The sequence below is a fragment of the Pseudomonas sp. JV414 genome (assembly GCF_032424305.1).
Classification (GTDB): domain Bacteria; phylum Pseudomonadota; class Gammaproteobacteria; order Pseudomonadales; family Pseudomonadaceae; genus Aquipseudomonas; species Aquipseudomonas lini.
In genome coordinates this window covers 1-112,414 of the sequence record NZ_VYKC01000003.1, presented here as the reverse complement: position 1 = coordinate 112,414, position 112,414 = coordinate 1, and the positions used below count along the sequence as shown (strand labels likewise).

Genomic DNA, 112,414 nt, shown 5'->3' with positions numbered 1-112,414 from the left:
GTATCCAGTTCGCCATAGTGAAGCAACAGCGGGGCTTTGATTCTGGGGACATCTTCAGCCTTTGGCTGACGGCCATAAAAGGGCACGGCAGCCCCTAACTCTGGATAGGCTACGGCCGCAGCATTGGCGACTCCACCGCCATAACAGAAACCGGTGATGCCGACTTTGCCGCTGGTGGCGTCATGTTTCATCAGCCATTCGATGGCGGCGAAAAAGTCATTCATGAGCTTTTCCGGATCGACTTTCTGCTGCAGTTCCCGGCCTTTGTCATCGTTGCCGGGATAGCCGCCCACCGACGTCAGGCCGTCAGGGGCGAGTGCGATGAACCCCGCTTTGGCGAGACGTCGGGCGACGTCCTCGATGTAAGGGTTGAGCCCACGGTTTTCATGCACGACCACCACCGCCGGCACCTTGCCGGTGGCTTTCGCAGGGCGCACCCAATAACCACGAACCTGCCCGTGACCCTTGGGCGAGGGGTAAGTGATGTACTCGGCGATGATGTCCGGGTCGGTAAATTGCACCTGCTCGGCCAGCGCATAATTCGGGCTCAGGGCGGCGAGGAGGGCCGAGACCGTCAGGCCGCCCAAGGTGAATAGCGCCGCACGATCAAGAAACTCTCGCCGGTTGATTTTGCCGTGGGCGTAGTAGTCGTAGAGTTCGAGCAGTTCAGGGGCAAAATCTTTCGCCGTAAGACGGTCCATCTGCGTGCTTCCTGTTGGTTGATCCCGATTGCGCCACTTCATAAAAAGCGGAGGGGCAGCGCCTAATGCCAGTCAGTTAAGCATGCGAAACCTGTGGGAGCGGGCTTGCTCGCGAAAGCGGTGTACCAAGCGATATTAATGTCGACTGACACGCCCTCTTCGCGAGCAAGCCCGCTCCCACATGGATTGCTTAACTGACTGGCATTAGCGCTCAGCCCCCCGCTTTTGGGCTATGGCAATTAGCTCCCAGCCTGTTTATTCAACGCCTCTTCAGCCGCTGCGATTTCTGCCTGACGCTTGATGATCATGTCGCCCACGGGCGGACCCTGGAAGCGTCGGGCTTCAAAGGCGAACCAGATGATTGCCGTCAGAATCAGAAAACCGAGCGTGATGTACAGCGCCCAATCGTTCGGTGGCTGAATGCCGATCACAAAGATCAGCACCATCGAAAGGATCGAGAGGATGGCGAAAAACGAATACAACCCGCGCCCCATGTTCCACGGTCCCATGGTCGGCCACTTCGCGGTCCCGTAGGTAAACAGGCCCAGCACGATGGGAATGATGAAAGAGAAGAACAGGAAGATCACCGTGCAGGAGACCACGATCGTGTAAACCGGCGTTTCGCCGATCGATACCAGGGACGATCCCCATACGAACAACACCGCGAGCGTGGCACCGGTCCAGATCGCCGCCACCGGGCTGCGATGGGTCGGTGAGACCGAGGCCAATGCTTTCGAGAAGGGCAGGCCGCCGTCACGGGAAAACGCGAAGATCATGCGTGAAACCGAGGTCACGGTCGCCAGCCCGCAGAGAACCTGCGAGATGAAAATGGCCAGGTAAAGCGCCATCTTGATTGTCGGGTTCACCTGAGTGTCCATCGCCCAGAAGAACACATTCCAACCCTGCTTCGCCGCTTCGTCCATGCTCGGCAGCATCAGCACAAACGAGCAGAGCATCACCCAGCCGAACAGCAACGACCAGGCCACCGAACTGACCATCCCCAGCGGCACCGACCAGGCTGCCTGACGGGTTTCTTCGGAGGTATGCGCGGAGGCGTCGTAGCCGGTGATGGTGTAGATCGGCAGGAGCAGGCCGAGCATGAAAATCCAGCCGTTCGACACCTGTGGCCAGACGTTGCCGCCGGCTTCGCCGGAGTAGTTGCCGAAGGTCACCAACCGGGAGAACTCAAAGCTGGGTGCAGCCATCAGACAGACGATGGTCAGCGCGATTGCCGTGGCGAAGATCAGGTAGCCCGAGAAGTCAGTGAGCTTTGCGGTCAGGCCGATGCCGAAGTGGTTACACAAGGCCTGGACGCCGGTCAGGATCGCCAGGAAAGTGATCCGTGTGGTGATGGTGTCTTCCATTCCCAAGGCCGGTCCGAAGGCACCAAAAAAGAAGTAATAGGTACCGACGTTAATCGCGCCGAGTACCGTGATCAACCCCAACAGGTTGAACCAGGCCGTCAGCCAGCCAGTGAAGCGGTTTCCGAGAATCGAGCCCCAGTGATAGAGGCCGCCAGCGGTTGGGTAGGCTGAGGAAATCTGTGCCATGGCCATGGCGAAAACCCCGGAGATCAGGCAGCCGAGTGGCCAGCCGATACCGATGGCCGCACCGCCTGCACCCGAGGTGCCCTGTGCCAGCGAGTTGATGCCACCCGAGAGGATGCAAATGATCGAAAAGGAAATGGCAAAGTTGGAGAAAACGCCCATGCGTCGGGAGAGTTGCTGGGCATAGCCCATGTTGTGCAACACCTTGAGGTCGTCGTCTTGTGGCGCGGTGGCGCCGGGTTGGTTTACTGGACTCATAACGTGTGCTCTTGTTCAGGTTTTGATCCACATCCATCCGCGTGGTGCGTTGCCGAATGGGTTTGTCTTCAACCCCCTGTCGTACTGCTCCTGCCTCTAACTCGCTTAAAGACGGCCGTGGAACGCCGCGTCGAAAATTTCTGCCGCGCCAGTTCGTGTCAACGGCAACGGGTTGCCACCGGCGCAGGGATCGACAATCGCCATGTCCGCGATCAAATCGGCCTGCTTGTCATCCACCCCCAACTCAAACAGCGTATGCGGCACGCCGACGTCTTTGCGCAGCTTGAGGACGAAGGCCAGAAAGCTGTCGAAGCCCGGGGAGGGCAGACGCAAATAAGCCGCCAGGCGAGTGATGCGTTCTTCGATGGCCGGGCGATTGAACTTGAGCACATAGGGCATGAAGGTGGCATTGGTCATGCCGTGATGGGTGTCGTACAGGGATCCCACCGGATGCGAAAGCGCGTGAATTGCGCCCAGACCTTTCTGGAAAGCGGTAGCGCCCATCGCGGCTGCCGCGAGCATTTGCGCGCGCGCGTCGAGGTCGGAGGGAGTGTGTACGGCGCGTACCAGGGCGTTGGCCACCATGCGCATACCTTCCACCGCAATGCCTTCGGCCATCGGATGAAAACCGGGAGCGCAGTACGATTCCAGGCAATGGGCAAACGCATCCATGCCGGTGCCGGCGGTGACTTTTGCCGGCATGCCGATGGTGAGGGCCGGGTCGCTGATGACCACCCGCGGCATCATCTTCGGGTGGAAGATGATGCGTTTGGTGTGCGTACGTTCGTCGATGATCACCGCCGCACGGCCCACCTCGGAACCAGTGCCCGCGGTGGTCGGCACCGCAATGACCGGGGCGATGCTGCTTTCGTCGGCGCGTGTCCAGTAGTCGCCGATGTCTTCGAAATCCCAGACCGGTCGGGTCTGGCCGCTCATGAACGCGATGAGCTTGCCCATGTCCAGGCCACTGCCACCGCCAAAGGCGACCACGCCATCGTGTTTGCCGGCGCGCCAGGCGTCGAGTCCTCCTGCCAGATTGGCTTCAATCGGATTGGGCTTGAGGTCGCAAAACAGCGCGACACCGAGGCCAGCAGCGCGCAAGGATTCCAGCGCCGCCGTGGTGATCGGGGCACGTGCCAGGCCGCTGTCGGTGACCAGCAACGGTCGCTGGATCCCTTGGCTGCGGCAGACCTCGGCCAATTCGGCGATGCGGCCGACGCCAAAGCGGATGCTCGTGGGGTAGTTCCAGTTCGCGGTCAGGCTCATGGCTCAGATCTCGTGGCGCAGATGGAAGGATTTCGCGCGGGTCAGGTGTTCATAGCCAAGACGCGACAGCGTTACGCCGCGCCCGCTGTTTTTCACCCCGGTCCAGGCCAGGGCCGGGTCCAGATAATCGCAGCGGTTCATGAACACGGTGCCAGTGGCGATCTCGTCGCCGATGCGTTCGGCGGCGGCCAGGTCCTGGGTCCAGATGGAAGCGCTGAGCCCGAACTCACTGTCGTTCATCAAGGCGATGGCTTGGTCGTCGCTGGCCACCGGCATGATGCCGACCACCGGGCCAAAGCTTTCTTCGCGCATCACCGACATTTGATGGGTGACGTCCACCAATACCTGCGGCGCGAGGTAGGCGCTGCCCGGTGCGTCGGCAGGAAAGTCCTTTGGATCGATCAGCGCCCTGGCCCCTTGTGCCAGCGCATCGGCGATCTGCCCGCGAACGAATTCAGCGGCGCTCGGTGTGATCAAGGGGCCGAGGGTGGTGGCTTCGTCCAGCGGATTGCCGAGTACGTATTGGCGGGTCAAGGCGACGAAGCGCTTGATAAAGGCCGGGTAAATTTTTTCATCGACATAGATACGTTCGACGGCGCAGCAACTCTGTCCGGAGTTGAAGAAACTGCCGTCCACCAGGTTTTCCACCGCATGTTCAAGGTTGGCGTCTGCCCGGACGTAGGCGGGGTCTTTGCCGCCAAGCTCCAGGCCTACGCCGAGGAAACCTCCGACGGCCGCTTGTTCCATGGCCTTGCCGGCGTCCACCGAGCCTGTGAAGTTCACCTGTTGTACGCGTCCAGAGGCAATGATCGCTGCGGTATAGAGATGACTAAGCAGCAAGTTCTGAAACAGTCCTTCGGGCAGATTGGCGCGGCGAAAGGCCTCGGCGAAACGCTCGCCCACCAGCAACGTTTGCGTGGCGTGCTTGAGGATGACGCTGTTGCCCGCCATCAGCGCCGGAATGATCGTATTCACCGCCGTTAGATAGGGGTAATTCCACGGTGCGACGACCAGCACCGTACCCAGCGGTTCACGTTTGATACATCGCCGAAAACCGGCGATGGGTGCAGGTTCAATCGCTGCCAATGCCTCAGGCGCAATGGCGATCATGTGCCGCGCACGTTCTTCGAAGCCGCGCAGTTCGCCGGCGCCGAAGCGTATCGGGCGGCCCATCTGCCAGGCCAGTTCCGGCACGATCTCGTCTTTCATCGCCAGCATCGCGTCCACGGCGGCGCTGCATAAGGCTGCGCGTTCGTTCAGTGGTCGGCGCTTCCATTGCGCCTGGGCGGTTGCGGCAGCTGCCAGAGCCTGCTCGATCTGCGCTGCATCGGCACGGCGGCGTTCGGCGTAGACCCGGCCATCGACCGGGGAGATAAGTTGAACGATCTCAGTCATGGTGTGTGCTCAATAACGCTCGAAGCCGCGCTGCAGTTCCCAGTCGGTGATGCGCCGGTCGTACTCTTTCTGTTCCCACTCGGCGGTGTGCACGTAGTGGTCGATCACCTCATCGCCGAACGCCTCGCGCAACATGCTCGACGCCTTGAGTGCGGCGCAGGCTTCGCGCAGGGTTTTCGACACTTCGGGCAAGTGCTCGTCGACGTAAGCGTCGCCCTCGAAGGGCGGAGCAAGGCTGAGCTTCTCGTCGATACCGGCCAGGCCAGCAGCAATCAACGCAGCGAAGGCCAGATAGGGGTTGAGGTCGGCACCGCCGATACGGCATTCGATGCGGATGGCCTTGCTGCCTTCCGCGCATAAACGAAAGCCTGCGGTGCGATTGTCCCGACTCCAGACGGCCCGCGTCGGCGCGAAAGTGCCGGCCTGAAAGCGCTTGTACGAATTGATGTAGGGCGCAAGAAAACAGGTGATGTCGTTGGCGTATTTGAGCTGTCCGGCCACCCAGGAGCGCATCAGCTTCGACATGCCAAATTCGGCCTTGGGATCAAAGAACAGCGGCTTCTTGGCATTTTTGTCCCACAACGAATTGTGCACATGGCTGCTGGAACCGGCGGCGTCATAGCGCCACTTGGCCATGAACGTGATCGCCTTGCCCTGCAGTTGCGCGATCTCTTTGCAGGCGTGTTTGATGATCACGTGATGGTCAGCCATGGTCAGGGCATCGGCATAACGGATGTTGATCTCTTCCTGCCCTGGCCCCCATTCACCCTTGGAGTTTTCCACCGGAATGCCGGATGCCTGCAGGTGTTTGCGAATCGCCCGCAGCACCGGTTCCTCGCGGGTAGTCTGCAGGATGTTGTAATCCTCGATGTAGTGACCGGCAGTCTTTGGCTTGTGGTAGTTGCGCTTGTGAATAGCCTCGTAACTCTCGTCAAACAGATAGAACTCCAGCTCAGAGGCGAACATACCGGTATAGCCGCGTTCGCGCAGTCGTTCGACCTGCTTTTTCAGGATCGCCCGTGGGCTATGGGGCAGGTCGCGCCGATGGTGATGATCGAGCACGTCGCAGAGCACCAGCGCCGTGCACTCAAGCCAGGGCACCCGACGCAAGGTGGCCATGTCGGGTTTCAGGACAAAGTCGCCATAACCTTTGCTCCAGCTGGCCGCGGCGTAACCCGGCACCGGTTCCATGTCGATGTCGTCAGCCAGCAGGTAGTTGCAGCAGTGGGTTTCTTCGTGGCCGCTGTCGATGAAAAACTCGACCTGGAATCGCTTGCCGACCAGTCGCCCTTGCATGTCGACCATGCAGACCAACACGGTATCGATCTCGCCTGCGGCAGCGGCGCGCTTGAGTGCATCAAAGCTGAGGAGGGGCTCGGTCATCACGTCAATCCTGCGTGAAAGGTTTGGGCCTGTCTGAAATAGCTGTTGCAGACGCTCTCCAGAACAAACCAAAACCTGCAGAATCGAGCATCGTGAGCAATGAGCTGCTGAAAGCTTAGCCTACTGTTGCCATGCGCAAGTTTCGGCCTGAAATGAGCGGCGATTATTTGGCCTGAACCATGGCTCGGGTACGACTCCGAGCCATGGCGAACAGCGGTCGCCTCGGTTAATTCCCGCCCACCACCATATGGCTGAACGGCGCCACATACGCTTGCAGCGTTACCAGCCCGCCGACCAGAATCGCCAGCACCACGGAGTGGAAAAACACGTAGCGCAGGATTTCCCCTTCATGGCCGTACCAGCGGGTGGCGGTGGACGCGACCACGATCGACTGGGCGTCGACCATCTTGCCCATGACCCCACCGGAACTGTTGGCCGCGGCCATCAACACCGGACTCAGGCCCAATTGCTCGGCCGTTACCCGTTGCAAGCCGCCGAACAGCACGTTGGAGGCCGTGTCCGAGCCGGTCAGGGCAACGCCGAGCCAGCCAAGCAACGTGCCGAACATGGGATAGAAAATGCCCGTTGCGGCGAAGGCCAGCCCCATCGTGGCGTCGAGGCCCGAGTAGCGGGTCAGGAAGCCCAGGGCAAGCATGGCCACAATGGTGATCAGCGAGTAACGCACCACCCACAGCGTTCGCAGGTAATGGTGCAGCAGCTGCGGGATGGAATAGCCCATCAGCAGCCCGCCGAGGATCGCCGCCAGCAAGATGCCGCTGCCGGTGCTGGTGAACCAGTTGAACTTGTAGACGGCGTCCTCGGTTTTAGCCACGGGCACCACGGGCGGGACCTTCTCGATCTGTTGGTGAATGGTGGTGAAGGTCAAGGTCGGGGCAAAGATCGGATTCGCTTCGCGCATCGGCTTGCCCTGAGGGTCGAGCTTGGCCGAGCTGGTTTGCGGATCTATCGCCGGGCGGGTATCGAATAGGTTTTTGAAGCTTTGGGTGCCCCAGGCGAAGACGAAGACGGTGAGGATGATCCACGGCAACCATGCCCGCATCACGGCAGGTTTTGCATCGCTGGCAAAGGTCGCTGTGGGTTTCTCGTCCGGGTCCGCCTCTACCCTGGAGTCGTCGGTCCGGCCTGACAATGCGGCGGAGGTATGCACAGTGGCCGGCTTCCAGACCTTGAGGAAACCGGTCAGGCAGGCCATGGAAATCAGCGCGGCGATTACATCCACCAGCATCGGCCCGTGGTAGTTGGACACGAGGAACTGCGGTATGGCGAAGCTGACGCCAGCGACCAGGATCGCCGGCCAGATTTCCAGCATCTTGCGCCAGCCGGCGAAGGCCCAGATCAGCCAGAACGGCACGATCACCGAGAAAAACGGTAGCTGCCGGCCGACCATCATCGACAGTTCCATTTCATCCAGGCCGGTCACTTTGGCCAAGGTAATAATGGGCGTGCCCAAGGCGCCGAACGCCACGGGCGCGGTATTGGCGATCAGTGCCAGGCCAGATGCGGCCAGAGGCGAAAACCCCAGCCCGATCAGAATGGCCCCGGTCACCGCCACGGGGGTGCCGAAACCGGCGGCCCCTTCGAAGAAAGCACCGAAGCAGAAGGCAATCAGCAGCAGTTGCAGACGTCGATCGTCAGTGATGCGCGCCAGGGAATCCTGCAGCACTTTGAACGAACCGTTCTCGGTGGTCAGCCGGTGCAGGAAAATGATGTTGAGCACGATCCAGCCAATCGGCAGCAGACCGTTGGCGGCACCGTAAAGCGCGGCCGAGCCCGCCATGTTCGCCGGCATGCCGAAGGCGAAGATCGCAATCAGCAAGGCCGAGCCCAGGGCCAACAACGCCGCCAGATGCGCCTTGATGTGGAAAAACGCCAGGGAGACCAGCATCACCACCACCGGCACCGCCGCCATGATGGTTGATAGCATCGGGTTATCGAAAGGGTCGTAGATTTGCTGCCAGACCATGTTCCACCTCTGCTTTTTATTGTTGTAGCGCAGGCCCCCAAGGGGGAAGGTGGCTTCTAGTATAGGTGGCATTACGCTGCTGTCCTGGCGGGGCCAGCCGTTCAGGTTTCGAGGCCGTCCCCGAGGCGTGCGCTCCTTTCGACCATCGCCACGATCGTTGCGAAAAGTTCGTCCTGTGCCTGCACTGGCGTGATCTCGCCAGTCGCGGCGGCATGGGACAGCGCCTCGGCTGCACCGAGCATTGCCCGAAGACTGGCTGGCGTGATTTCGCCCGTTCCGGCGAAAGGGAGGAGGGCGTTGCGGCATTTGTCCATGAAGATCGCTTCGTACTCGCGCTTGATTTTTTCCAGCTCGGGTGAGCTGGTCAACGCGGCGATCACGCCGGGTATCTCGCGGCCCTGAAGAAGGACGCAATCAACATAAGACGAGGCGATGACCATTGCTTTGCTGGCCAGGGTCGGTTCACTGGTTTGAAGCGCGGCGTCCATGAGCGCGGTCTGACGCGCGTCGAACTCCTGATAAAGCGCCGCCAGCAACCCGGGGCGGGTGGTGAAATGGTCGTAAACCACCGGTTTTGTCACCCCTGCCAGCTCGGCGAGCCGGCCAAGCGTCAACCCGTCCGTGCCTTCCTCTCGAACCAGCTGCCAAGCGACATCCAGCAACTGGCGCTGGCGCTCTTCCCGCGACATCCGGCGGCGCGGTTGCGGGCTGGAATCCTGCTCAGGTGTTTCAGTGCTTGACATGCTTATATACCAAAAGTAGCTTACTGATCGTAACTTACCAAGAGTATATAAGGCTCGCTTCTAGCCCTCAATCACTCATTCCGTAGCAGGAGTTTTCGACATGCACGCGCTCATTGTTGTAGCTCACCATGATGCCCAATCGCTCACCCATAGCCTCGCCAGGCATATTGCCGAAGGTGTATGCGCGGCTGATTCCGACCACTCTTTCGAAATCGCAGACCTCTGGGCGCAAGGGTTCGATCCGCGGTTCGGCGCGGCCGATCTCGCCGTCCATCACCGGGAAGCCCCACCCCCTGCCGATGTGGTCGCCGAGCAGGCCAGGATTGATCGCGCCGATGCGCTGGTGCTGGTTTATCCGGTTTATTGGTGGTCGATGCCAGCGCTGCTCAAAGGCTGGATCGATCGGGTGTTCGCCAATGGCTGGGCGTTCGATTTCAGTGCGGATGCCAAGTTGGAGAAGAAGCTTCGCCATCTGCGAGTTCACCTTGTCGGTGTCGGTGGCGCCGATGCGGGAACCTATGCGCGCCATGGTTATGCCGATGCCATGAAGACGCAGATTGACCATGGGATCTTCGATTATTGCGGTGCCTGCGTTGTAACGTCCGAGCTGCTGCTCGACTCGGAAATCCAGGCGCCGACGGTTCATCTGGAGGCTGCTCGGGTGATCGGTCGTGAGCTTTTCGGTGGATCCAGATGCAGCGACACGGCCCAGAATGTTCACCATTGCCGACCAGTCAGCGCTGATGCTTTTTGAAAGACAAAAAAAGAGCCTCGAGCTCTTTGATGGGGAGGAAGTAGAGCCAGAGGCTCAAGATGCGCATGAAACAAGTGGTGAGCTTATTGGGGTTCAGTTCACTCACCACCTACGCAACGGCTTAAACCTCCAACCGCCACGTATCAACATCGTAAGAAGCCGGGGGCTGGCACTCAAGTACCATTAGTCTAATCCCCCCGGCCAGCCTGGCTGCTGTTGAAGCAACATCAAAAGATCGCAGCCTGTCTGAACACCAACGCCTTCAACCCGCACTCAACATCGGCATCCGGAAACTCCGGCGGATTTTCCAACCGTTGCTCAAACCGCAAGCTCGGCGCTTCGCGGGTGACGCCGTCGATGAGAAAGTCCGCACCGAAAGCCGGGTCGTTCATGCAGGCCAGTACCGTGCCCTGAGGGCTGAGCAGTTCCGGCAGGCGGCGCAGCACGCGCTGATAATCCTTGGTCAGCAGAAAACTGCCTTTCTGAAAGGACGGCGGGTCGATGATCACCAGATCGTAAGGACCATTGTTGATGACCTTGCCCCATGACTTGAACAGGTCATGGCCGAGAAAACTCACCTTGCTCAGATCATGCCCATTGAGCCGATGATTGTCGCGGCCACGGCTCAGGGCCGAGCGAGCCATGTCCAGATTGACCACATGCGTAGCGCCTCCCGCAATGGCGGCCACCGAAAACCCGCAGGTATAGGCGAACAGGTTCAACACCCGCTTGCCATCAGCATTGGCCCGCACCCAATCACGGCCGTAGCGCATGTCGAGGAACAGGCCGGTGTTCTGTTTGCGGCCCAGGTCCACGCGATAATGCAGGCCGCCCTCGGTGATCGTCATCTCTTCGATCGGCTCCCCGAGCAGCCATTCGGTGGTGCTTTCCTGCAGGTATCGATGTTGCAGCAGCAAGGTATGCGCGCCGGATTTCGCCCATGCTGGCGATTGCGTGATCGCCATCAGCCGCTGCTTCAAATCGTCCAGTTGCGACGCTTGCGGTTCCTTGAACACGCAGACCAGCACCACGCCCTGCAGCCAGTCGACCGTCAATTGCTCCAGCCCCGGCCAGCAGCGGCCACGGCCGTGGAACAGCCGACGGGTTTCTGCGGGCGCAGCCGCAAGTGCAGTTAGCAAATGGTCGTGGAGGACGGAGAGGGCATCTGGGTTCATCGGGCAAGGTCGGCCATGCATGGGGGGGCGGCATTTTAACCACAATTATGCGCTGACAAACTGTCGTATTTGTCAGCCTGGACGGAGAATGTCCACGTCAGGTGTATCAAAAATGAATTTTCCACGAAGTCCGCTGCTCATACGTGTAGGTGGCGGATTTGAGCCCGCGCAAATCATTTACGTAATCAGGGAGTGGCACAGTCATGGGTCCAGTATCGACGGCGGGCGCGCACTTGTCTGACGGATTGATTCTTGTGGTTGAGGATGACCCGTTGATCCTGGAGTTTCTGTGCGAAATTCTTCAGGAGGAAGGCTTTGCGGTTGAACCACAGGTCAGCGCGGACGCCGCGTCGCAGTATCTGGAGCAGCACGCGCCGGAGGTGGGACTGTTGCTGACGGACATCACCATGCCGGGCAAGCTCAATGGCGCAGACCTGGCCAATCAGTTCGGCGACCGTTGGCCGGACAAACCGATCATGATCATGTCGGGCTTCGAAACCCCGAAAAGCTCCGGGGTCAAGCATCGGGTTGCGTTCATCAAGAAGCCTTGGGCAGTGGGGCAGTTGCTCGATTGTGTGCAAAACGCCTTGCATTCGAACCGGAGCCTGTAGGAGCTGCCGAAGGCTGCGATCTTTTGATCTTGCTTTAAAAAACGAAGATCAAAAGATCGCAGCCTTCGGCAGCTCCTACAAGGGTGATGTACATTGGCTGACAACATTCGCCTGGTTCTGGAAATCGCCCTTTGTCCGTTCAAGCATCCGTGTTCAACACCTCGTACCGCGCCTTTCTGTTCGATATGGACGGAACTGTCCTCAATTCCATCGCTGCCGCCGAGCGGATCTGGACCATCTGGGCCCTGCACCACGGCGTCGATGTCGACACCTTCCTGCCGACCATCCACGGCGTTCGCGCCATCGATACCATCAACCGTCTGGCCTTGCCCGGGGTGGACGCTGAAGCTGAAGCCGCGTGGATCACCGAGGCGGAAATCGAGGATGTGGAAGGGATTGTCGAAGTATCCGGCGCGGCGAGTTTCCTCAAGTCGTTGCCTGCCAACCAATGGGCCATCGTCACCTCCGCGCCACGGGCACTGGCCCTGCGCCGAATGGCGGCGGCAGGCATTCCCGAACCAGGCGTGATGATCACCGCCGAAGACGTCAGCGCCGGCAAACCCGACCCTGCGGGTTATCGGCTGGCCGCTCGTCGGTTAGGGGTCGCGCCCAACGAGTGCCTGATCTTCGAAGACGCCGCCGTGGGGATTCTCGCCGGTGAAGCGGCGGGTGGGCACGTCATGGTTATCACTGCGACCCACGTTCATCCGCTCCAGACCCCGCATGCCACTTTGGCCTGTTATGACACGGTCGAGGTACGAGTGGATCTCCACAGCCAAATCAGCCTGCACACACTTTAATGTGGGAGCGGGCTTGCTCGCGAAGGCGGTTCATCATTCAACATTGATGTCGACTGATACACCGCCTTCGCGAGCAAGCCCGCTCCCATAGTAGATTTGTGGTGGGTTCAGTAAATTCCGGGAATCAACCGCCATCACCAGGGTTGCCAGCGCATCGCCAGACGATAGCCGCGGGGCTGGGTGAACTAAGCTTGGATAAGGCTAATTCGATCTATTCACTCCCGACTCGTTGAACATCTCGATGAGCCGAGGGCGTCACAAGGAGCACACGATGCTTCACATCAGAACGCCCCTGATTCTGCACCCGGGCCTGTCCACCCCGGCCCGGCGGATCTGGCTCAAACTGGAAAACCTGCAACCCAGCGGCTCGTTCAAACTGCGCGGCATGGGCCTGCTGTGCAGTCAGGCAGCGGAGCAGGGCAAGCGCAAAGTGGTTTGTCCTTCCGGTGGTAACGCCGGGTTGGCCACCGCCGTGGCCGCGGCCAGCCTTGGGCTGAAAGCCTGCATCGTGGTGCCGAACACCACCCCGGAAACCACTCGCGCCAGGATCAGGAAAACCGGTGCCGAGGTGATCGTCCACGGCAAGGTCTGGGACGAAGCCAATCAACGGGCGAAAGAGCTCGCAAAGGGTGCGAACACCGAATATGTGCCAGCCTTCGATCATCCGGTGTTGTGGGAAGGGCACAGCACGATGGTCGATGAAATTCTCGAGGACTGTCCTCAGGTCGATGTGTTGGTGACGTCGGTGGGTGGCGGAGGGTTGCTGGCGGGCCTGCTCACTGGATTGATCCGTCATCAGCGCATGGATTGTCGGATCGTTGCTTGTGAAACCCAGGGCGCGGCGTCTTTCGCGGCCGCCATCAGTGCCGGCCACCCGGTCAGATTGCCGCGCATCGATACCGTCGCCACGTCACTTGGCGCGGCGCAGGTGGCGGCTTGGCCGGTGCAGCACATCCTCGACTTTGCCCACGAATGCGTGGTGCTCAGCGATGATGAGGCGATCATGGGCGTGGTTCGTTACGCCAACGACCTGCGCCAGTTGGTCGAGCCGGCGTGCGGCGTTTCATTGGCGGTGGCATACCTGGACCATCCGGCGATTGCCGAGGCCCATGATGTGGTGATTGTGGTGTGCGGCGGTGTCAGCATCAACGCGCAATTGGTCGCCGGCTGGGCGCGCCTGTCCGCTGGGACGCAAGCAACCTAGGGCCCGAACACTATCCGGTGTTGCGAGCCCCACGGCTGACTTTTTCAGGTTTCAGCGACCGACTGGACCTTACTGAGCGAGGATCGCTCTGGCCAGCTCCTCGTCGCTAGCCTTGAGGTCGGGATGATTTTGTCGAATCTCCTTCAACACCGACTCCAGGTAAACGCCGCGAATCGTACCGCCACTCGCCACGAAGCTAGAAGCGTCATCCCGTGCGGGAATCACGATTTTGTCATCCTTGAACGTCGAGTACAGCGATGCGGAGACACCGGCCGAGGTGGCGACATCTTTTGCATCCACATCGGCCATGGCCGAACCAACGGGCAAACAAAGCACTAGTGAAGATATGAGCAACAGACGGCGCATGACGGCGTCCTCCAAAAGCGTAAAGGAAGTAACACATAATTTAGGATGCCTGGCAGCGCTCAGGAGTTCCCTGCCGATTCGATATATGCACAGGCGACCGCTCAGAACCGTACGGTAGCCCCAGTGGTCAGCCACTGATCACGCTGGCCCGTGAGGTCGTGACCCATCACCAGATCGACATCGACCCGCTCGCCGATGTGCAAACGCGGCCCGGCCTGCCAGGCCTGTTCGCCCCCTTGCTGGCCATAGCGTTCGGCGACCAGGGTCAAGGACCTGGCGAGGTCATACTCGACGCCGGTGCCCCAGGTCCAGCGATGGTTTTGCTCGCCGTCGTCATAGGCAGCAGGTCAGCCGTTTAATCCGTAATGCGATCCGGAGCAGCTGCCGAGCTCGCGAGGCTGCGTTCGGCAGCTGCTATAAGGAATGCGTCGCGGCTGAAGTTGTTTTTGATGGGTTCTCCTTCACCAGATCGATGTTCTCGACCGAGCGCTCACCGGCACGTTCGAGCAGCGGATACGCCAGCGCGGCGATGTGGTGATGCATACGCCGGTAATCACGCAGCACCCGTTGGAAAATATCGCCGGATTCAGCCCAGGTACTTTTGTCTTCCTGCAACTGGCGAAAATGCTCGCGGCTGGCTTCTGCTTCGAGCCTTCTGACAGTCTCTTTGCGTTGGATCAATTGGTGCGCGGTGGCGATGTCTTCGCGCAGGAACACGGTGATCGCCAGGCTCAAACTTTCCAGCAATGCGTCGTGCAGCGGGGCGATGTTGCCCAGTTCGAAGGCCGAGAACTGTTCACCCCGGCGCAAACGGCGCATGGCCAGCTGTGCGAGGCTGCTGGAAAGAATGTCCGCGGCATGTTCGAGGTTGATCACGAACGTGAGGATTTCCTGGGAGCGATCGGCATCGCTGTCACTGATGCCTTCCTTGCCGATGTCGGCCAGATAAGCCCGAATCGCCGCGCTGAGCAGGTCCAGGGATTGATCGATGCGCCGCACTTCATCGGCGCAGGCCGGTAGCGATGTGTGGAGCAGATGCAACATCCGGCCGAGCATGGCCGAGAGCATGTCGGCCATGCGCAACGCTTCGCGGGCGGCATTCGACAAGCCGATGTTGGCCACTTCCAGACCGGCCTCATCCAGGTAGTGCGGCATGCCAGGGTCGACATCCCGCTCAGGCGCCGGCAGCCATCGGGTGAGGGCATTGGCGAGCACGTCGGTCAGGCCGATGAACACCAACCCCAGCAGCAGATTGAAACCGGTGTGCAGGCACACCACCAGCGTCGAAGGCGCGAGCGGTGTCTGAGCGAGCAGCCCGGCAAACGGCAAGACCACCACGGCACCGACCGCCCGCACCAGCAGATTGCCCAGCGGCAGGCGTCGGCCGACACTTGAACCGGCATTGATGACCGAAGGCAGCGCACCGCCAATGTTCACCCCCAATACCAGCGCGACAATCGTGCTGGCCGAGAGCATGCCGGTCGCGGCCAACGAGACGATCAGCAGCACCACGGCCACGCTGGAGTGGCAGAGCCAGGTGAGGATCAGCGCCACCAGCAACGCAATCAGCAGGTCGCCATCAAGGCTTTGCATGATGAGCTGGAAGATTGGCGTGCCTTCGACTTCCGCCAGCGTCGAACCGAGCATGTGCAGGGCCAGCAGCATCAGCCCCAGGCCGATCAACGCGCAACCGACGCTTTCGTAGCGCGAGTCATCACGCAGCCGAAAGATGATCAGACCCACCAGCAAAACAATGGGTGTGAGCATCGACACATCGGCGCTGAGCAGTTGCACCACCAGGGTCGAACCGATGTTGGCGCCGAGCATCACCGCCAGTGCTGGCGCCAGTCCCAGTGTCCCGGCGGCGGTGAACGAAGTCGCCATCAGGCTGACGGCGGTGCTGCTTTGCAGGACGCCAGTGATGCCGATGCCGGACAGCAAAGCCATCCAGCGGTTATTCAGGTTGTGGCCCAGCCATTGACGCAATGGCGTACCGAAGCCGCGCAACAGCGCCGAAGAAATCATATGAGTGCCCCATAGCAACAGGGCGATGGAGCCAGCGAGGTTGATCAGTAGAGTAGTTCCCGACATGAGGACTCTCCCTTTTTGCGTGTTGCATTAATTTATGGCCCGAACACAAAAAACTGTGGGAGCGGGCTTGCCCGCGATGGCGGTGTATCAGTCGACATCTCTTTTGAATGTCAGCCAGCTATCGCGGGCAAGCCCGCTCCCACAGGGATTGCGGTGTTCAATCCATTAGGGTTTGCCCACACATACACACACCACAGGGAGTTCAGGCCATCAGAACCATTGCTTGAAGCGACGGATGTAGAGGGTCTTCATGACCTGCGCGAACACGCAGTAGCTGAGCAACGTGCCGACCAGCCATGGAAAGTACGCCCACGGCAGCGGTTGCAGACCGACCAGCGTGCCCAGTGGCGAGAACGGAATGTAGATGCCCAGCACCATCACCAGCCCGGTCATCAGGATCACCGGCAACGCCGCAGTACTCTGGAAAAACGGGATTTTCTGCGTGCGCAACATATGCACCACGAGGGTCTGGGACAGCAGCCCTTCAATGAACCAGCCGGACTGGAACAGGCCCTGCATTTCCACGCTGTTGGCGGCGAACACGTACCACATCAGGGCGAAGGTAGTGATATCGAAGACCGACGAGGTCGGCCCGATCCACAGCATGAAACGGCCGATATTCTTCGCATCCCACTTGCGCGGCTTGCGCAGGAATTCCTTGTCCATCTTGTCCCAGGGCAGCGCCAGCTGAGAGATGTCGTACATGAGGTTTTGCAGCAGCAGGTGGATCGACAGCATCGGCAGGAACGGAATGAACGCACTGGCCACCAGCACCGAGAACACGTTGCCGAAGTTGGAGCTGGCGGTCATGTTCAGGTACTTCATGATATTGCCGAAAGTTTCGCGGCCCTTGAGCACACCTTCTTCGAGCACCATCAGGCTCTTTTCCAGGAGGATGATGTCGGCCGATTCCTTGGCGATGTCGGTGCCGCTGTCCACCGAAATACCTACGTCGGCATCGCGCAGAGCAGGGGCGTCGTTGATGCCGTCACCGAGGAAACCCACGGTGTGACCGTTGGCCTGCAACGCCTTGAGCACCCGGGATTTCTGCAACGGCGTCAGCTTGGCGAACACCGTGCGTTCCTCGACCCGTGCCTTGAGGGTGGCTTCGTCCATCTTCTCGATGTCTTGCCCGAGCAGCGGCATGCCGGGTTCCAGGCCGACTTCGCGGCAGATCTTGCAGGTCACCACGGCGTTGTCACCGGTCAGCACCTTGACGGTCACGCCCATGTCGCGCAGCGCGGCAATCGCCGGGCCGGCGGTTTCCTTCGGTGGATCGAGGAAGGTCAGGAAACCGCGAATCACCAGTTCGCGTTCGTCAGTGGTTGCGTACTGGTTTTTCGTCTGTGCCTTCGGGATCTCGCGGGTAGCGACCAACAGCACTCGGAAGCCGTCCTGGTTGTACTCGTTGGCCAGGGCCAGCAGCGCCTGGCGACGTTGATCATTCAACGCCACGACAGTGCCGTTTTCATGGAGGTGGCTGGCGATGGTCAGCATTTCCTCGACCGCGCCTTTGCACACCATCAGGTGATCGTCGCGGCTGTCCTTGACGATGATCGACAGGCGCCGACGCACGAAGTCGAACGGCAGTTCATCGACCTTGCTGTAGGCGAACGGCACGCGGAATGTTGGATTGCGATTGGCGAACTGCACCACGGCCTGATCCATCAAATTTTTCAGTCCGCTCTGGTGATGGCTGTTGAGCCAGGCCAGCTCCAGCAGCGAATCGTCGCGTTGGCCATTGATGTCGACGTGGTGCTCAAGAATGATCTTGTCCTGCGTCAGGGTGCCGGTCTTGTCGGTGCACAGCACGTCCATCGAACCGAAGTTCTGGATCGCGTCGAGGCGCTTGACCACCACTTTGCGCTTGGCCATGGCCATGGCGCCTTTGGCCAGGTTGGCGCTGACGATCATCGGCAGCATTTCCGGAGTCAGGCCGACCGCCACTGCCAGCGCAAACAGGAACGCATCGCTCCAGTCACCTTTGGAGAAGCCGTTGAGCAGGAACACAATCGGCACCATGACCAGCATGAAGCGGATCAGCAACCAGCTGACGCTGTTCACCCCACGGTCGAACGCGGTTTGCACCCGTGAGCCGACAATGGCTTTGGCCAGTGAGCCGAAGTAGGTGCGCGAACCGGTAGCGACCACCACCGCTTTGGCGGTGCCGCTGACCACGTTGGTGCCCATGAAGCAGATGTTCTGTAGGTCGAGCAGGTTGGACTGATCGGCTGCACTGCTGGTGGCCGATTTTTGTGCCACGTCCCCCAGCGTGTCGTACTTCTCGACCGGCAAGGCTTCGCCAGTCAGCACGGCCTGGCTGATGAACAGGTCGCGGGATTCGATCAGGCGGATGTCCGCCGGGATCATGTCGCCAGCGCTGAGCTGCACGATATCGCCGGTCACCAGTTCGCGCATCGGCACTTCGCGCAGCACCGGCGGGCGGCCCTTTTGTGGGCGACGCAGGACGGTGGCAGTGGTGCGCACCATGGCCTTGAGGGTTTCGGTGGACTTGGCCGAGCGGTATTCCTGCCAGAATCGCAACAGGCTGCTCAGGCTGACCATGGTCATGATAATGATGACCTTGGTCAGGTCGGCGTCGTCGCCTTCACCCTGGCTGATCGGCAGCCAGTAGTCGGTGAAGAAGCTGATACCGGCCAGGGTCAGGAGCACATAGATGAAGGGATTGTTCAGGGCTTTGAGCAGTTGGATGAGGGCGTGAGGCGGCTTGTCGTGGGCGACTTCGTTGTGGCCACCACGCACCAAACGGCCTTCGGCTTCGAGTTCAGTCAAGCCGTCAGCGGTGGCGTTGAGGTTGGTGAGGGTTACGGCCAGGCCGTTTTGCGCTTCCCGGGCGGCACGCATCGACAGCTTGGCGTTGTCGCTGGAGGCGCCCCGGGTGGTTTTTTTTGCGGTTTTTACAAGGGTCATTGCTGTGCTCCTGCCGCAGGCTTGCGGCACGACACACAGGTACTCAGCTAATCAAAGACGAGCGCACATATGTCGAGCCGCAAATAAGCGATCGAGTCGGATGATTGTGTTTTGATGTTTTAACGTTCGCTGTCCATCAACTAATAAGTGATAGGCAGCGAACCGACTACTGGCTTCGTCCATAACTAATTCCAATAAAGTTTGTTTTTAACAGGCAATAGGAAGTTTTCGGATCTCGTTTTAAGAAAACCGTTCAGGAAGGACTTTGAAAGTTCTTAAAATCAAAAGTACCTTCAAATCAATTGGGAGTGCGTGCCCCGACGTACAGGCCGAGCATCAGGCTCGCCTGCTGGAAGAGGCGCGCGATGCGCCGACTCGGTGGGTCCTGGCTTTCGTCGAAGCTCCAGCGTTGCTGAAGCCGGCCCGTCGTCGGGCAGACGCGCCAGTTGGCACGAGGTTGTGCCTTGGCGTGGGCAGAAGGGGCGGAAAACGGGGCGCTGGGCCGAGTCGTCAACAGACGCTCACGGCAAAGCTTGACCCGCATGGTCGATGCAAAGGCGCGTACGCCTGGCATTACAGTGGTTTTGAAGTTCATAACATGCCTCTGGGCCGGACTGATTCCGGTGAGGCAAGTTACGGTGGAGCCTCAGGCTCTAGCGCAGCTCACCCGACCGAAAAGTCGAGTCCCGTCATTGTCTGGGTTATGTGCCAGATCCTGCCTATCTGCAGTCATCCGACAGCGACTAGATACTGTGTCCATTGAATTCTTTTGTGAGTTGATAAAATGCCGTTGTTATCGGCCCGGGCAATTTACTGAGCGAGGGGGGTGAAGTCAATCGTAAAAGTGCACTTAATGGCCGGTTAAACGGGGTTTGGTTATTGAAGTGTGTAGTGGTTCAGCTAAATGACAGTTAATTGCCGTTTTGATGGCTGTTGGATGGTATGTAGGAGCTGCCGAAGGCTGCGATCTTTTGATCTTTGGCATTTCAGCGGCCGCCGAAGATCAAAAGATCGCAGGCTTCGCCAGCTCCTACATGGACCGTATGTAACCCGTGACGAGATCTTCGTGGTCATGCTGGCGATAATCTCCAGCGTGGTCGATTATCGGTGGCAGGACAGGCTTGAATGTGTGGAGGGCAGGTGAGCGTCGATATCGAATGCGTGGTGGTCGGGGCTGGTGTGGTCGGGCTGGCGGTGGCCAGGGCGCTGGCTCGGGCCGGGCGAGAAGTGATTCTGGTCGAGGCGGGCGAGGGGATTGGCGTGGGCATCAGTTCGCGCAACTCGGAAGTGATCCACGCTGGCATCTATTACCCGAGCGGCAGTCTCAAGGCGCAATTGTGCGTGGAGGGCAGGCAACGGTTGTACGCCTTCTGCGATGAACGCGGCGTCGATTACCGGCGTATCGGCAAGCTGATCGTGGCCACCGATGAACGTCAGCGCCATGCCTTGCAAGCATTGATGGAGCAGGGCCGGCGCAACGGCGTCGATGACCTGCAATGGCTGGATGCCGGGCAGGCGCGGGCGCTTGAACCTGCGTTGTCTTGCGTTGCCGCGCTCTGGTCGCCGTCCACCGGCATCGTCGATTCCCATGCCCTGATGCTGGCGCTTCAGGCAGATGCTGAAGCGTGCGGTACTTCGATAGTCTTTCACACGCCATTGGAATGGGCCCGTTGCACCGGGCACGGTTTCGAGCTGCACATGGGCGGGGCCCAGCCGATGACGTTGAGCTGTCGGCAGTTGATCAACTGCGCGGGATTGTCCGCGCCTGAAGTGGCGAACCGGATCGAAGGCTTGCCAGCGCAGCACGTTCCCAAGGCCTGGCTGTGCAAGGGCAGTTACTTCAGTTTCAGCGGTCCGGCGCCGTTCCGGCATCTGGTTTACCCGGCACCGGAAAGCGCCGGGCTGGGTGTGCACATGACCCTGGACCTGGGCGGTCAGGCGCGTTTCGGGCCGGATATCGAATGGGTCGAGCACGTTGATTACCGCGTCGATTCGCGCCGTAGCGAAGGTTTCTATCAGGCGATCCGGCGTTACTGGCCTGCGTTGCCTGATGACAGCCTGCAACCGGCCTACAGCGGCATTCGCCCGAAGATCAGCGGACCGAGCGAGCCGGCTGCCGACTTTGTCATCAGCGGCCCGGATGTGCATGGCGTGCCGGGGTTTGTCAACCTGTTCGGCATCGAATCTCCGGGGCTGACCAGTTGCCTGGCGCTGGCCGAGCGGGTGGTGCAGCGTCTGATCCTGGTTTAATTCTCGACGAGATCCTGTAGCCGCAGATCACAATGTGGGAGCGGGCTTGCTCGCGAATACGGACTGCCAGTCGACAATGATGTTACCTGACACACCGCTTTCGCGAGCAAGCCCGCTCCCACATGGCACCAGCGGCTACAAGGTCGCGTATGGCGTGACCGATGATCAACGGGGGACTATTCTTGCCAATGCGCCCATCGATATGGGAGACCTCTGATGATCAACGTACGCACTGCCCGCATGCTCGCCGATTACAGGCGCTGGGCCGATCAGCGACTCTTCGACAGCCTCATGGCGCTGCCACCGGAAGAGCTCAACCGCAAACGGGTGTCGGTGTTCAGCAACATCATCGGCACCTTGAACCACATCTACGTGGTGGACTGCATCTGGCAAGCTCACCTGGAAGGCCGAGGGCACGACTTCAAAACCTCCCATGACCTGCTTCATACCGAACTCCCCGAGCTGCGAATGGCGCAACAGGAGATAGATCAATGGTTCTGTGGATGGACCTCGGCGCAGACCGACGATTCACTGGATCAACCCATCGAATTCACCTCCGTCTCGGGCGAAAGCGGGGTCATGAGCGCCGGCGCGATGCTGTTGCATGTGGTCAACCACGCCAGTTATCACCGAGGCTGGGTGGTCCAGATGTACGTCGAGATTCCGGCCCTGCCGCCGATAACTGATCTGCCGGTTTTTCTGCGCGAGGTTCCGGGGTACTGAGTCATCGCTGACTTAAGCAAATCCTGTGGGAGCGGGCTTGCCCGCGATAGCGGAGTGTCAGGCGACATAATTTTCTCTGTCAGGCCGCCATCGCGGGCAAGCCCGCTCCCACAGTTTATGTGTCAGTTCAGGAGATTTGGGTCAGGCCTGAGGCATCAAACTCTGCCGACAATCAAGCACCAACAGCGCACCACCCAGCTCGCTGCTGCCGACTTCCAGCGTAAACCCGTGCAGGCTGACAATCGCCGCGACGATCGACAATCCCAGCCCGAAACCGCTTTGCGGGTTACCGCCCTCGGCGCGATAGAAGCGCTGGAACACCGCCTCACGTTCGGCCAGCGCTATGCCAGGGCCGGAGTCGAGTACTTCGATTCGTGTATGCCCAGCGTCATTCACCCCACGCAAAATCACCTTGCCACCGGGCGGTGTGAATTTGATCGAGTTGCTCAGCAAATTCGCCACGGCTTCGAACAGCAGCGCCCGGTCGCCATTGAGTTGGGGCAGGGACTCGGGCAGTTGCAGTTCAAAAGTCAGTTCGCCTTCTTCCGCCAGCGGCAGATAAAAGTCATGCAGCTCTTGCAGCAACGGCACCGGGTCCAGTTGCACGAAACCCGAACGGCGCTGACGATCCTCCAGCTCGGAAATCCGCAGCAAGCCGCGAAAACGCGCCATCAAGGTATCGGCTTCGCCGAGCACTGAATCCAGTTGCACGGCCAGCGTCGAACCGTCATCGGCCTGCTGCTGAATCCGGTACAGCTGCGCCCGCAGGCGCGTCAGCGGTGTGCGCAGGTCATGGGCGATGTTGTCGCACACGCCCTTGACCTCGTTCATCAAGCGCTCGATGCGTTCGAGCATGGCGTTGACGATGGCGGCGAGCATGTCCAGCTCGTCACGGCGGTTGGACAGCGGCAGGCGTCGGGTCAGGTCACCGGCGACGATGGCTTCGGCGCTGGCCTGAATCGCCCGGATCCGCCGCAGCGGGCGCCGTCTCAATAGGTGCCAGCCGGCGATGCCAGGCAGAATGGTCAGCGACACGCCCCACAGCAGCGCGCGCAGGATGATCCGGGTCACCGCAAACAACGAACCATTGTCTCGCACCAGTACCAGCCAGCGTCCGTCGAGGGTCCGGGTCGCTACGGCATCGCAGCTGTCGGTGGGCAAGGTCGGGTCGTCGGCGTCGACGCAGTCGCTGAGGATGTGAATCTTGCCGTCCAGCGGCAGGCCTTGAGGGATCTGGCGCAAGGGGCCGCTGAGGTAGCGCTGCTGGTCATCGAACAGGCCATAGGCATCGATGCCGCGAATGTCGAACGTCACACTGGCGGCGAGGGCGTCCTCCAGTTGCTCGCCCGAAAAGCGTGAAAACAGATGCTGACGTTGCATCAATGAATGCTTGGCCAGGGTGTCCAGGTAGCTGGACACCTCGTAGTACATGACCCCCATGAGAATCCCGCTCCAGGCCACGAACAGCGAACTGTAGAGCGCCAGCAAGCGGCTGCTGGAGGAGCGCCAGCCTTTAGAGGGGTTCAGCAATGACATAACCCGAGCCTCGCACCGTCCGAATCAGTGGGACTTTGCCTGGCGGGTCGATCTTTTTGCGCAGACGGCCGATGTGCACGTCGATCAGGTTGGTGCCGGGATCGAAGTGATAACCCCAGACCTCTTCGAAAATCATCATCCGCGACAGAATCTGCCCGGTGTTGCGCATCAGAAATTCCAGCAGCTTGTATTCGGTGGGCAACAGCGTCAGCAACTGGCTGTCGCGGCTGGCCTCGTGGCTGATCAGGTTCAGCTCCAGATCGGCCACGCGCAATGTGGTGGCCTGGGCGGTCACGGTGTTTTGCCGGCGCAGCAAGACTTCGACCCGGGCGGCCATTTCATCGGTGGCGAACGGTTTGGTCAGGTAATCGTCGCCGCCGGCGCGCAAGCCGCGAACCCGTTCATCGACATCGGAGAGGGCGCTGATCATCAGGATCGGCGTGGCCACGCCCATGGTGCGCAGGGTGGTGACAATCGCCAGACCATCGAGCTCCGGCAGCATGCGGTCGAGGGTGATCAGGTCGTAGTCGCCGCTGACCGCGCGCGCAAGACCTTCACGGCCATTGTCGACCCAATCCACGTCGAGGCCGTGGCTACTCAGTTCGGCGACGATTTCCCGGGCGGTCACAGCGTCGTCTTCGATGGTCAAGATGCGGGTCATAAGGGCTTGCCTGGTTAGGTGTTCAAGACGTTGCACGGCATTTTGCCAAGAAATGATCGATGGTTTTCTAAATAAAATTTCATGCAGGCATCGTTTTGATCAATGCATAAAACCCGCCGATATTACTGACTCCTTGCAAACTGCATGACCCTGAGAAGTTCATTGTTTTCAACGCATTGAAATAGAACGATTTATCCAAGTGGCGCGACTGGCACGTTGACTGCAATTGCTCGTTTGACGAGTTGTAACACCTGCCTGGAGCACTACAACAATGAACAGATCCTCTGATGGTTTTTATCCTGTCGCAGATGAGTTCAGCACGCTCTCGGGCGTGTCCTGGGCCGCTATCTTCGCCGGGGCCGCGGCGGCTGCGGCGTTGTCGCTGATCCTCGTGCTGCTTGGGTTTGGTTTGGGGTTTTCGGCGGTTTCGCCGTGGGCCCATGAAGGCGTCAGCGCCAAAAGCCTGGGTATCTCGACGATTGTCTGGCTGGCCTTTACCCAGGTCGTGGCGTCCGGGCTCGGCGGCTACATCGCCGGTCGCCTGCGGGTGAGGTGGGCCTACATGCACGGCGATGAGGTCTACTTCCGTGACACGGCCCATGGCTTCCTGGCCTGGTGTATCGCGACGCTGGTGACCGCGACCCTGGTGGTCGGCTCGGTCAGCAACATCGTCAGCGGCGGCGTGCAGGCCGGGGCAACAGTCGCCGGTGGTGCTGCCAGCGCCATGACCCAGGCTGCCGGCAGTGCGGTCGGCAATACCGACAGTGATCCGTACGGTTACTTCATCGACAGCCTGTTTCGCGATGATCGGCCAGTCGCCGTCAGCGAGGACGCCGTCAATGGCACCGTCACCCGGATCTTCGCGCGCAGTTTGCGTAACGACGGTCAGTTGGCGCCCGAAGATCGGACCTACCTGGCTCAACTGGTCGCCCAGCGGACCAACCTCACTCAAGCGGATGCCGAGCGTCGTGTCGATGAAGTCTATGCCCGCACCCAAAAAGCCGTCGCCGACGCCAAACTGACCGCGCAACAAGCAGCTGACACCGCGGCCAAAGTCGCAGCCTTGACCGCGTTGTGGATGTTTGTCGCGCTGCTGGCTGGGGCATTTTTTGCCAGCCTCGCCGCGATCTTCGGTGGTCGTCGTCGGGATGCCGTGGAGTACCTGGAAACCGATGCCTACGTGACCACCACCACAACCACGACACTGCCACCTGTTCGCTAACCCAGGAGAACCATCATGCGCTCAATATTGCTGTTCTTTCTCGGCGTACCGATCCCGATCATCATTCTGATTGCCTTGCTGACGTGACCTCTTCGAGGCACTTGCCTGCGCCGCTTCTATCTCAGGTAGAAGCGGCGTTTTGCTTTTCGGATGCCCAAGCAGCGAGAATCGCCCCAGCGGGAGCACATCTGCTTCCACTTTTAATGTTGTGTTGCCTGACAGGAGAAATACCTTGGACAAAAAGGAAAGCAAACGGCAACTGGTGGCGATGCTCGAAAGCGGGCGTTCGAAGACCGAAATTTTCAAGACGCTGTCCGGCGGCGAGGTCAAGGATCGGGTGCTGGCGTACTGGATCGGTGCCTATGCGGACCCTGCGCTGTGTCAGCGGCACTCCGGCAAGATCAAGACCTTACTTTTTCTGACGATTGCTCAAGCGTTGCTCGGTGCAGTCTTCGGGTTCTTCCTCGGCTCGATGATCGGGCCAGGTGCCGCCGTATTTTTCACCCTGTTTGCCGCAGGGGTGCCGCTGCTGTTCGTTTGGGGCTTTTACAGGAACGTTGCGCAGGCCTACACCATTTACGTGATCCTGTCCCTGAGCCAGTTTCCGCGCATGTTCCAGGGTTTTGAGGAAGATCCGTTGCTGACGCTCATTGGTGCCGCAATCACCTTGGGCATGGTGTTTTTCGTCGCTTACCTCAAAACGCTGTTGTTCCCGGACCTGGGCTTCCTGGGCTCGAAGAAGGTCAAAGGGCACTACGTTTTTTCCAGCTGAAGATTGGTGCGAGCGCGGCAGCTTTTACTGGCCTGGATCAATATTTCGTTCGGGGGTATGCCTTACCGTGAACAATCCAGGCCCTTGCCGCGACATCGATTAGTACCCGAGCAGGCCCCCTCGTTTTTGTATCTCATCGGGCCACCGCAAGTGTAAGTGCAGCATGGAGCTGGCAACCCTTACCTGAACTTTTCAAGGATGAACGTCGCAATGCAACGCCAAGACAGGACCTTCGATATCCAGCCGCTGGTGCAGGCGGACATGACCGTGCGCATCAATGGCCAAACCGTCAACGCCGCCATCGGCGAAACCGTCCTGACGGTCATTCAATCACTGGGCATTCGCCAAGTGGCCCGTAACGATCACGATCATGTCAGCGGTGCCTATTGCGGCATGGGCGTGTGCCAATGCTGCCTGGTGAAAATCAATGGCCGACACAAACGTCGTGCCTGCCAGACGATCGTGCGTGAGGGCATGGATGTCGAAACCCGAGTCAACCGCATCACCGGGCAGGAGGTGTTATGAGCCTGCGTCCGGTGATCGTCGGCGGCGGGCCGGCGGGTATGGCGGCGGCCATTGAACTGGCCCGGCACGGGGTGCGGTGTACCTTGCTTGAAGAAGCCTCACGGCTCGGCGGCGTGGTCTATCGCGGTCCGTTGCGCGATGGCGTCCAGCTGGATTATTTGGGGCCGCGTTATTCGGAAGCGCTGGCCAAGCTGCATGGAGATTTCCGGGAGCAGTCGGGCCTGATCGACGTGCGCCTGAACCATCGCGTGGTGGGGGCCGAAGGCACTCGCGCACTGGTGGCGCTGGACGCCGATGAACGCTTGCAGGAGATCGAGTATTCGCAGTTGCTGCTGGCTGCCGGGTGCCATGAACGCAGCGTGCCATTTCCCGGCTGGACCTTGCCCGGCGTGATTCTGTTGGGTGGTCTGCAACTGCAAATCAAGAGCGGCGTCGTTAAACCGCAGGGGCCGGTGCTGATCGCGGGCACCGGTCCGTTGTTGCCGCTGGTGGCCTGCCAGCTGCACACGTCCGGGGTGAGCGTCGCCGGGGTTTACGAAGCGTGTGCGTTCGGCAAGATCGCTCGGGAAAGTCTCGCACTGTTGAACAAACCGCAGCTGTTTCTCGATGGTTTGAGCATGCTCGCGTACCTGAAACTGCACGGCATCCCCATGCACTATGGCTGGGGCGTGGTCGAGGTACAGGGCGAGGGCGAGTTGAGTTCGGTGACCGTCGCGCCGTACTCCAGCACTTGGGAGCCGGACCTGAGTCGCGCCGAGCAGGTTGCCGCGCAGACCCTGGCGGTCGGTTACGGCTTCATTCCACGCACCCAACTCAGCCAGCAAATGGGCCTGGATCACGGTTTCAGCGACGACGGCTATTTGCGGGCCAGCGCCAATGTCTGGCAGCAAAGCAGCGAGCCCCACGTGCACTTGGCTGGTGACATGGGCGGAATTCGCGGTGGCGAGGCGGCCATGCTCGCGGGACGGATCGCGGCGGTGTCGATCCTGCTGCAACGCAATGTGCTGGACTTGGAGCTGGCGCTTGTCAGGCGCGACCGTTACCTGTCGAAACTCAAGTCCATCGTGCGCTTTCGCGCCGCCGTCGACCGTTACACCGAACGCGGCGCCGGGCAGACTGCATTGCCGGCCGCCGACACGTTGATCTGCCGCTGTGAACACGCGACTCGCGCCGACATCGATCGGGCGCTGGAGCAGGGCGTGCAAGACCTGGCCAGCCTGAAGATGCGCACCCGTGTGAGCATGGGCGATTGCCAGGGGCGCATGTGCGTGGGTTATTGCACCGACCGTTTGCGCGAAGCCACCGGCCGGCAAGATGTGGGTTGGTTGCGGCCGCGTTTTCCCGTCGACCCGATTCCTTTTTCCGCGTTCCAGTCTGTCGGCACGGAGGCCGCAAGCCATGAGTAAGTTCTATGACGTGGTCATCGCCGGCGGCGGTGTGATCGGGGCGTCCTGCGCCTATCAATTGTCCAAGCGCAAACACCTGAAAGTCGCGCTGATCGACGCCAAGCGTCCGGGCAACGCGACCCGGGCTTCGGCCGGCGGCCTGTGGGCGATCGGCGAGTCGGTGGGCCTGGGTTGCGGGGTGATTTTCTTTCGCATGATGTCGGCCAACCGCAAGCGCGAAGCCCAGGGCGCGGCCGTGGCGGTGGATTCCAGCACGCCGCAGATCCTGCCGCAGTCGTTCTTCGATTTCGCCTTGCAGTCCAACGCGATGTACCCGGACCTGCACCGGGAGTTGCAGGAGAATCACGGGATGGATTTCAAGTTCGAAAAGACCGGATTGAAATTCGTGATCTATGACGATGAAGACCGCCTCTACGCCGAGCATATCGTCGCTTGCATTCCGCACCTGGCGGATCAGGTGCGTTGGCTCGATCAAGCGGCACTGCGCGAAGCCGAACCGAGTGTCAGCCATGAGGCGAGGGGCGCGCTGGAGTTCCTCTGCGACCATCAGGTCAGCCCGTTCCGCCTGGCCGATGCCTACACCGAAGGTGCGCGGCAGAACGGTGTGGATCTGTATTTCAACACCAACGTCACCGGCGTGTTGCACTACGGCTCGCGGGTCAGCGGCGTGCAGACCGACCGGGCTGGCGTGTTCCGTTGCGATACGTTGATCAACGCTGCCGGTGCCTGGGCCGCCGACCTCAGCGAGCAGGCCACCGGCATTCGCATTCCGGTGAACCCGGTGAAGGGCCAGATCCTGCTGACCGAGCGCATGCCGAAGATCCTGCGCGGTTGCCTGACCACCAGCGACTGCTACGTGGCGCAGAAAGACAACGGCGAAATCCTGATTGGCAGCACCACCGAAGACAAGGGTTTCGACGTGACCACCACCTACCCGGAAATCAGCGGCCTGGTGCAAGGCGCGCTGCGTTGCATTCCGGCGCTGGCGGACATCAACCTGAAACGCTGCTGGGCCGGGTTGCGTCCAGGCTCACCGGACGAACTGCCGATTCTCGGGCCGATGAAAGGGGTGGAGGGTTACCTGAATGCCTGCGGACATTTCCGCACCGGCATCCTGACATCGGCAATCACTGGGGTGTTGCTGGATAAACTGGTGAACAACGAGCCGTTGCCGCTGGACATCACACCGTTTCTGGCGGATCGGTTTGCAGGGAAGGCGGAGGTTGGATCGAAGGGAATGGAAATGGCCTGAGGACGCCATCGCGGGCAAGCCCGCTCCCACAGGGTTTTGTGGTGAACACACAATCCGAGAACACCTCAGATCAACTGTGGGAGCGAGGCTTGCCCGCGAAGACTTCGGTCCTGGCGCAGCAATTCTCAATCGATCGGCGTACCGACAAACACCTCAAGCCCCTCGGCATATGCCGTGAACGCACTAATCCGTGGAAACTGCGCGGCCTGCACCTGATCCGGCACCACCAGGTTGGTAAAACTCCAGGCCACCGCCAGGGTAATCCCGTCCTGCGCAATCGAACCGTCGATCTTCAGCGGCTGTTTTTGCAGCTCCCGCTCCAGCGCCGAATATGCCGAAGCCAATTGCCCTTCGACCCGTTCCACCCAGGGCGCGTACTGAATCTCCGCCGGCCGCAGATTGCGTTCGTAGTAAAGCTGCACCGATTTTTCACATGCCGCCAACGCCAGACCGATCAGTCGCAGCGAGCGCAAGCGTTGCTCCAGATTGTTCGGTATCAGGCTTTTACCCGGCGCGGCCAAGGCCTCCAGGTAATCGATGATCAGCGTCGAGTCCATCAACACCTCGCCATCAGCCAGCACCAGGGTTGGGGCCTTCACCACCGGGTTGATCTGCTGGAACTGCTCGAAGTTCCTGAACACCGAAACCGATTCGTGCTCCAGCGGTATACCCAGGCATTTGGCGGAAATGGCGACGCGCCGCACATAGGGCGAATCCAGCATGCCGATCAGTTTCATTGAGCCTCTCCTTCAGACGGTCCTTGGGGGATGGACAACCTTAGCTGAGGTTCAGCGACCTGCAAACGGCATCAGGCTAATCCTCAAACCCCACTTGTTCGTGAATCTCATCAACCTTCAATTCCAGTCGATAAGCCACGGCGATAAACAGCGCCTGGCACAGGCACAAGGTCGCACTCAGCGAGCGGAAGGCAAACGAGCTGCCTTCGTTGACCAGCAGCACGGTGTTGGCGCGCTTGGCCAAAGGTGAAAGGTTGCTGTCGGTGATGATCAGGGTTTTCGCCTGATTGTGCTGGGCAATACGCAGGCAGTGCTGGGTTTCCTTGCCGTAGGGCGTGAAGCTGATGGCAATCACCAGGTCATTGGCGCGCACGCTGCGCATCTGCTCGCGGTAACTGCCGCCCAGACCCGACACCAGGTGGATGCGCTTGTTGGTGTGTTGCAGGTTGTAGACCAGGTAATCGGCCACCGCGAACGAGCGGCGCACCCCGACCACGTAGATGTTGTCGGCATTCACCACCAGGTCCACCGCTTTGTCGAAGGCCTGGTCATCGAGTTCCAGCCCCAACCGTTCGATACCCGACAGGGTGGCGTTGACGCACTCGCGCGCCAGATCGCCACCACTGGCCTTCTGCGACTTGTTGGCGATCATGCTGCGGATGCGTTGCTGGTAGTTCTGCACCGGCGTGGTTTTGTGGGTGTAGGCCTCGCGGAACAGCGCCTGCATTTCGCTGAAACCACTGAAGCCGAAACGCTGGGAAAACCGCACGATGGCCGACGGGTGCACTTCGCATTCGCGGGCGATATCGCTAATGCGGTCGACCATGATCCGGTCGCTCTGCTGGCTCATGTAGCTGGCGATGCGTTTGAGCTGGCGCGGCAGGCTTTCATATTCATCGGTGATCAGCTGCAACAAACGCTCGGCATTGATCGGAGGGCTGGCGAGATCGCTATCGGGCGTGCTCTCGGTCGTAGCCGGCTGATCGGTGCGGGACATAAGGAATCCTTCTGGCTTGTGCTTATAGAGATGACAGGCAGGTCATCCCCTGACAATAGGTTGGCTGTGCGCAGTCTACAGGGTAGGCCGGAATAAAATCTTGAGCTTGCGGCCGTCATCGGGTCTGCTGAAACGATGCACCGTGTCTGGAGCGCTTGTGTAGAAGTTTATTGGAAAAAATATTCCACGTAAAAAATATTTAGAATAATTATTGATTGTTCGGTCCCGGTCGTTTTAGTCTGCATCCACCAAGAGTGTTCGGCGCCGTCATCGCCCCGAACGCAGGCTGATAAAAATAACAGGAGCCAGCATGGGCCAGACTCGTTTTGCCAGTGGGCGTCAATTGGATCTGATTTGCCTGGGGCGCCTAGGCGTCGACCTCTATGCGCAGCAAGTCGGGGCGCGGCTGGAGGATGTGAGCAGCTTCGCCAAATACCTCGGCGGTTCGTCCGCCAACATCGCTTTCGGCACCGCTCGGCTGGGTCTGAAGTCGGCGATGCTGAGCCGGGTAGGGGACGACCACATGGGCCGCTTCCTCGTTGAATCTCTGACCCGCGAAGGTTGCGACGTCAGCGGTATCAAGGTCGATCCGGAACGCTTGACCGCCATGGTCCTGCTGGGCCTCAAGGACCGCGAAACCTTTCCTTTGGTGTTCTACCGCGAAAACTGCGCCGACATGGCGTTGCGCGCCGAAGACATCAACGAAGCCTTTATCGCCTCCAGCAAAGCCCTGCTGATCACCGGCACCCATTTCTCCACCGACGGCGTCTACAAGGCGAGCATCCAGGCGCTGGACTATGCCGAGAAGCACAACGTCAAACGGGTGCTGGACATCGATTATCGCCCGGTGCTCTGGGGCCTGGCCGGCAAGGCGGACGGCGAAACCCGGTTCGTCGCTGATCAGAACGTCAGCCAGCACGTGCAGAAAATTCTTTCGCGTTTCGACCTGATCGTTGGCACTGAAGAAGAGTTTTTGATTGCCGGCGGTTCCGAGGATTTGCTCACCGCGCTGCGCAATGTTCGGCAACTGAGCGCGGCGACATTGGTGGTCAAGCTCGGCCCGCAAGGCTGCACGGTGATTCACGGGGTGATTCCGGCGCGTCTTGAAGACGGCGCGATCTATCCCGGCGTGCGCGTCGAGGTGCTGAATGTGCTGGGGGCCGGCGATGCCTTCATGTCGGGTTTCCTCGCCGGTTGGCTGGAGGATGCGAGCGACGAGCGCTGCTGCCAGTTGGCCAATGCCTGCGGCGGTCTGGTGGTGTCACGCCATGCCTGCGCCCCGGCCATGCCGACCCGCGCCGAACTCGACTATCTGTTTAACAGTCCGGTGCCGATTACCCGGCCGGACCAGGACGCCGTGTTGCAGCGCCTGCATCAGGTCAGCGTGCCGCGTAAACAGTGGAAGCAGCTGTTCATCTTCGCCTTCGATCATCGCGGGCAATTGGTGGAGCTGGCCCACAAGGGCGGGCGCGATCTGAATGCTATCGGCGAACTCAAACAACTCTTTATCAAAGCCGTGGAGCGGGTCGAAACGGATTTGCGTGAGCAGGGCGTCGAGGCTGATATCGGCTTGTTGGCCGATCAACGCTTCGGTCAGGACTCGCTGAACGCTGCCACCGGTCGCGGCTGGTGGGTGGCACGGCCGGTGGAAGTGCAGGGCTCGCGGCCATTGGCGTTCGAACACGGTCGTTCGATTGGCAGCAACCTGATCGCCTGGCCGCAAGAACAAATCATCAAATGCCTGGTGCAATTCCACCCCGACGACGAGCCGTTGCTGCGTCTGGAGCAGGAAGCACAGATCAAGGGTTTGTATCAGGCCTCCCAGGTCAGCGGTCATGAACTGCTGCTGGAAATCATTCCGCCCAAGGATCACCCGTCGACGCATCCGGACGTGCTGTATCGCGCGTTGAAACGCCTCTACAACCTGGGCATTTACCCGGCGTGGTGGAAGATCGAAGCGCAAAGCGCCGAGGAATGGAAACAACTCGACGAGCTGATTCAGGAACGCGATCCGTATTGCCGTGGCGTGGTGCTGTTGGGCCTGAATGCGCCAGCGGCGGCCTTGGCCGAAGGGTTTCAGCAGGCCAGCCAGAGCCAGACCTGCCGAGGTTTCGCCGTAGGCCGGACGATTTTCCAGGAGCCGAGCCGCGCGTGGATGGCCGGTGAAATAGACGACGAAACGCTGATCCGCCAAGTGCAGGGCACGTTCGTCGAATTGATCGACGCCTGGCGCACGGCCCGGGCCTGACAGCTATTGGAAATTGGAATGCTATCAAGTGTGGGAGCTGGCTTGCCTGCGATGGCATCACCTCGGTCTAGCTGAAAGAACGAGTCGTCTGCATCGCAGGCAAGCCAGCTCCCACAGAAAAACCGACCGCAGCGGTCTCAGGTTTATTTGAAAACAATAAAAGGTGCAGCCATGCCCGCTATCCGAATTGGCATCAACCCGATCTCCTGGAGCAACGACGACCTGCCTTCCCTCGGTGGCGAGACGCCGTTGAGTACCGCCCTCAGCGAAGGCAAGGAAATCGGCTACGAAGGTTTCGAACTCAACGGTAAATTCCCCAAGGATGCCAAAGGCGTTGGCGACGTGCTGCGGCCTTACGATCTGGCGCTGGTCTCCGGCTGGTATTCCAGCCGTCTGGCCCGCCGTTCCGTGGCTGAGGAAATCGACGCCATCGCCAGCCATGTCGAGCTGCTGGCGAAGAACGGCGCCAAGGTGCTGGTCTATGGCGAAGTCGCTGACTCGATTCAAGGCCAGCGCATTCCCTTGGTCGAACGCCCGCGTTTTCACACCGAGCAGGCGTGGCAGGAATACGCCGACAAGCTCACTGAACTGGCACGCTTCACCCTGTCCCAGGGTGTGCGCCTTGCGTATCACCACCACATGGGCGCCTACGTCGAATCCCCGGCGGACATCGACAAGCTGATGGCGCTGACCGGCAGCGAAGTCGGCCTGCTGTTCGATTCGGGCCACTGCTACATGGGCGGCGGTGAACCCTTGCAGGTGCTGCGCAAACACATCGAACGCATCTGCCACGTGCATTTCAAGGACGTGCGCAAACCGGTGGTGCAACTGGCGCGCAACAACCTGTGGAGCTTCCCGGACTGCATCATCAACGGCACGTTCACCGTGCCCGGCGATGGCGACATCGACTTCGGCGCCTTGCTCGACGTCCTGCTGGGCGCCGATTACCACGGCTGGTTGGTGGTCGAGGCCGAGCAGGATCCAGCGGTGGCACCAAGTTACGTCTACGCCAAAAAAGGCTACGACACCTTGCGCGCACTGCTCAACGAGAGGACCGTGCGATGAGCCTGTTGGTCAAAAGCAATGCTCGCGGCCGGACCATGGTCGAGTTGGGGCAGGGTGAGCTGGAATACGTCGGTTTCGCCGCTTACCGCCTGAGCCTCGGCGAAACCCTGCCGGTCAGCGCCGGCGACAAGGAACTGTGCCTGGTGCTGCTCAGCGGCCGGGTCAGCATCAAAGGCGAAGCGCCGGGGCAGGGCGCGTTCGACTGGGACAACATCGGTGATCGCCAGTCGGTGTTCGAAGACAAATCGCCGTTCGCCGCGTACTTGCCACCGGGCAGTCAGGCGCAAGTGGTCGCACTCAGCGACGTGCAGATCGCCGTTTGCTCTGCGCCTGGCTCCACTCTTGAAGCCAATAGCGAAAAGATCGCAGCCTTCGGCAGCTCCTACGGCCCACGGCTGATCAAGCCCGACAGCATGAAACGCAGCGTGCGCGGCAAGGGTGCCAACACCCGTTACGTCTGCGACATCCTGCCAGACACCGAGCTAGCCCATTCGCTGCTGGTGGTGGAAGTGCGCACACCGTCCGGGCACTCGTCGAGCTACCCGCCGCACAAGCACGACACCGACGATCTGCCGCATCAGAGCTTTCTCGAAGAAACCTATTACCACCAGATCAACCCGCCCCAAGGCTTCGTGTTCCAGCGGGTCTACACCGACGATCGCAGCATCGACCAGGCCATGGCCGTGGAAAACAGTGATCTGGTCGTCGTGCCCAAGGGTTATCACCCGGTCAGCGTGCCCTACGGCTACGAGTCGTATTACCTGAACGTGATGGCCGGCCCGAAACGCGTCTGGCAGTTCCATAACGATCCGCAGCACAGTTGGCTGCTTGATCTCTGAACTAAAAAGCCTGAATTCCCACATTCGAACGGAGAACAAGAACAATGAGTGACGCCCAGGTAATAGGCCATTACATCGACGGTCAGGTGCAAGACAGCGGCAGCGAGCGGTTCAGCAATGTCTTCAATCCGGCCACCGGCAGCGTTCAGGCGCGAGTCGGGCTGGCCAGCCAGAAAACCGTGGACGAAGCCGTCGCCTCAGCCCTGAAGGCGTTCCCGGCGTGGTCCGAGCAATCGTCCCTGCGCCGTTCGCGGGTGATGTTCAAGTTCAAGGAACTGCTTGACCGCCATCACAACGAACTGGCGGAAATCATCAGTCGCGAACACGGCAAGGTGTTCTCGGACGCCAAGGGCGAAGTGACGCGCGGCATCGAAATCGTCGAGTACGCTTGTGGTGCGCCGAACCTGCTGAAAACCGAGTTCAGCGACAACATCGGCGGCGGCATCGACAACTGGAACTTGCGTCAGCCTCTGGGTGTTTGCGCCGGAGTCACGCCGTTCAACTTTCCGGTGATGGTGCCGTTGTGGATGATTCCGATCGCGCTGGTCACCGGTAACTGCTTCATCCTCAAACCGTCCGAGCGCGACCCCTCGGCCAGTTTGCTGATGGCGAAATTATTGACCGAAGCCGGTTTGCCGGACGGTGTGTTCAACGTGGTCCAGGGTGACAAGGCCGCGGTCGACGCCTTGCTGCAACACCCGGACATCGAGGCGATTTCCTTTGTCGGTTCGACGCCGATTGCCGAGTACATCCACCAGCAAGCGACCTCGCGCGGCAAACGCGTACAGGCGCTGGGCGGGGCGAAGAACCACATGATCGTCATGCCCGACGCCGATCTGGATCAAGCGGCCGACGCGCTGATCGGCGCGGCGTACGGCTCGGCCGGTGAGCGCTGCATGGCGATTTCGATTGCCGTGGCGGTCGGTGATGTCGGCGACCAACTGATTGCCAAATTGCTGCCGCGCATCGATCAACTGAAAGTCGGCAACGGCATGCAGGGCGACAGCGACATGGGGCCACTGGTGACCGCCGAGCACAAGGCCAAGGTCGAGGGTTTTATCGGCGAAGGCGTGGCCCAGGGCGCGCAGCTGATTGTCGACGGGCGCAACTTCAAGGTGCCGGGCGCCGAGAATGGCTTCTTCGTCGGCGCAACGCTGTTCGACAACGTCACGACCGAGATGAGCATCTACCAGCAAGAGATTTTCGGCCCGGTGCTGGGCATCGTGCGCGTGCCGGATTTCGCCAGCGCCGTGGCGTTGATCAACGCCCATGAGTTTGGCAACGGCGTGTCGTGTTTCACCAGCGACGGCGGCATCGTCCGTTCGTTTGCCCGCAGCATCAAGGTCGGCATGGTCGGCATCAACGTACCGATTCCGGTGCCCATGGCCTGGCACTCGTTCGGCGGCTGGAAGCGCTCGTTGTTCGGTGATCACCACGCCTACGGCGAAGAAGGCATCCGCTTCTACAGCCGCTACAAAAGCGTGATGCAGCGCTGGCCCGACAGTATTGCCAAGGGCCCTGAATTCAGCATGCCGACAGCCAAATAATTCACCTGTGCGGAGAACAACAAAAAATGAGCAAACCCCTGCGTTTCGCCCTGAACCGTATGGTCGCCCCACGTTTGTCCCTGCCCGCGTTCATCGAGTTGGCGGTGACCCTCAAGGCCGACGCCATCGAGATCCGCAACGACCTCAAGGGCGTCGAAATCGAGGACGGCACCGCGCCCGAACACGTGCGTGAGCTGTGCGCGGCCAAAGGCATTACCGTGCTGTCGATCAACGCGCTGTATCCGTTCGATGTCTGGAATGACGAGCGCCGCGCACACGCGCTGAAGCTTGCTGCTTATGCCCGTGATTGCGGCGCGCTGGGTTTGGTGATGTGCCCGTTGAACGACCGCGCCGATCCACGAACCGAGGCGCAACGCGCTTCCGGCCTGCGCACGGCGTTGAGTGAACTGGCGCCGATCCTGCGTGATCACGGCATCCTCGGTTTCATCGAGCCGCTGGGTTTCGAAGAATGCTCGCTGCGGCGCAAACGCACCGCGGTCGATGCAATCAAGGCCATCGGTGGGCTGGATGTGTTCCGTCTGGTGCATGACACCTTTCACCATCACCTGGCCAGCGAACATGAGTTCTTTCCCGAGCTGACCGGGCTGGTGCACATCTCCGGCGTCGAAGATGCCGAGGCGCCGCTGGCGACCATCCGCGACGGCCACCGGGTGCTGGTGGGCGAGGGCGACATCCTCGGCAACGCGGCGCAAATCGAAACCTTGCTCGCTACCGGCTACAGCGGCTACCTGTCGTTCGAACCGTTCGCCGACAGCGTCCATGGCCTGGCGGATATCCAGACGGCGATTGGCGCGAGCATGGATCACCTGCAGAAATCCCTGGCCTGACATCTCCCCCCGTAGGAGCTGCCGAAGGCTGCGATCTTTTGATCTTGTTTTTAAAGATCAAGATCAAAAGATCGCAGCCTTCGGCAGCTCCTACGGGGGATCGGATTTGCATACGGAAAAGGTGCAAGCATGACCACAACAAGACTGACCATGGCCCAGGCCCTGGTGAAATTCCTCGATAACCAGTACATCGAGGTCGATGGGGTTCAGAGCAAATTCGTCGCCGGGATCTTTACCATTTTCGGCCACGGCAATGTGCTGGGTCTGGGGCAAGCCTTGGAACAGGACAGCGGCGACCTGATCGTCCATCAGGGTCGCAACGAGCAAGGCATGGCCCACGCCGCCATCGGTTTTGCCAAGCAACACCTGCGGCGCAAGATCTACGCCTGTTCTTCATCGGTGGGCCCGGGTGCGGCGAACATGCTGACCGCTGCCGCGACGGCCACCGCCAACCGTATTCCCTTGCTGCTGTTGCCCGGCGACGTTTATGCGTGCCGCCAACCGGACCCGGTGCTGCAACAGATCGAGCAGTTCCACGACCTGAGCATCAGCACCAACGATGCGTTCAAGGCCGTGAGCAAATATTGGGACCGGATCAACCGTCCCGAGCAACTGATGACCGCGGCGATCCACGCCATGCGCGTGCTCACCGACCCTGCCGAAACCGGCGCGGTGACCCTGGCCTTGCCGCAAGACGTGCAGGCCGAGGCGTACGACTATCCTGATTATTTCCTGCAAAAACGCGTGCATCGCCTCGAGCGCCGCCCGGCCACCGAAGCGATGCTCGGAGATGCGTTGGCCCTGTTCAAAGGCAAGCGCAAGCCGCTGATAATCTGCGGCGGCGGAGTCAAATACTCGGGCGCCAATGCAGCGTTGCAGGCGTTCGCCGAGCGCTTCGATATTCCCTTCGCCGAAACCCAGGCCGGCAAAAGCGCGGTGGTGTCCAGCCATCCGCTGAACGTCGGCGGGATCGGCGAAACCGGCTGCCTGGCGGCGAACCTGCTGGCCAAGGATGCTGATTTGATCATTGGTGTGGGCACGCGCTACAGCGATTTCACCACCGCGTCGAAGTCCTTGTTCAAACACCCGGACGTGCAATTTCTCAACCTCAATATCAGCCCCTGCGATGCCCTGAAACTCGACGGCGTGCAGTTGCTGGCAGACGCCAAAACCGGCTTGAGCGCCTTAGCCGATGTGTTGGGCGACTATCGCTCCAACTGGGGCGATCAAACCCGCGAGGCCAAGGCGCAGCTGGATGAGGAAGTGGATCGCATCTATCAGGTTGAGTATCAGACCGAGGATTTCGTCCCGGAAATCAACGACCACCTGGACCCGGCGGTGCTGCGCGAATTCATCGAGCTGACCGGTTCCTGCCTGACCCAGAGCCGGGTGCTCGGCGTGCTCAATGAAACCCTGGCCGATGACGCCGTGATCGTCGCCGCCGCCGGCAGTTTGCCCGGTGACTTGCAGCGCAGCTGGCGCAGCAAGGGCGTGAATACTTACCACGTCGAGTACGGTTATTCCTGCATGGGTTACGAGGTGAACGCCGCACTGGGCGTGAAGCTCGCCGAGCCTGAGCGCGAGGTCTACGCACTGGTGGGCGACGGCTCCTACATGATGCTGCACTCGGAACTGGCGACCTCGATCCAGGAGCGACGCAAGATCAACGTGGTGCTGCTGGACAACATGACCTTCGGCTGCATCAACAACCTGCAAATGGAACACGGCATGGACAGTTTCGGCACCGAGTTCCGTTTCCGTAATCCGCAAACCGGCAAGCTCGATGGCGGCTTCGTGCCGGTGGATTTCGCCATGAGCGCGGCGGCTTACGGCTGCAAGACTTACAAAGTGAACACCGTTGAAGCGTTGCAAGCTGCGTTGGCGGATGCGCGGTTGCAGACGGTGTCGACGCTGATCGATATCAAGGTCCTGCCCAAAACCATGATTCACAAATACCTGTCGTGGTGGCGGGTCGGCGTGGCGCAAGTCTCCACCAGCGCCCGCACCGATGCGGTGGCCAAGACCCTCAATGAGCGACTGGCCAAGGCCCGTCAATACTGATTGCCCTGAACGAACCCACAGGAGTGTTTATATGTCTTTGCTTTCCAATTCGTTGCGGATCGGCGTTATCGGCACCGGGGCCATCGGCCAGGATCATATCCGTCGTTGCAGCCAGACCTTGCTCAATAGCCAGGTTGTCGCGGTCACCGACATCAATTTGCAGCAAGCGGCCAAGGTCGTTTCCGATCTGAAACTGACTGCCGAGGTCTATCCCGACGGTCATGCGCTGATCAAGGCGCCGGAAGTCGAAGCGATCCTCGTGACCTCATGGGGTCCGAGCCACGAAGAGTTCGTGCTGGCGGCGATTGCCGCCGGCAAACCGGTGTTCTGCGAAAAGCCACTGGCGGTCACCGCCGAAGGCTGCCTCAAGATCGTCGAGGCCGAAGTGGCCCACGGTAAACGGCTGGTGCAGGTCGGTTTCATGCGTCCGTACGATGAAGGGTATCGGGCGTTGAAAGCAGTGATCGACAGCGGCCAGATCGGCGAACCGTTGATGCTTCACTGCGCCCACCGCAACCCGACCGTGGGTGGGAACTACAAGACCGACATGGCGATCACCGACACGCTGATCCATGAACTGGACGTGTTGCGCTGGTTGCTCGACGACGATTATGTGTCGGTGCAAGTGGTGTTCCCGCGCAAGACCAGCAAAGCCCACGCCCATTTGAAAGATCCGCAGATCGTGCTGCTGGAAACCGCCAAGGGCACGCGCATCGATGTGGAAGTGTTCGTCAATTGCCAATACGGCTACGACATCCAGTGCGAAGTGGTGGGGGAGACCGGCATCGCCAAACTGCCGGAGCCGTCGCAGGTTCAATTGCGCAGTGGGGCGAAACTGTCCAATGCGATTCTGATGGATTGGAAGGACCGTTTCATCGCCGCGTATGACGTCGAATTGCAGGCGTTTATCGACGGCGTACGGGCCGGGCAGGTCGGTGGGCCGTCGGCGTGGGATGGTTACGCGGCAGCGGTGGCGGCTGATGCGTGCATCGACGCGCAGAACAGCGGGCAGATCGTCAAAGTCGGCCTGCCAGACCGCCCCCGTTTCTACGGCTAACAAAACCTGATCTTTGCTGACACTCATCGATCATGTAGGAGCTGCCGCAGGCTGCGATCTTTTGACTTCGCTTTTTAGAATCAAGATCAAAAGATCGCAGCCTTCGGCAGCTCCTACAGGGGACGGCGTCGATTCTGGTTAAGGAGAACAAAAAAACATGCGCATCGCACTAGACCCCTACATGTACCGCAACCTGTCCCTGGGCAAGATGGTCGACAAGGTTGCCGAGCTCGGTTACGAACACATCGAGCTGTCGCCCCGGGAAGATTTCCTGCCGTTCTATAAAGCCCCACGGGTCGACAAGGCGCGGATCAAGGAATTTCGCAAAGCCTTGAGCGACACCGGGGTCAAACTCTCTTCCTTATTACCGATGTACCACTGGGCCGCCGCCGATGAAGGTTTGCGTGTGGCTGCCGTGCGAAACTGGAAGCGCGCGATCCAGATTGCCGTGGAGATGGACTGCGAACTGGTCAACACCGAGTTCACCGGCCAGTCGGACAACCCGCTGGTCTGCGAGAACCAGTTCATGCGCTCCATGGACGAGTTGATTCCCGAGTTCGAACGCGAAGGCATCAAGCTCGATATCCAGGCCCACCCTTACGACTTCTGCGAGCGCAATAACGAGTCGGTGGACATCATCCGCGGCCTGGACCGTGACTGGATCAACTACCTCTACGCCGCACCGCACACGTTTTTCTATGACGACGGTGTCGGTGATATCGCCTCGATGCTCAAGTACGCCGGCTCAAAGCTGAGCCACCTGATCATCGCCGACACCTACAACCACAAGGCCTCCTCGGGCTTGCGCTACATCGTCAACCCGCCGGGCGTCACCGCCACCGTGCACCAGCATCTGGACATCGGCCAGGGCGAAGTCGACTGGGAAGCGTTTTTCGGCACATTGCGCGAGATCAAGTTCGATGGCATTGCCACCGTCTCGGTATTCGCCTGGGAAGACCGGCCGGATGAGTCCAATCGCATGATGCTCGAACGCGTCAAAAACGAACTCTGCCGCTGACCGACCTACACAAAACCTGTGGGAGCGGGCTTGCCCGCGATGACGGCGGCACATTCAACATACCTGTGATTGTCAGACCGCTATCGCGGGCAAGCCCGCTCCCACAGGTGTCGCGTTCTATAAGGAGAATACTTTCATGCGTATCGGACTTGTCGGTTACGGCCATGGCGGCCGGTTTTTCCATGCACCGCTGATCAGCAGTTTGCCGGCGGCGACCTTCGTGGGCGTGGTCACCCGTTCTGCCGAGCGCCGGCAACTGCTGGCGGCGGAACATCCCGGTGTGCCGGCCTTCGACGGCATCGGCCAAATGGTCGAAGCCGGGGTCGATGTGCTGGTGATCTCCACGCCGCTCAAAGGTCGCCCGGCGCTGGTGCTCGACGCCATCGAACACGAGGTGGCGGTGGTCAGCGACAAGCCGTTCGCTGCTGATGCGCAACAGGCGCAAACCCTGATCACCATGGCCGAGCGCCAAGGCGTGCAACTGAGCGTCTACCAGAACCGGCGCTGGGACTCGGACTTTCTCACCGTGCGCAAACTCATCGAGTCCGGTGCGCTGGGGCAGGTCACCCGTTTTGAATCGCGGATCGAGCGCTATTCGCCGCAGTCGGTGAACAACGGCAGCGGCGGCGGTTTCCTGCGCGATCTGGGCAGCCATCTGGTGGATCAGGCGCTGCTGCTGTTCGGTCCCGTCACCCGGGTTTACGCCGAACTGGATTACCTCGAAAAAGGCCAGCCCTTCGACAACGGCTTCTTTATGTCCCTGACCCATGCCAACGGCGTGATCTCGCACTTGGGTGGCAGTTGCCTGCAAAACACCCCCGGCCCGCGCTTTCGCGTGACCGGCACCCAGGGCTGCTACAGCGTCGACGGTCTGGATGGGCAGGAGGCGTCGACCCTCGCCGGGCTTACGCCGAAATCCGAAGGCGAGCGTTGGGGCGTCGAAGAGCACCGGCGCTGGGGCTGGTTCGAGCAGGGCGAGGTGCGTGAACGGGTTCCCTCCGAGCGTGGCTGCTGGAATCAGTTCTATTTGCAGCTACAAACCGCGTTACAGAGCGGTGGCCCACTGCCGGTCGACGCCCGTGATGCACTGGCGACCACCCGCGTGCTAGACGCTGCGCGGCTAAGTTTCGAGCGGCATCAAGTGGTGGCACTGAGCCCGTTCGAGAGCCATGGAATAAAATCAGAATAAAATTCTAAAATGAGTTGATATAGAAATTATTTTCCAATAAAGTCGTTTCCAGGTTGCCGACTATCAACGTCCGATCACGCTCAAGCAGGCCTTGAACGAGTGAAGGACGCACCAAAAACAAGAAACAAAAGCCAGGTACCGTCGATGAAAACCTTCAACTCTGCTCTGCATGCTTTACGTTCCGCGCTACACCTCTCTCGCGACCTGCCTCGCGTCTCGTTTCATTCCTTTTTCCGCTTGCTCTGCATCGAACGCAAAGGCGCCCTGGTCTGTTGCATTCCCGGAGCGCCGATTGTCCGCTTGCCCACTCACTGAAATCGTCACGCCTTATCCATAAAACCAACAAGAATGTGGAGAAAGACCTTTCATGAAGACCAAGATCCGTTTCGCCTCGCTGGCCTTGTCCCTGATGTTCGCCAGCGGCGCCGCACTCGCTGACATGAAGATCGGCGTCAGCATGTCGCAGTTCGATGACACCTGGCTGACCTACCTGCGCGAATCCATGGACACCAAGGCCAAGTCCTATCCCGATGGCGTCAAGCTGCAGTTCGAAGACGCCCGCAGCGACGTGGTCAGGCAGCTGAGCCAGGTAGAAAGCTTCATCAGTCAGAAGGTCGACGCCATAGTGGTCAACCCGGTGGATACCGCCGCCACCAAGAAAATCACCGAAGCGGCGGTCAAGGCCGGTATTCCGTTGGTGTACGTCAATCGTCGTCCCGATGACATGAACCTACCCAAAGGCGTGGTCACTGTCGCCTCCAACGATCTGGAGGCCGGCCAGATGCAGATGCAGTACCTGGCCGAAAAAATGGGCGGCAAGGGCGACATCGTGATTCTGCTCGGTGATTTGGCCAACAACTCCACCACCAACCGCACCAAGGGCGTAAAAGAGGTGCTGACCAAGTACCCGAACATCAAGATCGAGCAAGAACAGTCCGGCATCTGGTCGCGGGACAAGGGCATGACTCTGGTCAACGACTGGCTGACCCAGGGCCGCAAATTCGACGCGGTGGTCTCTAACAACGACGAGATGGCGATTGGCGCGGCAATGGCCCTGCAACAGGCAGGCGTCGCCAAAGGCAGTGTGCTGATCGCCGGTGTCGACGGTACGCCCGACGGTTTGAACGCGGTGAAGAAGGGCTCTCTGTTGGTCTCGGTGTTCCAGGATGCCAAGGGTCAGGCGGACGGTTCGATCGACACGGCGGTGAAAATGGCCAAGAGCGAACCGGTCGAGCCAGCCGTGTGGGTGCCGTATCGCCTGATCACGCTGCAAAACGTCGACACCTTCAAATAGCCCGTCCGTTCGATAACAACAATAAGCACGCAAGGTTGCGACGCGACCTTGCTGATGGAGGACCTGATCATGTTCGCTTCAGCGACTGCTTCGAGCACCCCGGTAATGGGTGTCCAGCCAACTGCAACACCTGTCGATGAGCCGTACCTGCTGGAGATCATCAACGTCAGCAAGGGTTTTCCCGGTGTGGTGGCCTTGTCCGACGTACAACTTCGGGTGCGTCCCGGTTCCGTGTTGGCGCTGATGGGCGAGAACGGCGCCGGCAAATCCACCCTGATGAAAATCATTGCCGGCATCTACCAGCCGGACGCCGGCGAGTTGCGCCTGCGGGGCAAACCGGTGGTCTTCGAAACACCGCTGGCTGCGCTCCAGGCCGGGATCGCAATGATCCATCAGGAACTCAACCTGATGCCGCACATGAGCATCGCCGAGAACATCTGGATCGGCCGCGAGCAGCTCAATGGCCTGCACATGATCGATCACCGCGAAATGCACCGTTGCACCGCCAAACTGCTGGAGCGTCTGCGGATCAACCTCGACCCGGAAGAGTTGGTGGGCAACCTGAGCATCGCCGAACGGCAGATGGTCGAGATCGCCAAGGCGGTGTCCTATGACTCCGATGTCCTGATCATGGATGAGCCGACCTCGGCCATCACCGATAAGGAAGTCGCTCATCTGTTCTCGATCATTGCCGACCTCAAGAGCCAGGGCAAAGGCATCATCTACATCACTCACAAAATGAACGAAGTGTTCAGCATTGCCGATGAGGTGGCGGTGTTCCGTGACGGTGCCTACATCGGCCTGCAGCGGGCCGACAGCATGGACGGTGACAGCCTGATTTCAATGATGGTCGGCCGCGAGCTGAGCCAGTTGTTCCCGGTGCGCGAGAAACCGATCGGCGATCTGTTGCTGTCGGTACGCGACCTCAAGCTGGATGGCATTTTCAAAGACGTCTCCTTCGACCTGCATGCCGGCGAGATCCTTGGCATCGCCGGGTTGATGGGCTCGGGGCGGACCAACGTCGCCGAAGCGATTTTTGGCATCACCCCAAGCGACGGCGGTGAAATCCGCCTCGACGGCGAGGTGGTGCGCATCAGCGATCCGCACATGGCGATCGAGAAGGGCTTCGCGCTGTTGACCGAAGATCGCAAGCTCAGCGGCCTGTTCCCGTGCCTGTCGGTGCTGGAGAACATGGAAATGGCAGTCTTGCCCCATTACGTCGGCAACGGCTTCATCCAGCAGAAAGCCCTGCGGGCGTTGTGTGAAGACATGTGCAAGAAGCTGCGGGTGAAAACGCCGTCGCTGGAGCAATGCATCGACACGCTGTCCGGCGGTAATCAGCAGAAGGCCTTGCTGGCGCGCTGGCTGATGACCAATCCACGCATCCTGATTCTCGACGAGCCGACCCGGGGTATCGATGTCGGCGCCAAGGCCGAGATCTACCGGCTTATTTCCTACCTCGCCAGTGAAGGCATGGCGGTGATCATGATTTCCTCGGAGCTGCCGGAAGTGCTGGGCATGAGCGACCGGGTCATGGTCATGCACGAGGGCGATCTGATGGGCACCCTCGACCGCAGCGAAGCGACCCAGGAACGGGTAATGCAACTGGCCTCGGGCATGTCCGCGGTTCACTAATGGATGCTGGCGGTGGCCATGGCTGCCGTCGCGACGTAATAGAAGGGTGAGTGGTTATGAACGCGATACTGGAAAACAAGCCTGCAGTGGCACCGGTCAAGAGTCGCCGGCGCTTTCCAACCGAGTTGAGTATCTTCCTGGTGCTGATCGGCATCGGCCTGGTCTTCGAAATGTTCGGCTGGATCGTGCGGGACCAGAGCTTCCTGATGAACTCTCAGCGCCTGGTGCTGATGATCCTGCAAGTGTCGATCATCGGTCTGCTGGCGATCGGCGTGACCCAGGTCATCATCACCACCGGTATCGACCTGTCCTCCGGTTCGGTGCTGGCACTGTCGGCGATGATCGCCGCCAGCCTGGCGCAGACCTCGGATTTTGCCCGGGCGGTGTTTCCGTCCCTGACTGACTTGCCGGTGTGGATTCCAGTGATCGTCGGGCTTGGGGTGGGATTGCTGGCGGGGGCGATCAACGGCAGCATCATTGCGATTACCGGGATTCCGCCGTTCATTGCCACCCTCGGCATGATGGTCTCGGCCCGTGGCCTGGCGCGCTACTACACCGAAGGTCAGCCGGTGAGCATGCTCTCGGATTCCTACACGGCCATCGGACACGGCGCGATGCCGGTGATCATCTTTCTGGTGGTGGCGGTGATCTTTCACATCGCCCTGCGCTACACCAAGTACGGCAAATACACCTACGCCATCGGCGGCAACATGCAGGCTGCGCGCACCTCCGGGATCAACGTCAAGCGGCATCTGGTGATCGTCTACAGCATCGCCGGGTTGCTTGCGGGCCTGGCCGGGGTGGTGGCGTCGGCGCGGGCCGCGACCGGGCAGGCCGGGATGGGCATGTCTTATGAACTGGACGCGATTGCCGCGGCGGTCATCGGCGGCACCAGCCTGGCCGGTGGCGTCGGGCGGATCACCGGCACCGTGATCGGCGCGTTGATCCTCGGGGTCATGGCCAGCGGCTTTACCTTTGTCGGCGTTGATGCTTATATTCAAGACATCATCAAGGGGCTGATTATTGTGGTGGCGGTGGTCATCGACCAGTACCGCAACAAGCGCAAACTCAAGCGCTGAAGCCGGAAGAAACACGAAAATGCGCCACGCCTGACCCGCGTGGCGCAGCCGTTTGTCTTCTATATACAGCCGCTCGACTGAATTTCTTGCTATAAACGCACTCCGATAAGCGGCTCAAAGCCTGCCGTAGCGCACTTTCAGGGCTTTGTCCGACAGATTTGCTGTCTTTTCAGTTGCTGAGGCCTCAAGTCGGCCTTAGACTGCCGCCCCTCGTAAATTGAGTGCCGGGTGGCGCTTGGAATAAACGGCGCCTTTCCAATGACCGCTTCAGGTTCAACGGATCGCTCCCTAATTCGCCTTAATGCACGTTTTTTTATAGAGATATCAATGACAAAGGACAAGTTGCTGGCCATGCCGGCGGATGACTACATGAATGCCGAGCAGCATGCTTTTTTCTCCGAGCTGTTGCAGAACATGAAAGTCGAAACCCATGAGCGCATCGAGCAGAATCGCATCGCCATCGAGAGCCTGGACACCCCGGCCGATCCGGCTGACGCGGCTTCCGTCGAAGAAGAGCGCACCTGGCTGGTGAATGCGATCGATCGCGACCAGCGCATGCTGCCTCAGTTGGAACAGGCCCTGGAACGCATCAAGGAAGACAGCTTTGGCTGGTGCGACGACAGCGGCGAGGCCATCGGCCTGAAACGCCTGCTGATCAGCCCGACCACCAAGTACTGCATCGAAGCTCAAGAGCGTCACGAACAGATCGACAAGCACCAGCGTCAGGCCTGATTCAGTAGCGCCCCCATCGCGGGCAAGCCCGCTCCCACAGGTTCAACACGGACCTTGTGGGAGCGGGCTTGCCCGCGATGCTTTTCGACGTCTGTGAAAACACCCGCGCACTTCTATTGATCTGCTTCAACCCCCCACTACTAATGGACCATAGATAATGGCTTTGTAGTGGCGTTTAATGCGATCACAACAATTAGAAGACGCGTGGGGTGACGAAGATGACGAGGGACGGATCTCTGGTTGAGGCAATGCCTGCACCAGTACTTTTGCCGAAAAACCTTTGGCTGACGCCGACCCTGCAAAGCATCGCCCTGATGCTGTTGCTGTGCGGCATGGCATTGGCTGGCTGGTCGCTTTACCTTGGCCTGCCATTGGCCGTGCTGATTATCTGGCTGCCGCGCCTGCGCTCGCGCACTCTCCCTGATGCAACCCCTGCGGACAGTTCCAGCGCCATCGCCGAATTGACTCGCGATCTTTCCTACACCACCAGTCATAACGCGTTGTCGGCCGCCGGCGTGGCCTATTCGGTCAAGCAACTGGCGGACAAACTGCAATCGCAGCTCAACGCCGCGGCGCAGATTGTCAGCAGCGCCGAAGTGATGATCACCACCGAACACGCTACATCGAAACTCAGTCGAGAAGCCTTGAGCGCAGCCAGTGAAGCCCATCAGAGCAGCGCGGCAGGGCGCACGGAACTGGTCGAGTCCATTGCGCGCATGCATCAACTCAGTCAGCGCGCCAGCAGCAGCCGTGAGCTGATCGAAGCCCTGAGCCTGCGCAGCGACGATATCCAACGGGTAACGCTGGTAATCCAGTCCATCGCCAGCCAGACCAATTTGTTGGCGTTGAACGCGGCCATTGAAGCGGCGCGGGCCGGCGAGCACGGTCGCGGCTTTGCGGTGGTGGCCGATGAGGTACGAGGGCTGGCCGCGCGCACGGCGACGGCGACCGGTGAAGTCGGGGAGATGGTTGCCGACATTCAACAACGCACGGCGCAAGTGGTGGAACAGATTCGTCAACTGGCGAGCGATCTGAATACTGGCGTCGCGCAAGTCGAGCATACCGGACAGCACCTGGAAAACATCGCGCGCCTGGCCGCCGGCGTCGAAAGGCAGGTCGGGGAAATCGCTCAGGGCGCAGACACCAACCGCGAGCAACTCGACAGTCTGTTCCATGCCATCGAACAGATGCGCAGCGATCTGGCGATCAGCGACCAGCAGACTCAGCGGCTCGCCCAGGCAGCGGTGCAAATGGAAGGGCAGGCCGAAACCATCAGCGAACGTCTCGCCGCAGTCGGACTGGATGACTATCACCAGCGGATTTACGACCTGGCCCGCGAAGGGGCGAGTCAAATTGCGGCACGCTTCGAAGCAGATATCGATCAGGGTCGAATCAGCCTCGATGACTTGTTTGATCGCAATTACCAGGCGATCCCCAACACCAGCCCGGCCAAATACCAGACCCGCTTCGACCGCTACACCGATCAGGTATTGCCGGCGATTCAGGAACCGTTGCTGCCGCGCCATGAAGGCCTGGTGTTCGCCATCGCCTGCACACAGCAGGGTTATGTGCCGACTCACAACACCGTGTTCAGCCAGCCGCTGACCGGTGATGTGCAGGTCGATACCCTGCAAAACCGCACCAAACGCAAATTCGCCGACCGCACCGGGATCCGCTGTGGCAGCCATCAACAGGCCGTGCTGTTGCAGACTTACACCCGCGACACCGGTGAACTGATGCACGACCTGTCGGTGCCGATCATGCTCAAGGGCCGGCATTGGGGTGGTTTGCGCCTGGGTTATAAACCAGAACGTCCTCGCTGAGAGGAAGCGTGCAGGGCTGCCTGGTTGGCGCAATTGAGCGCCGAAATGCCCGACAGCCTGCATTGAACCCTTGGCTAGTGGATCTGGTGCATGCGCAGGTTCAGGTCGTCGACCACGTGCGCCCAATCGGCGTCTTCACGCAGTTGTTCCTTGAGGAAGCCGGCTTGTTGCGGGGTCCAGAACTCGGCGTCGATGAGTTTCTTGTCATCGGCCAAGGGGGAATGACGGGCAATGAAATCTTCGATGGCCTTCTCGCTGGAGTCCAGGCCGAGCTGGTCGAACAAGCCTTTCAAATCATGTGTGGGTGAATCCATCTTCATCTCCTTGCAGATAATCCGTCGCGTCGAGTGCGAGATCCGAGGTGCGGCTTCATTGCATCTGAGAGGCATTTGAGAGAACCGCGCTTCAGGAGTTCGATAGCGAATTTCAAAAGCAGGAATGAGCATAGACTGCAAATCCGATGATCAGGCTTTCAATGCCCCTTCATCGACGGCAAGCTTCAGGGCTTTAGCGGCTTCCTGGGCGGCGACGGCCGCGACATCGGCGGTCTTGAACCAGCGATCCTTTTCGACCTGGTGATACGTCACAGCGGTCAACGGCGGTTTGGCGCGCATGATAATGACGGCCTGGAATTCGCCTTCGACCTCTCTGGCTTCGCCCCGGATAAAAAATTCACCGATATCAAATTCCGTCACGTAGCAGTCTTCCCTTGGAAATAGTTGTTGTATTGAACGCCGTCCGCCCTGTGGACGGGTTTCATTGGTCGGGCAGTATGGCAGTAGTTGCCTGCCGGCGGCTGAGTTAAGTCGCCGACATGACGAAACGTCTATGGAAATGAATGGTCAGCTGCGTGCCTCGAGTGAACGGGCAAGGGCGCAGGCTTCGTTATGATTGCCGCGGAAACCTCTTACACGTCCGGTGGATATTTCCTTGATGTGGAAAAAGGCGTTGCCGGCCAATACCACCTGAAAGCGCGGGAGTAGACGCTCTTCAGGCAGGAAGTCCTGCGGCGGAAGTCCCATCGAATGCAGAAGAGGCGAGCCGTTTGTGTACCGCGTGTGAGGCTGGGCAAAGTGAGTCAGTGTGCACATATGAAGTCCTTTTCGTGGTTTTACCGACGTGTGTACGTTGTTATGGGTAGTCTCGGTGAGCATCGCTGCTCTAGAATCGCCATCAATGGTTGGCGATTGATGCCCATCTAAAGCAATTTTTTACTGGCGATATGTCGGAAAAGTGCTTTTTTTAAAGAGATTTTTCCCTAAAGTTGGTAATCCGGTTTTATCTGGCCGTCAGAAGGGCGTTTTCCTTCAACATCTGACGACCGCCAGGCAAGACGACGTGAGGGATGTTCCAGTAATCTTCTCAAACCTCGCGATGAATGGGCCCTCTGCCCGTTCCAGGATTCGACCCGGGTCATTTGGCTACACCTCGGCATTGCCGCTTTTTTCTGCTGTGCGCGTTTCCGGCGTACGGCGTCATTTTCAGATGTGGGGATGTTTCCTTGGCAGTAAGTAATCTCGATATGCATGCTTTGTTCGTACTGGGTGATTTGCGCGCAAAGCTGGTTAAACAGTTTCAGTCACGTTTCGTCTACATCACCGAACAGAACGCTGAAGGCATTTACATTGCCGAACTCGACACCGAGTCAGCGCTGGTGGTGGATGACAAACCAGGGCTTAAACTCAAGGTCGGCGATCATTTCAGCGCTTCCGTGTTGCCTAGTCGCGAAGGCGGCAAGCTGGACATCAAGTTCCGTGAAATCAAGCTGACGGTGTACGGGCTGGGGGATTACGCGTTCGTGACCACCGCAGACGGCCACGGCATTGTGTTCAAGGAAGGTCATAGCGTGGTGATGGTGTTCGCAGCCCATCAACAATTGCAGGAAGGCCTGACCAAAACCCTGAAAGCCGTGACTGCCAAGGCCGCCAAGTGGCGCAAGGGCGAACTGGTGACCTTCAAGGCCAGCGAGTAATGACCCTGACCCGCGCCGATTTCCACGAACAGAACCAGGCCAGTGCCCACGCCGAGGCGCAGCGACTGTTGGCTCAAAAGGCCGTTCTACAGGGAACCTGGCTGAGTTGGGTGGCGTCACAGATCTACCTGTTGCGTCCGGCGGCGTACGCCAGCATGGTCAGAAGAGAGCTTGCTCGCTTGCAGGAACCTTGCGAAAAGTAATCCTCGCCCCTCGAAAGCAGGAACCTCAACTACAGTCAGATGACTGAGTATTCAGAGGCTTGCGGTCTTCTTTGTCAGGCCATCCTGCTATTGCTGTGAACAGCACGAGGTGCAAAAGCATGAAGGGATTTCGACGGTTACTGGCCACTACCCTGGCCACGTTCAGTTTATTGGCTTCACCCGTCCCGGTGTTCGCTGCCCAGGCGCCGATCCATTTCGCCGACCTGAACTGGGAAAGCGGCAGCCTGATCACCGATATCCTGCGGATCATTGTCGAGAAGGGTTACGGCTTGCCGACCGACACCTTGCCGGGGACGACCATTACCCTGGAGACCGCACTGGCCAACAATGACATTCAGGTCATTGGCGAAGAATGGGCCGGTCGCAGTCCGGTCTGGGTCAAGGCTGAAGCCGAGGGCAAAGTCGCGGCCTTGGGCGATACGGTCAAGGGTGCCACCGAGGGCTGGTGGGTGCCGGAGTATGTGATCAAGGGCGACCCGGCCAAGGGCATCAAGCCGATGGCGCCGGATCTGCGCAGTATCAGTGATCTGCCACGCTACAAAGACGTGTTCAAAGACCCGGAAACCCCGGGCAAGGGACGCTTCCTCAACAGCCCGATCGGCTGGACATCGGAAGTGGTCAACAAGCAGAAGCTCAAGGCGTATGGGCTGGACGACAGCTACGTGAACTTTCGCAGTGGTTCAGGGGCGGCGCTGGACGCAGAGATCAGTTCGTCGATTCGTCGCGGCAAGCCGGTCCTGTTCTATTATTGGTCCCCAACGCCGTTGCTCGGCCGTTTCAAGCTGATTCAACTGCAAGAGCCGCCGTTCGATGCCGAAGCCTGGAAAACCCTGACCGACGCTGACAACCCCAATCCGAAACCGACTCGCTCGCTGCCCTCGAAGCTGTCCATCGGCGTGTCCACGCCATTTCAGAAACAGTACCCGCAGATTGCCGAGTTCTTCAGCAAGGTCGATTTGCCGATCGAAGCATTGAACAAGGCCTTGGCTGACATGAGCGAAAAACACACCCCGCCACGTCAAGCGGCGGAGGCGTTCATGAAGGCGCACCCGGACGTGTGGCAGGCCTGGGTGCCCAAGGATGTGGCAGACAAAGTCTCTGCGGCCCTGAAATAAAACCGATTTATGTACACCCGGGAATGCTCGGGTGTACATAAATCCCTACGGGGGAGATAGCGAATACCCTTACAAAAACGCGTAAGGAAGTTCATCCTGCTGCAACATTTCACGCTGGATGTCTGAATATGAGCCTTTTGGTCGCGCAATGGATTGCTGCAATCTTTTTATTGATCAGCCTGGTCCACCTGTATTGGGCTGCGGGTGGCAAGTGGGGCAGCGAGGCGGCGGTGCCGCGAGTGCCCGGGGAGGGCGGTGAGGCATCAAGGCCGGCGTTCAAGCCGTCGGGCTTTGCCACGTTGCTGGTGGCGGTGGGTTTACTGCTGATCGCGATGCTGGTGTGCCTGCGGGTCGGGCTGTATCTGCCCACGGTGCATCACTGGTCGTTGCAATGGGTGATCAGCGCAATCGCGATGCTGATGTTCGCCCGGGCGATCGGTGATTCGAATCTGGTGGGGTTCTTCAAGCAGGAGAAGGGATCGAGGTTTGCCCGGCTGGATACGTGGGCGTATTCGCCGTTGTGTGTGGTGTTGGGGGCCGGGTTGTTGGCAGTGGCCTGGATCTGATTCGGGACAAGCAAGATCAAAAGATCGCAGCCTTCGGCAGCTCCTACGGATTTGATGTCATACGCCACAATTGCGATGACCACGACCAATGTAGGAGCTGGCGAAGCCTGCGATCTTTTGATCTTAGCTCCCCGTTTCCGTGCGCCGACTACTCACCTCAGCCGGCACATCATCCCCCGCCATGCGCTTGCGAAACAGCGCCGCCCGGGCCAGCAATAGCGTGGTCACCGGCACGGTGATCGACAGCAGAACCGGAATCAGCCAGGCATGCAGCACCGGCGCCGACTTGAGTGCCGAAAAGTAAATAATCGAAGCCAGCGCCACGCACCACGCGCCTAAGGTCGAGGCCAGCGCCGGAGGGTGCATGCGCTGGAAATAATCCTTCATCCGCAGCAGCCCGACCGCACCGATCAGCGTAAACAGGCTGCTCAGCACCAGCAGAATCGCCACCGCCATTTCAACCCACAGAGACAATTCAGCGTTCATTCGATCACCTCGCCACGCAGCAGGAATTTGGCCAGGGCAAACGAGCCGACGAAGCCGAACAGGGCGATCAGCAGCGCCGCCTCGAAATAAGTGTCACTGGCATAACGAATACCCAGCGTGAGCATCATCAGCATGGCGATGATGTACAGGTAATCCAGTGCCAGAACCCGATCCTGGGCCGACGGGCCTTTGAACAGACGGATCAGGGTCAGAATCATCGCCACCGAAAAGATGAACAGGCTCAGCAGGATCGCGTTCGACAGCAATGCGCTCATTCGAAGATCTCCATCAAGGGGCGCTCGTAGGTCGCCTTGAAGTGCTGGATGAATTGGTTTTCGTCATCCAGATCGAAGACGTGCAGCAACAGAATGCTGCGATCCAGCGCCAGCTCCGACCAGACCGTGCCGGGGACGACTGTGCAGATCATCGACAGCGCCGCCAGGCCGTTGGCATCGCGCAAATCCAGCGGCACCTTGATGAACTGCGAGCGAGGCGCACGACGGCCCGCGTTGAGCACGCCCCAAGCCACGGCGAGGTTGGACACGATCACGTCGCGCCCGACCAGCAAGAACAAACGCAGGATCACCCCAGGCCGACGAATGCGGATCGGCAGCGGCCGCAGCTTGCGCATCATCAACGGCGCGCAGAACCCCAGCACGGCGCCCAGCAGTAGATTGCCGGGGCTCATCGACAGGTTCAACACCAGCCACAGCAGCCACAGTGCCAACGACAACCAGGGTGCAGGAAACAGGCGCTTCATGGTTGCACCTCCACTTGTGCTGCGCTGGCCTGCGGGTTCGGAATCGGGCGGGTGCCGAGCACCGCCATCACGTATTGCTGCGGATTATTCAACGCTTGAGCGGCAGCCTGGGTGTAGCGCAGCAGCGGTTCAGCCTTGAACGTCAGCGCAATGCTCAGCCCCAACAGAACGACGATCGGCACGCATTCCAGGCGCCGCAGCAAGGGCGATGGCCGCTCTTGCGGGGTCCAGAAACGCTGGATACCCAAGCGCGAAAAAGCGATCAGCGAGGCCAGCCCGGACAGAATCAACAGGGCGAGCAGAGCCCACGCTCCGTTCGATATCGGTTCGTCGCTGCCAATACCCAGACCCAGCGGATTGAGCAAAGCGCTGAGCAGGCTGAGTTTGCCGATAAACCCTGAAAGCGGCGGCATGCCGATGATCAGCAGGGCGCAGGCGATGAAGCTCAAACCGAGGAAAGCCATGGTCCAGGGAATCACCTGTCCGACCACGGCTTTGCGGTCGTCATCGAGGTTGAAGCCTTTGGGCGGCTGCAAAGATTCCAGGGGCCGTGGAAGCAGCTCGCCGTCATCGAACAGTGGCATTTCGTTGGCCGAACGCGAGCGCTCGATCAACTCGGCCAGCAGGAACAGTGCGCTCAAGGCCAGGGTCGAGCTGACCAGATAGAACAGCGCCGCGCCGATCAGGTTCGGCTGGGCGAAACCGATGGCCGACAACAGAATGCCTGCCGACACCAGAATGCTCAGGCTGGCCATGCGTTCCAGGCGTTGTGCGGCGAGGATCGCCACGGCGGCGCAGACGATGGTCGCCATGCCGCCGTAGATCAGCCAGTCGCCACCGAAGTACGCGGATGCCCCGGCCTGCCCGGAGAACAGCAGCGTCCACAAGCGCAGCAAGGTATAGACGCCGACCTTGGTCATGATCGCGAACATCGCCGCCACCGGCGCGCTTGCAGCGGAATAAGCCGGCACCAGCCAGAAGTTCAGTGGCCACATCCCGGCCTTGGCCAGGAACGCCACCGCCAGAATCGCCGCGCCGGCGTGCAGCAAGCCGCGATCGGCTTCCGGCACCAGCGGGATTTTCAGCGCCAGGTCGGCCATGTTCAGCGTGCCGGTAACGCCGTAGATCAGCGCCGCGCCGATCAAAAACAGCGACGAGGCCAGCAGGTTGATCGAGATGTAATGCAGCCCCGACGACACCCGCGCCCGACCCGAACCGTGCAGCATCAGCCCGTAAGAGGCGGCCAGAAGCACTTCGAAGAATACGAACAGGTTGAACAGGTCTGCCGTCAGGAAGGCCCCGTACAGGCCCATCAGCTGAATCTGGAACAGCGCGTGGAAACTCGAACCGGCACCGTCCCAGCGCGCCATGGCGAACAGCAGGGCGCTGACGCCGATGATCCCGGTCAGCACCAGCATCAGCGCCGACAGGCGATCGACCACCAGCACAATGCCGAACGGCACCGGCCAGTTGCCCGGCAGGTACACGCCGATGGAGCCGGGCACGCCAGTGGTTTGCGTCCATTGCAGCAGCATCACGGCAATGCCCAGCCCCAGCAGGCTGGAGAACAGATTGATTTTGGCCTTTAACGGACGGTGTTTCTCACCCAGCATCAGCATTACCGCGGCGGTCAGCAGCGGTAGCAGAATCGGTGCCGCGATCAGGTGCGCCATCGGATTCATTCTTTAGGCTCCCGGCCATCCACATGGTCGGTACCGGTCAGGCCCCGGGAGGCGAGCAGCACCACCAGGAACAGCGCGGTCATGGCGAAGCTGATGACGATCGCGGTCAGCACCAACGCTTGCGGCAGCGGGTCGGTGTAGTGCAGCAAATCCTGAGGCACGCCGTCCTTGATGTTCGGCTCCTTGCCGATGAACAGGCTGCCCATGCTGAAAATGAACAGGTTGACGCCATAGGACAGCAGGCACAGGCCCATGACCACCTGGAACGTCCGTGGCCGCAGCACCAGCCACACGCCGGACGCGGCCAGCACACCGATGGCGATTGCGATGACTTCTTCCATCAGATGGCTCCTTGCGTGGCAGCCACTTTGGCCGCGGGCTTGGGTTGCGCGCTGGTTTTATGACCACGTACCGATTGGTGGGCGAGGGCGGTCAGGATCAACAGGGTCGAGCCGACCACCACGGCGTACACGCCAATGTCAAAGAACAGCGCGCTGGCGATGTGAATGTCGCCCAGCAACGGCAATGTGAAATGCCAAGTGTGGGTGGTGAGGAATGGATAGCCAGCCGCCATCGCCCCGAGCCCGGTGACCGTGGCGAACAGCAGCCCGGTGCCCATCCAGCGCAGCGGTCGCAGGCTCATTTGCGCCTCGACCCACTGGGTGCCGGCGACCATGTATTGCAGGATGAACGCCACCGACATCACCAGACCGGCGACGAAACCGCCGCCCGGTTGATTGTGCCCGCGCATGAACAGGTAGACCGACACCACAAACGCAATCGGCAGCAGCAGACGCACCAGCACCGCTGGCACCATCATGAAACCGAGCGCGGTGTCGCTGGCGTGACGCGGGTTGACCAGGTCGGTGACCACATCCGGCGCGAGCAAACGTTGCTGCGCCGGCAGCTGCAGGCTTTCTTTCGGCGGGCGGAAGCGTCGCAACAGGGCGAACACGGCCAAGGCCACGGCCACCAGCACGGTGATTTCGCCGAGGGTGTCGAAGCCACGGAAGTCCACCAGCATCACATTGACCACGTTGCTACCGCCGCCTTCGGGCAGGGCGCGACTGAGGTAGAACGAGGAAATGTCGTTGGGCGTCTGGCGGGTCAACATCGCGTAGGACAGCAGCGCCATGCCGCCACCGACCGTGATCGACAGCAGCAAGTCGCGGATCCGGCGGATGCGGGCCTTGCGCAGGCTGCTCGGCAATGGCGAGACCTCTTCGATCCGTCGCGGCAGCCAGCGCAGACCGAGGAGGATCAACACCGTGGTCACCACTTCCACCGCCAATTGCGTCAGGGCCAGGTCCGGTGCCGAGAACCAGACGAAGGTCACGCAGGTCATCAGGCCGCAGACGCTGACCATGGTCAGGGCCGCGAGCCGGTGATACTTGGCTTGCCACGCCGCGCCAAGGGCGCAGGCAATCGCCAGCAACCAGAGGGTGACGAACACGATCGAACCTGGAATTTTCGGCCGGTCGCCCCAGCTCAGGCTGCTGTGCAGCATCGGGATCAACCCGGCCAGCACCGCGGCGAGCACCACCAGAAACAGTTGGGTTTGCAGGCGCCGGGTACTGATCCGCCGCTCCAGACGACGAGCCAGGCGCATCATGATCACCAGGCTGCGCTCAAACAGGCGCTTGCCGTTGAAGTGGCTGATCACCGGCGGGTGCGTGAAGCGCCCGCGCTTGAGCTGATTGCGCAGCAGCAGATAGAGGGTGATGCCGCAAGACATGGCAATCAGACTCATGATCATCGGCGCGTTCCAGCCGTGCCAGATCGCCAGGCTGTACTCGGGCAGCGTGCCGCCCACCACCGGCAATGCCGCTGCCGCGAGCAACGGGCCGACCACTTGAGCGGGGAAGATCCCCACCACCAGACAGGTGAACACCAACAATTCCACCGGCGCGCGCATCCAGCGGGGCGGCTCGTGCGGGGTGTGCGGCAGGTCAGTGGCGGTCGGGCCGAAGAACACATCGACCGTGAAGCGCAGGGAATAGGCGACGCTGAACGTCCCGGCGATGGTCGCGACGATCGGCAGGGTCATCTCGATCCAGGCTGTCGCGTTGATGAACACGGTTTCGGCGAAGAACATCTCTTTCGACAGGAAACCGTTGAGCAGCGGTACGCCGGCCATGGAGGCACTGGCGACCATGGCCAGGGTGGCGGTGAACGGGATCAGTTTGATCAGGCCGCTGAGTTTGCGAATATCCCGGGTGCCGCTTTCGTGGTCGATGATCCCGGCGGCCATGAACAGCGAGGCCTTGAACGTGGCGTGGTTGAGAATGTGGAACACCGCGGCCACGGCGGCCAGCGGACTGTTCAGCCCCAGCAGCAAAGTGATCAGGCCCAGGTGGCTGATGGTCGAGTAGGCCAGCAGACCCTTGAGGTCATTCTGAAACATCGCGCAGTAAGCGCCGAGCAACAGGGTGCAGGCCCCGGCTCCGCTGACGATGTAGAACCATTCTTCACTGCCGGACAGCGACGGCCACAGGCGCGCGAGCAGGAAGACCCCGGCCTTGACCATGGTCGCTGAGTGCAGATAGGCCGAAACCGGTGTCGGCGCCGCCATGGCGTGGGGCAGCCAGAAGTGGAAGGGGAATTGCGCACTTTTGCTCAAGGCGCCGATCAGGATCAGGGGAAGCAGAATAGGGTAGAGGGCATGTGCGCGAATCAGATCGCCGGCGGCCAGGACCTTGTCCAGGTCATAGCTGCCGACCACATGGCCGAGCAGCATGACCCCCGCCAGCAAACACAAGCCACCGGCACCGGTGACCATCAACGCCATGTAGGCGCCACGTCGCGCATCGGCGCGGTGGTGCCAGTAGCCGATCAACAGGAATGAGAAGAGGCTGGTCAGCTCCCAGAAAAACACGATCTGGATCAGGTTGCCGGAGATTACCAACCCGAGCATGGCGCCCATGAACGCCAGGAAAAACGCGAAGAAGCGCGGCACCGGATCGTCCGGCGACATGTAGTAGCGGGCGTATAGCGAAACCAGCGTGCCGATGCCCAGTACCAGCATCGAGAACAGCCAGGCGAAACCGTCCATGCGCAGAACGAAGTTCAGGCCCAGGCTCGGTAACCAGAAGAACTCTTCGCGGATCACGCCGCCATGGGCGATTTGCGGGTACAAGAGGGCGACCTGGACGGTGCCGATAAGGGCAACCAGGCCTGCCAACAGCGATTCGGTGTTACGCGCGTTGTGCGGCAGCAAGGCTGCCAGACAGCTGCCGATAAAAGGCAGAAGCAGTAGAACTATCAGGGACATAGGCTTCTAATCTGCGGAAGTTTGTGAAGCATCATACGTGCCAGCTCCCGGATCACCAAACGCCAAGCTGTCGCAGAATCCTACAAGGTAAACGGAAAATTCCTGTTTATCATTGTTTCAAAGGAGAGGGGGAACCCCCGAAAAGATCGCAGCCTTCGGCAGCTCCTACAAGGGAATGCGTACTCCTGTAGGAGCTGCCGAAGGCTGCGATCTTTTGATCTTGCTGTTAATTGCCGCTTTCACTCTCCAAGGCTTCATCAACTTCGGTAGAAGCCTTACCCTTAGTCTTCAACTCACTGACAATCACCGCCGCCACAATCAACCCCGCCCCGACCAACGCAATCGCTGGCAACCGCTCCCCGGCAATCCGCCCGACAATCCCGGCCCACACCGGCTCCCCGGCATAGATCAGCGTCGCCCGCGTCGGCGACACACTCTTCTGCGCCCAGTTCATCGCCACCTGAATCGCCGCACTCGCCGCGCCCAGCCCCAATGCGCTGCACAACAATAACCAGGAGAACCCCGGAATCACTTCCTGAGTCGGCACCACCATCAGAAATGCCAGCACTGAAGTCACCGCCAGTTGCACCACCGTTACCCGGCGCACGTCGACCTGGCCGGCGTAGGTGCTGATCAGAATGATCTCCGCCGCAATCGCCACGGCGCTGATCAATGTGGCGATTTCCCCAGGGCTGAAATTGAACGAAGCGCCGGCGGGTCCCGACAACAGCATCAACCCGGTAAAGGCCAGCATGATCCCGATACTCGGCATCAACCCCGGACGCCGACCCAGCACCAGCCATTGCAGCAACGGCACGAACGGCACATACAGCGCGGTAATAAACGCCGACTGACTGCTGGGAATGCTCTGCAAACCCACGGTCTGCAGGCCATAACCGAGCATGATCGCCACGCCGATAAACGCCCCGGCCTTGAGTTCGAACAAGGTCAGTTCGCGCAGATGACGCCAGGAGAACAGGGCAACGATGCTCGCCGCCGCGGCAAAGCGCAGACCGACGAAAAACATCGGCCCGCTGACGGTCATTGCATGCTGCACCAGCAAAAAGGTCCCGCCCCAGACCATGGTGATCAGCACCAGCACGCACTCAGCTTTGCTGAACCGTGAGAAACGGGAGGAAGCAGGGGAGGAGTTCACCGACGTCATGACCTTGCGTGCTACCTGAGGGAGACGCACAATGCGCCGGAAGTTGGGCAGTATACTGCGCAACACCATCAAGTGAGCAATATAGTGCACAAAGATTCCACCCAACGGGCCTCGGTTCTCCAGCACGTCAGCCAGAACGTCCGACGTCTGCGCCACGCCGCCGACATGAGCCAGACCGCTTTGGCCGAAAAGTCCGGGGTCAGCCGCCGCATGCTGGTGGCCATCGAGGCTGGCGAGAAGAACGTCAGCCTGACCACCCTCGATCGCGTGGCCGAAGCACTGGACGTCGCCTTCAGCGATCTGATCCAGGCCCCGGATGCCCGCGATCCGAGCCGTATCAACGAAGTCGCCTGGGCGGGAACGATCCCCGGCAGTAAAGCCGTTTTACTGTCAAAAGCCACCGCCACCCGTGAAGTGGAACAATGGGAATGGTGCCTGCAACCGGGCGAGGTTTATCCATCGCAGCCGGATGCCGAAGGCTGGAGTGAGCAGATTTATGTGTTCGAAGGCTGCCTGACCCTGATGCTCGGCGACCAACCGCAGAAAATCGCCGCCGGTGAATTCTTCATGTTCGCCAGCAACCAGCCACATTCCTATCGCAACGACGGGGAAGTGGCGGCGCGGTTTGTGCGTAATGTGGTGATCTGACTGTTTGCCGACCAACACTGGATAAGCACTTTGCTGTTTTAAAGCTGCAAGTGTTTCTCGGATAGTTAATTAAGCTATTGAAATAAAACAAATTTAGTTTCAGGCACGACTCCTGCAAAAGCTCTGGGGCATTCACCAGAATCCCGGAGTCGGCCCATGACAGCCTCTGCCCAACCCTCGCAAACCGCCCATGTGATCCATTCGGACGCCGAGGCGATTGCCGTCGCACACAAGCTAGCCGCACGCTTCGCTATCGAGGCCAGCGCTCGTGACCGCGAGCGACGTCTGCCGGTCGTTGAACTCGACGAGTTCTCCGCCAGTGGTTTATGGGGCATCACCATTCCCAAAGAATACGGCGGTGCCGGCGTGTCCTACGTGACGGTCGCCGAAGTGATCAAGATCATTTCCGCCGCCGACCCGTCCCTCGGCCAGATCCCGCAAAACCATCTGGGCGTGCTCGACATCCTGCTGCAAACCGCCACCGAAGCGCAGAAGCGCTATTACTTCGGCAAAGTCCTGCAGGGTTATCGTTTCGGCAACGCCTTCTCCGAATCCAAAAGCAAAAATGCCGGTGCCTTTGAAACCCGTATCCGTTTCGATGAAGACACCGCGCAAATCGACGGCGAGAAGTTCTACTGCACCGGCGCCTTGTTCGCGCACATCGTGCCGGCGGTGGCGGTCGATCAAGAGAACAAGGCTTTCATCGCCTTCATCGAGCGCGACAATCCCGGGTTGACGGTGATCGACAGTTGGGATGGTTTCGGCCAACGCACCACTGCCAGCGGCGGCGTGACCCTGAACGCGGTGAGCGTGCCTTTGAGCGCGGTGATTCCGGCCCACAAGGCGTTCGACGAACCCACCGCCGACGGCCCGATCTCGCAAATTATCCAGGCAGCGGTGGATACCGGCATCGCCATCGGCGCCCTGGAGGAAACCAAGCGTTACGCTCGTGAAGCCCGCCCATGGATCGACAGCCAGCAGGATCACGGCTGGCAGGACCCGTTCAGCATCGCCGCCATCGGCGATCTGGAATGGCGGGTTCACGGCACCGAAGCCATCCTGAAAAAAGCCGGCCAAGCCATCGACGGCGCGTTGCTCAAACCCAATGAGGACACCGTTGCCCGCGCCTCGGTGGTGGTCGCACAGGCGAAAGTCCTCTCTGCCGAAATCGCCTTGCTCACCAGCAGCAAACTCTTCGAACTCGCCGGCACCCGCTCGGTGCTCGGCAAGTACAACCTCGACCGTCACTGGCGCAACGCCCGGACTCACACCTTGCACGACCCGGCACGCTGGAAATATCACTTGATCGGCAACTACCTGCTCAACGGCGTGAAGCCTGCGCGCCACGCCTGGAACTGAGGAGCGACCCATGAACGCCTTGACCCAACCAATTGTTACCGGGCAGCCCCTGGCCAAGCCTCAGCACGACTTGCACAACGCTCGCAGCTTGCTCGATGCGACGTTGCGTTTCGTCCGGCAAAAGACCCAAGCCACGGATGATCCTTACGTCATCAGCCGCTTCGGCGATTTGCACATCCGGATTGAAGTCGCCGCCGCGCTGCTCGAACGCGCCGAAGACTTTCTGAACAGTGTTGATGACGACACGGAAATCAGCGTCGCCATCGCCGAGTCGCACCTGGCCAGCGCGGATGCTTTAAATGCCGTCAGCAATGCCGAATTCGAACTCACCGGCCAACGTACCGTGTTGCCTGGATCGCTGGATGATCCGCTGCGTTGGAAGCTCCACCTCATTGGCAACTTCCGCCTCAACGGCATCCATCCACCCAGCGTGCGGAGTGTCGTTTGATGGCCCGTGAAATTCGTCTCAACGCCTTTGACATGAACTGCGTCGGCCACCAGTCGCCGGGTTTGTGGGCGCATCCGCGGGATCGATCCTGGCAGTACAAGGATCTTGAGTACTGGACCGATCTGGCGAAGATCCTCGAACGCGGCAAGTTCGACGGTTTGTTCATCGCCGATGTGCTGGGCATATATGACGTCTACAACGGCAACGGTGACGCGGCTATTCGTCAGGCGGCGCAGGTACCGGTCAATGATCCATTGCAACTGATCCCGCCGATGGCGCTGGTCACCGAACATCTGGGTTTCGGCCTGACCGCGTCGCTGTCCTTCGAACACCCGTATCCGTTTGCCCGACGCCTGTCGACTCTCGATCACCTGACCAAGGGCCGCGCCGGCTGGAACATTGTCACGTCGTACCTGGAAAGCGGCGCGAAGAACCTCGGCCAGAAAGCCCAGACCGAACACGACGCCCGTTATGACTTCGCCGAAGAGTACCTGGAGGTTTGCTACAAGCTGTGGGAAGGCAGCTGGGAAGAGGGCGCGATTCTGCGGGATCGCGAGCGGCGGATTTTCAGCGATCCGAGCAAAATCCACGAGATCCGACACGTTGGTAAACACTTTCAGGTGCCGGGCATTCACCTCTGCGAGCCTTCACCGCAACGTACGCCGGTGCTGTATCAGGCCGGCGCCTCGAGTCGCGGCAAGCAGTTCGCCGCCGAACATGCCGAGTGTGTGTTTGTCGCCGCGCCGTCGAAAGTGCTGCTGAAGAAAACCGTGGGCGACATCCGTCGCCGGGCGGCCGAGGCGGGGCGCGATCCGTCGAAGATCCTGATCTTCAATCTGCAAACGGTGATCCTCGGCGAGACCGACGCCAAGGCCAAAGCCAAGTTCGAAGAATACAAAACCTGGGTCAGTTATGAGGGCGCCATGGCGTTGATCTCGGGCTGGACCGGGATCGATTTCAGCCAGTTCAAACCGGATGAACCGCTCAAACACGTGCACACCAATGCCATTCAATCGGCGGTGGAGGCGTTCTCCACGGCGGACCCGAACAAGGTCTGGACGCCGAACGAACTGGCCGATTGGGTTGGGATCGGTGGTTTCGGGCCACTGTTTGTCGGCAGCCCCGAGACCGTCGCCGATTTGCTGCAGGAATGGGTCGAGGAGACCGATGTGGATGGCTTCAACCTGGCTTATGCGTTGACCCATGAAACGTTCATCGATGCCGTTGAGTTATTGGTGCCGGAGTTGCAGAAGCGTGGGGTGTACAAGACCGACTATGCGCCGGGGACCTTGCGCGAGAAGTTGTTTGGCGAAGGGGCGCGATTGCCGGAGATACATCCGGGGGCGGGCTATCGAGACTTGGCGGGGTTGCGGCGGCAGGAGAAGAAAGTGGTGTCTGCGTAGACGCCTTCGCGGGCAAGCCCGCTCCCACAGGTTTCGTTTCGCCGGCGATATTTGTGGACGACACAAAACCCTGTGGGAGCGGGCTTGCCCGCGATGAGGCCAGTACGTCCAACATCGATGTCGCCTGTCACACCGCCATCGCGGGCAAGCCACGCTCCCACAGGTTTCGGATCGCCTGCGATATTTGTGGACGACACAAAACCCTGTGGGAGCGGGCTTGCCCGCGATGAGGCCAGTACGTCCAACATCGATGTCGCCTGTCACACCGCCATCGCGGGCAAGCCACGCTCCCACAGGTTTCGTATCGCCGGCGATATTTGTGGACGACACAAAACCCTGTGGGAGCGTGGCTTGCCCGCGAAGAGGCCGGCACATTCAACATTGATATAGCCAGTTACATCGGTTTCGCGAGCAAGCCCGCTCCCACATTGGGACGGTGGTGTTTTACAGATTCCAGCCCAGCGGACCACCGCACGCTTTTGCCCATGGATAAGAGGTAAGCCAATGAGCGTGCATGAACTCAAGCGTCCGCCCATCGCGGACACCGCCGAATGGCAGGTCAAGGTGCCTCGCGCCCTGGAACAGTTGCAGCACTGGGCGCAGGTCAGTCCGTTGCAGCCGGCCTTGCGACACAAGCGCCACGGTCAGTGGTTCGTCTGGCGCTGGATCGATGTTTTGCGCGATGTCGAGCGGTTGGCCGATGGTTTGCGTCAGCAGGGTTTTACCGAAGACTCGCGCCTGGCCTTGAGCGGTGTGTTCGAGCCCAATCTGTTGCTGCTCGCATTGGCTGCCCGGCACATCGGCGCCGAACTGCTGACGCTGCCGGACAACCTCGACTCCGAGGAGCTGCACAAAGCCTTATGGCGCAGCCGTCCAACTCACGCGTTCGTTCAAGGGAGACAGACGCAGCAACTCTGGACCAACCAAGGCCTGACGCTGCTGAATTTCGCCGAATTACTCGGCCCGGTGGACCCTGCGCAACGCCTCAACCGCTGGAATCAAGACGCGCAACTGTGGAGCGAAGAGGGCACCCAGTGGCAGCACGGCCTGACGGTGCTGCTGGAACAATGGCTGACCAGCGGCCAATCCCTGGCCTTCCCGGAAAGCCCCGGCAGCGCCAGCCGCGACCGTCGTGAAGTGGCGCCGTCCGGGCTGCTGCTATCCGCCGAACGCCTACAACAATTGGCTGCAGAAATCGACAGCCGCCTCGCGCCCCACGGTACCTGGCGTCGACGCCTCTGCGACTGGGCCATCGCCAACCCGGAAAAGGGTTTGCAACGCTTGATCAAGAACCGCGTTCGCCGCCTGTTGGGCTTCCACAACCTGCATTTCATCTGGCAAGCCCCCCGCATTTCCGATGCTCAACCCGAGTCGACCTGGCTCGCTGAATTCAAACGGGACATCGCATGAGCTCGACCGACTCCATTCTGCAAGTCAGCGGTATTTCCCTGTCCTTCAAAGGCGTGAAGGCGATCAATGAACTGTCGTTCGATGTGCGCCGGGGCGAGATCTGCGCGCTGATTGGCCCCAACGGCGCGGGCAAGAGTTCGCTGCTCAACGTGCTGAACGGCGTGTACCGCTTCGATGCCGGTTCGATTGTGTTCGAGCAACAGCCGTTCAAGCGTATCGACCCATTGACCGCCGCACGCCGGGGCATCGGTCGCACGTTCCAGAACAACGCACTGTTCAAGAAAATGAGTGTGATCGACAACATCCTCACCGGCCTGTCCCGGCACCTGCGCAGCGGTTTCATTGAGCAGGCGCTGAACCTGCCAAGAGCCCGGCGTGAGGCTGAAGACTTCCGGCGGCAGGCCCAGGGCATTCTCGAATTCCTCGAACTGCAAGCCCATCGCGATGTGCCGGTGGGCAAGCTGTCCTATGGCCTGCAAAAACGTGTCGAGCTTGGCCGTGCCTTGATCGCCGGTCCCAGCCTGTTGCTGCTCGATGAGCCGATGGCCGGGATGAACGCCGAAGAGAAGCAGGAAATGGCCCGCTTCATCGCCGACATCAACCGCGACCTCGGCACCACGGTGGTATTGATCGAGCACGACATGAGCGTGGTGATGGGCCTGTCCGACCATGTGGTGGTACTCGATTACGGGCGCAAGGTCGGTGACGGCACGCCGGCCGAGGTGCAGGCCAATCCCGACGTCATCGCGGCGTATCTGGGAGTGGTGCACTGATGACGTTCTTCTTCGAAACCCTGCTCGGCGGCTTACTCGCCGGAACTATGTACTCGCTGGTCGCGATCGGCTTCGTGCTGATCTACAAGGCCAGCGGCGTGTTCAATTTCGCCCAGGGCGCGATGCTGCTGTTCGCCGCGCTGACCTTTGTCAGCCTGCACGATCAAGGCGTGCCGTTCGCCTTGGCGCTGTTGCTGACCGTTGTGGTGATGATCGTCGGCGCGTTATTGATCGAACGGCTGGTGTTGCGGCCACTGGTCAATCGCTCGCAGATCACCCTGTTCATGGCCACCCTCGGGTTGTCGTTCATCATCGAAGGCCTGGCTCAGGGCTTGATGGGGTCGCAAGTGCGGGCGCTGGATCTGGGCATCGACGACGTGCCGCTGTTTATCGGCGGGATGATGGTCAGCCAGTTCGACCTGATTGCCGCAGCGGCCGCCATCGTGCTGGTGACGGTGCTGGCGCTGCTGTTCAACAAAACCCGCATTGGCGTGTCCCTGCGCGCGGTGGCGGATGACACCACCGCCGCGCTGTCGATCGGCATCAACCTCAACCGCATCTGGCAGATCGTCTGGGCGGTGGCCGGCATCGTCGGGCTGGTGGCGGGATTGTTGTGGGGCGCGCGCCAAGGCGTGCAGTTCTCGTTGTCGCTGGTGGTGCTCAAGGCCTTGCCGGTGTTGATCATCGGCGGCTTCACCTCGATTGGCGGGGCGATTGTCGGCGGGTTGATCGTCGGTGCGGCGGAGAACCTCGCCGAGGTGTACATCGGCCCGCTGATCGGCGGTGGCATTACCCCGTGGTTCGCTTACGTCCTGGCTTTGGCCTTCCTGTACATCCGTCCCGCCGGCCTGTTCGGCGAGCGCGCCATCGAGCGAGTCTGAACCCATGTCGATTTCCCTTACCCGTGAAACCGCGCCGGCGGTGTTGATCCAGCGTCGTGTGCCGATTGGTTTGATTGCGCTGTTGTTGATCGCCTTCGTGGTCGTGCCGCTGACCGGCAACGACTATTGGCTGAACGCGATTCTGATCCCGTTTCTGGTGCTGTCCCTGGCCGGGCTTGGCCTCAATCTGCTCACCGGCTACACCGGCCAGACCTCGGTCGGCGCGGCCGGTTTCATGGCGGTCGGCGCCTTTGCCACCTACGGTTTTCTACTGCGTTTGCCAGAGCTGGGCTTGCCGGTGGCGCTGCTCGGCGGCGGGCTGATCAGCGCGGTGGTGGGGTTTGTCTTTGGCCTGCCGAGTTCGCGGATCAAGGGCTTTTACCTGATGGTTACCACCTTGGCCGCGCAGTTTTTCCTGGAGTGGCTGTTCGTCAAGTTCCCCTGGTTCTACAACTACGGTTCGTCCGGAACCATTTCCGCGCCGAAACTGGCCTTGTTTGGCCATGATCTGAACACGCCGCTGGGCCGCTACCTGCTGACCCTGACTACCGTTCTGCTACTGACCTGGGTTGCCGTGAACCTGGTGAAAAGCCAGATCGGCCGCAACTGGATGGCGATCCGCGACATGGACACCGCCGCCGCAGTCATCGGCATTCCGGTGGTGCGCTACAAGCACTTGGCGTTCGCCGTCAGCTCGTTTTACCTCGGCATCGCCGGGGCGCTGTGGGCCTTTGCTTATCTGGGCACGGCCAGCGCCAGCAGCTTCGATATCAACCGGTCATTCCAGATCCTGTTCATCATCATTATCGGTGGCATGGGCAGCATCGCCGGCAACTTCGTCGGTGCGGCGTTTATCAGCCTGCTGCCGATCCTGCTCAGCCATGCCGGGCAAGCCTTGTTCGGTGGTTCGGTGGACGCCGGCCAGTTGCAGAACCTGCAAAAAATCATCTTCGGCGTGCTGATCATCCTGTTTCTGATCAAGGAACCGGAAGGCCTGATTCGCCTCTTGAGCAACCTTCGTGAACGGCTGAGTCACTGGCCGCTGCGCTTCTGAATCCCCAACCTGGTAGAGAGACAACATGCGTGCATCCTTGAAACGTTCATTGGCCGGTGTCGCTCTGACGCTGGCGATTTTCGGCAGCGCAGTGCCACAGGTTTTGGCCTCGCCAGACCAGCAGTTCTTCCCATTGGCCACTTACCGGGTCGGCGCTTACGCCTCCAGCGGTGTGCAAGTGTGGGCCGGCATGCTCGATTACCTGAACTACATCAACGATGTGGAAGGCGGGATCAACGGCGTCAAACTGGTCTGGCAGGAATGCGAAACCGAGTGGACGGCGGAGAAGGGCATCGAGTGCTATGAGCGCTTCAAGAAAGGCCTGGATGGCGCCCCGGTGGCGATCTACTCACCCAACGGCGCCCCGGCGGCGTATGCGCTGAGCGAGCGGGCGGAAGTCGACAAGATCCCGCTGATCACCCTAGGTTATGGTCGCACCGAAGCCACCGACGGCACGGTGTTCCCCTATAACTTTCCGGTGATGCTGACCTTCTACAGCGAGGCCTCGAGCCTGATCAACTACATCGCCCAGCGCGAGGGCGGGTTCGACAAACTCAAGGGCAAGAAAATCGCCACGGTTTATCACGACTCGGCTTACGGTCGGGAAACCCTCGGTCCGTTGAAATTGCTGGCGGAGAAATACGGCTTCGAAAACATCCAGATCCCGGTGGCCGATCCGGGCAACGAGCAATCGGCGCAATGGCGGCAAGTGCGCCAGGCCAACCCGGACTGGGTGTTCCTGCGCACCTGGGGCGTGTCGACGCCGGTGGCGGTCAAGACGGCGGCGCGTTTCGGCTTCCCGGTGGACCACATCGTCGGCGACATCTGGGCCAGTTCCAGCGAAGACGTGTTGCCCGCGGGCGCCGCCGCCAAAGGGTATCTGGCGCTGACGCCATACCCGGCCGGCAGCGAATTCGAGATCCACAAACGCCTCAAGCAAGCCATCCTCGACAAGGGCAAAAGCGACCTCAAGGACCTGAAGAATTTCGGCAGCGTCTATTACAACTCCGGGCTGGTGAACGCGGCAGTGATGGTGGAAGCGATCCGTACCGCCCAAGGCAAATTCGGCAAGCGGCCGCTTAACGGCGAAGAAGGGCGCTGGGGCCTGGAACACCTGAACATCGACGACGCGCGGCTCAAGGACATGGGCTACTTCGGCCTGATGCAGAACCTCAAGCTGTCTTGCAAGGATCATGAGGGTGGCGGTTCGGCGCGGGTTCAACAGTGGGACGGCGCCCACTGGACGCTGATCAGCGACTGGATCCCCGCCGACCGCGCCTTGCTGCGGCCATTGATCGATGAAAAATCCGCCGCGTTCGCCAAGGAAAAAGGCCTGACGCCACGCACCTGCACCGGGGATGAATAACGTATGAGCCAAGCCGCCAGCGACATTGCCACCAATGACCTGTTGCAAGTCAACGACATCGAGGTGATCTACGACGGGGCGATCCTGGCCGTGGCCGGGGTGTCGCTGACGGTGCCCAAGGGCGGCATCGTCGCGTTGCTCGGGGCCAATGGTGCGGGCAAAAGCACCACGCTCAAGGCGATTTCCGGGTTGGTGCGGGCCGAGCGCGCGGAAGTCAGTCGAGGGACGATCGAGTTTCTCGGGCGTGATACCGCTGGGATTAATCCGAGCGTTCGCGTGCGCCAGGGCATGGTGCATGTGCTGGAGGGCCGGCACGTGTTCCCACAACTGACGGTGGAGGACAACCTGCGCAGCGGCGGCTTCGTTCGCGGTCTGAGCCGCAAGGACCTGGCGGTGGATCTGGAGCGCATCTACGCCTGGTTTCCACGCCTGAAAACCAAGCGCAAGACCCGGGCCGGGCTGACCTCCGGTGGTGAACAACAGATGGTCGCCATCGGCCGGGCGTTGATGACACGTCCTACTTTGGTATTGCTCGATGAACCTTCCATGGGTTTGGCGCCTATTATCGTCCAGGAGATTTTCGAGATCGTGGCGCAACTCAATCGAGACGAGCAGGTGAGCTTCCTGATTGCCGAGCAAAATATTAACGTGGCACTCAAGTACGCCTCAAAGGCCTACGTCCTCGACACGGGTCGCGTGGTGCTGTCCGGTACCGCCGATGAGTTACTGGCACGGGGCGATCTGCACGACTTCTATTTAGGTAAACACTGATCAATGAGAACGCCATGACTGACACCCCACGCGGACAGGCGACCGACGCCATCCGCCACGCGGACATCCTGATCATCGGCGGCGGCCTCAGCGGCGCGATGCTGGCGGCGCAGTTGCTGCGCTTGCCGGGCAAGCGTCAGGTGCTGGTGATCGAACCCCGCGCCGAACTCGGTCGGGGCGAAGCGTACAGCGCGGTGGAGTTGGGCCATACGCTCAACGGCAACGCGGCGCGGATGAGCGTCGATCCCGACAACGCTGATGATTTGACCCAATGGCTGACCGAGTACATTGCGGCGGGTGGTTGGCCTGAGTCGGATCAGCAGCATGTGCCGATCAGTGAACTGTTTCCGCCGCGCGGGCTGTTTGGCGTTTATGTGCAGCAGCGTCTGGCCGAGGCGCAGGCGGTGGGCTCATTGAATGGTTCGAGTGTCGAGCATGTACGGGCCGAGGTGGTCGACCTGCAAACCCGGGACAACGCTGTATTGCTGATCTTGAGTGACGGGCAACGTTTGCAGGGCGCCTATGCGGTGCTGGCCACTGGCATGTTCCCCGCTGCGCGCACGCCGCAAACCGAATCCAGCGGCTTGAACGCAGCGGCGCTCGATCCCTGGGATGTGACCGCCATGCGTCAGCTCGATCCGCAGTCGACGGTGCTGATCATCGGCTCCGGCTTGACCATGGTTGATGCCGTGGTGTCGCTGGAACAGGCCGGGCATCGCGGGCCGATCGAAGTGTTTTCCCGTCATGGTCTGCTACCGCATGTGCGGCGACAGCCGCCTGCCTGGGCGGACTTTTTGGCCGAGGATCACAGCATTCGCACGCCGCGTCAGTTGATGCGCGAACTGCGCCGGCATTGCCGCGACGCCATCGCCCAGGGCATCGACTGGCAAGCGCCGCTCGACACCGTGCGGGCGCACATCGGGCGGTTGTGGAGCCAGGCGACGGATGTGCAGCGTCGTCAGTTTGTGCGACATGTGCGGCCGTGGTGGGAAAGCCATCACCATCGCTCGCCGCCGTTGAGTGCCGAGTTGGTGGCGCGGCTGCACGGGGAAGGGCGGTTGCGGATTCAGGCTGCATCGTTCAAAGGGTTGGAGCCTTCGTTGAACGGGGAGGTCAGCATTCGCATTCGTCGTCGGGGCGAGGCGCAAACCTGCGTGGTGCATGGCGCGGCGCTGATCAACTCCAGTGGCATCGAATATGACTGGCGGCGAGTGGCGCGACCATTGCCGCAGCAACTATTGGCACGCGGGCTGGTGCGGCCAGGGCCATTGGCATTGGGGATTGCCGCCGCGGATGACGGTGCGGTATTAAGCGCTGACGGGCAGGTCGCCAGCCGTTTGTTCGCCATGGGCCCACCGTTGCGCGGGATGTGGTGGGAGAGCACGGCAGTGACTGATGTGGCGAGCCAGGCCAAGTCTCTTGCGGTGCGATTGGTGGATTGACCGAAAGTTGGACGGTGTTTTTTCGGGCCTCTTCGCGAGCAAGCCCGCTCCCACATTTGATCTCAGGCGTACACAGATAGTGTGTTCACCGAAGATCCCCTGTGGGAGCGGGCTTGCTCGCGAAGAGGCCGGCCCATCCACCACAAGACCCACAGTCAGACCACTAAACAAGCACTGTTTAAACGACACTTCCAGATACTCACTCAGGCTACACAGCCTTGCGCCGTTGCCTACGACTACGCCAGAATCCGCCGGCTTGTGCGCCTTGAGGCCGGGCTCTATCGTTTGCCTGTCGCTGAAAAACAGCGATCGGGTTTGGTAGCCCGGTTTGACTTGCGTGCATAGCGCACCTGATGCAGAGCCTTTTCGGCTTGCGTTTATGGTGGCCATGCGCAGGGCGCCTTCGGGCGCGCCGGTTCTCCAAGTCACCGGTCTACCAACCTTCGTATGGCCACCACCCCTTCGTTTGGTAGCGAGAGTGATGGCTCCTCTTTTCTGATTTGGAGTTTCATCTATGTTCAAACCAACACCTAACCCGCCGGAAACCGATCCAACATCCCCCTACGAATCCCTCGATTCCAAAAAACTCAACGAAGCCGCCGACCGCGCCCTCGATCACTACCTCAAGCCGCCCATTCCCAAAGACATCAAGCGCAAACCCAGCACCATTTACCATGTAGGTGCGAAGGTCGATAACGAAACCCTGCTGGTCAACGCCTGCGAATCCCTGGCGTCGGCGAGCATGATGCTCACTGAGTTCGCCGGATTGATGGACATGCCACACCGCAACGTGATGTTGGGGATTCAATCGGTGGTGATGCTTGGTGAGCTGGCCGTCAACCGAGTGCTGGATAACCTCGATCCACCTGCCTGACACTGGATCTGAAGTGACTGGGCATCTGTGGCGAGGGAGCTTGCTCCCGCTCGGCTGCGCAGCAGTCGCAAAACGGCATATGCGGTGTGCCAGAAAAAATGCGGTTGCAGAATTTGGGGTCGCTTCGCAACCCAGCGGGAGCAAGCTCCCTCGTCACAATGGGCTCCACTGACACAGTCCCCAAAAACAAGAAACCCCGCTTCACGCGGGGCTTCTTGTCAAAGTGTGGGAGCGGGCTTGCTCGCGAAAGCTGCTTAACATTCAACAGAGATGTCGACTGTTACGCCGCCTTCGCGAGCAAGCCCGCTCCCACAGGGGGATGTTAAAGCTCACATCAATATTGTTACGCCACCACTCGATAACACGGCACATACTCCGCGCCACCCGGCAGTTTCATCCGGTGCTGGGCGACGAAGGCTTTGAGCAGTTTGTCCAGCGGCTGCATGACGGCGGCATCGCCACGGATCTGGTATGGCCCGTGTTCTTCGATCAGGCGGATGCCCTTGTCCTTGACGTTGCCGGCGACGATGCCGGAGAACGCGCGGCGCAGGTTGGCGGCCAGTTCGTGGGACGGCAGGTTGCGGCTCAGTTGCAGGTTGGCCATGTTGGCGTGGGTCGGGTCGAACGGGCGCTGGAAGCCTTCGTCGATTTTCAGCAACCAATTGAAATGGAACGCGTCGTTGCGCTCGCGACGGAACTGTTTGACCGCTTTGAGGCCTTGAGTCATTTGCCGCGCCACTTCAGCCGGGTCGTCGATGATGATCTCGTAGTGCCGCTGCGCGGCTTCACCGAGGGTGGCACCGACGAAGGCGTGCAACTGCTCCAGATACGGCGCGGCGCTTTTCGGCCCGGTGAGGACCACGGGGAAGGGCAGGCCTTCGTTATCCGGGTGCATCAAAATGCCGAGCAGGTACAGGAATTCTTCCGCCGTGCCCGCGCCACCCGGGAAAATGATGATGCCGTGGCCGACGCGGACGAACGCTTCCAGACGTTTCTCGATGTCCGGCAAGATCACCAGTTCGTTGACGATCGGGTTCGGCGCTTCGGCGGCGATGATCCCCGGTTCAGTCAAGCCGAGGTAGCGGCCACCGTGGATGCGCTGTTTGGCGTGGGCGATGGTCGCGCCTTTCATCGGACCTTTCATCACGCCGGGGCCGCAACCGGTGCAGATGTCCAGGCTGCGCAGGCCGAGTTCGTGGCCGACTTTCTTGGTGTATTTGTATTCTTCGGTGTTGATCGAGTGGCCGCCCCAGCACACCACGATTTTCGGTTCGACACCGGGGCGCAGGGTGCGGGCGTTGCGCAGCAAGTGGAAGACGTAGTCGCTGATGCCCTGGGAGGTGCTCAGGTCGATGCTCAAGGCGTCGAGTTCGTTTTCGGTGTAGACGATGTCGCGCAGGGCGCTGAAGAGCATTTCGCGGGTGCTGGCGATCATTTCGCCATCGACGAAAGCGTCGGCCGGGGCATTCAGCAGTTCCAGGCGTACGCCGCGGTCTTGCTGGTGAATGCGGATTTCGAAGTCTTTGTAGGCTTCCAGAATGGTCTTGGCGTTATCGACGTGAGCGCCGGTATTGAGGATGGCCAGGGCGCACTGGCGGAAAAGGGTGTAGGTGAGGCCGGTTCCGGCTTCGCTCAGTTGCTGTACTTCACGTTGGGAGAGTGTTTCCAGGCTGCCTTTAGGGCTGACCGAGGCGTTGATTACATGTCGTTGGGTCATTCAATGATCCTTAAAACGATGTCACCCGCCGGCAGGCGCATGGCATCCGAATAGTGTGTATCCATGGAGAAGATGGCACGAACTGCGCTGTATCGCCATGTTCCCCGTTTAACGATGGAAAGATGAAAAGGAGCCCCAGCATAGCTAAATCCTTCGGGGAGGCGATAATGCCCCGCAGTCTTTTTGCCACAGAGCCTTTTACCATTGATGCAAGGAACCCCGTCGCGATGTTCGAAATCCAGCCAATGAATGCCGAAACCTATCGACGCCAGACGCGGCGCAGCACGGTAATCATCGCCCTGATGTTCCTGGCGCTGGCGATGGTGCTGTCCACGGCGGCGGTGGCGCTGTTCGGTGAGCCCGGCGGCGACAATCTGCGTTTCAACGTGGGCGGCGTGTTTGCCGCGTTATTGCTGATGGCGGCGCTGATGCGCGGCACGTTCTGGACCCAGGAATGGATGGCGCCAGCGGTCTATGGTTGGCAGCTCAAACGCAGCCTGATGAGCATCACCAACGTCATGCACCAGGTGACGGCGGCAGTGGAGAAGGGCGATCCGAGCGCCATGAAGCTGCTGCGTTTTTATCACTTGGGGCTGAGCCAGATGCACCAGTTGGACGGCAATTCCAGCGACCATAGCCAGCTGACCCGTGAGATGGAGCAGCACAAGGCGCGGATGGAAGCGCTGGGCATCGAGACCGAACAGACACAATTGAATCCGGCCTGGCTTGAGGCGGTGAAACAGACGCAGATGTAGCCTTACGATCGTTGGCGATGAGCATTTTTGTGCAAATCACCTATCGTATTCGTTGATGAGTCATAGTGGTCCGAGCGCCAGCCACGGCTGGCTGGCGCTAAAAGGGCGAACGGGAAAATTCGCCATGTCATAAGGGATTAAAGGAGCGTCATGGGGCATCCGTTCGTCAAAGATCGTACTGAAAGCACCCGGCTTGCCACGCCTTGGGTACCCGGGCAGGTTGAGTCGAAACTCAAGGTTCGATACGCGGTTTCTCTGCTTATTGCGGTATGCCTGTCCATGACGGCCATTGTGATCGGTGAGGGCTGGAATGCGCGGCAGTATCATTTGCGCGGCAGCGAAGTGGAGATGTCCAACCTGGCGCAAACCCTGGCCTCGCAGGCACAGGCCTCGATCAAGCAGGCCGACACACTGCTGTTTGCCGTGGTGGACCGCCTCGAAAACGACGGCATGGAGCCGGCGAAAATTCCCAGACTGCAACGTTTGCTCCACGCCCAGCGCGGTGAACTGGCGCAAATCCATGGGCTGTTCGTTTTCGACGAAGAAGGACGCTGGCTCGCCAACTCCAATAACGCTGTGCTGGCCAATGCCAACAACTCCGACCGTGAATATTTCATCTACCATCGTGATCATCCCGACCGCGGTCCTCATATCGGTCCATCGATAAGAAGTCGCTCGACCGGTGAGTGGGTCATGACCGTGTCACGCAGAATCAATCACGCCGATGGGCGGTTTGCCGGCGTGGTGGCGGCTTCGATCTATCTCAACCATTTCCTGGACCTGTACAACAGCATCGACATGGGCAGTAACGGGGTGGTCAATCTGATCGCCGACGACGCCACCATCGTCGTCCGCCGCCCGTTCAACGAAGCCGATATCGGTACCAGTGTCGCCAAGGGGCCGCTGTTTACCCAGCTGTTGCCCAAGGGCAATTCCGGAACGGCCATCGTCAAATCCTACGTGGACGGGGTGGAGCGGGTGGTGGGGTTTCGGCGGGTCGAGGGTTATCCGCTTATCGTTTTTGCCGCGCTCGACAAGGCTGAAGTCCTGGCCAGTTGGCGGCAGGAGTCAATGCTCAGTGCGGGCATCGTCTCATTACTGCTGGGGTTTCTGGGCGTTCTCGGCTATCGCCTGATCCGCGTCATGAAACAGCAGAATCATATTCAGAACGAATTGCTGGAGGCGCAGGAAAAACTCATTGAGGTCAACCACAGCCTTAAGTTGCTGGCTTTGGAGGATGCACTGACCGGGCTTTCCAACCGGCGTCAGTTCGATTTGTTCATCCTGGCGGAAATGGGCCGCGCCAGGCGTACCCACACCAGCCTGGCGTTGCTGATGATCGATGTCGATCATTTCAAGAGTTTCAATGATCACTACGGTCATTTGGCGGGCGATGAGTGTTTGCGCAAGATCAGCACCATCATCACTGACAACATCCAGCGCCCCGGCGATCTTGCTGCCCGCTTCGGTGGTGAGGAGTTTACGGTGGTGTTGCCCGGCACCGATTATGTGGGGGCGTTTCTGGTGGCGGAAAAGATCCGTCGCGCGGTTCAGCAAACGGACATCAAGCATAGCGGCAGCCCCGAAGGCCTCGTCACGGTCAGCCTGGGGGTCTGTGCCTACAACCAGACAGCGCAGAGCCAGCCCGAAGATTTGATCGGCGCAGCAGACAAGGCGCTGTATGTGGCCAAGGCCAGTGGCCGGAACATGAGCGTCATTGCCAACTGAACTCAGCCAGACCGGTTACTGCCCTGAACGAGTCGGGTGCCGCAATCTCCATAAGCGGATCAGCCGCAGGTAGATCAGCACGTTGATCGCCAGCACCACGCTGCCCAGTCCTAGTTGAATCGTGGGTGTCAGCCCGGCCGGATAAATAATCGGCCACACGTAATGTTCAATAAAACCGCCGCCGTAGCCGGTTTGCCCGGCCGCATGGCGCATGAGGTTTTCCCATTCGGTCAGTGGGCACGTCAGGTGGAAAACTTCCACGATCACGCCCCACGCGGCGGCGGGCAGGTGCCACCAGGCCAGGCGATGCCATTTGAGCACCAGCAGCCCGCCGAACAGCACGAACAGAATGAACAGCAAGTGAGACAGCACCAGCCCGTCGGCTGCGATTCGGTAAAGCATGTCGATTCCCTGACGCGTTATGTGAATCGCTCCATGGTACTCGGGCTGGGCGCGTGTGCTCTATCGATTGCTGTTTTCGAGCACTGCCAATACTTCTTTCAAACGCACCGACGTGGCTTCGCTGCTGCATTGCATCGGCGCGCGGAGCTCGTCGTGGATCAACCCTTCAACGGCCAGGGCAGTTTTCACCGGCGCGGGATTGGGCTCGATGAACAGGCTGTGAATCAGCGGCAGCAACTTGAAGAAGGTCGTTCGGCCGGCTGCTAACTGGTTGTCGCGGATCTGTTGATACAGCGTCACGAACAGCTCGGGATGAACATGAGCCGAGGCAGCAATCGCGCCTTTGGCACCCAGACACAAAGCGCCGAAGATCTGGTGGTCTTCACCGCACAGCACGTCGACTTTGCCGCTGGAGAGCAGCGCAAGGGTGGTGGCTGGATTGCCGCCGCAGTCCTTGATCGCGGCGATCCGCTCATGGGCGACGATCCGCAGCAAGGTCGCCTGTTCGAAGGCGATGCCGGTGCGATAGGGAATGTCGTAGAGAATGACCGGGACGCTGGACGCATCGGCGACGGTCTTGAAAAAGGCTTCAAGGCCGGCTTGGGACGGGCGAATGTAGTACGGCGGTGGAACCAGCAAACCCGCCAGAGAACGTTTGAGGATTTCGCTTTGAAATGTCAGCAATTCGGCAAGATTGTTGCCGGCCAGGCCCATGACCACACGTTCTGGCGGAACCAGTTCCAGCACCGCATCGAGCACCGCCAGCTGCTCATGTTTGCCCAGCGCCGCGGCTTCCCCGGTGGTGCCGCAGACCACAATGCCATCGACGCCTTTTTCCAGCAGATGACTGACCAGCCGCCGCAACCCGTCGAAGTCGATCGCGCCATGGTGAAACGGCGTAACGATGGGAACCCAGATACCTTGAAACGATGACATGCACTTTCTCCTGAAGGTTGACCGATTTCGTCACCGTCAGAAGCGTAGAAGGAAGTCAGCAAGAAGGAGGGAGTGTCCGCCGCGCTCAATGTCCTGTCAGCTCATCTGACGGGACAGCGCGCCCCGGTCACATGAGCGACTGTTTCTTCGATTTAAGGGCGTGCGCAACGCAACCTTGCGCCTTGGCATTCAAGCCAATGACGACAGTGTTGAGGTTGAAGGTTGCGGACATGGTTGCTTACACCCTGAATGAGGTGCTCAGTTTTAAAAGTCGGCGCGACGTTTGTCAATCTCGAAAATCAGTACCGGTTGCGTGCAAGTGCGCAAGATTGTTCAAGCCATCCACCGCGACTGCTGGCACAGTCTGGGGTCTTTCCCTGGTTGCAGAGCGTTATGTCCAACTCACTCATGCCGCGCAGTGCATTCCTTCGCGGTGCCGCGGCCATCATGCCGTTGTCCCTGGCGACCGCGCCTTGGGGGTTGCTGGCCGGTTCCATGGCCATCGAGGCCAATCTCACACCGCTGCAAGGCCAGGGGCTGTCGAGCATCGTGTTTGCCGGCGCGGCTCAATTGGTCGCCATCGGCATGCTCAAGGGCGGCGCCGGGGTCTTTTCGATTCTGTTGACCACGTTGTTGCTGACTTCCCAGCATTTGCTTTACGGAATGAGCATGCGTTCGGTGATTTCCCCGTTACCGGGCCGCTGGCGTGTGGGACTGGGCTTTTTGCTCACCGACGAGTTGTTCGCCCTGACCAGCCAGCATGACAAACAGCAGTTCAATCGCTGGTATGCCTTGGGCGTGGGCCTGACGTTTTACATCGCCTGGAACCTCTTCACCCTGGCGGGCATTGTGCTGGGCAGCAGCATTCCGGGTCTTGAACACCTTGGGCTGGACTTCTCCATCGCGGCGACCTTTATCGCCTTGATCACGCCAGTGGTGCGCAACGTTCCGACAGTGGTTTGCGTGGCGGTCTCACTGTTCTGTTCAGTGCTGTTCAGCTATTGGCAATGGGGCTCGGCCCTGGTGCTGTCGGGGTTGGCGGGCATGACCGCAGGCTTTATCTGCAACAAACTCTATGTGGGGCGCACATGATGGTCTGGGCTGTGATTATCGGGATGGGCCTGCTGGTATTCCTGAACCGCTACGTATTTCTCGAACCTCGGTTGCCGGTGCGCTTGAGCAGCAATGCCCGGCAATTCCTCGGTTTCGCGGTGCCGGGCATGCTCACGGCGATCTGCGGGCCGATCGTGTTCATGCCCGACAAGCAGCTGAACCTGCAGTGGGACAACCCGTACCTGATCAGTTCGCTGGTGGCCGTGGGCCTTGTGCTCTACACACGCAACACCTTGCTCAGCATGTTGTTGAGCATGGGGTTCTTCTTTTTGCTGCGGTGGTGGCTCTGAGTCGTCACACGCGGAACTGTTCTACGCTTAAAGAGGATCCCTTCAGGAAGAGAGGTGAGCATGGCCACTGAACCAAAACATCCGGACCCGGATGAAGATGTGGATGAACCGACGGAAGAAGAGCTTGAGCAGCAGAGGCGTTCGACGCCGGACTGGAAGCACCCCGACGACGGTAAAGAACTGTCGGACCGCGACCAGGAACGCCCGCTGAAGCCCTGATCAGCTTGTACATACCCAAAAGCCCCGCCTTGGATAACGGGGCTTTTAGTTTGGTAAACCCGCAAGCAAGATCAAAAGATCGCAGCCTTCGGCAGCTCCTACAGGGGAATGCTATCCAATGTAGGAGCTGGCGCAGCCTGCGATCTTTTGCTTTTGATCCGCTGAAGTTACACCGCCATCGCGAGCAGGCTCCCACAGGTAAGGCAATGTGTCGCTGGGAGAAATGCACCGGGAAATGCAGTCTGTCGAGCCACTGTTGCTGGGTAAACACGCACTGTTCCCGGTCATGAGCTTATGCATAAATAGAATTTAAAATTACTCCTGTAAGAGCGTTATGGTCTATAAAAATGACCTTCCAGGAGCCCCAATGAATCTCTCCCAATACCTGCGCGGTCTGTTGACCAGCGCGCTGTTTGCCGCGCCTTTGACCTACGGCGCCGACCCCGTGGTGTTGCACGTCGGCGATCAGAACTACTACAACATTCGCGCCTCGGTGGAGGCTTCGGGTGTGCTGCAAGGGGCGCCCTATACCGTCGACTGGAAGCACTTCCAGGCCGCTGCGCCGTTGGCCGAAGCACTGAACACCGGCGCATTGGACCTGGGTTTTCTCGGCGATTCAGGTTTTCTGTTTCTGGCCGCCAAACAGGCGCCAGTGAAGCTGATCGGCGTGTCGCGGCAGAACCCGGACACCATCGCCTTGCTGGTGCCCAAGGATTCGCCGGTCAAGACCGTCGCCGATCTCAAGGGCAAGAAAGTCGCTTACTGGCCTGGCGCCTGGAGCCAGCAGCTGACCCTGCGCGCCTTGGAGCAAGCCGATTTGCCGGATAACTATGTCGACTTCATCAAACTGATGCCGATTGATGCAGCCGCCGCGTTACCCCAAGGCAGCATCGACGCGTTTCCGGTCTGGGAACCCTACATTTCCCAGCAGATTCTATTCTCTGGCGCCCGGCCGATTCTCACCGCCAAAAACCTGATGCCCGGCCTGAGTGCCATCGCGGCTTCGACGCCTTCGATCGACAGCAAACGCGAAGCCATTGCCGACTTCCTGGTCCGTCTGAAAAAGGCCCGGGCCTGGGTCGACAGCCATACCGACGAGTACGCCGATCTTTGGGCGAAAAAGGCCAACCTGGATCAGAACGTCTCGCGCCATTGGCTGCGCCAGGCGCACATGACCGTCGGCCCGGTGGATCAACAAGCCGCGGCGGATCTGCAAAGCACCGCGGACTTCCTGTTCAAGGTCAAGGCATTGCCGGCCGCCCTGGCGACGGCACCGATTATCGACAGCTCGTTCCAGCAGGCGCTGGCGCAATAACCGAAAATCGAAGGCATAACGCGAGTCCGGGAGCGGGCGCCGGAACCAAACACTGTGTACCCTTATCCAACCTCGGCTCGCAGCGATCTGCGGGCCGGTCGAGGGATGAATGGGCGAGGGAATATTGCCATTAAACGTGATGACCGCAAGGTCTGGTCCAAGGCAAAACATGAAGCAGCTGGTCAAGGTTTTCTCCGCGTTCGCCATCGCAGTCGGCCTGCTGGGCTGCATCGCCGCGCCCATTGAAATGACGCCACAGACGCAACAGAGTCTGCGCACGCAAGCGCCGATCCGCTTTCTGCTGACCTTCGACGACGGGCCCAGCGCGTCGGGTTTTTACAACCCGACCGTCACCGTGCTCGATAGCCTCGCGCGCAATCCGCTGCAACCCGACATTAAAGCGGTGTTCTTCGTGCAGACCCGTGACTCACGCGCCGGCGGCAGTGAAACGGGTCGACAAATCATGCGTCGCGAACACGCCGAAGGTCACCTGTTGGGCTTCCACACCGCCACGCGCCGGCACACCAACCATCGTTCTTTGGACACGCAAGAACTGGAACAGTCGCTCACTGATGGCAGCGCAGACATCGCCGCGATCACCAAAACCTCGCCGACCCTGGTGCGCCCGCCGTTCTGGAACTACGACAAGCGCACCTTTGCGGCCTATCAACAGCATGGCATGCACGTACTGCTGACCGACCTGAGCGCCAATGACGGCAAGATCTGGGGCTTCAACGCCAGCCCCCGTCGGCGGGCCAATATGCTGCGGCAACTGTCCGAAGTCCGCGAGCGCATCGCTCTTGGCCAGTTGCCGACAGTGGACGGGGTGATTCCGGTGGTGGTGACCTTTCACGACCTTAATCGCTACACCGCCCGACACACCCGCGAATACCTGCAAATCCTCCTCGACAGTGCCAATGCCACAGGTCTGGTCACGGCGCAGAAAGCGTTTTACGACGACACGGCAGCGCTGCAGCGGGCGGCCATGGCGCGTACTGTCCGTGACAGTTCAGAGGTGGTTGAGTTGCCAGGGATCTGGAACTGGTTATGGGGCGCAGATACCCACTGAGTGATGTCGGACGATTGACTGTGTAGCGGCGTAGGAGCTGCCGCAGGCTGCGATCTTTTGATTTTCAGCGGTTTCGAAAATGCCGAAGATCAAAAGATCGCAGGCTTCGCCAGCTCCTACGAAACTCGCTGGCGCGTTGCGCAAGTTGATCTACGCTGAGTGGATCCAATCGGAAAACCGTCCCCGAGGGCGCTCGCCATGGTTCCAGTTCCCCAGCTTTGCAGCATTGTGGAGTCCGGTTTCAAACCGCTGTCCTGCGAGTGCACCGTGAATCGCGATGAAACGTTGCGGATCAAGGTCTTCGATCACAGCACCGGGCGGATTGAGCTGTTGATCACCGGCGTGTCGCCCGACGAGTTGACCAGTGTCCGCGATATTTCCAACCTGATCGGCGAACTTCGCACAGAAATGCGCGCCGGGCGCCGAGCCTTCGCCGGGGTAATGGCCTAGAGCATGTCGCGCGGCAGCAGTTCATCAATCATCTGCAAACAATGATTCAACCCCGGCGATACATCGCCCACGCGCCTGCTGAGGATGATCGGCGAGGTGGCGTTGTCTTCCAGCACCGGGGTAAAGCCAATGTCGTCGCGGTGCAGCAACTGCACTGAGGCCGGCACCAACGTCACCCCGATTCCCGCCCCCACCAGACCGATTGCTGTTTGCAGCTCGTTGGTCCATTGCGCCACGTTGATGTGTACGCCATAGGATTCGAATAACGCGATCACATGGTCGGCGTAGCTGGGCCGCGGGTTGCCGGGGTAGAGCACGAAGGGTTCTTTTGCCAGGTCACGAAGGCTGATCGGTCCGGCCAGTAATGGATGGCCGGCGGGGAGGGCGGCGACCAGTCGGTCTTCAGTCAAAACAGTCTGGATGATCGCCGGGTCGTCAATGCGGATTCGCCCGAAACCAATGTCGATGCGCCCGGCCTTGAGCGCCTGCACCTGTTGCAACGTGGTCATTTCCGAGAGCCCCAACTCAAGCGCCAGCGGCTCACCGCTGCGCAGTCGGCGAATCAGTTCCGGCAGTACGCCATACAGTGTCGATGGCGCAAAGCCGATGCCCAGCCAGGTCTTTTCACCCAAACCAATCCGTCGTGTGTTGTCGCACACCTTGCCCAACTGTTCGAGCAGGGCGGTGGAATGTTCATGGAAAAACCGCCCGGCGTCGGTCAGCTTCAGCGGTCGACCGCGTTCCAGCAGAAGCACCCCGAGTTCGTCCTCCAGCTGCTGGATCTGCCGGCTCAGCGGCGGTTGGGCGATGTGCAGCAGTTCGGCGGCACGGGTGAAGTTGAGGGTTTGAGCCAACACCTGAAAATACCGCAGGTGACGCAGTTCCATGAGGCCTCCGGACGTTGATCTGTTAAATACCTTTAAGGTATCGAGCCAGACCAATTCTATATTGGCCGCCCGGAAAAAGCCGTACGAGAATCCGTTCCAGAACTTTAAGAACCTGACGGGTATCGACATGCGTGCAACTGCCATTGAATCGATCGAGACGATCATCGTCGATCTGCCGACCATTCGCCCGCACAAGCTGGCGATGCACACCATGCAGAACCAGACCCTGGTGATCATTCGTGTGCGCTGTGCCGACGGCATTGAAGGTGTCGGTGAGTCGACCACCATTGGCGGTCTGGCCTATGGCAACGAAAGCCCGGACAGCATCAAGACCAATATCGATAAACACTTCGCGCCATTGCTGCTTGGCCAGGACAGCAGCAATGTGAATGCCGCGATGTTGCGCCTGGAGCGCAGCATTCGTGGCAACACCTTCGCCAAATCAGGTATCGAAAGCGCCTTGCTCGACGCCCAAGGCAAGCGCCTGGGCCTGCCAGTCAGCGAACTGCTGGGTGGCCGTGTTCGCGATGCACTGCCGGTGGCCTGGACCCTGGCCAGCGGCGACACCGCCAAGGACATCGCCGAAGCGGAAAAAATGCTCGACCTGCGTCGCCATCGGATCTTCAAGCTGAAAATCGGCGCAGGCGAGGTCAACCGCGACCTTGCCCACGTCATTGCGATCAAAAAGGCGCTGGGCGATCGCGCCAGCGTGCGGGTCGATGTCAATCAGGCCTGGGACGAAGCGGTCGCGTTGCGCGCTTGCCGGATCCTCGGAAGCAACGGCATCGACCTGATCGAACAACCGATCTCGCGCAATAACCGCGCCGGCATGGTGCGCCTGAATACCGTGAGCCCGGCGCCGATCATGGCCGATGAATCCATCGAGTGCGTGGAAGATGCTTTCAACTTGGCCCGCGAAGGCGCCGCTTCGGTATTCGCCCTGAAAATCGCCAAGAACGGCGGCCCACGCGCCGTGCTGCGAACCGCCGCGATTGCCGAGGCGGCCGGTATTGGCCTGTACGGCGGCACCATGCTCGAAGGCGGTATCGGCACGCTGGCCTCGGCCCATGCCTTTGTCACGCTGAACACACTGGGCTGGGACACCGAGTTGTTCGGCCCGCTGCTGCTCACCGAAGACATCCTCAGCGAGCCATTGGTCTACCGCGATTTCCAACTGCACGTCCCGCAAACACCCGGATTGGGCCTGACTCTGGATGAAGAGCGCCTCGCGTTTTTCCGTCGGGACAAAATATCCACTGCCACATCCACTGCCGTTCATCAAGCCTGAGGAGGGCATCATGCTGTTTCACGTAAAAATGACTGTGAATTTACCGGTCGACATGAACCCGGAACGCGCCGCTCAGCTCAAGGCCGACGAAAAAGCCCTGGCCCAGCGCCTGCAAGAGCAAGGCAAGTGGCGTCATCTGTGGCGCATCGCCGGGCTCTATGCCAATTACAGCGTGTTCGATGTCGACAGCGTTCAGGAACTGCACGACCTGCTGATGCAATTGCCGCTGTACCCGTACATGGCCATCGAGGTCAACGCGCTGTGCCGGCATCCTTCTTCCATTCGCGAGGATGACCGCTGAACCCAGCCTGTTCAGTTCGCTACGCTAATAATTACAAGATGAGGAACCCACCAAAATGAACGTCAAGATTTCCCACACTGCCAGTGCCCAGAAGTTTCTCGAAGACGCTAGCGGTCTGCATAACGAAGCCGGCGATCCGCGGGTCAAGGCGCTGATTTACCGGATCCTGCGCGATTCGGTGAACATCATCGAAGACCTGGCCGTGACCCCGGAAGAGTTCTGGAAAGCCGTCAACTACCTCAACGTGCTGGGCGCGCGTCAAGAGGCCGGGTTGGTGGTGGCCGGGCTCGGTCTGGAGCATTACCTCGACCTGCTGATGGACGCCGAAGACGAGCAGGCCGGCAAAGCCGGCGGCACACCGCGGACCATCGAAGGGCCGCTGTATGTGGCGGGTGCGCCACTATCGGAAGGCGAAGCGCGGCTGGATGACGGCGTCGATCCGGGTGTGGTGCTGTTCATGCAGGGCCAGGTCAAGAATACCGACGGCGAACCGTTGGCCGGTGCGGTGGTGGATGTCTGGCACGCCAACACCGGCGGCACTTATTCGTACTTCGATACCACTCAATCGGAATTCAACCTGCGTCGACGCATCGTCACCGATGCCGAGGGTCGTTACCGTTTTCGCAGCATCGTGCCGTCGGGCTACGGTTGCCCGCCGGACGGTCCGACCCAGCAATTGCTCGATCAACTGGGCCGTCATGGTCAGCGGCCGGCGCACATCCACTTTTTTATTTCGGCAGCGGATCATCGCCACCTGACCACCCAGATCAACCTCGACGGCGATCAGTACCTGCATGACGATTTCGCCTACGCCACCCGTGATGAGCTGATTGCCAAGATCACCTTCAGCGATGATCCGCAGCGTGCGGCGGCCCATGGCGTGAGCGGTCGTTTTGCCGAAATCGATTTTGACTTCACGCTGCAGTCGTCTGCCCAGCCTGAGGAGCAGCAACGCCACGAACGGGTTCGCGCGCTCGAGGACTGACACCCTCAACCAGCCGAACCGGGCCACGAGATAACCGACCGTTTATCTCGTGGCCCTGTGGGAGCGGGCTTGCTCGCGAAGAGGCCCGAACATCCAACCTCTCAGCCTACTGACAAACCGCTACGACCACTGCCCTGGAATGGCCTGACGCAATCAACAATAACAATGAGAGTGATCCGATGATGCAAGTGCAATTGTTGAGTCATCGCAGCAGAGTCTTCGACCATGCCGACCCCTACGCGGTATCAGGCTACGTCAATCAGCACGTCGGCAATCATTGCCTCCAGATGCCTCGGGCCGGCCGGCCGCTGGCCAGCCTCGATCATCGCAAATTCGCCAGTCTAGACCTGTGCCGCATCAGTTACGGCGCCAGCGTGCGGGTTATGTCCCATGCGCTGGACAGCATCTATCACTTGCAAGTGCTGCTGCGCGGCAACTGCCTGTGGCGTGGCCATGGTCAGGAACATTACTTCGCGCCTGGCGAGTTACTGCTGATCAACCCCGATGATCCGGTGGATCTGACCTATTCCAGTGATTGCGAAAAATTCATCCTGAAAGTCCCCACGCGGCTGCTGGAGTCAGTGTGCGAAGAGCAGCGCTGGCGGTATCCGGGGCAGGGCATACGGTTTCTGGAGAACCGTTATCAGCTTAATGAACTGGAAGGTTTTGTCGGTCTGCTGGCGATGATTTGCCAGGAAGCCGAGGCCACCGAGCAGATTCCCCGGGTGCAGGAGCACTATGCGCAAATCGTTGTCAGCAAGATGCTTGGCCTGATGAAGACCAACGTCATCCGCACTGATCCCTGCTCACCCTCGGCCACGTTCGAGGCGCTGGTCGATTACATTGCGTGCAACCTCAAGCAGGACATCGACAGCGAAGAACTGGCACGCCAGGCGCGGATGAGCCTGCGTTCGCTGTATGGGTTGTTCGAACGCAACGCGGGGGACACGCCGAAAAACTACATCCGGCAGAAAAAGCTCGAACGCATCCACGCCAACCTGAGCGACCCGACCTGCAACGTGCGCAACGTCACGGAAGTGGCCATGGATTACGGCTTTCTGCACCTGGGCCGGTTCTCTGAGAGCTACCGCAGACAGTTCGGCGAACTGCCATCGGATACCCTCAAACGCCGCCATTGACCTCGCAAACGCCACCCACCGCTGTTTGATCGTTCCCACGCTCCCGCGTGGGAATGCCTCAACGGACGCTCTGCGTTCGGCTCTGGAAGGGACGCGGAGCGTCCCGGGCTGCATTCCCACGCAGAGCGTGGGAACGATCATCAACCACCGACCGCTTGTTGCACAAAACGGATACAGGTCTGCACCCGGCGGATAGTCCGCCCCATCCCCTCGTCCTAGCATGGCCCTGCCTGAATAAAAACAATGGAGGCGGCGGCCATGACCCTGCGACCTGAATACCTTCACTCCCTGCTTGAAGAAGACCCTGAGCAGGGCATCTATCGCTGCAAGCGCGAGATGTTCACCGATCCGCGGCTGTTCGACCTCGAGATGGAACACATCTTTGAAGGCAACTGGCTGTACCTCGCCCATGAAAGCCAGATCCCCAACAACAACGATTTCTACACCACCACCATGGGACGTCAGTCGGTCTTCATCGCGCGCAACAAAGACGGTGAACTGAACGCCTTTATCAACGCATGCAGCCACCGTGGAGCGATGCTCTGCCGACACAAGACCGGCAACAAGAGTTCGTACACCTGCCCATTCCACGGCTGGACCTTCAACAACTCCGGCAAGCTGCTCAAGGTCAAGGACCCGGCGGCGGCCGGCTACCCGGCGAGCTTCAACTGCGAAGGCTCCCACGACCTGACCAAAGTCGCGCGTTTCGAATCCTATCGCGGTTTCCTGTTCGGCAGCCTCAAGTCTGACGTGGTGCCATTGGTGGAGCACTTGGGTGAGTCGGCGAAGATCATCGACATGATCGTCGATCAGTCCGCCGATGGCCTGGAAGTGCTGCGCGGCTCATCCAGTTACATCTACGAAGGCAACTGGAAACTCACCGCCGAAAACGGTGCCGACGGCTATCACGTCAGCTCGGTGCACTGGAACTACGCGGCGACCCAGAACCAGCGCAAGCAGCGCGAAGCCGGCGATTGCAATCCGACCATGAGCGCCGGCACCTGGGCCAAGCAGGGCGGTGGTTTCTATTCCTTCGACAAGGGCCACATGCTGCTCTGGACCCGTTGGTCCAACCCCGAAGACCGTCCGCTGTACGAGCGTCGCGACGAGTTGGCCCGGGACTTCGGCCAGGCCCGCGCCAACTGGATGATCGAGAACTCGCGCAACCTGTGCCTGTACCCGAACGTGTACCTGATGGACCAGTTCAGCTCGCAGATTCGCATCGCCCGGCCGATCTCGGTCAACCGCACCGAAATCACCATTTACTGCATCGCCCCCAAAGGCGAAAGCGACCACGCCCGCTCGAGCCGGATTCGTCAGTACGAGGATTTCTTCAACGTCAGCGGCATGGCGACCCCGGACGATCTGGAAGAGTTTCGCTCCTGCCAGACGGGTTATCAGGGCAGCGTTACCGCCTGGAACGACATGTCCCGTGGCGCCGAACACTGGGTTGAAGGCGCCGATGACGCGGCCAAAGAGATCGACCTGCACCCGCTGCTCAGCGGCGTGCGCACCGAAGACGAAGGCCTGTTTGTGCTGCAACACAAGTATTGGCAGCAAACGATGCTCAAGGCGTTGGCCGCTGAACAGTCCGGACTGATTGCAGTGGAGGCTGTGCAATGACCATCACCTATGACGTCGTGCGCGATTTTCTCTATCGCGAAGCACGCTACCTCGACGACAAACAATGGGACGACTGGCTGGAGTTGTACGCGCCCGACGCAACATTCTGGATGCCGTCCTGGGACGACAACGACGAGCTGACTGAAGACCCGCAGCGGGAAATCTCGCTGATCTGGTACGGCAACCGCACCGGCCTGGAAGACCGCATCTTCCGCATCAAGACCGAGCGTTCCAGCGCCAGCGTGCCGGACACCCGCACCTCGCACAACCTCAGCAATATCGAGCTGATCGAACAGGCTGACGGGCTGTGCAAGGTGCGCTTCAACTGGCACACCCTGAGCTTTCGCTACAAGACCGTCGACAGCTATTTCGGCAGCAGTTTCTACACCCTCGATGTACGCGGTGAAAACCCGTTGATCAAGGCCAAAAAAGTGATCCTGAAGAACGACTACGTTCGCCAGGTCATTGATGTTTACCACCTCTGAGGCGGCCGTCATGACTCATTCCATTGCGTTCAATTTCGAAGACGGCGTCACCCGTTTCATCGACGCCAACGCTGGGGAAACCGTGGCCGATGCCGCGTATCGCCAGGGCATCAATATTCCACTGGACTGCCGCGACGGCGCCTGCGGAACCTGCAAATGCTTCGCCGAGGCCGGCCGCTATGACTTGGGCGAGGACTACATCGAAGACGCGCTCAGCGCCGGCGAAGCGCAACAGGGTTTTGTCCTGACCTGCCAGATGCGTGCGCAGAGCGATTGCGTGGTGCGGGTGCCGGTTTCGTCGGATGTCTGCCGCACCCGTCAGGCCAGCTACGACGCGACCATCAGCGCCGTGCGGCAGCTGTCCGACAGCACCATCGCACTGTCGATCAAGGGCGAAGCCCTGAGCAAACTGGCGTTCCTGCCGGGGCAGTATGTGAACCTCGGGGTTCCCGGCAGCGAGCAGACTCGCGCTTACTCGTTCAGTTCGTTGCAGCGTGACGGAGAAGTGAGTTTTCTGATTCGCAACGTACCCGGCGGCTTGATGAGCAGTTTCCTGACCGGCATGGCCAAGGCCGGCGACAGCATGAGCCTGGCCGGACCTTTGGGCAGCTTCTATCTGCGCGACATCCGCCGTCCATTGTTGTTGCTGGCCGGTGGCACCGGTCTGGCGCCGTTCACCGCGATGCTGGAAAGAATCGCCGAACAGGGCAGCGAGCATCCGCTGCATTTGATCTATGGCGTGACCAACGATTTCGACCTGGTGGAACTCGATCGACTCGAAACCTTCGCCGCGCGAATTCCGAACTTCAGCTTTAGCGCCTGCGTGGCCAATCCCGACAGTCGGCACCCGCTCAAGGGCTACGTGACCCAACACATCGAGCCACGGCATTTGAACGATGGCGACGTCGACGTCTACCTGTGCGGCCCGCCGCCGATGGTCGAAGCGGTCAGCCAGTTCATCCGCGAACAAGGCTTTGCGCCAGTGAACTTCTACTACGAGAAATTTGCCGCCAGCGCGGCCTGAAAATTTTCTGCAGCGATGCACGCCCGTAGGAGCTGCCGAAGGCTGCGATCTTTTGATCTTGTCTTTTAAAAACAAAGTCAAAAGATCGCAGCCTTCGGCAGCTCCTACAGGAAGTGGTCGTCGTCACGAGGTACACATGAACAGATTCCACGAAAAAGTCGCGTTGATCACCGGTGCCGCCCAAGGCATCGGCCGGCGTGTGGCTGAACGCATGGCCGCCGAAGGTGCGCGTCTGATTTTGGTCGACCGCTCCGACCTGGTGTTCGAACTCCAGAAGGAATTGGGGCAGGGCAGCCAGGTACTTGCCCTGACCGCCGACCTTGAGCAGTACAGCGAATGCAGCCGTGTGATGCGCACCGCTGTCGAACGTTTTGATCGCCTCGATGTGCTGGTCAATAACGTCGGCGGCACGATCTGGGCCAAGCCTTTCGAGCACTATGAAGAGGCGCAGATCGAAGCCGAAGTTCGCCGTTCGTTGTTCCCGACATTGTGGTGCTGCCATGCCGCGCTGCCGTTCATGCTCGAACAAGGTAGCGGCGCCATCGTCAACGTTTCGTCCATTGCGACCCGCAGCGTCAATCGCGTGCCGTACGGTGCGGCGAAGGGCGGGGTCAATGCGCTGACCGCTTGCCTGGCGTTCGAAACGGCCGGTCGTGGCGTGCGGGTCAACGCGACCGCTCCTGGTGGCACCGAGGCGCCGCCACGGCTGATCCCGCGCAACACCGCGCAGCAAAGCGCTCAGGAAAAACTCTGGTATCAGCAGATTGTCGACCAGACCCTCGACAGCAGTTTGATGAAGCGCTACGGCACGCTGGATGAGCAGGCAAGCGCTATTCTGTTTCTGGCCAGCGACGAAGCCTCCTACATCACCGGCATGATCATGCCGGTCGGTGGCGGCGATTTGGGCTGAGAAGCTCGCTAGTGTCGTCGGCTAAAGCCTGAGTATCTGTGACTTATAAGCGACGCTGAAACGCTTTGACGATTCTGAGCGTGGCGTCGCTTGTGTTCAGGTTCTGTACCGCGTCCAGCGGATACCAGATGCAGTCAAAGATTTCATTCTGTGGTCGAGCCGCCGCCAGGTTTACGACCAACGCCTCGTAGACATGGTGCCGAGTGCTGGTCGTTTCCCACTCCATCAAGTACAGCAGGTCGTCGACCTCAAGCCCTGTTTCTTCGTAAAGCTCTCTTGTGGCCGCGCCCGCAGCAGTTTCGCCAGGCTCGACTTTTCCGCCCGGCAGGGTCCAGCGCCCCCTGGGTTTGCGCACGAAGAGAATATGCCGATCCTGCTCGCAAATGACGGTTGCACGTACTTTCATGGGTTACCCGACTGCTGTCTGTCACAAATCAGTCATGAAAATGCAATATTCAGACCGAAATCCGCAGAAGTGTCTGCTTCAAGGGTTGGAGTCGACAGGCCGGCTGAAAGTGCAATGAAATGCCGGAATCCTGACGCGACGTCTGGTTGGCACTTCAATGAAGGTCGGGTGTAAGGTAGTTGAGTCGATCCAGGACTATCACTGCCGAAATGGAGGTGACTATGAGCGTTCCGATGCTGACTAAAATGCACATGAACGGCTACGACGTACTCAGCGTGAACAACGGCCCCTGGCGGGTGTGCACCAAAGGTGACCGGCTTGGAGCCTTTGGCAGCAGAGAGGAAGCACTGGCCTATGCGGCTTCGCTTCCCGCCTACAGAGCCCGGTCGGGCAAAGCGTCGCGTAGCCACAAATCAGAAAGCCAGAAATCAGATAAATAGTGCACTTGAAGCCCCGGTTCGCCGGGGCTTTATAGCAGGTCGGGAATCAGTAACCGCTGCCACCCATCCCGCCCGTCGAAGGGGAATAATATTCTCTGGCTTTTTGTTGGGCACGACTCCATTGCGCGCAGGTCATGAAACTTTTGTGGTCGACCTTGCCTTGGCTGTCGAAACTGACGTTATACGGCTGCTGATGGCCGGCCTGGGTCAGCTTGTAGTCAAAGCAGGTACCAGGTTCCACCGTGCGCTGCGTTATCGATAAAGGCTGGCCGCCAATCTGCTGGACTTGGTCCTTGCTCATGCCGGTCTCGACCTTGGCGACCAGCGGTTGGTCTCGATAAACGTGTGATTCCGTGCTACAGCCACCTGGCGCCGCCAGCACGGCGATCAGCGCGCATAGAGGCTTGTTCATGACAGCGCTCTCTAGTGAACTTTCGTTCGAGTGATGGATTTTGCTTTCACTTCTTCAGCATAGCCCGCCAGTCGCTCTTCATCGCCCTGGAATAACGCGCACAGCCTCAGCGTTGCCTCTGCGTCCACATCATTGCCGGCCTGGCGCAGCTGTTCTGCGATGCGCAAAAGCTCTACCGCCGACCACCTCAGGTCCGAGGCTACACCTTGCAGGTCGCGCCGAAGTTGCTGTTCATATTCGTTAAGCCACATGATGACCTCCTGCAATTCCCCGCTACGAAATAGTAATCCCATTTACCTGTCTGGAGCGTTATGTTCGTCTGATCGCAAGAGAGTCGAAATCATGCAACAACCTGTCTACCAACTGCTGGAAGTCGCCAACGGCAAGCCGATCAAACTCTGGACCGAGGGTGTTCCGGTTGAAAGCGAAGCCCGGCAGCAATTGATCAATACCGCGAAGATGCCGTTCATCTTCAAGCACCTGGCGGTGATGCCGGATGTGCATCTGGGCAAAGGGTCCACCATCGGCAGCGTGATCCCCACCGTGGGCGCGATCATTCCGGCGGCCGTGGGGGTGGACATCGGCTGCGGCATGATCGCCGCGCGCACTTCGCTGACCGCCGCCGATTTGCCGGACAACCTGCACGGCTTGCGCACTGCCATCGAAAAGGCCGTGCCCCATGGCCGCACGTTGAGCCGTGGCCGACGCGATGAAGGCGCCTGGAACCATGTTCCACAGCAGGCCGATCAAGCCTGGGCGGCGCTGAGCTCACGGTTCAAGGCGATCACCGACAAGTACCCGAAACTTGCCAGTACCAACAACCGCCATCACCTGGGCACCCTAGGTACCGGTAATCACTTCATCGAGGTCTGCCTGGACGAGGCCAACCGCGTCTGGTTCATGCTGCACAGCGGTTCTCGCGGCGTTGGCAATGCCATCGGGACCCTGTTCATTCAATTGGCCCAAGCGGACATGCGCCAGCACATCGCCAATCTGCCGGACCGCGATCTGGCCTATTTCAAGGAAGGCAGCCGGCATTTCGATGACTACGTCGAAGCGGTGGGCTGGGCTCAGGACTTCGCCCGGCAGAACCGCGCGTTGATGATGCAGGCGGTGATTCAGGCAGCGCGGCAAGTGATTCGCAAACCTTTCGAGGTCGCGCTGGAGGCAGTGAACTGCCACCACAATTACGTGCAGAAAGAGCGGCACTTCGGTGAAGACGTCCTGGTCACCCGCAAGGGCGCGGTGTCGGCGAAGAAGGGCGAGCTGGGGATCATTCCCGGCTCCATGGGGGCCAAAAGCTTCATCGTTCGGGGTCTCGGCAACGAGCAATCGTTCTGTTCCTGCAGCCACGGTGCCGGTCGGACCATGAGCCGCACCAAAGCCAAAAATACCTTCACTGTCGCAGACCAGATTCGCGCGACCGCTCATGTGGAGTGCCGCAAGGATGCGGCGGTCATCGATGAGATTCCGATGGCTTACAAGGACATCGACAAAGTCATGTACGCCCAGCGTGATCTGGTGGAAGTACTGCACACCTTGCGACAGGTGATCTGTGTGAAGGGATAGTGATGGAAGGTGCTTCCATTGGTCGGGAACATTAACGCGGGTGAGCAGCTCTGCTGTCGTATTGAGGTAATGATTCATTCGCTAGGGAGGCCATCTCAAATGACGACTACCGATGATTTCAGACACCACGCGCATGAGCTGATCGTTGACCTGGATGCGGCAACCACGGAAATGATGAAACTGATCTCGGCCCATCAACTGAGCGGCCCGGAATGGGAGCGGGTCACGAAATGGCAGCATGAAGCGTACGAGCGATGGATGACGTACCTGAATGCGAGGTCGTATCCCGATTCGGGCTCGGGAGCCGAGCCGGGGCAGGGCGAAGCCCCTTTGTAGAGACATCACCGGCTGTCCGCTGGATGTATGCATAAGTACAGGCTACATTTCCCGTTTTTCAGGATAAGGAAGCGTTTATGCGCATGTTGATAGCGGGAATAGCGGTGGCTGTGTTGGCGGGCTGTTCATTACCCGCATCCGTGGTGCCGGGCGAACCCAATATCAGCAAATACAGCGAGAAGGCGCCCAAGGAATATGCCGCGTGTGTATTGCCGTTATGGCGTCAGGAGATTGCGGGATCGACGCAATCGGCGATTTCCAATGGCTACCGGATCACCGCGCCGAGCATCATCACGGCTGACGAAATTCTGGTTATCGTGAAATCGAAGGATGGCAGCCAGGTGTCGCTTTACCAAGGGCCACCGTGGGCGAAGTCAGGGGCGCTGCGCCAAGCTGTCCGGGATTGTTTGTAACGCTCGCTTCATTTCGTGCTCCGTTTATGGAGGACGCCTGTGCCGTATGTCGGAGCCATATGTCGGAATCCAGGAACGTGGCGCAGTCAGTGGATGACTTGAAAATAGTGTGGATATTTAATGAGTTAGGATATTTAGTAACTGGATAGTGAGTCAGAATATCTTGTTACAAGTCACGCGATTAGGTAATATTGCCCCGCGTTCACCACCACGGTTTATGCATTTTTAAAGCCCAGGCGTCCATCAGCTGCCTGGGCTTTTTTTTTGTCTGGAATTTGGTGATTGCTTATGAGCACGCTGCCGACAGAGTGCCAGCAGCGTGGGGTGGACGAAAACTTGATGTCTGTTACTTGGCCGGATCAGCCTTGCGCCGATCACTGCCAGCAGGGTTTCCGGTGTTTACAAGCCTTCTTTCTACCAGGACATTCTGCAGAGCCTGGCGTGCGGAAGGGTCTAGCTGGTGTTCTCTTTCCTTCAGTTCGAGCAGGATGGGGGTGGACCAACCACGATAGGTTTGCTCGGAAATACGAGTAGATGTCATCTATCTCTCCTTTGGTGAGTCGCCCGAAAACACAGTGGGCGAAGTCCTGTACGGTAAAAATCCTAGTTGAGGAAACGATTTGTCGCCAGCGATTGGCATTGCAATGAGATTGCCGATCATCCTTCGCGACGTGGGTAGCCCACCATTCGTGGCGTAAACTAAAGAGGCTACCTCATCAAAAGGAGCCGCATATGATCGCCGACCAAATGAACAGACAGGAGTCGGAGCAAAGCGCTGTTTGGGATCAATACTTCTGTGCCGCGTTGATTGCCGAAAGCAATCTGACGGCACCGGTGGTTGGAGAAGCCACCCACGAAGACAGGCAGAATCTGTTAATCCAAAGGGCCAAAGCACTCGCCGATAAGATGCTGGAAAACAGAAGATAACCGGAGCCCAGCCATTGCGCTGGGCTCTTCACTTTTTGAGGTTCTTATCTTTCTTCCAAGTGAACGCTCCTTGGTCGCGGATCGTCTACAGTTGGTAGTTCATGGATACGGAGATCGAACATGAAGTGCCTAATCTGTCAGGCTGCCTCTAACACTGTTCACGCGGCTGGAGACTGGTCAGAAGTCAAATGCTCGGCCGGTTGTGGACGCTACAAGGTCTCGGCGAACCTTGTGGCGAAAATGAAACTCAAGAACGAGTTCTTTGACATCGAACGCACAAGACGATGGCTTGAGATGGCGCGCAATGACGATCCGGTGCCGTTGATATCCACCTATGACTACTTCGTTTCCTTGTTGCATCGCGACACCGAGGAAAGGTCGGTCTTCGCGCCGAGTCGTTCCAGGCAGCCGTTGGTTGCGGATTAGAATCCGTCTGTCCTGGCTGAAACACCATCCCCCTGTAGGAGCTGCCGAAGGCTGCGATCTTTTGATCTTCAGCAGCTCCTGAAAGATCAAGATCAAAAGATCGCAGCCTTTGGCAGCTCCTACAGGGGCTCACGCAGATATTGCTCGATCTATCGAAAAAAACAAGCAACCTCCATGGATAGCCCCTGTCGATATCAACATGTCCCCGCTATTCGTCATCACACCCTACCCAGGTTGTCAGCATTTATGGCGGGCTGAAAGCGGCTAACTGAATGATCAGGAGGTGGCTATGAGCTGTCCGCTGTGTGGAAACACTAATGCGCTGGAAGATCTTTCGTTCGGGGGCGGCTTGCGTATTTATTGTGAGCCGTGTGGTGGTTTCTATCGGATTTCAACAACCCTGAATGCCTTGGCCGACGGAAAAACCTATGACACCGAGCGCACTCGAGCCCGACTGAAAAAGAAGCGTGAAACCGACAAATTGGAAGACCAGGAGCCGGCGCTAGGCGCGGAGGACAAAGACCTGCTCGTCGAGCCAAACTGATGTGTCGCGCAATAAGCATGCGCCCCAGCGAACGACGCGCTGGGTGTGGGAAGGTTATCTCTGCGAGACGGTTGCGGTGGATGTGTGCACAAGGACTCGCCTGACCCTGAAACCGGGTTTCGAACGGGATTCCAGGCCAGGCGAGCGTGCCAGATCCATGCGAGTTTTAATCCTGATGAACGCTTGGCGGCCCGGTTAATGATGAGCCTGTGCCACTCCGCGCAAAACCGTCGCAGCGGCGGATTGAGATCGAGTGCTGGCAATGTTTCCCAGCGACACGACGCCAACCAGACGCTTGTCTCGGTTGAGCACGGGCAGGCGACGCAGTTGCACGTCCGCCATGTTCTTTGCCACATGCTCTATGTCTTCATCCTCAAAGCAATAGCGGATGCCGCCAGTCATTACTTTACTGATAGGGGTTTTGCCGGGGAGTCCTTCGGCTACAGCTCTGATGGCTATATCCCGGTCCGTGATCATGCCAATCAGACGCTCTTGCTCCTCAACCATGATGGCGCCGCTATCGATCCTGGCCATCATGTTTGCGGCCTCCTGGATCGTCTGGCTTGGCTTGGCTGTTAAAACATCTTTCGTCATGACTTCCGAAATCTTCATGAAAAGACTCCTTTAAAGTGATGCTTCAGTGATTAAGGGCTGCCAATTTTTCGACTTGGAGGGGAAGTGCGGGTTCAGATTGTTTTATCTCCACTCGTCATGGTGACGGATTGATTGGGGCGGGTCATGGTGCTCAGGCCCTAGATAGGCTCTATCAGTTCTGAGCCCTGGTTCTTCACATTGCCCACGGCCATGTCCACTTTGAACCATTCGAAGACGTCGCAAGGTTCGCGTTGCTGCAGGAGCATCTGCTCGGCGCGCTCCTTGGGCGTGTAGGGGTCAATCCATTCCCGGGCCAGTTCGGGACTGAGCGTCACAGGCCGACGGTCGTGAAGATCCACCATGCCACCTTCACTGTCCGCGGTGATGATCACGAAGCCGTCATGCTCGTCCGGCTCCTTTTCGTACCTTGGATACTGACCAATGGCGGCGCACAGGATCGGCGCGTGATCCTTGCGACGGATCAGGTAAGGCTGTTTCTTCGGACCGCCCTCGTAAACCCATTCAAACCAGTTGTCGATGGCAATAATTGCCCGGTGCGGCCATATCTCCTTGAAGAATGGGTCGTGGGCGACTTTCTCAACCCGGGCGTTGATCGGTGTTGCGTGATCCCTGGCCCAGTGCGGTCGCCAGCCCCAACGAACCCTGTCGGCGTGCAGCATGCCGCTTTCCTCGTGGAACAAGGCGAGCTGAGTCGACGGCGCGGCGTTGTAGAGTTCGAGCGGCTGATCGCCAGCATTGTTGACCAAGGCGTTGGGCATACTCAACGCCGCCACGAACTCGTGAACACCTCGATACTGCGAAAGTCGTCCGCACATGGCTGAGCCCTCATGCTTAATCCTGAGCTTAGACAATAGTTTCAGGGTGGGGCGTACCCCGAGCAGCCGAAGTCGGATGGGGGTCAATGAACCGCTGAGGACCTGGGAACCGGGACGTGATCAAATCTGGAAATCTCTTTGATCCAGAAACGACGATATTTAGTCTGGTCTGGCGCCAGCGGTTTGTGATTTGACCAGGGATGCTCAGTTTTCAAGCTGGCGCGGTACACCTCCCACTCCTTCTCCTCGGCCACTTCCTTGGCCCTTTTCTCATCATCGAACCAGCCAAGTACATAAACTTCGCCCTGATCCATTCCATGCTCGATCAGCAGATAGATATCTTTCATAAGCTTGAACCCATTACTACACGTTCTAAAATCCCCTAATGCCGGGGCATTGTTTTGACTATCGGCAGGTACTTTCGATTATTGAGTATTGTCGATGAATGGTGCGAAGTCGAACTTGTGTTCGATAGCCTGGCTGATCGCGCCGCACAGTATCGGTGTGGCGCGGCCCCTGGCGGCGCGGATTCGCGGGTTTCTTGATTGATGTCAATCGCCTGAGTCGAGCTGCTCTGTATTCTCCGGAGAAACCGACAGCTGAACGGAGGGCGAACATTCATGCTCTATCCGCTGTTTCTAACCTTTCATCTGTTTGCCGCCCTGATCTTTATCGGCACGGTGTTCTTTGAAGTCCTTTTTTTGGAAAGCATCCGCAAACAGTTGCCCGCCAAAGTGATGCTGCTGGTCGAGGAGGGTATTGGTCGCCGAGCCCGCACCCTGATGCCGTGGGTGCTACTGGTATTGTTCGGCGCGGGGCTGGGCATGGTCTGGCTGCGCTATTTGCCCGTCCTTGCAACGCCAATGGCCTCATCGTTCAGCACCTTGTTGCTGTTGAAAATCATGGTCGCCGTGAGCGTGCTGCTGCATTTCCTGGCCGCCATGTTTCTGTTCAAAAGCGGCCGAATGAACGCTCGATACCTGCATTTCATCCATGGCAGTGTGTTCTGCCATATGGTCGTCATTGTGCTGCTGGCCAAGGGGATGTTTTACCTGACGTGGTGAGCGGCCTTGCCCCAAGGTCTGTCCTGCAAGCACTTGGCTTGCGCTTGATACAAGTCAAGGAGCATTGATCGCCAATCCCGGACACTGTTGATCCGCAGCCAGTCTCGGAGACCTGTCATGCTCGATTTTTCTCACGCCCCCGGCGATCTGATCGCTCGGTGCGATCAGGGCGTACTCGACCCCAACTGCCATGCCGACACGCAAAAGTTTCATGACGGCATCGGCTCTCTGGATTTGCTTCGTGCCTTGCGCATCAGTCGTCAGAAACGACGCCCGATAGCCCTGAACGTGCAGCTGCCTTCCAGCCTCACGCCATCCTTTTGTTCCCCGCGCGATGTCGCCTGCGAGCACGGCGAAATCGAACAGTACCTTCAACGCCTGGAACAGGAGATCGACCTCGTCGGTTGTCATCTGGGAGCGGAGCAACGGGTCGAACAATTTCACCTGAGCGGCGGAACACCCACCATCGCTCATCTCGAGCGCCTGATGAATCACCTGCGTGATCGATTCAACTTTCTCGAGCATGAGTGCGGCGACTACAGCGTCGATGTCGACCTTCACCATACCGATTGGTCGACCATGGGTGCGTTGCGCAACCAGGGATTCAATCATGTCAGCATTGGCGTTCCGGATATCGACACCGACTGTGACATGTCGGTGGCCTGCTACCAGAACCCGGCCCCCATTCATTCACTGATCGATGCCGCCCGCACCTTTGGTTATCGATCGATCAATGTCGATCTGGGTTTTGGTCATGCCTGGCAAACGCCAGAAAGCTTCGCGTTGAAGCTGGCGGCGATCATTGAACTGGAGCCGGACAGGCTGATGGTGTTCGACTATGCCCGGCCACCACGCCGTTATCGGCCGATGCTCGGCGACCAGGTCAGAGAACTGTGCAGCCAGGACGATAAAGGCGCGATGCGCCAGATCGCCTTCGAACAGTTGATCGCCGTGGGCTATCACTACATCGGTATGGGGCAGTTTGTGCGGCCCGACGATGATCTGGCGATCGCTCAGGAGCGCGGCCGATTACGTCGCACGTGTGACGGTTTTACCCGTCACGGCTATTGCGACCATATCGGCTTCGGTTTGGGGGCTATCAGTCAGATCGACGATTTGTATACGCAAAACACCGACGCCATCGAGCGTTATCAGCAACAGCTGGACCGGGGCCAATTGCCGACGTCTCGTGGCTGGCGTTTCGAGGCGGGGGATCAGATACGGCACATGGTCATGGAGCGACTGGCGTGTGATCAAGAGCTGGATATCCGCGCCATCGAGCGGCGCTATGGGCTGATTTTCTCCAAGTACTTTGCATCTGTCTGGCCATTGCTGGAGCAATTGAGTCGCGACGGGTTGATTGAATTGTCGGACCGTTTCATCAGCATTCTTCCCGCCGGCCGGCCGGAAGTGGATGCCATCTGCAACCTGTTTGAAAAGGATTCGGGCAGTGCAAGGCATTAACCCACCTGCGAGTTGATTGATCATGAAACCTGCATTCGATTTCGATCGAGCCCTGGTCGAAAAGTATGACCGTCCCGGGCCGCGCTATACCTCTTATCCCACGGCGCCGCAGTTTCATCAGGCGTTTGCCGTTGACGACTATCAGCGTGCCGCCTCCGACAGCAATCTGGCGGCGGTGCCCAAGCCATTGTCGGTGTATATCCACATTCCGTTCTGCAAGAGCCTTTGCTACTACTGCGCCTGCAACAAAATCATTACCCAGAAAACCCATCGGGCCGTCGAATACCTGACGTACCTCAAGCGTGAAATCGTGATGCAGGCTGCGTTGTTCGACAGCACGCGCAAACTCACACAGCTGCACTTGGGCGGGGGCACGCCGACGTATTTGACCAGTGAACAGCTGGCGGGCCTGATGGACTGCTTGCACCAGGCGTTCGACATGGACGACAGCGATGACCATGAGTTTTCCATCGAGGTCGATCCACGCACCATCAACACCGAGCAGATCCAGTCGCTGCGCCAACTGGGGTTCAATCGTCTGAGCTTCGGCGTGCAGGACTTCGATCCCGACGTACAAGCCGCGGTCAATCGCCAGCAAAGTGAAGAACAGATCTACGCGCTGGTCGCGGCGGCGCGCGAGGCGCAATTCAAGTCGATCAGCGTCGATCTGATTTACGGCCTGCCACTGCAAACGGTGAACAGTTTCGACGTCACCCTCGGCAAGATCATCGCCCTGCGTCCGGACCGGATTGCCGCCTACAGCTACGCCCATTTACCCGAGCTGGTGCGCGCGCAACGGCTGATTCGCCCGGCGGACATGCCGCCACCGGAGCGCAAGCTGGAGTTGCTGGAGTTGACCATCCGCCGCCTGACCGAAGCCGGTTATGTCTATATCGGCATGGATCACTTCGCCTTGCCGGAAGACGAACTGGCGCTGGCCCGCACCCATGGCACCCTGCAACGCAATTTTCAGGGCTACTCGACCCATGCCGACTGCGACTTGATCGGCCTGGGAGTGTCTTCGATCGGCAAGGTCGGCGACAGCTACAGCCAGAGCGTCAAGGAGCTTTCGCAGTACTACGCCCGTATCGATCAAGGTTTGTTGCCGGTGCATCGTGGTTATCGCTTGAGCGCCGATGACTTGCTGCGCCGCGAAGTGATCAGCGACCTGATGTGCCACGGCAGGATCGATTTCGCCAAGTTCGAAGCGGGTCATGGCATTTGCTTCACCGAGTATTTTGCCGATGCGCTGGCGCAACTGGACGAGCAGGTGCGTGACGGACTGTTGCAGATTCACAGCGACGAGTTGGTGCTGTTGCCGCAAGGGCATTTGATGATGCGCAGTGCCGCGATGGCATTTGACGCCTATCTGGGAGGGGAGCAAAAAGGCCGGTTTTCCCGCACCGTTTGAGGCTTCGGGCGCTCTGGTGCGAGGAATTTTATCGAGTTGATTTCAATCAAGGGCGGGGCACACAGCGCTCCCTAACATTGCCGCAAGCCCCTTTGAAATCAGCGAGCTCATGACAATCCATCAGCCTTCGACACATGGCAACCTGCGCATCTGGAGCGTCGGGCTGGTGGTGATGGTCTTGCTGATGATCGCAGCGTTCGCGACGGTGCAGGCCAAGTCATACGGCGACATCGAGCAGCAGCGCATCGAGAAGGTCTTCCCGCAAACCGATTCGGTGTCCGCAGCCGAAGGCAAGTTCAAGGTGCGCACGCTGTCCGCCGCCGGCAAGGTCATCGGTTATGTGTTCCAGAGCCTGGATGTGGTGGACATTCCGGCCTACTCGGGCAAACCCATCAATACCCAGGTGATCCTCGACACCGCCGGGGTGATTCAGGACGCCTATGTGCTGGAGCACCACGAACCGATTCTGCTGATCGGCATTCCCGAAGAAAAACTCCACGGTTTCAGCGCCCGATACAAAGGGATCAAGGTCAGCCAGCGGGTAGTCGTAGGCCATTCCAGCGACCCGAGCGCGGTCACCGTGGATGCCATCGCCGGCGCAACCGTCACCGCCATGGTCGTCAATGAGGTCATCATGCGTGCCGCCCATGAGGTGGCCGTATCGTTGAAGCTGATCGAGGACAAGGGCGGGGTGGTGAACAAACCCGCCACCGTGCGCCAGGACTTTTACGAGCCCGCCACCTGGGAGCAACTGACCGGAAACGGCGCCATTCGTCGGTTGAACCTGACCCGTGGACAAGTCGATGCAGCCTTCAAGGGCACCGAAGCCGAAGGCGTCGACAACGCCGGCCCGGATCAAGTCGATGACACCTTTATCGAGCTGTACACCGCCGACTTGAACCCACCGACCATTGGCCGAGCGTTACTGGGCGACAATCAATATCGCTTCCTCATGCAGGAACTCAAACCCGGCGAGCAGGCCATCGTGGTGTTGGGTCGTGGGCTGTTTTCCTATAAAGGCTCGGGTTATGTGCGCGGCGGGATTTTCGATCGGGTGCAATTGCGCCAGTTCGGCAACGTCATCAGCTTTCGTGACATGGACCATCAGCGGCTCTCCGACGTGTTTGCCAAGGGCATGCCCGAGTTCAATGAAATGTCGATTTTCATTGTCCGCAAACCAGCCGGATTCGATCCGGGATCGCCCTGGTCCCTGGAGCTCCTGGTGCGGCGTCAGACGGGACCGGTCAGCGGCACCTTCAGCAGCTTCGAACTGCCTTATCAACTGCCCGAGCCCTACCTTGAGCGACCCGCGCCCAGTGCCGAAGAGCTGGCGGCCATCGAGGAAGCCAGCCGGCCGATATGGTTGAACATCTGGTACCAGAAACACTTCCAGATCGCCGTCCTCGCGAGTGCGTTGTTGCTGCTGACGGCCATTCTGTTCCTGCAAGACAAACTCACCCGCCGGCCACGCTTTCTGCACTGGCTGCGTCGTGGCTACTTGCTTTTTACCGTGGTTTTTCTGGGCTGGTATGCCTTGGGGCAATTGTCGGTGGTTAATGTCCTGACCTTTGTTCATGCGCTGTTCGAGCACTTTCGCTGGGAGCTGTTTCTCACCGATCCGCTGATCTTCATGCTCTGGGTCTTTACCGCCGCGAGCATCCTGCTGTGGGGCCGTGGTGTGTTCTGCGGCTGGCTGTGCCCGTTTGGCGCCTTGCAAGAGTTGATCAACGAAGCGGCGCGCAAGTTGAAAATTCCCCAGTACGAATTGCCCTTTGCGGTGCATGAGCGGCTGTGGGCGATCAAATACATCATCTTGCTGCTGCTTTTCGGCATTTCCCTGGAATCGATGTCCACCGCTGAGCTGTTCGCCGAGGTGGAACCCTTCAAAACCGCCATCACCCTCAAGTTCGACCGCCAGTGGTGGTTCGTGCTCTACGCGGTGGCGCTGCTGGTGATCAACATTTTCACGCGCAAAGTCTATTGCCGCTACATCTGCCCTTTGGGCGCGGCGCTGGCGATCCCGAGCAAATTGCGCCTGTTCGACTGGCTCAAGCGCCGCAAGGAATGCGGCAGCCCCTGCCAGTTGTGCGCCAAGGAATGCGAGATCCAGGCGATTCATCCTGATGGCCGGATCAATGCCAACGAGTGCCACTACTGCCTCGATTGCCAGATGACCTACCACAACGAAGACAAATGCCCGCCGCTGATCAACAAGCGCAAGAAGCGCGGCAAACCGGCGCCCGTGGCGGTGCAACTGATACCTGTCGTGGAAGTGACGGCTCTTGAATGAAGCTCGCGAGCGCACGTCCGCAGTGACCGTTTTATCCCTTCAAGGAGTACGCAACATGACTGACACAGAATCCACAAAACCGGTGCAGGAAGAAGAACAGACCGGACTCAGTCGGCGCGGTTTTCTGGGCAGCAGCGCCGTCACCGGTGCGGTGCTGGCGGGTGCCACGACGTTGGGCGGCGCAGTGTTCAGCCGCGAGTCGTGGGCGGCCGCGGTCAAGGATGCGCAAGCAAAAATCCATGTTGGCCCCGGTGAGCTGGACGAATACTACGGTTTCTGGAGTGGTGGTCATCAGGGCGAAGTGCGGGTGCTGGGTGTGCCGTCGATGCGTGAGCTGATGCGTATTCCGGTGTTCAACGTCGACTCGGCCACCGGTTGGGGCCTGACCAACGAAAGCAAGCGGATCCTGGGCGACAGTGCGAAGTTCCAGAATGGCGATTGCCATCACCCGCATATCTCCATGACCGATGGCAAGTACGACGGCAAGTACTTGTTCATCAACGACAAGGCCAACTCCCGGGTCGCGCGCATCCGCCTGGACATCATGAAGTGCGACAAGATTCTCACCGTGCCGAACGTGCAGGCCATTCACGGCCTGCGTCTGCAAAAAGTGCCTTACACCCAGTACGTGTTCGCCAATGCCGAATTCGTCATCCCGCACCCCAATGACGGCAGCACCTTCGACCTGCAAGACAAGAACAGCTTCACCATGTTCAACGCCATCGATGCCGAGAAAATGGAGATGGCTTTCCAGGTGATTGTCGACGGCAACCTGGACAACTCCGACGCCGATTACACCGGCAAGTACGCCGCGTCCACCTGCTACAACTCGGAGAAGGCTTACGACCTTGGCGGCATGATGCGCAACGAGCGCGACTGGGTCGTGGTGTTCAACATCCCGCGCATCGAGGCTGCGATCAAGGCCGGCAAATTCATCACCCTGGAAGACTCGAAAGTGCCGGTGGTCGACGGTCGTAAAACCGATGGCAAGGACTCCGAATTCACTCGCTACATCCCGGTGCCGAAGAACCCCCACGGCCTCAACACCTCATCCGATGGCAAGTACTTCATTGCCAATGGCAAGCTGTCGCCAACGGTATCGATGATTGCCATCGACCGGCTGGACGACCTGTTCGCCGATAAATTCAAGGACCCGCGCGAGGTTATCGTCGCCGAGCCGGAACTGGGCCTGGGCCCGTTGCACACCACCTTCGACGGTCGCGGCAACGCCTACACCACGTTGTTCATCGACAGCCAGGTGGTGAAGTGGAACATGGAGGAAGCGATTCGTGCCTACAAGGGCGAGAAGGTCAATTACATCAAGCAGAAGCTCGACGTGCAGTACCAGCCTGGCCACAACCACGCCTCGCTGACCGAAACCAGTGAAGCGGATGGCAAGTGGCTGGTGGTGTTGTGCAAATTCTCCAAGGACCGCTTCCTGCCGACCGGGCCGCTGCACCCGGAGAACGACCAATTGATCGATATTTCCGGCGACGAGATGAAGCTGGTGCATGACGGCCCTGCGTTTGCCGAACCTCACGATTGCATCCTGGCGCGCCGGGACCAGATCAAGACCCAAAAGATCTGGAGCCGCAATGACCCGTTTTTCGCCGCCACCGTGGAGCTGGCCAAGAAAGACGGGATCAACCTGGAGACTGACAACAAGGTCATCCGCGACGGCAATCATGTACGGGTCTACATGACCTCCATGGCGCCGGCCTATGGTCTGACCGAGTTCACCGTCAAGCAGGGCAACGAGGTCACTGTGATCATCACCAACATCGACCAGATTGAAGACGTGACCCACGGTTTCGTCATGACCAATCATGGCGCCAGCATGGAGATCAGCCCGCAGCAAACTTCGTCCATCACCTTTACCGCCGACAAGGCCGGCCTGCATTGGTACTACTGCAGCTGGTTCTGCCATGCGCTGCACATGGAAATGGTCGGCCGCATGAAGGTCGAGCGGGCCTGACGGTTGGCATTCGACGGGAGCGGGCCGATGACCGATATCAAGCGCAATCCGATCAAGGTGATCGCGTTTGCGCTCTTGCTGATGTCCGGCAGTGCGCTGGCGGTGCAACCGATCACCACGTTGCCGTTGCGGGTTGACGCTGAACAACGCTGGCACTTGCCGGCGGGCGAGTACCGTGGCTCGTTCAGCGTCGATCAACCGATGCAGATTGTCTGCGAGGCGGGCGCGGTATTTCAGGGCGAGGGGCAGGGCAACGGTTTGATCATCAGTGCGCCGGATGTCGGCATCGAGGGCTGCACCTTTGTGGACTGGGGCCACGACCTCACGGCCATGAATGCAGCGGTGTTTATCCAGCCCAAAGCCCATGGCGCGGTGATTAAAGGCAATCGCCTGAAGGGTAAGGGCTTCGGTATCTGGGTCGACGGCACTCAGGATGTGAGCCTGATCGACAACCGTATTCAGGGTGATCCAACGATGCGTTCTCAGGATCGCGGCAACGGCATTCATCTGTATGCGGTGCATGGCGCCCGGGTCATTGGCAATCAGGTGCGCGACACCCGCGATGGCATCTACATCGACACCTCCAACGGCAACCTGCTGCAGGGCAATACCCTGGAAGATCTGCGTTATGGCGTGCATTACATGTTCGCCAACGACAACCGCCTGATCGGCAACACCACCCGCCGCACCCGCACTGGCTACGCCTTGATGCAAAGCCGCAAGCTCACGGTGATCGGCAACCGCTCCGAACAGGATCAGAACTACGGCATCCTGATGAACTACATCACCTATTCAACCTTGCGCGACAACTTCGTCACGGACGTGCGCGACGGCTCGACCGGCGACAGCATGATCAGCGGCGCTGAGGGCAAGGCGTTGTTCATCTACAACTCGCTGTTCAACAGCATCGAACACAACCACTTCGAGCACAGCGCCGTGGGCATTCACCTCACCGCCGGCTCCGAAGACAACCGCATCGCCGACAACGCGTTTGTCGGCAACCAACGGCAGGTCAAATACGTCGCCACCCGCTTGCAGGAGTGGTCGGCGGGTGGCCGGGGCAATTACTGGAGCGATTACCTGGGCTGGGATCGCAACAACGATGGCCTGGGCGATATCGCCTACGAACCCAACGACAACGTCGACCGCCTGCTGTGGCTGTACCCGCAGGTGCGGCTGTTGATGAACAGCCCCGGGATCGAATTGCTGCGCTGGGTGCAACGGGCCTTTCCGGTGATGAAATCGCCCGGCGTCCTGGACAGCCATCCGCTGATGAATCCCACCACCCAACCCCTGACACAGGAGCCCACCGCATGAACGTCATCGACATGGAAGGCGTCAGCCAGCGCTATGGGTACACCACCGTGTTGCATCAGTTGAACCTGAGCCTGGGCGAAGGTGAAGTGCTCGGCTTGTTCGGGCACAACGGCGCGGGCAAGACCACCAGCATGAAACTGGTGCTCGGTCTGCTTCAGGCCAGTGAAGGGCAGGTCAGGGTGTTCGGCCGCACGCCCAGTGATCCGCAGGTTCGGCGTTTGCTGGGCTATTTGCCGGAGAACGTGACCTTCTATCCGCAGATGAGCGGCCTGGAGACCTTGCGGCATTTCGCCCGACTCAAAGGCGCAGCGCCCGCGCAGGTGGACGTGCTGCTGGAGGAAGTCGGCCTGGCGGGCGCGGCGCATCGACGGGTCAAGACCTATTCCAAAGGCATGCGCCAACGCTTGGGACTGGCGCAAGCCTTGCTCGGCGAGCCGCGCTTGTTACTGCTCGACGAGCCGACCGTCGGCCTCGATCCGATCGCCACTCAAGACCTCTATCGGTTACTCGACCGGCTGCGCAGCCAGGGCACCAGCATCATTCTCTGTTCCCACGTATTGCCGGGAGTCGAGGCGCATATCAACCGTGCAGCAATTCTGACCCAGGGGCGCCTGCTGGCCCTCGGCAGTCTGCGCAGTTTGCGCGAGGAAGCCGGGTTGCCGACGCTGATCCGCGCCAATGGGCTCAAGCACACCGAGCCATTGCAGCGATCCTGGAACAACGCCGGGCACGTCACCCAGCGCTGGGGCGTGGAGGGCCTTGAAGTGGCTGCGCTCAATGGCAACAAATTGGACCTGTTGCGCGAACTGCTTAATGAACACGAGCCGGCCGACGTGGAAATCGACCCGCCGTCCCTGGAGGACATCTACCGCTATTACATGGGCCGGGCCGGTGCGACCCCCAGTGGAGAGACCGTATGAACCCGATCTGGAACATGGCCCGCAAGGAATTCAATGACGGCTTGCGCAACCGCTGGTTGTTGGCGATCAGTCTGTTGTTCGCGGTGTTGGCGACCGGCATCGCCTGGTTGGGGGCGGCGGCTTCCGGGCAATTGGGCTTCACCTCGGTGCCCGCCACCATCGCTAGCCTCGCCAGCCTGGCGACATTCCTCATGCCGTTGATTGCTTTGCTGCTGGCCTATGACGCCATCGTCGGCGAAGACGAAAGCGGCACGTTGCTGCTGTTGCTGACCTACCCGCTGGGACGCGGGCACATCCTGCTCGGCAAGTTCGTCGGTCACGGATTGATCCTGGCGCTGGCAACCCTCATCGGTTTCGGCTGCGCGATGCTCGCGATTGCGGTGCTGGTGGAGGACGTCGAACTGAACCTGCTGCTCTGGGCTTTTGGACGATTCATGCTGTCGTCGACGTTACTGGGCTGGGGCTTTCTAGGGCTGGCCTATGTGCTGAGCAGTGTGTCTGCCGAGAAATCCACCGCCGCCGGGCTGGCGCTGGGGGTGTGGTTCTTTTTCGTGCTGGTGTTCGACCTGGCGCTGCTGGCACTGCTGGTGCTCAGCGAAGGGCAGTTCAACCCGAAGGTGCTGCCGTGGTTGCTGCTGCTCAACCCCGCCGACATCTATCGCCTGATCAATCTCTCCGGTTTCGAGCCCGGCGCCGGTAGCGCTGGCGTGCTGACCCTTGGCAGCGATTTGCCTGTGCCGGGCTCGATGCTCTGGTTGTGCCTGTTGCTGTGGGTGGCGGTGCCTTTGGGCTTGGCCTGGTTGCTGTTCCGTCGACGGGCGACATGAATTCACACCTTGGTTTTTGGAGCATCTGACGATGAGTAATCTTTATTCGACGACGGTATGTGCCGTGGCGGGCCTGATGTTCGGCCTGCTGCTGGCGGCCTGTGACAAACCGGTGCAAGCCACCTACAGCGACGCCGCCGCTGCTTTTCATCCCAGTGATGAATGCCATGTTTGCGGCATGATCATCGACGGCTTCCCCGGGCCCAAGGGCGAAGTGGTCGAGCACAGCGGCATCAAGAAATTCTGCTCCACGGCGGAGATGATCGGTTGGTGGCTGCAACCGGAAAATCATCATGGTGAGGCCCGGTTGTATGTCCACGACATGGGCCGCAGTCCGTGGAACGCACCCAATGATTCCCATCTGATTGATGCCAAGGATGCGTTTTACGTGGTCGGTACCCAGCTCAAAGGCGCCATGGGTGTGGTATTGGCGTCTTTCTCCAGCCAGCAGGCTGCGGAAAAACTGGCCGCCGACGAGGGCGGTCGTGTGCTGCGGTTCAGCGAGATCGATCAGGCGGTGCTTCAGCAGCAGCCAGCGATGTCGCATTCGACTCATTGATCGGCGAGCCATCGAGAAAAGTGATCGCCGTCAAGTCGGTATTTTTGCGTCTGTTCAAAGATAGGGGCTCACAACGTCCCCAGTGCTTGGCATTAACGATGCCCAGGAGAACATGATGCAAACCGAGTTTCAGGATCGTCTGGCGGTGATCACCGGCGCCAGCTCCGGGATTGGCCTGGCGTTGTGCGCCGCGCTGTTGCCGCGCGGGGTCAAGGTACTGGCGATGTCACGCACTGTCGGTGAATTGCCAGTCTTGCAGCAGATCTACGGCGAACGGTTGCAATGGTGTGCCGGGGATGTCACCTGCCAGGACGACCTTTACGAGTTGGCCCGGCGGGCTGCAGCGTTGGGGCCGGTGGATTATCTGGTGCCCAACGCGGGCATTGCCGAAATGGCTGACAGTCTGGACATGCCGGCCTTCCAGCGGCAATGGGCGGTCAATGGTGCCGGGGCGTTGAACACTCTGGCGGCGTTGCGCGGTGAGTTGGCGAGTCCGGCTTCGGTGGTGTTTGTCGGTAGTTTCCTGACCGGTTCGAGCTTTCCCGGCCTGGCTGCCTGCATTGCCAGCAAGGCCGCGCTGGCGGCTCAGGCGCGCACGCTGGCGGTGGAGTTTGCGCGTTATGACGTGCGCATCAACCTTGTTTCTCCGGGGCCGACCGCGACCTCGATGTGGGACAACCTGGGGTTGAGCGATGGGGAGCTTGATGACGTCGCTGATACCCTTGGGAAGCGTCTGCTGCCGGGGCATTTTCTCGATGCGTCGGCGGTGGCCAATGTGATTATCTTTCAACTGTCCCAAGGCGCCCGGGGTGTTTATGGGCAGGATTGGAAGGTTGATAATGGTTATACCTTGGGGTGACGGGTTAACTCGCAGTTTTGCGGATGTTCCCGGACCCTTGTGGGAGCTGGCTTGCCTGCGAAAGCGGCGTGTCGGGTGACATAGGTTTTGATGGTGTACATATCCGTTGCTGCGGTAACGACTACTATGGGTTCCGCCCTTACGGCGGGTTACTTTGAAAAGCGCAAAGTAACCAAACGCTTTTCGCCCCTGACGTACGGTGGCTCGCCTAGGCTCGCCATACCCTCACTCCAGTCCTGCTCCGTGGGCCCGCCGCCATCGGCCATCCATGGCCGGGGGCGGCTACCGCGGCATCCTTGCCGCGGTGCCCACTGCGCAGAACCTGCGTTCGGCCTTCCGACGGGGCAGGTCAAGATCAACATCAAAAGCCAGATCAAAAGCCAAAGCGAGGCGGCCTGATAGCCGACCTGATGTTGGTTCGGTCAAGTCTGGTCAGCGGCGGTGTACCCGAATGCCATACCTGACAACATTTCAACTGTGGGAGCGGGCTTGCTCGCGAAGAGGCCGTGTCAGTCGACATAAATGTTGAATGTAAGTCCGCCTTCGCGAGCAAGCCCGCTCCCACAATTAATCAGTGTTGCTTCCAGAGGATGTGAACGATCAAGTCAGCGAAGCGCGCCCGCTTGATGCCTAGGTCGGCCCAGAGGCCGCCTCGCTTTTGCTGTTGCGGTAGTCGCCCCCTCGAGAAGCCGAGAGGAGGTTCTGCGCAGTGGGCAACCCGGCATGGATGCCGGGTTAGCCGCCCCCGGCCATGGATGGCCGATGGCGGCGGGCCCACGGAGCAGGACCGGAGC

111 protein-coding genes and 1 pseudogene (1 of these 112 cut by a window edge) are annotated in these 112,414 nt (G+C 59.7%); 74 read left to right on the top strand and 38 right to left on the bottom strand.

The window, feature by feature from the left end; genetic code table 11:
* The 7 genes from yghX to F6R97_RS05170 all read right to left on the bottom strand — a co-directional run.
* Window positions 1-701: the 5' portion of a YghX family hydrolase gene (gene yghX, locus F6R97_RS05200; RefSeq protein ID WP_315866175.1), read on the bottom strand. 187 nt of this gene lie to the left of the window's left edge; 701 of the gene's 888 nt are visible here — the first part of the coding sequence; its start codon is at window positions 699-701; its stop codon lies off the left edge, out of view.
* 239 nt (window positions 702-940) lie between these two features.
* Entirely contained in the window at window positions 941-2,506 is a 1,566-nt protein-coding gene (locus F6R97_RS05195) for an amino acid permease (RefSeq protein WP_315866174.1), read from the bottom strand.
* A 105-nt stretch (window positions 2,507-2,611) separates the two neighbouring features.
* Entirely contained in the window at window positions 2,612-3,772 is a 1,161-nt protein-coding gene (locus tag F6R97_RS05190; RefSeq protein WP_050681550.1) for an iron-containing alcohol dehydrogenase, read from the bottom strand.
* Between the two features lie 3 nt (window positions 3,773-3,775).
* On the bottom strand, window positions 3,776-5,167 hold the full coding sequence (locus F6R97_RS05185; RefSeq protein ID WP_315866173.1) for an aldehyde dehydrogenase family protein: 1,392 nt from the start codon (window positions 5,165-5,167) through the stop codon (window positions 3,776-3,778).
* Between the two features lie 9 nt (window positions 5,168-5,176).
* On the bottom strand, window positions 5,177-6,550 hold the full coding sequence (locus F6R97_RS05180; RefSeq protein ID WP_315866172.1) for a glutamine synthetase family protein: 1,374 nt from the start codon (window positions 6,548-6,550) through the stop codon (window positions 5,177-5,179).
* A gap of 226 nt (window positions 6,551-6,776) precedes the next feature.
* On the bottom strand, window positions 6,777-8,534 hold the full coding sequence (locus tag F6R97_RS05175) for an L-lactate permease (RefSeq protein WP_038982637.1): 1,758 nt from the start codon (window positions 8,532-8,534) through the stop codon (window positions 6,777-6,779).
* Window positions 8,535-8,635: 101 nt separating this feature from the next.
* A complete protein-coding gene (locus F6R97_RS05170; protein ID WP_123722224.1) occupies window positions 8,636-9,277 on the bottom strand; it encodes a TetR/AcrR family transcriptional regulator in 642 nt (213 codons plus the stop codon).
* A 100-nt stretch (window positions 9,278-9,377) separates the two neighbouring features.
* On the opposite strand from F6R97_RS05170, the gene F6R97_RS05165 reads away from it, so the two are divergent.
* Window positions 9,378-10,031 (top strand): NAD(P)H-dependent oxidoreductase, encoded by a 654-nt coding sequence (locus F6R97_RS05165; protein ID WP_038982635.1) that lies wholly within the window; start codon window positions 9,378-9,380, stop codon window positions 10,029-10,031.
* A gap of 227 nt (window positions 10,032-10,258) precedes the next feature.
* On the opposite strand, the gene F6R97_RS05160 is transcribed toward F6R97_RS05165, so the two are convergent.
* Window positions 10,259-11,206: a class I SAM-dependent methyltransferase gene (locus F6R97_RS05160; protein ID WP_315866171.1), complete on the bottom strand. Its 948-nt coding sequence runs from the start codon at window positions 11,204-11,206 to the stop codon at window positions 10,259-10,261.
* Window positions 11,207-11,409: 203 nt separating this feature from the next.
* Here F6R97_RS05160 and F6R97_RS05155 point away from each other — a divergent pair, with 203 nt between their 5' ends.
* The 3 genes from F6R97_RS05155 to F6R97_RS05145 all read left to right on the top strand — a co-directional run bounded on the left by F6R97_RS05155 (window position 11,410) and on the right by F6R97_RS05145 (window position 13,821).
* On the top strand, window positions 11,410-11,817 hold the full coding sequence (locus tag F6R97_RS05155; protein WP_048397082.1) for a response regulator: 408 nt from the start codon (window positions 11,410-11,412) through the stop codon (window positions 11,815-11,817).
* A gap of 131 nt (window positions 11,818-11,948) precedes the next feature.
* The gene (locus F6R97_RS05150) at window positions 11,949-12,617 is read left to right on the top strand and encodes an HAD-IA family hydrolase (protein WP_038982632.1); all 669 of its coding nucleotides are present in this window, start codon (window positions 11,949-11,951) and stop codon (window positions 12,615-12,617) included.
* 271 nt (window positions 12,618-12,888) lie between these two features.
* Window positions 12,889-13,821 (top strand): pyridoxal-phosphate dependent enzyme, encoded by a 933-nt coding sequence (locus tag F6R97_RS05145; protein ID WP_038982631.1) that lies wholly within the window; start codon window positions 12,889-12,891, stop codon window positions 13,819-13,821.
* A 69-nt stretch (window positions 13,822-13,890) separates the two neighbouring features.
* On the opposite strand, the gene F6R97_RS05140 is transcribed toward F6R97_RS05145, so the two are convergent.
* From F6R97_RS05140 to F6R97_RS05120, 5 genes and pseudogenes are all read right to left on the bottom strand, one after another.
* Window positions 13,891-14,187 carry a DUF2388 domain-containing protein gene (locus F6R97_RS05140; RefSeq protein WP_038982630.1) on the bottom strand — a complete coding sequence of 99 codons (297 nt, stop codon included), beginning with the start codon at window positions 14,185-14,187 and terminating at the stop codon, window positions 13,891-13,893.
* Window positions 14,188-14,288: 101 nt separating this feature from the next.
* Window positions 14,289-14,528 (bottom strand): annotated as a pseudogene (locus tag F6R97_RS05135) (hypothetical protein); the annotation flags it as partial.
* Window positions 14,529-14,601: 73 nt separating this feature from the next.
* Window positions 14,602-16,278 (bottom strand): Na/Pi cotransporter family protein, encoded by a 1,677-nt coding sequence (locus tag F6R97_RS05130; protein WP_315866170.1) that lies wholly within the window; start codon window positions 16,276-16,278, stop codon window positions 14,602-14,604.
* A 210-nt stretch (window positions 16,279-16,488) separates the two neighbouring features.
* The gene (mgtA, locus tag F6R97_RS05125) at window positions 16,489-19,209 is read right to left on the bottom strand and encodes a magnesium-translocating P-type ATPase (protein WP_315866169.1); all 2,721 of its coding nucleotides are present in this window, start codon (window positions 19,207-19,209) and stop codon (window positions 16,489-16,491) included.
* Window positions 19,210-19,507: 298 nt separating this feature from the next.
* Window positions 19,508-19,804 (bottom strand): hypothetical protein, encoded by a 297-nt coding sequence (locus tag F6R97_RS05120; RefSeq protein WP_315866168.1) that lies wholly within the window; start codon window positions 19,802-19,804, stop codon window positions 19,508-19,510.
* 545 nt (window positions 19,805-20,349) lie between these two features.
* Here F6R97_RS05120 and F6R97_RS05115 point away from each other — a divergent pair.
* Together F6R97_RS05115 and F6R97_RS05110 are read left to right on the top strand one after the other, a co-directional pair.
* Window positions 20,350-21,459 (top strand): NAD(P)/FAD-dependent oxidoreductase, encoded by a 1,110-nt coding sequence (locus F6R97_RS05115; protein WP_315866167.1) that lies wholly within the window; start codon window positions 20,350-20,352, stop codon window positions 21,457-21,459.
* 216 nt (window positions 21,460-21,675) lie between these two features.
* Window positions 21,676-22,182, top strand: a complete 507-nt coding sequence (locus F6R97_RS05110) for a DinB family protein (protein ID WP_038982626.1) — start codon at window positions 21,676-21,678, stop codon at window positions 22,180-22,182.
* A 141-nt stretch (window positions 22,183-22,323) separates the two neighbouring features.
* Here F6R97_RS05110 and F6R97_RS05105 read toward each other — a convergent pair whose 3' ends face one another.
* Window positions 22,324-23,718 (bottom strand): sensor histidine kinase, encoded by a 1,395-nt coding sequence (locus tag F6R97_RS05105; protein ID WP_038982625.1) that lies wholly within the window; start codon window positions 23,716-23,718, stop codon window positions 22,324-22,326.
* A complete protein-coding gene (locus F6R97_RS05100) occupies window positions 23,696-24,379 on the bottom strand; it encodes a response regulator transcription factor (RefSeq protein WP_048397077.1) in 684 nt (227 codons plus the stop codon). The genes F6R97_RS05105 and F6R97_RS05100 overlap by 23 nt, the downstream gene beginning before the upstream one ends.
* 271 nt (window positions 24,380-24,650) lie before the next feature.
* Here F6R97_RS05100 and F6R97_RS05095 point away from each other — a divergent pair, with 271 nt between their 5' ends.
* From F6R97_RS05095 to hcnC, 5 genes are all read left to right on the top strand, one after another.
* Window positions 24,651-25,601: a hypothetical protein gene (locus F6R97_RS05095; RefSeq protein ID WP_315866166.1), complete on the top strand. Its 951-nt coding sequence runs from the start codon at window positions 24,651-24,653 to the stop codon at window positions 25,599-25,601.
* Window positions 25,602-25,833: 232 nt separating this feature from the next.
* The gene (locus F6R97_RS05090; RefSeq protein ID WP_038982622.1) at window positions 25,834-26,373 is read left to right on the top strand and encodes a hypothetical protein; all 540 of its coding nucleotides are present in this window, start codon (window positions 25,834-25,836) and stop codon (window positions 26,371-26,373) included.
* 210 nt (window positions 26,374-26,583) lie between these two features.
* Complete coding sequence (locus tag F6R97_RS05085) at window positions 26,584-26,898, top strand: (2Fe-2S)-binding protein (RefSeq protein WP_315866165.1); 315 nt, start codon at window positions 26,584-26,586, stop codon at window positions 26,896-26,898.
* Window positions 26,895-28,304, top strand: a complete 1,410-nt coding sequence (hcnB, locus tag F6R97_RS05080) for a cyanide-forming glycine dehydrogenase subunit HcnB (protein ID WP_315866164.1) — start codon at window positions 26,895-26,897, stop codon at window positions 28,302-28,304. The genes F6R97_RS05085 and hcnB overlap by 4 nt, the downstream gene beginning before the upstream one ends.
* A complete protein-coding gene (gene hcnC / locus F6R97_RS05075; RefSeq protein WP_315866163.1) occupies window positions 28,297-29,556 on the top strand; it encodes a cyanide-forming glycine dehydrogenase subunit HcnC in 1,260 nt (419 codons plus the stop codon). The genes hcnB and hcnC overlap by 8 nt, the downstream gene beginning before the upstream one ends.
* A 125-nt stretch (window positions 29,557-29,681) precedes the next feature.
* On the opposite strand, the gene F6R97_RS05070 is transcribed toward hcnC, so the two are convergent.
* Together F6R97_RS05070 and F6R97_RS05065 are read right to left on the bottom strand one after the other, a co-directional pair.
* Entirely contained in the window at window positions 29,682-30,293 is a 612-nt protein-coding gene (locus F6R97_RS05070) for a glutathione S-transferase (RefSeq protein WP_050681560.1), read from the bottom strand.
* Between the two features lie 76 nt (window positions 30,294-30,369).
* On the bottom strand, window positions 30,370-31,290 hold the full coding sequence (locus F6R97_RS05065; RefSeq protein WP_050681561.1) for a MurR/RpiR family transcriptional regulator: 921 nt from the start codon (window positions 31,288-31,290) through the stop codon (window positions 30,370-30,372).
* 310 nt (window positions 31,291-31,600) lie between these two features.
* Here F6R97_RS05065 and iolC point away from each other — a divergent pair, with 310 nt between their 5' ends.
* The 14 genes from iolC (at window position 31,601) to F6R97_RS04995 (ending at window position 49,725) form a co-directional block, all read left to right on the top strand.
* Window positions 31,601-33,538, top strand: a complete 1,938-nt coding sequence (gene iolC / locus F6R97_RS05060) for a bifunctional 5-dehydro-2-deoxygluconokinase/5-dehydro-2-deoxyphosphogluconate aldolase (protein ID WP_315866162.1) — start codon at window positions 31,601-31,603, stop codon at window positions 33,536-33,538.
* A gap of 171 nt (window positions 33,539-33,709) precedes the next feature.
* Complete coding sequence (gene iolE / locus F6R97_RS05055) at window positions 33,710-34,603, top strand: myo-inosose-2 dehydratase (RefSeq protein WP_038982616.1); 894 nt, start codon at window positions 33,710-33,712, stop codon at window positions 34,601-34,603.
* The gene (gene iolB / locus F6R97_RS05050; RefSeq protein ID WP_038982615.1) at window positions 34,600-35,442 is read left to right on the top strand and encodes a 5-deoxy-glucuronate isomerase; all 843 of its coding nucleotides are present in this window, start codon (window positions 34,600-34,602) and stop codon (window positions 35,440-35,442) included. The genes iolE and iolB overlap by 4 nt, the downstream gene beginning before the upstream one ends.
* Window positions 35,443-35,486: 44 nt before the next feature.
* Complete coding sequence (locus F6R97_RS05045; RefSeq protein WP_315866161.1) at window positions 35,487-36,989, top strand: CoA-acylating methylmalonate-semialdehyde dehydrogenase; 1,503 nt, start codon at window positions 35,487-35,489, stop codon at window positions 36,987-36,989.
* A gap of 26 nt (window positions 36,990-37,015) precedes the next feature.
* The gene (locus tag F6R97_RS05040) at window positions 37,016-37,837 is read left to right on the top strand and encodes a TIM barrel protein (RefSeq protein ID WP_315866160.1); all 822 of its coding nucleotides are present in this window, start codon (window positions 37,016-37,018) and stop codon (window positions 37,835-37,837) included.
* Window positions 37,838-37,966: 129 nt separating this feature from the next.
* Window positions 37,967-39,898 carry a 3D-(3,5/4)-trihydroxycyclohexane-1,2-dione acylhydrolase (decyclizing) gene (gene iolD / locus F6R97_RS05035; RefSeq protein ID WP_315866159.1) on the top strand — a complete coding sequence of 644 codons (1,932 nt, stop codon included), beginning with the start codon at window positions 37,967-37,969 and terminating at the stop codon, window positions 39,896-39,898.
* Window positions 39,899-39,929: 31 nt separating this feature from the next.
* Window positions 39,930-40,955 (top strand): Gfo/Idh/MocA family protein, encoded by a 1,026-nt coding sequence (locus F6R97_RS05030; protein ID WP_048397059.1) that lies wholly within the window; start codon window positions 39,930-39,932, stop codon window positions 40,953-40,955.
* A gap of 157 nt (window positions 40,956-41,112) precedes the next feature.
* Window positions 41,113-41,973, top strand: a complete 861-nt coding sequence (locus tag F6R97_RS05025; RefSeq protein ID WP_038982610.1) for a sugar phosphate isomerase/epimerase family protein — start codon at window positions 41,113-41,115, stop codon at window positions 41,971-41,973.
* 136 nt (window positions 41,974-42,109) lie between these two features.
* Window positions 42,110-43,162: a Gfo/Idh/MocA family oxidoreductase gene (locus F6R97_RS05020; RefSeq protein WP_315866158.1), complete on the top strand. Its 1,053-nt coding sequence runs from the start codon at window positions 42,110-42,112 to the stop codon at window positions 43,160-43,162.
* A gap of 367 nt (window positions 43,163-43,529) precedes the next feature.
* Entirely contained in the window at window positions 43,530-44,456 is a 927-nt protein-coding gene (locus F6R97_RS05015; RefSeq protein ID WP_315866157.1) for a sugar ABC transporter substrate-binding protein, read from the top strand.
* A 69-nt stretch (window positions 44,457-44,525) separates the two neighbouring features.
* Window positions 44,526-46,091, top strand: coding sequence for a sugar ABC transporter ATP-binding protein (locus tag F6R97_RS05010; protein ID WP_315866156.1), 1,566 nt, complete (start codon window positions 44,526-44,528; stop codon window positions 46,089-46,091).
* 56 nt (window positions 46,092-46,147) lie between these two features.
* On the top strand, window positions 46,148-47,170 hold the full coding sequence (locus F6R97_RS05005) for an ABC transporter permease (protein WP_008012126.1): 1,023 nt from the start codon (window positions 46,148-46,150) through the stop codon (window positions 47,168-47,170).
* Between the two features lie 327 nt (window positions 47,171-47,497).
* Entirely contained in the window at window positions 47,498-47,902 is a 405-nt protein-coding gene (locus F6R97_RS05000) for a TraR/DksA family transcriptional regulator (RefSeq protein ID WP_007907888.1), read from the top strand.
* Window positions 47,903-48,120: 218 nt separating this feature from the next.
* Window positions 48,121-49,725 carry a methyl-accepting chemotaxis protein gene (locus tag F6R97_RS04995; RefSeq protein ID WP_315866155.1) on the top strand — a complete coding sequence of 535 codons (1,605 nt, stop codon included), beginning with the start codon at window positions 48,121-48,123 and terminating at the stop codon, window positions 49,723-49,725.
* A gap of 74 nt (window positions 49,726-49,799) precedes the next feature.
* On the opposite strand, the gene F6R97_RS04990 is transcribed toward F6R97_RS04995, so the two are convergent.
* The 3 genes from F6R97_RS04990 to F6R97_RS04980 form a co-directional block, all read right to left on the bottom strand.
* Window positions 49,800-50,039 (bottom strand): DUF2789 domain-containing protein, encoded by a 240-nt coding sequence (locus tag F6R97_RS04990; protein ID WP_315866154.1) that lies wholly within the window; start codon window positions 50,037-50,039, stop codon window positions 49,800-49,802.
* 150 nt (window positions 50,040-50,189) lie between these two features.
* The gene (locus F6R97_RS04985; RefSeq protein ID WP_007907881.1) at window positions 50,190-50,420 is read right to left on the bottom strand and encodes a hypothetical protein; all 231 of its coding nucleotides are present in this window, start codon (window positions 50,418-50,420) and stop codon (window positions 50,190-50,192) included.
* A gap of 147 nt (window positions 50,421-50,567) precedes the next feature.
* On the bottom strand, window positions 50,568-50,816 hold the full coding sequence (locus F6R97_RS04980; RefSeq protein ID WP_080772112.1) for a hypothetical protein: 249 nt from the start codon (window positions 50,814-50,816) through the stop codon (window positions 50,568-50,570).
* Between the two features lie 410 nt (window positions 50,817-51,226).
* Between F6R97_RS04980 and F6R97_RS04975 the strand changes: the two genes are divergently transcribed.
* The 4 genes from F6R97_RS04975 (at window position 51,227) to F6R97_RS04960 (ending at window position 53,602) form a co-directional block, all read left to right on the top strand.
* A complete protein-coding gene (locus F6R97_RS04975) occupies window positions 51,227-51,697 on the top strand; it encodes a hypothetical protein (protein ID WP_007907879.1) in 471 nt (156 codons plus the stop codon).
* Window positions 51,697-51,900 carry a hypothetical protein gene (locus F6R97_RS04970; RefSeq protein ID WP_038982606.1) on the top strand — a complete coding sequence of 68 codons (204 nt, stop codon included), beginning with the start codon at window positions 51,697-51,699 and terminating at the stop codon, window positions 51,898-51,900. Before F6R97_RS04975 ends, F6R97_RS04970 begins: the two co-directional genes overlap by 1 nt.
* A 119-nt stretch (window positions 51,901-52,019) precedes the next feature.
* The gene (locus tag F6R97_RS04965) at window positions 52,020-53,036 is read left to right on the top strand and encodes an ABC transporter substrate-binding protein (RefSeq protein ID WP_038982605.1); all 1,017 of its coding nucleotides are present in this window, start codon (window positions 52,020-52,022) and stop codon (window positions 53,034-53,036) included.
* A 128-nt stretch (window positions 53,037-53,164) separates the two neighbouring features.
* Window positions 53,165-53,602, top strand: coding sequence for a DUF3995 domain-containing protein (locus F6R97_RS04960; RefSeq protein ID WP_048397043.1), 438 nt, complete (start codon window positions 53,165-53,167; stop codon window positions 53,600-53,602).
* Between the two features lie 123 nt (window positions 53,603-53,725).
* Here F6R97_RS04960 and F6R97_RS04955 read toward each other — a convergent pair whose 3' ends face one another.
* From F6R97_RS04955 to F6R97_RS04925, 7 genes are all read right to left on the bottom strand, one after another.
* On the bottom strand, window positions 53,726-54,088 hold the full coding sequence (locus tag F6R97_RS04955) for a Na+/H+ antiporter subunit G (protein ID WP_038982603.1): 363 nt from the start codon (window positions 54,086-54,088) through the stop codon (window positions 53,726-53,728).
* Window positions 54,085-54,363, bottom strand: coding sequence for a K+/H+ antiporter subunit F (locus tag F6R97_RS04950; protein WP_038982602.1), 279 nt, complete (start codon window positions 54,361-54,363; stop codon window positions 54,085-54,087). Before F6R97_RS04950 ends, F6R97_RS04955 begins: the two co-directional genes overlap by 4 nt.
* Complete coding sequence (locus F6R97_RS04945; protein WP_038982601.1) at window positions 54,360-54,848, bottom strand: Na+/H+ antiporter subunit E; 489 nt, start codon at window positions 54,846-54,848, stop codon at window positions 54,360-54,362. The genes F6R97_RS04950 and F6R97_RS04945 overlap by 4 nt, the downstream gene beginning before the upstream one ends.
* The gene (locus F6R97_RS04940; protein WP_038982600.1) at window positions 54,845-56,530 is read right to left on the bottom strand and encodes a monovalent cation/H+ antiporter subunit D; all 1,686 of its coding nucleotides are present in this window, start codon (window positions 56,528-56,530) and stop codon (window positions 54,845-54,847) included. Before F6R97_RS04940 ends, F6R97_RS04945 begins: the two co-directional genes overlap by 4 nt.
* The gene (locus F6R97_RS04935; protein WP_008029186.1) at window positions 56,527-56,871 is read right to left on the bottom strand and encodes a Na+/H+ antiporter subunit C; all 345 of its coding nucleotides are present in this window, start codon (window positions 56,869-56,871) and stop codon (window positions 56,527-56,529) included. The genes F6R97_RS04940 and F6R97_RS04935 overlap by 4 nt, the downstream gene beginning before the upstream one ends.
* The gene (locus tag F6R97_RS04930; RefSeq protein WP_315866153.1) at window positions 56,871-59,801 is read right to left on the bottom strand and encodes a monovalent cation/H+ antiporter subunit A; all 2,931 of its coding nucleotides are present in this window, start codon (window positions 59,799-59,801) and stop codon (window positions 56,871-56,873) included. The genes F6R97_RS04935 and F6R97_RS04930 overlap by 1 nt, the downstream gene beginning before the upstream one ends.
* Window positions 59,802-60,027: 226 nt before the next feature.
* Window positions 60,028-61,035, bottom strand: coding sequence for a DMT family transporter (locus tag F6R97_RS04925; RefSeq protein WP_315866300.1), 1,008 nt, complete (start codon window positions 61,033-61,035; stop codon window positions 60,028-60,030).
* A gap of 15 nt (window positions 61,036-61,050) precedes the next feature.
* On the opposite strand from F6R97_RS04925, the gene F6R97_RS04920 reads away from it, so the two are divergent.
* The 12 genes from F6R97_RS04920 (at window position 61,051) to F6R97_RS04865 (ending at window position 73,395) form a co-directional block, all read left to right on the top strand.
* The gene (locus tag F6R97_RS04920) at window positions 61,051-61,614 is read left to right on the top strand and encodes a helix-turn-helix domain-containing protein (RefSeq protein ID WP_038982597.1); all 564 of its coding nucleotides are present in this window, start codon (window positions 61,051-61,053) and stop codon (window positions 61,612-61,614) included.
* Between the two features lie 156 nt (window positions 61,615-61,770).
* Window positions 61,771-62,973 carry an SfnB family sulfur acquisition oxidoreductase gene (locus F6R97_RS04915; protein ID WP_315866152.1) on the top strand — a complete coding sequence of 401 codons (1,203 nt, stop codon included), beginning with the start codon at window positions 61,771-61,773 and terminating at the stop codon, window positions 62,971-62,973.
* A gap of 10 nt (window positions 62,974-62,983) precedes the next feature.
* Window positions 62,984-63,421 (top strand): acyl-CoA dehydrogenase, encoded by a 438-nt coding sequence (locus tag F6R97_RS04910; RefSeq protein WP_048397031.1) that lies wholly within the window; start codon window positions 62,984-62,986, stop codon window positions 63,419-63,421.
* The gene (locus F6R97_RS04905; protein ID WP_315866151.1) at window positions 63,421-64,824 is read left to right on the top strand and encodes an LLM class flavin-dependent oxidoreductase; all 1,404 of its coding nucleotides are present in this window, start codon (window positions 63,421-63,423) and stop codon (window positions 64,822-64,824) included. Before F6R97_RS04910 ends, F6R97_RS04905 begins: the two co-directional genes overlap by 1 nt.
* 504 nt (window positions 64,825-65,328) lie before the next feature.
* Entirely contained in the window at window positions 65,329-66,234 is a 906-nt protein-coding gene (locus tag F6R97_RS04900; protein ID WP_315866150.1) for an AMP-binding protein, read from the top strand.
* Complete coding sequence (locus tag F6R97_RS04895) at window positions 66,231-67,007, top strand: ABC transporter ATP-binding protein (protein WP_048397024.1); 777 nt, start codon at window positions 66,231-66,233, stop codon at window positions 67,005-67,007. Before F6R97_RS04900 ends, F6R97_RS04895 begins: the two co-directional genes overlap by 4 nt.
* Entirely contained in the window at window positions 67,007-67,888 is an 882-nt protein-coding gene (locus F6R97_RS04890) for a branched-chain amino acid ABC transporter permease (protein ID WP_008014134.1), read from the top strand. The genes F6R97_RS04895 and F6R97_RS04890 overlap by 1 nt, the downstream gene beginning before the upstream one ends.
* Window positions 67,889-67,892: 4 nt before the next feature.
* Complete coding sequence (locus tag F6R97_RS04885; protein ID WP_217858502.1) at window positions 67,893-68,942, top strand: branched-chain amino acid ABC transporter permease; 1,050 nt, start codon at window positions 67,893-67,895, stop codon at window positions 68,940-68,942.
* A 25-nt stretch (window positions 68,943-68,967) separates the two neighbouring features.
* Window positions 68,968-70,308 (top strand): ABC transporter substrate-binding protein, encoded by a 1,341-nt coding sequence (locus F6R97_RS04880; protein ID WP_315866149.1) that lies wholly within the window; start codon window positions 68,968-68,970, stop codon window positions 70,306-70,308.
* A gap of 3 nt (window positions 70,309-70,311) precedes the next feature.
* Window positions 70,312-71,079 (top strand): ABC transporter ATP-binding protein, encoded by a 768-nt coding sequence (locus F6R97_RS04875; RefSeq protein ID WP_315866148.1) that lies wholly within the window; start codon window positions 70,312-70,314, stop codon window positions 71,077-71,079.
* A gap of 14 nt (window positions 71,080-71,093) precedes the next feature.
* Window positions 71,094-72,521 carry an FAD/NAD(P)-binding protein gene (locus tag F6R97_RS04870; protein ID WP_315866147.1) on the top strand — a complete coding sequence of 476 codons (1,428 nt, stop codon included), beginning with the start codon at window positions 71,094-71,096 and terminating at the stop codon, window positions 72,519-72,521.
* A gap of 514 nt (window positions 72,522-73,035) precedes the next feature.
* Entirely contained in the window at window positions 73,036-73,395 is a 360-nt protein-coding gene (locus tag F6R97_RS04865) for a DUF6124 family protein (RefSeq protein ID WP_038982808.1), read from the top strand.
* A gap of 343 nt (window positions 73,396-73,738) precedes the next feature.
* On the opposite strand, the gene ppnN is transcribed toward F6R97_RS04865, so the two are convergent.
* Entirely contained in the window at window positions 73,739-75,112 is a 1,374-nt protein-coding gene (ppnN, locus tag F6R97_RS04860; RefSeq protein ID WP_038982807.1) for a nucleotide 5'-monophosphate nucleosidase PpnN, read from the bottom strand.
* A 227-nt stretch (window positions 75,113-75,339) separates the two neighbouring features.
* Between ppnN and F6R97_RS04855 the strand changes: the two genes are divergently transcribed.
* Window positions 75,340-75,867: a DUF3087 family protein gene (locus tag F6R97_RS04855; RefSeq protein ID WP_038982806.1), complete on the top strand. Its 528-nt coding sequence runs from the start codon at window positions 75,340-75,342 to the stop codon at window positions 75,865-75,867.
* A 150-nt stretch (window positions 75,868-76,017) separates the two neighbouring features.
* Entirely contained in the window at window positions 76,018-77,595 is a 1,578-nt protein-coding gene (locus tag F6R97_RS04850) for a sensor domain-containing diguanylate cyclase (protein ID WP_038982804.1), read from the top strand.
* A 15-nt stretch (window positions 77,596-77,610) separates the two neighbouring features.
* Here the strand turns inward: F6R97_RS04850 and F6R97_RS04845 are convergent, their stop codons facing one another.
* Both F6R97_RS04845 and dapA read right to left on the bottom strand, forming a co-directional pair.
* On the bottom strand, window positions 77,611-77,997 hold the full coding sequence (locus F6R97_RS04845) for a DUF2784 domain-containing protein (RefSeq protein ID WP_008009099.1): 387 nt from the start codon (window positions 77,995-77,997) through the stop codon (window positions 77,611-77,613).
* A gap of 60 nt (window positions 77,998-78,057) precedes the next feature.
* On the bottom strand, window positions 78,058-78,933 hold the full coding sequence (gene dapA / locus F6R97_RS04840) for a 4-hydroxy-tetrahydrodipicolinate synthase (protein WP_315866146.1): 876 nt from the start codon (window positions 78,931-78,933) through the stop codon (window positions 78,058-78,060).
* A 393-nt stretch (window positions 78,934-79,326) separates the two neighbouring features.
* Between dapA and F6R97_RS04835 the strand changes: the two genes are divergently transcribed.
* From F6R97_RS04835 to F6R97_RS04810, 6 genes are all read left to right on the top strand, one after another.
* Window positions 79,327-80,025, top strand: a complete 699-nt coding sequence (locus tag F6R97_RS04835; RefSeq protein WP_032830637.1) for an AzlC family ABC transporter permease — start codon at window positions 79,327-79,329, stop codon at window positions 80,023-80,025.
* Window positions 80,025-80,336 carry an AzlD domain-containing protein gene (locus F6R97_RS04830; protein WP_162830927.1) on the top strand — a complete coding sequence of 104 codons (312 nt, stop codon included), beginning with the start codon at window positions 80,025-80,027 and terminating at the stop codon, window positions 80,334-80,336. Before F6R97_RS04835 ends, F6R97_RS04830 begins: the two co-directional genes overlap by 1 nt.
* Window positions 80,337-80,396: 60 nt before the next feature.
* Window positions 80,397-80,555: a hypothetical protein gene (locus tag F6R97_RS04825; protein WP_174160222.1), complete on the top strand. Its 159-nt coding sequence runs from the start codon at window positions 80,397-80,399 to the stop codon at window positions 80,553-80,555.
* 367 nt (window positions 80,556-80,922) lie between these two features.
* Window positions 80,923-81,870: an ABC transporter substrate-binding protein gene (locus F6R97_RS04820; RefSeq protein ID WP_315866145.1), complete on the top strand. Its 948-nt coding sequence runs from the start codon at window positions 80,923-80,925 to the stop codon at window positions 81,868-81,870.
* Window positions 81,871-82,039: 169 nt separating this feature from the next.
* Window positions 82,040-82,939, top strand: a complete 900-nt coding sequence (locus tag F6R97_RS04815) for a polysaccharide deacetylase family protein (protein ID WP_315866144.1) — start codon at window positions 82,040-82,042, stop codon at window positions 82,937-82,939.
* 198 nt (window positions 82,940-83,137) lie between these two features.
* Window positions 83,138-83,389: a DUF1652 domain-containing protein gene (locus F6R97_RS04810; RefSeq protein ID WP_038982798.1), complete on the top strand. Its 252-nt coding sequence runs from the start codon at window positions 83,138-83,140 to the stop codon at window positions 83,387-83,389.
* Here the strand turns inward: F6R97_RS04810 and F6R97_RS04805 are convergent.
* Window positions 83,386-84,276, bottom strand: coding sequence for a LysR family transcriptional regulator (locus F6R97_RS04805; protein WP_315866143.1), 891 nt, complete (start codon window positions 84,274-84,276; stop codon window positions 83,386-83,388). The genes F6R97_RS04810 and F6R97_RS04805 overlap by 4 nt on opposite strands.
* Before the next feature lie 127 nt (window positions 84,277-84,403).
* Here F6R97_RS04805 and F6R97_RS04800 point away from each other — a divergent pair, with 127 nt between their 5' ends.
* The 8 genes from F6R97_RS04800 (at window position 84,404) to F6R97_RS04765 (ending at window position 92,031) form a co-directional block, all read left to right on the top strand.
* Window positions 84,404-85,564: a muconate cycloisomerase family protein gene (locus F6R97_RS04800; protein WP_315866142.1), complete on the top strand. Its 1,161-nt coding sequence runs from the start codon at window positions 84,404-84,406 to the stop codon at window positions 85,562-85,564.
* A gap of 10 nt (window positions 85,565-85,574) precedes the next feature.
* Window positions 85,575-85,865, top strand: a complete 291-nt coding sequence (gene catC, locus F6R97_RS04795) for a muconolactone Delta-isomerase (protein ID WP_007936026.1) — start codon at window positions 85,575-85,577, stop codon at window positions 85,863-85,865.
* 55 nt (window positions 85,866-85,920) lie between these two features.
* Window positions 85,921-86,850 (top strand): catechol 1,2-dioxygenase, encoded by a 930-nt coding sequence (gene catA, locus F6R97_RS04790; protein WP_048396992.1) that lies wholly within the window; start codon window positions 85,921-85,923, stop codon window positions 86,848-86,850.
* Window positions 86,851-87,029: 179 nt separating this feature from the next.
* Window positions 87,030-87,989 (top strand): AraC family transcriptional regulator, encoded by a 960-nt coding sequence (locus F6R97_RS04785; protein WP_315866141.1) that lies wholly within the window; start codon window positions 87,030-87,032, stop codon window positions 87,987-87,989.
* Between the two features lie 258 nt (window positions 87,990-88,247).
* Window positions 88,248-89,612 (top strand): benzoate 1,2-dioxygenase large subunit, encoded by a 1,365-nt coding sequence (gene benA / locus F6R97_RS04780; RefSeq protein ID WP_038982790.1) that lies wholly within the window; start codon window positions 88,248-88,250, stop codon window positions 89,610-89,612.
* Window positions 89,609-90,097, top strand: coding sequence for a benzoate 1,2-dioxygenase small subunit (benB, locus tag F6R97_RS04775; RefSeq protein WP_048396988.1), 489 nt, complete (start codon window positions 89,609-89,611; stop codon window positions 90,095-90,097). Before benA ends, benB begins: the two co-directional genes overlap by 4 nt.
* A 10-nt stretch (window positions 90,098-90,107) precedes the next feature.
* Window positions 90,108-91,121, top strand: coding sequence for a benzoate 1,2-dioxygenase electron transfer component BenC (benC, locus tag F6R97_RS04770; protein WP_038982788.1), 1,014 nt, complete (start codon window positions 90,108-90,110; stop codon window positions 91,119-91,121).
* Window positions 91,122-91,257: 136 nt separating this feature from the next.
* On the top strand, window positions 91,258-92,031 hold the full coding sequence (locus F6R97_RS04765) for a 1,6-dihydroxycyclohexa-2,4-diene-1-carboxylate dehydrogenase (protein WP_038982787.1): 774 nt from the start codon (window positions 91,258-91,260) through the stop codon (window positions 92,029-92,031).
* A gap of 43 nt (window positions 92,032-92,074) precedes the next feature.
* On the opposite strand, the gene F6R97_RS04760 is transcribed toward F6R97_RS04765, so the two are convergent.
* A complete protein-coding gene (locus F6R97_RS04760; protein WP_038982786.1) occupies window positions 92,075-92,437 on the bottom strand; it encodes an NUDIX hydrolase in 363 nt (120 codons plus the stop codon).
* Window positions 92,438-92,658: 221 nt separating this feature from the next.
* Between F6R97_RS04760 and F6R97_RS04755 the strand changes: the two genes are divergently transcribed.
* Window positions 92,659-92,877, top strand: a complete 219-nt coding sequence (locus tag F6R97_RS04755; RefSeq protein WP_038982785.1) for a hypothetical protein — start codon at window positions 92,659-92,661, stop codon at window positions 92,875-92,877.
* A 46-nt stretch (window positions 92,878-92,923) separates the two neighbouring features.
* Here F6R97_RS04755 and osmE read toward each other — a convergent pair whose 3' ends face one another.
* Together osmE and F6R97_RS04745 are read right to left on the bottom strand one after the other, a co-directional pair.
* The gene (gene osmE, locus F6R97_RS04750) at window positions 92,924-93,289 is read right to left on the bottom strand and encodes an osmotically-inducible lipoprotein OsmE (RefSeq protein WP_038982784.1); all 366 of its coding nucleotides are present in this window, start codon (window positions 93,287-93,289) and stop codon (window positions 92,924-92,926) included.
* A gap of 11 nt (window positions 93,290-93,300) precedes the next feature.
* Complete coding sequence (locus F6R97_RS04745; RefSeq protein WP_007895573.1) at window positions 93,301-93,540, bottom strand: hypothetical protein; 240 nt, start codon at window positions 93,538-93,540, stop codon at window positions 93,301-93,303.
* A gap of 91 nt (window positions 93,541-93,631) precedes the next feature.
* On the opposite strand from F6R97_RS04745, the gene F6R97_RS04740 reads away from it, so the two are divergent.
* From F6R97_RS04740 to F6R97_RS04730, 3 genes are all read left to right on the top strand, one after another.
* On the top strand, window positions 93,632-94,858 hold the full coding sequence (locus F6R97_RS04740) for an RtcB family protein (RefSeq protein ID WP_048396981.1): 1,227 nt from the start codon (window positions 93,632-93,634) through the stop codon (window positions 94,856-94,858).
* 99 nt (window positions 94,859-94,957) lie between these two features.
* On the top strand, window positions 94,958-95,194 hold the full coding sequence (locus tag F6R97_RS04735; protein WP_038982782.1) for a hypothetical protein: 237 nt from the start codon (window positions 94,958-94,960) through the stop codon (window positions 95,192-95,194).
* A 77-nt stretch (window positions 95,195-95,271) separates the two neighbouring features.
* Entirely contained in the window at window positions 95,272-95,607 is a 336-nt protein-coding gene (locus F6R97_RS04730) for a hypothetical protein (protein WP_048396980.1), read from the top strand.
* 346 nt (window positions 95,608-95,953) lie between these two features.
* Here the strand turns inward: F6R97_RS04730 and F6R97_RS04725 are convergent, their stop codons facing one another.
* Window positions 95,954-96,148, bottom strand: a complete 195-nt coding sequence (locus F6R97_RS04725; RefSeq protein ID WP_038982778.1) for a hypothetical protein — start codon at window positions 96,146-96,148, stop codon at window positions 95,954-95,956.
* A gap of 191 nt (window positions 96,149-96,339) precedes the next feature.
* Between F6R97_RS04725 and F6R97_RS04720 the strand changes: the two genes are divergently transcribed.
* From F6R97_RS04720 to F6R97_RS04710, 3 genes are all read left to right on the top strand, one after another.
* On the top strand, window positions 96,340-96,534 hold the full coding sequence (locus tag F6R97_RS04720; RefSeq protein WP_030130625.1) for a hypothetical protein: 195 nt from the start codon (window positions 96,340-96,342) through the stop codon (window positions 96,532-96,534).
* Between the two features lie 120 nt (window positions 96,535-96,654).
* The gene (locus F6R97_RS04715; protein ID WP_038982774.1) at window positions 96,655-96,960 is read left to right on the top strand and encodes a hypothetical protein; all 306 of its coding nucleotides are present in this window, start codon (window positions 96,655-96,657) and stop codon (window positions 96,958-96,960) included.
* Between the two features lie 289 nt (window positions 96,961-97,249).
* On the top strand, window positions 97,250-97,504 hold the full coding sequence (locus tag F6R97_RS04710) for a hypothetical protein (RefSeq protein WP_038982773.1): 255 nt from the start codon (window positions 97,250-97,252) through the stop codon (window positions 97,502-97,504).
* Window positions 97,505-97,699: 195 nt separating this feature from the next.
* Here the strand turns inward: F6R97_RS04710 and F6R97_RS04705 are convergent, their stop codons facing one another.
* The 3 genes from F6R97_RS04705 to F6R97_RS04695 all read right to left on the bottom strand — a co-directional run bounded on the left by F6R97_RS04705 (window position 97,700) and on the right by F6R97_RS04695 (window position 99,281).
* A complete protein-coding gene (locus F6R97_RS04705) occupies window positions 97,700-98,116 on the bottom strand; it encodes a CBS domain-containing protein (RefSeq protein WP_038982771.1) in 417 nt (138 codons plus the stop codon).
* A gap of 140 nt (window positions 98,117-98,256) precedes the next feature.
* Window positions 98,257-98,934, bottom strand: coding sequence for an SOS response-associated peptidase family protein (locus F6R97_RS04700; protein ID WP_038982770.1), 678 nt, complete (start codon window positions 98,932-98,934; stop codon window positions 98,257-98,259).
* Window positions 98,935-99,017: 83 nt separating this feature from the next.
* Entirely contained in the window at window positions 99,018-99,281 is a 264-nt protein-coding gene (locus F6R97_RS04695) for a hypothetical protein (RefSeq protein ID WP_048396972.1), read from the bottom strand.
* A 273-nt stretch (window positions 99,282-99,554) separates the two neighbouring features.
* Between F6R97_RS04695 and F6R97_RS04690 the strand changes: the two genes are divergently transcribed.
* The 10 genes from F6R97_RS04690 (at window position 99,555) to F6R97_RS04645 (ending at window position 111,620) form a co-directional block, all read left to right on the top strand.
* A complete protein-coding gene (locus F6R97_RS04690; protein ID WP_038982768.1) occupies window positions 99,555-99,998 on the top strand; it encodes a CopD family copper resistance protein in 444 nt (147 codons plus the stop codon).
* Window positions 99,999-100,115: 117 nt separating this feature from the next.
* A complete protein-coding gene (locus F6R97_RS04685) occupies window positions 100,116-101,462 on the top strand; it encodes a coproporphyrinogen III oxidase (RefSeq protein ID WP_315866140.1) in 1,347 nt (448 codons plus the stop codon).
* Between the two features lie 22 nt (window positions 101,463-101,484).
* A complete protein-coding gene (hemN, locus tag F6R97_RS04680) occupies window positions 101,485-102,873 on the top strand; it encodes an oxygen-independent coproporphyrinogen III oxidase (RefSeq protein ID WP_315866139.1) in 1,389 nt (462 codons plus the stop codon).
* Between the two features lie 109 nt (window positions 102,874-102,982).
* Window positions 102,983-105,163, top strand: a complete 2,181-nt coding sequence (nosR, locus tag F6R97_RS04675; protein ID WP_315866138.1) for a transcriptional regulator NosR — start codon at window positions 102,983-102,985, stop codon at window positions 105,161-105,163.
* 55 nt (window positions 105,164-105,218) lie between these two features.
* Window positions 105,219-107,138 (top strand): TAT-dependent nitrous-oxide reductase, encoded by a 1,920-nt coding sequence (gene nosZ, locus F6R97_RS04670; RefSeq protein WP_038982764.1) that lies wholly within the window; start codon window positions 105,219-105,221, stop codon window positions 107,136-107,138.
* A gap of 27 nt (window positions 107,139-107,165) precedes the next feature.
* The gene (locus F6R97_RS04665; protein WP_038982763.1) at window positions 107,166-108,455 is read left to right on the top strand and encodes a nitrous oxide reductase family maturation protein NosD; all 1,290 of its coding nucleotides are present in this window, start codon (window positions 107,166-107,168) and stop codon (window positions 108,453-108,455) included.
* Window positions 108,452-109,375 carry an ABC transporter ATP-binding protein gene (locus tag F6R97_RS04660; RefSeq protein WP_038982762.1) on the top strand — a complete coding sequence of 308 codons (924 nt, stop codon included), beginning with the start codon at window positions 108,452-108,454 and terminating at the stop codon, window positions 109,373-109,375. The genes F6R97_RS04665 and F6R97_RS04660 overlap by 4 nt, the downstream gene beginning before the upstream one ends.
* On the top strand, window positions 109,372-110,202 hold the full coding sequence (locus tag F6R97_RS04655) for an ABC transporter permease (protein WP_030130697.1): 831 nt from the start codon (window positions 109,372-109,374) through the stop codon (window positions 110,200-110,202). Before F6R97_RS04660 ends, F6R97_RS04655 begins: the two co-directional genes overlap by 4 nt.
* A gap of 31 nt (window positions 110,203-110,233) precedes the next feature.
* Entirely contained in the window at window positions 110,234-110,761 is a 528-nt protein-coding gene (locus F6R97_RS04650) for a nitrous oxide reductase accessory protein NosL (protein WP_315866137.1), read from the top strand.
* A gap of 115 nt (window positions 110,762-110,876) precedes the next feature.
* Window positions 110,877-111,620, top strand: a complete 744-nt coding sequence (locus F6R97_RS04645) for an SDR family oxidoreductase (protein ID WP_315866136.1) — start codon at window positions 110,877-110,879, stop codon at window positions 111,618-111,620.
* Window positions 111,621-112,414: the final 794 nt, after the last annotated feature.

Excerpts from the sequence above, each read along its gene's own strand:
- F6R97_RS05195 (WP_315866174.1), bottom strand. The coding sequence starts at position 2,506 with ATGAGTCCAGTAAACCAACCCGGCGCCACCGCGCCACAAGACGACGAC.
- F6R97_RS05190 (WP_050681550.1), bottom strand. The coding sequence starts at position 3,772 with ATGAGCCTGACCGCGAACTGGAACTACCCCACGAGCATCCGCTTTGGC.
- F6R97_RS05185 (WP_315866173.1), bottom strand. The coding sequence starts at position 5,167 with ATGACTGAGATCGTTCAACTTATCTCCCCGGTCGATGGCCGGGTCTAC.
- F6R97_RS05180 (WP_315866172.1), bottom strand. The coding sequence starts at position 6,550 with ATGACCGAGCCCCTCCTCAGCTTTGATGCACTCAAGCGCGCCGCTGCC.
- F6R97_RS05175 (WP_038982637.1), bottom strand. The coding sequence starts at position 8,534 with ATGGTCTGGCAGCAAATCTACGACCCTTTCGATAACCCGATGCTATCA.
- F6R97_RS05170 (WP_123722224.1), bottom strand. The coding sequence starts at position 9,277 with ATGTCAAGCACTGAAACACCTGAGCAGGATTCCAGCCCGCAACCGCGC.
- F6R97_RS05165 (WP_038982635.1), top strand. The coding sequence starts at position 9,378 with ATGCACGCGCTCATTGTTGTAGCTCACCATGATGCCCAATCGCTCACC.
- F6R97_RS05160 (WP_315866171.1), bottom strand. The coding sequence starts at position 11,206 with ATGAACCCAGATGCCCTCTCCGTCCTCCACGACCATTTGCTAACTGCA.
- F6R97_RS05155 (WP_048397082.1), top strand. The coding sequence starts at position 11,410 with ATGGGTCCAGTATCGACGGCGGGCGCGCACTTGTCTGACGGATTGATT.
- F6R97_RS05145 (WP_038982631.1), top strand. The coding sequence starts at position 12,889 with ATGCTTCACATCAGAACGCCCCTGATTCTGCACCCGGGCCTGTCCACC.
- F6R97_RS05140 (WP_038982630.1), bottom strand. The coding sequence starts at position 14,187 with ATGCGCCGTCTGTTGCTCATATCTTCACTAGTGCTTTGTTTGCCCGTT.
- F6R97_RS05130 (WP_315866170.1), bottom strand. The coding sequence starts at position 16,278 with ATGTCGGGAACTACTCTACTGATCAACCTCGCTGGCTCCATCGCCCTG.
- mgtA (WP_315866169.1), bottom strand. The coding sequence starts at position 19,209 with ATGACCCTTGTAAAAACCGCAAAAAAAACCACCCGGGGCGCCTCCAGC.
- F6R97_RS05120 (WP_315866168.1), bottom strand. The coding sequence starts at position 19,804 with ATGAACTTCAAAACCACTGTAATGCCAGGCGTACGCGCCTTTGCATCG.
- F6R97_RS05110 (WP_038982626.1), top strand. The coding sequence starts at position 21,676 with ATGATCAACGTACGCACTGCCCGCATGCTCGCCGATTACAGGCGCTGG.
- F6R97_RS05105 (WP_038982625.1), bottom strand. The coding sequence starts at position 23,718 with ATGTCATTGCTGAACCCCTCTAAAGGCTGGCGCTCCTCCAGCAGCCGC.
- F6R97_RS05100 (WP_048397077.1), bottom strand. The coding sequence starts at position 24,379 with ATGACCCGCATCTTGACCATCGAAGACGACGCTGTGACCGCCCGGGAA.
- F6R97_RS05095 (WP_315866166.1), top strand. The coding sequence starts at position 24,651 with ATGAACAGATCCTCTGATGGTTTTTATCCTGTCGCAGATGAGTTCAGC.
- F6R97_RS05085 (WP_315866165.1), top strand. The coding sequence starts at position 26,584 with ATGCAACGCCAAGACAGGACCTTCGATATCCAGCCGCTGGTGCAGGCG.
- hcnB (WP_315866164.1), top strand. The coding sequence starts at position 26,895 with ATGAGCCTGCGTCCGGTGATCGTCGGCGGCGGGCCGGCGGGTATGGCG.
- hcnC (WP_315866163.1), top strand. The coding sequence starts at position 28,297 with ATGAGTAAGTTCTATGACGTGGTCATCGCCGGCGGCGGTGTGATCGGG.
- F6R97_RS05070 (WP_050681560.1), bottom strand. The coding sequence starts at position 30,293 with ATGAAACTGATCGGCATGCTGGATTCGCCCTATGTGCGGCGCGTCGCC.
- F6R97_RS05065 (WP_050681561.1), bottom strand. The coding sequence starts at position 31,290 with ATGTCCCGCACCGATCAGCCGGCTACGACCGAGAGCACGCCCGATAGC.
- iolC (WP_315866162.1), top strand. The coding sequence starts at position 31,601 with ATGGGCCAGACTCGTTTTGCCAGTGGGCGTCAATTGGATCTGATTTGC.
- iolE (WP_038982616.1), top strand. The coding sequence starts at position 33,710 with ATGCCCGCTATCCGAATTGGCATCAACCCGATCTCCTGGAGCAACGAC.
- iolB (WP_038982615.1), top strand. The coding sequence starts at position 34,600 with ATGAGCCTGTTGGTCAAAAGCAATGCTCGCGGCCGGACCATGGTCGAG.
- F6R97_RS05045 (WP_315866161.1), top strand. The coding sequence starts at position 35,487 with ATGAGTGACGCCCAGGTAATAGGCCATTACATCGACGGTCAGGTGCAA.
- F6R97_RS05040 (WP_315866160.1), top strand. The coding sequence starts at position 37,016 with ATGAGCAAACCCCTGCGTTTCGCCCTGAACCGTATGGTCGCCCCACGT.
- iolD (WP_315866159.1), top strand. The coding sequence starts at position 37,967 with ATGACCACAACAAGACTGACCATGGCCCAGGCCCTGGTGAAATTCCTC.
- F6R97_RS05030 (WP_048397059.1), top strand. The coding sequence starts at position 39,930 with ATGTCTTTGCTTTCCAATTCGTTGCGGATCGGCGTTATCGGCACCGGG.
- F6R97_RS05025 (WP_038982610.1), top strand. The coding sequence starts at position 41,113 with ATGCGCATCGCACTAGACCCCTACATGTACCGCAACCTGTCCCTGGGC.
- F6R97_RS05020 (WP_315866158.1), top strand. The coding sequence starts at position 42,110 with ATGCGTATCGGACTTGTCGGTTACGGCCATGGCGGCCGGTTTTTCCAT.
- F6R97_RS05015 (WP_315866157.1), top strand. The coding sequence starts at position 43,530 with ATGAAGACCAAGATCCGTTTCGCCTCGCTGGCCTTGTCCCTGATGTTC.
- F6R97_RS05010 (WP_315866156.1), top strand. The coding sequence starts at position 44,526 with ATGTTCGCTTCAGCGACTGCTTCGAGCACCCCGGTAATGGGTGTCCAG.
- F6R97_RS05005 (WP_008012126.1), top strand. The coding sequence starts at position 46,148 with ATGAACGCGATACTGGAAAACAAGCCTGCAGTGGCACCGGTCAAGAGT.
- F6R97_RS05000 (WP_007907888.1), top strand. The coding sequence starts at position 47,498 with ATGACAAAGGACAAGTTGCTGGCCATGCCGGCGGATGACTACATGAAT.
- F6R97_RS04995 (WP_315866155.1), top strand. The coding sequence starts at position 48,121 with ATGACGAGGGACGGATCTCTGGTTGAGGCAATGCCTGCACCAGTACTT.
- F6R97_RS04990 (WP_315866154.1), bottom strand. The coding sequence starts at position 50,039 with ATGGATTCACCCACACATGATTTGAAAGGCTTGTTCGACCAGCTCGGC.
- F6R97_RS04980 (WP_080772112.1), bottom strand. The coding sequence starts at position 50,816 with ATGTGCACACTGACTCACTTTGCCCAGCCTCACACGCGGTACACAAAC.
- F6R97_RS04970 (WP_038982606.1), top strand. The coding sequence starts at position 51,697 with ATGACCCTGACCCGCGCCGATTTCCACGAACAGAACCAGGCCAGTGCC.
- F6R97_RS04965 (WP_038982605.1), top strand. The coding sequence starts at position 52,020 with ATGAAGGGATTTCGACGGTTACTGGCCACTACCCTGGCCACGTTCAGT.
- F6R97_RS04960 (WP_048397043.1), top strand. The coding sequence starts at position 53,165 with ATGAGCCTTTTGGTCGCGCAATGGATTGCTGCAATCTTTTTATTGATC.
- F6R97_RS04955 (WP_038982603.1), bottom strand. The coding sequence starts at position 54,088 with ATGAACGCTGAATTGTCTCTGTGGGTTGAAATGGCGGTGGCGATTCTG.
- F6R97_RS04950 (WP_038982602.1), bottom strand. The coding sequence starts at position 54,363 with ATGAGCGCATTGCTGTCGAACGCGATCCTGCTGAGCCTGTTCATCTTT.
- F6R97_RS04945 (WP_038982601.1), bottom strand. The coding sequence starts at position 54,848 with ATGAAGCGCCTGTTTCCTGCACCCTGGTTGTCGTTGGCACTGTGGCTG.
- F6R97_RS04940 (WP_038982600.1), bottom strand. The coding sequence starts at position 56,530 with ATGAATCCGATGGCGCACCTGATCGCGGCACCGATTCTGCTACCGCTG.
- F6R97_RS04935 (WP_008029186.1), bottom strand. The coding sequence starts at position 56,871 with ATGGAAGAAGTCATCGCAATCGCCATCGGTGTGCTGGCCGCGTCCGGC.
- F6R97_RS04930 (WP_315866153.1), bottom strand. The coding sequence starts at position 59,801 with ATGTCCCTGATAGTTCTACTGCTTCTGCCTTTTATCGGCAGCTGTCTG.
- F6R97_RS04925 (WP_315866300.1), bottom strand. The coding sequence starts at position 61,035 with ATGGTGTTGCGCAGTATACTGCCCAACTTCCGGCGCATTGTGCGTCTC.
- F6R97_RS04915 (WP_315866152.1), top strand. The coding sequence starts at position 61,771 with ATGACAGCCTCTGCCCAACCCTCGCAAACCGCCCATGTGATCCATTCG.
- F6R97_RS04910 (WP_048397031.1), top strand. The coding sequence starts at position 62,984 with ATGAACGCCTTGACCCAACCAATTGTTACCGGGCAGCCCCTGGCCAAG.
- F6R97_RS04905 (WP_315866151.1), top strand. The coding sequence starts at position 63,421 with ATGGCCCGTGAAATTCGTCTCAACGCCTTTGACATGAACTGCGTCGGC.
- F6R97_RS04900 (WP_315866150.1), top strand. The coding sequence starts at position 65,329 with ATGAGCGTGCATGAACTCAAGCGTCCGCCCATCGCGGACACCGCCGAA.
- F6R97_RS04895 (WP_048397024.1), top strand. The coding sequence starts at position 66,231 with ATGAGCTCGACCGACTCCATTCTGCAAGTCAGCGGTATTTCCCTGTCC.
- F6R97_RS04890 (WP_008014134.1), top strand. The coding sequence starts at position 67,007 with ATGACGTTCTTCTTCGAAACCCTGCTCGGCGGCTTACTCGCCGGAACT.
- F6R97_RS04885 (WP_217858502.1), top strand. The coding sequence starts at position 67,893 with ATGTCGATTTCCCTTACCCGTGAAACCGCGCCGGCGGTGTTGATCCAG.
- F6R97_RS04880 (WP_315866149.1), top strand. The coding sequence starts at position 68,968 with ATGCGTGCATCCTTGAAACGTTCATTGGCCGGTGTCGCTCTGACGCTG.
- F6R97_RS04875 (WP_315866148.1), top strand. The coding sequence starts at position 70,312 with ATGAGCCAAGCCGCCAGCGACATTGCCACCAATGACCTGTTGCAAGTC.
- F6R97_RS04870 (WP_315866147.1), top strand. The coding sequence starts at position 71,094 with ATGACTGACACCCCACGCGGACAGGCGACCGACGCCATCCGCCACGCG.
- F6R97_RS04865 (WP_038982808.1), top strand. The coding sequence starts at position 73,036 with ATGTTCAAACCAACACCTAACCCGCCGGAAACCGATCCAACATCCCCC.
- ppnN (WP_038982807.1), bottom strand. The coding sequence starts at position 75,112 with ATGACCCAACGACATGTAATCAACGCCTCGGTCAGCCCTAAAGGCAGC.
- F6R97_RS04855 (WP_038982806.1), top strand. The coding sequence starts at position 75,340 with ATGTTCGAAATCCAGCCAATGAATGCCGAAACCTATCGACGCCAGACG.
- F6R97_RS04850 (WP_038982804.1), top strand. The coding sequence starts at position 76,018 with ATGGGGCATCCGTTCGTCAAAGATCGTACTGAAAGCACCCGGCTTGCC.
- F6R97_RS04845 (WP_008009099.1), bottom strand. The coding sequence starts at position 77,997 with ATGCTTTACCGAATCGCAGCCGACGGGCTGGTGCTGTCTCACTTGCTG.
- dapA (WP_315866146.1), bottom strand. The coding sequence starts at position 78,933 with ATGTCATCGTTTCAAGGTATCTGGGTTCCCATCGTTACGCCGTTTCAC.
- F6R97_RS04835 (WP_032830637.1), top strand. The coding sequence starts at position 79,327 with ATGTCCAACTCACTCATGCCGCGCAGTGCATTCCTTCGCGGTGCCGCG.
- F6R97_RS04830 (WP_162830927.1), top strand. The coding sequence starts at position 80,025 with ATGGTCTGGGCTGTGATTATCGGGATGGGCCTGCTGGTATTCCTGAAC.
- F6R97_RS04825 (WP_174160222.1), top strand. The coding sequence starts at position 80,397 with ATGGCCACTGAACCAAAACATCCGGACCCGGATGAAGATGTGGATGAA.
- F6R97_RS04820 (WP_315866145.1), top strand. The coding sequence starts at position 80,923 with ATGAATCTCTCCCAATACCTGCGCGGTCTGTTGACCAGCGCGCTGTTT.
- F6R97_RS04815 (WP_315866144.1), top strand. The coding sequence starts at position 82,040 with ATGAAGCAGCTGGTCAAGGTTTTCTCCGCGTTCGCCATCGCAGTCGGC.
- F6R97_RS04810 (WP_038982798.1), top strand. The coding sequence starts at position 83,138 with ATGGTTCCAGTTCCCCAGCTTTGCAGCATTGTGGAGTCCGGTTTCAAA.
- F6R97_RS04805 (WP_315866143.1), bottom strand. The coding sequence starts at position 84,276 with ATGGAACTGCGTCACCTGCGGTATTTTCAGGTGTTGGCTCAAACCCTC.
- F6R97_RS04800 (WP_315866142.1), top strand. The coding sequence starts at position 84,404 with ATGCGTGCAACTGCCATTGAATCGATCGAGACGATCATCGTCGATCTG.
- catC (WP_007936026.1), top strand. The coding sequence starts at position 85,575 with ATGCTGTTTCACGTAAAAATGACTGTGAATTTACCGGTCGACATGAAC.
- catA (WP_048396992.1), top strand. The coding sequence starts at position 85,921 with ATGAACGTCAAGATTTCCCACACTGCCAGTGCCCAGAAGTTTCTCGAA.
- F6R97_RS04785 (WP_315866141.1), top strand. The coding sequence starts at position 87,030 with ATGATGCAAGTGCAATTGTTGAGTCATCGCAGCAGAGTCTTCGACCAT.
- benA (WP_038982790.1), top strand. The coding sequence starts at position 88,248 with ATGACCCTGCGACCTGAATACCTTCACTCCCTGCTTGAAGAAGACCCT.
- benB (WP_048396988.1), top strand. The coding sequence starts at position 89,609 with ATGACCATCACCTATGACGTCGTGCGCGATTTTCTCTATCGCGAAGCA.
- benC (WP_038982788.1), top strand. The coding sequence starts at position 90,108 with ATGACTCATTCCATTGCGTTCAATTTCGAAGACGGCGTCACCCGTTTC.
- F6R97_RS04765 (WP_038982787.1), top strand. The coding sequence starts at position 91,258 with ATGAACAGATTCCACGAAAAAGTCGCGTTGATCACCGGTGCCGCCCAA.
- F6R97_RS04760 (WP_038982786.1), bottom strand. The coding sequence starts at position 92,437 with ATGAAAGTACGTGCAACCGTCATTTGCGAGCAGGATCGGCATATTCTC.
- F6R97_RS04755 (WP_038982785.1), top strand. The coding sequence starts at position 92,659 with ATGAGCGTTCCGATGCTGACTAAAATGCACATGAACGGCTACGACGTA.
- osmE (WP_038982784.1), bottom strand. The coding sequence starts at position 93,289 with ATGAACAAGCCTCTATGCGCGCTGATCGCCGTGCTGGCGGCGCCAGGT.
- F6R97_RS04745 (WP_007895573.1), bottom strand. The coding sequence starts at position 93,540 with ATGTGGCTTAACGAATATGAACAGCAACTTCGGCGCGACCTGCAAGGT.
- F6R97_RS04740 (WP_048396981.1), top strand. The coding sequence starts at position 93,632 with ATGCAACAACCTGTCTACCAACTGCTGGAAGTCGCCAACGGCAAGCCG.
- F6R97_RS04735 (WP_038982782.1), top strand. The coding sequence starts at position 94,958 with ATGACGACTACCGATGATTTCAGACACCACGCGCATGAGCTGATCGTT.
- F6R97_RS04730 (WP_048396980.1), top strand. The coding sequence starts at position 95,272 with ATGCGCATGTTGATAGCGGGAATAGCGGTGGCTGTGTTGGCGGGCTGT.
- F6R97_RS04725 (WP_038982778.1), bottom strand. The coding sequence starts at position 96,148 with ATGACATCTACTCGTATTTCCGAGCAAACCTATCGTGGTTGGTCCACC.
- F6R97_RS04720 (WP_030130625.1), top strand. The coding sequence starts at position 96,340 with ATGATCGCCGACCAAATGAACAGACAGGAGTCGGAGCAAAGCGCTGTT.
- F6R97_RS04715 (WP_038982774.1), top strand. The coding sequence starts at position 96,655 with ATGAAGTGCCTAATCTGTCAGGCTGCCTCTAACACTGTTCACGCGGCT.
- F6R97_RS04710 (WP_038982773.1), top strand. The coding sequence starts at position 97,250 with ATGAGCTGTCCGCTGTGTGGAAACACTAATGCGCTGGAAGATCTTTCG.
- F6R97_RS04705 (WP_038982771.1), bottom strand. The coding sequence starts at position 98,116 with ATGAAGATTTCGGAAGTCATGACGAAAGATGTTTTAACAGCCAAGCCA.
- F6R97_RS04700 (WP_038982770.1), bottom strand. The coding sequence starts at position 98,934 with ATGTGCGGACGACTTTCGCAGTATCGAGGTGTTCACGAGTTCGTGGCG.
- F6R97_RS04695 (WP_048396972.1), bottom strand. The coding sequence starts at position 99,281 with ATGAAAGATATCTATCTGCTGATCGAGCATGGAATGGATCAGGGCGAA.
- F6R97_RS04690 (WP_038982768.1), top strand. The coding sequence starts at position 99,555 with ATGCTCTATCCGCTGTTTCTAACCTTTCATCTGTTTGCCGCCCTGATC.
- F6R97_RS04685 (WP_315866140.1), top strand. The coding sequence starts at position 100,116 with ATGCTCGATTTTTCTCACGCCCCCGGCGATCTGATCGCTCGGTGCGAT.
- hemN (WP_315866139.1), top strand. The coding sequence starts at position 101,485 with ATGAAACCTGCATTCGATTTCGATCGAGCCCTGGTCGAAAAGTATGAC.
- nosR (WP_315866138.1), top strand. The coding sequence starts at position 102,983 with ATGACAATCCATCAGCCTTCGACACATGGCAACCTGCGCATCTGGAGC.
- nosZ (WP_038982764.1), top strand. The coding sequence starts at position 105,219 with ATGACTGACACAGAATCCACAAAACCGGTGCAGGAAGAAGAACAGACC.
- F6R97_RS04665 (WP_038982763.1), top strand. The coding sequence starts at position 107,166 with ATGACCGATATCAAGCGCAATCCGATCAAGGTGATCGCGTTTGCGCTC.
- F6R97_RS04660 (WP_038982762.1), top strand. The coding sequence starts at position 108,452 with ATGAACGTCATCGACATGGAAGGCGTCAGCCAGCGCTATGGGTACACC.
- F6R97_RS04655 (WP_030130697.1), top strand. The coding sequence starts at position 109,372 with ATGAACCCGATCTGGAACATGGCCCGCAAGGAATTCAATGACGGCTTG.
- F6R97_RS04650 (WP_315866137.1), top strand. The coding sequence starts at position 110,234 with ATGAGTAATCTTTATTCGACGACGGTATGTGCCGTGGCGGGCCTGATG.
- F6R97_RS04645 (WP_315866136.1), top strand. The coding sequence starts at position 110,877 with ATGCAAACCGAGTTTCAGGATCGTCTGGCGGTGATCACCGGCGCCAGC.